The organism is Balneola sp. (assembly GCA_002694685.1).
Classification (GTDB): Bacteria; Bacteroidota; Rhodothermia; order Balneolales; family Balneolaceae; genus Gracilimonas.
The window spans coordinates 1-90,535 of the sequence record NZMW01000014.1 but is presented as its reverse complement, the minus strand read 5'-3'; the positions used below and the strand labels follow the sequence as shown (position 1 = coordinate 90,535).

General features: G+C 40.8%; 84 protein-coding genes and 1 tRNA gene. 35 read left to right on the top strand and 50 right to left on the bottom strand.

Annotated features, from left to right (window positions below):
• Window positions 1-219 (bottom strand): hypothetical protein (locus CL667_15185; GenBank protein ID MAL19040.1); only part of this gene is annotated, 219 nt, incomplete at its 3' end.
• Window positions 220-412: 193 nt separating this feature from the next.
• Here CL667_15185 and CL667_15180 point away from each other — a divergent pair.
• The 4 genes from CL667_15180 (at window position 413) to CL667_15165 (ending at window position 6,640) form a co-directional block, all read left to right on the top strand.
• Window positions 413-1,624: a DUF4856 domain-containing protein gene (locus CL667_15180; protein ID MAL19039.1), complete on the top strand. Its 1,212-nt coding sequence runs from the start codon at window positions 413-415 to the stop codon at window positions 1,622-1,624.
• Window positions 1,625-1,692: 68 nt separating this feature from the next.
• The gene (locus CL667_15175) at window positions 1,693-2,802 is read left to right on the top strand and encodes a peptidase M75 superfamily protein (GenBank protein MAL19038.1); all 1,110 of its coding nucleotides are present in this window, start codon (window positions 1,693-1,695) and stop codon (window positions 2,800-2,802) included.
• A 3-nt stretch (window positions 2,803-2,805) separates the two neighbouring features.
• Window positions 2,806-4,176, top strand: a complete 1,371-nt coding sequence (locus CL667_15170; GenBank protein ID MAL19037.1) for an HTTM domain-containing protein — start codon at window positions 2,806-2,808, stop codon at window positions 4,174-4,176.
• Window positions 4,157-6,640, top strand: a complete 2,484-nt coding sequence (locus CL667_15165) for a TonB-dependent receptor (protein MAL19036.1) — start codon at window positions 4,157-4,159, stop codon at window positions 6,638-6,640. Before CL667_15170 ends, CL667_15165 begins: the two co-directional genes overlap by 20 nt.
• On the opposite strand, the gene CL667_15160 is transcribed toward CL667_15165, so the two are convergent.
• Window positions 6,624-7,187 carry a hypothetical protein gene (locus tag CL667_15160; protein ID MAL19035.1) on the bottom strand — a complete coding sequence of 188 codons (564 nt, stop codon included), beginning with the start codon at window positions 7,185-7,187 and terminating at the stop codon, window positions 6,624-6,626. The two genes, CL667_15165 and CL667_15160, sit on opposite strands and share 17 nt — an antisense overlap.
• Before the next feature lie 128 nt (window positions 7,188-7,315).
• Here CL667_15160 and CL667_15155 point away from each other — a divergent pair, with 128 nt between their 5' ends.
• The 8 genes from CL667_15155 to CL667_15120 all read left to right on the top strand — a co-directional run bounded on the left by CL667_15155 (window position 7,316) and on the right by CL667_15120 (window position 17,228).
• Entirely contained in the window at window positions 7,316-8,401 is a 1,086-nt protein-coding gene (locus CL667_15155) for a hypothetical protein (GenBank protein ID MAL19034.1), read from the top strand.
• A 116-nt stretch (window positions 8,402-8,517) separates the two neighbouring features.
• Window positions 8,518-9,159: a hypothetical protein gene (locus CL667_15150; GenBank protein ID MAL19033.1), complete on the top strand. Its 642-nt coding sequence runs from the start codon at window positions 8,518-8,520 to the stop codon at window positions 9,157-9,159.
• Between the two features lie 81 nt (window positions 9,160-9,240).
• Window positions 9,241-10,131: a multidrug ABC transporter ATP-binding protein gene (locus CL667_15145; GenBank protein MAL19032.1), complete on the top strand. Its 891-nt coding sequence runs from the start codon at window positions 9,241-9,243 to the stop codon at window positions 10,129-10,131.
• 18 nt (window positions 10,132-10,149) lie between these two features.
• Complete coding sequence (locus CL667_15140) at window positions 10,150-13,809, top strand: hypothetical protein (protein MAL19031.1); 3,660 nt, start codon at window positions 10,150-10,152, stop codon at window positions 13,807-13,809.
• Between the two features lie 52 nt (window positions 13,810-13,861).
• Window positions 13,862-14,341 (top strand): hypothetical protein, encoded by a 480-nt coding sequence (locus CL667_15135; protein MAL19030.1) that lies wholly within the window; start codon window positions 13,862-13,864, stop codon window positions 14,339-14,341.
• Window positions 14,338-15,846 (top strand): hypothetical protein, encoded by a 1,509-nt coding sequence (locus CL667_15130; GenBank protein MAL19029.1) that lies wholly within the window; start codon window positions 14,338-14,340, stop codon window positions 15,844-15,846. The genes CL667_15135 and CL667_15130 overlap by 4 nt, the downstream gene beginning before the upstream one ends.
• A gap of 12 nt (window positions 15,847-15,858) precedes the next feature.
• Window positions 15,859-16,389 carry a hypothetical protein gene (locus tag CL667_15125; GenBank protein MAL19028.1) on the top strand — a complete coding sequence of 177 codons (531 nt, stop codon included), beginning with the start codon at window positions 15,859-15,861 and terminating at the stop codon, window positions 16,387-16,389.
• Between the two features lie 11 nt (window positions 16,390-16,400).
• Window positions 16,401-17,228 carry a hypothetical protein gene (locus CL667_15120; GenBank protein MAL19027.1) on the top strand — a complete coding sequence of 276 codons (828 nt, stop codon included), beginning with the start codon at window positions 16,401-16,403 and terminating at the stop codon, window positions 17,226-17,228.
• A gap of 214 nt (window positions 17,229-17,442) precedes the next feature.
• Here the strand turns inward: CL667_15120 and CL667_15115 are convergent, their stop codons facing one another.
• The 10 genes from CL667_15115 to CL667_15070 form a co-directional block, all read right to left on the bottom strand.
• Window positions 17,443-18,606, bottom strand: coding sequence for a hypothetical protein (locus CL667_15115; protein ID MAL19026.1), 1,164 nt, complete (start codon window positions 18,604-18,606; stop codon window positions 17,443-17,445).
• Window positions 18,607-18,685: 79 nt separating this feature from the next.
• A complete protein-coding gene (locus CL667_15110) occupies window positions 18,686-19,369 on the bottom strand; it encodes a macrolide ABC transporter ATP-binding protein (GenBank protein MAL19025.1) in 684 nt (227 codons plus the stop codon).
• 6 nt (window positions 19,370-19,375) lie between these two features.
• Complete coding sequence (locus CL667_15105) at window positions 19,376-20,599, bottom strand: ABC transporter permease (GenBank protein ID MAL19024.1); 1,224 nt, start codon at window positions 20,597-20,599, stop codon at window positions 19,376-19,378.
• A gap of 1 nt (window position 20,600) precedes the next feature.
• Window positions 20,601-21,827, bottom strand: coding sequence for a transporter (locus CL667_15100; GenBank protein MAL19023.1), 1,227 nt, complete (start codon window positions 21,825-21,827; stop codon window positions 20,601-20,603).
• 48 nt (window positions 21,828-21,875) lie between these two features.
• A complete protein-coding gene (locus tag CL667_15095; protein ID MAL19022.1) occupies window positions 21,876-22,634 on the bottom strand; it encodes an outer membrane lipoprotein-sorting protein in 759 nt (252 codons plus the stop codon).
• A gap of 208 nt (window positions 22,635-22,842) precedes the next feature.
• A complete protein-coding gene (gene hisH, locus CL667_15090; protein MAL19021.1) occupies window positions 22,843-23,454 on the bottom strand; it encodes an imidazole glycerol phosphate synthase subunit HisH in 612 nt (203 codons plus the stop codon).
• A 7-nt stretch (window positions 23,455-23,461) separates the two neighbouring features.
• Window positions 23,462-24,346 (bottom strand): imidazoleglycerol-phosphate dehydratase, encoded by an 885-nt coding sequence (locus tag CL667_15085; protein MAL19020.1) that lies wholly within the window; start codon window positions 24,344-24,346, stop codon window positions 23,462-23,464.
• Window positions 24,347-24,355: 9 nt separating this feature from the next.
• Window positions 24,356-25,417: a histidinol-phosphate transaminase gene (gene hisC / locus CL667_15080; protein ID MAL19019.1), complete on the bottom strand. Its 1,062-nt coding sequence runs from the start codon at window positions 25,415-25,417 to the stop codon at window positions 24,356-24,358.
• Window positions 25,414-26,700 (bottom strand): histidinol dehydrogenase, encoded by a 1,287-nt coding sequence (gene hisD / locus CL667_15075; protein MAL19018.1) that lies wholly within the window; start codon window positions 26,698-26,700, stop codon window positions 25,414-25,416. The genes hisC and hisD overlap by 4 nt, the downstream gene beginning before the upstream one ends.
• Before the next feature lie 63 nt (window positions 26,701-26,763).
• Entirely contained in the window at window positions 26,764-27,645 is an 882-nt protein-coding gene (locus CL667_15070; protein MAL19017.1) for an ATP phosphoribosyltransferase, read from the bottom strand.
• 302 nt (window positions 27,646-27,947) lie between these two features.
• On the opposite strand from CL667_15070, the gene CL667_15065 reads away from it, so the two are divergent.
• Window positions 27,948-28,409: a hypothetical protein gene (locus CL667_15065; GenBank protein ID MAL19016.1), complete on the top strand. Its 462-nt coding sequence runs from the start codon at window positions 27,948-27,950 to the stop codon at window positions 28,407-28,409.
• Between the two features lie 64 nt (window positions 28,410-28,473).
• Window positions 28,474-28,890 carry an osmotically inducible protein OsmC gene (locus tag CL667_15060; GenBank protein ID MAL19015.1) on the top strand — a complete coding sequence of 139 codons (417 nt, stop codon included), beginning with the start codon at window positions 28,474-28,476 and terminating at the stop codon, window positions 28,888-28,890.
• A gap of 390 nt (window positions 28,891-29,280) precedes the next feature.
• Here the strand turns inward: CL667_15060 and CL667_15055 are convergent, their stop codons facing one another.
• The 3 genes from CL667_15055 to gap all read right to left on the bottom strand — a co-directional run bounded on the left by CL667_15055 (window position 29,281) and on the right by gap (window position 32,341).
• Window positions 29,281-30,174, bottom strand: coding sequence for a peptidase M20 (locus CL667_15055; GenBank protein MAL19014.1), 894 nt, complete (start codon window positions 30,172-30,174; stop codon window positions 29,281-29,283).
• A 30-nt stretch (window positions 30,175-30,204) separates the two neighbouring features.
• Complete coding sequence (locus tag CL667_15050) at window positions 30,205-31,197, bottom strand: acetamidase (GenBank protein MAL19013.1); 993 nt, start codon at window positions 31,195-31,197, stop codon at window positions 30,205-30,207.
• A 145-nt stretch (window positions 31,198-31,342) separates the two neighbouring features.
• Window positions 31,343-32,341, bottom strand: a complete 999-nt coding sequence (gene gap / locus CL667_15045) for a type I glyceraldehyde-3-phosphate dehydrogenase (protein MAL19012.1) — start codon at window positions 32,339-32,341, stop codon at window positions 31,343-31,345.
• Window positions 32,342-32,570: 229 nt separating this feature from the next.
• Here gap and CL667_15040 point away from each other — a divergent pair, with 229 nt between their 5' ends.
• A complete protein-coding gene (locus CL667_15040) occupies window positions 32,571-34,190 on the top strand; it encodes a 1-pyrroline-5-carboxylate dehydrogenase (GenBank protein ID MAL19011.1) in 1,620 nt (539 codons plus the stop codon).
• 106 nt (window positions 34,191-34,296) lie between these two features.
• Window positions 34,297-35,073 (top strand): hypothetical protein, encoded by a 777-nt coding sequence (locus CL667_15035; GenBank protein ID MAL19010.1) that lies wholly within the window; start codon window positions 34,297-34,299, stop codon window positions 35,071-35,073.
• A gap of 5 nt (window positions 35,074-35,078) precedes the next feature.
• Here CL667_15035 and CL667_15030 read toward each other — a convergent pair whose 3' ends face one another.
• From CL667_15030 to CL667_15000, 7 genes are all read right to left on the bottom strand, one after another.
• Window positions 35,079-35,777: a hypothetical protein gene (locus tag CL667_15030; protein MAL19009.1), complete on the bottom strand. Its 699-nt coding sequence runs from the start codon at window positions 35,775-35,777 to the stop codon at window positions 35,079-35,081.
• A gap of 85 nt (window positions 35,778-35,862) precedes the next feature.
• Window positions 35,863-36,777 (bottom strand): methionyl-tRNA formyltransferase, encoded by a 915-nt coding sequence (locus CL667_15025; GenBank protein MAL19008.1) that lies wholly within the window; start codon window positions 36,775-36,777, stop codon window positions 35,863-35,865.
• 2 nt (window positions 36,778-36,779) lie between these two features.
• Window positions 36,780-37,349, bottom strand: a complete 570-nt coding sequence (gene def, locus CL667_15020; protein MAL19007.1) for a peptide deformylase — start codon at window positions 37,347-37,349, stop codon at window positions 36,780-36,782.
• Window positions 37,350-37,357: 8 nt separating this feature from the next.
• A complete protein-coding gene (locus tag CL667_15015; protein MAL19006.1) occupies window positions 37,358-37,780 on the bottom strand; it encodes a Holliday junction resolvase RuvX in 423 nt (140 codons plus the stop codon).
• A gap of 18 nt (window positions 37,781-37,798) precedes the next feature.
• A complete protein-coding gene (locus CL667_15010) occupies window positions 37,799-38,119 on the bottom strand; it encodes a DNA-binding protein (GenBank protein ID MAL19005.1) in 321 nt (106 codons plus the stop codon).
• Between the two features lie 170 nt (window positions 38,120-38,289).
• Window positions 38,290-40,536 (bottom strand): RelA/SpoT family protein, encoded by a 2,247-nt coding sequence (locus CL667_15005; GenBank protein ID MAL19004.1) that lies wholly within the window; start codon window positions 40,534-40,536, stop codon window positions 38,290-38,292.
• Window positions 40,537-40,665: 129 nt separating this feature from the next.
• A complete protein-coding gene (locus tag CL667_15000; GenBank protein MAL19003.1) occupies window positions 40,666-41,244 on the bottom strand; it encodes a hypothetical protein in 579 nt (192 codons plus the stop codon).
• Window positions 41,245-41,365: 121 nt separating this feature from the next.
• Here CL667_15000 and CL667_14995 point away from each other — a divergent pair.
• The 6 genes from CL667_14995 (at window position 41,366) to CL667_14970 (ending at window position 43,886) form a co-directional block, all read left to right on the top strand.
• Window positions 41,366-41,453, top strand: a tRNA-Leu gene (locus tag CL667_14995).
• A 174-nt stretch (window positions 41,454-41,627) separates the two neighbouring features.
• Window positions 41,628-41,903: a hypothetical protein gene (locus CL667_14990; protein ID MAL19002.1), complete on the top strand. Its 276-nt coding sequence runs from the start codon at window positions 41,628-41,630 to the stop codon at window positions 41,901-41,903.
• A gap of 386 nt (window positions 41,904-42,289) precedes the next feature.
• A complete protein-coding gene (locus CL667_14985; protein ID MAL19001.1) occupies window positions 42,290-42,601 on the top strand; it encodes a hypothetical protein in 312 nt (103 codons plus the stop codon).
• A 47-nt stretch (window positions 42,602-42,648) separates the two neighbouring features.
• Complete coding sequence (locus CL667_14980) at window positions 42,649-42,975, top strand: hypothetical protein (GenBank protein MAL19000.1); 327 nt, start codon at window positions 42,649-42,651, stop codon at window positions 42,973-42,975.
• Complete coding sequence (locus CL667_14975; protein MAL18999.1) at window positions 42,947-43,420, top strand: hypothetical protein; 474 nt, start codon at window positions 42,947-42,949, stop codon at window positions 43,418-43,420. Before CL667_14980 ends, CL667_14975 begins: the two co-directional genes overlap by 29 nt.
• A complete protein-coding gene (locus CL667_14970) occupies window positions 43,407-43,886 on the top strand; it encodes a hypothetical protein (protein MAL18998.1) in 480 nt (159 codons plus the stop codon). Before CL667_14975 ends, CL667_14970 begins: the two co-directional genes overlap by 14 nt.
• 255 nt (window positions 43,887-44,141) lie before the next feature.
• Here the strand turns inward: CL667_14970 and CL667_14965 are convergent, their stop codons facing one another.
• The 10 genes from CL667_14965 to CL667_14920 form a co-directional block, all read right to left on the bottom strand.
• The gene (locus CL667_14965; protein MAL18997.1) at window positions 44,142-44,639 is read right to left on the bottom strand and encodes a hypothetical protein; all 498 of its coding nucleotides are present in this window, start codon (window positions 44,637-44,639) and stop codon (window positions 44,142-44,144) included.
• A 32-nt stretch (window positions 44,640-44,671) separates the two neighbouring features.
• Entirely contained in the window at window positions 44,672-48,247 is a 3,576-nt protein-coding gene (locus CL667_14960) for a phage tail tape measure protein (protein ID MAL18996.1), read from the bottom strand.
• Window positions 48,247-48,513, bottom strand: a complete 267-nt coding sequence (locus CL667_14955; protein ID MAL18995.1) for a hypothetical protein — start codon at window positions 48,511-48,513, stop codon at window positions 48,247-48,249. The genes CL667_14960 and CL667_14955 overlap by 1 nt, the downstream gene beginning before the upstream one ends.
• Before the next feature lie 68 nt (window positions 48,514-48,581).
• The gene (locus tag CL667_14950) at window positions 48,582-48,890 is read right to left on the bottom strand and encodes a hypothetical protein (GenBank protein MAL18994.1); all 309 of its coding nucleotides are present in this window, start codon (window positions 48,888-48,890) and stop codon (window positions 48,582-48,584) included.
• Between the two features lie 4 nt (window positions 48,891-48,894).
• Entirely contained in the window at window positions 48,895-49,449 is a 555-nt protein-coding gene (locus CL667_14945) for a hypothetical protein (protein ID MAL18993.1), read from the bottom strand.
• A gap of 2 nt (window positions 49,450-49,451) precedes the next feature.
• Window positions 49,452-50,435 carry a hypothetical protein gene (locus tag CL667_14940; GenBank protein ID MAL18992.1) on the bottom strand — a complete coding sequence of 328 codons (984 nt, stop codon included), beginning with the start codon at window positions 50,433-50,435 and terminating at the stop codon, window positions 49,452-49,454.
• Window positions 50,432-50,821, bottom strand: a complete 390-nt coding sequence (locus CL667_14935) for a hypothetical protein (protein MAL18991.1) — start codon at window positions 50,819-50,821, stop codon at window positions 50,432-50,434. The genes CL667_14940 and CL667_14935 overlap by 4 nt, the downstream gene beginning before the upstream one ends.
• Before the next feature lie 84 nt (window positions 50,822-50,905).
• The gene (locus tag CL667_14930) at window positions 50,906-51,112 is read right to left on the bottom strand and encodes a hypothetical protein (GenBank protein ID MAL18990.1); all 207 of its coding nucleotides are present in this window, start codon (window positions 51,110-51,112) and stop codon (window positions 50,906-50,908) included.
• Between the two features lie 102 nt (window positions 51,113-51,214).
• Complete coding sequence (locus CL667_14925; GenBank protein ID MAL18989.1) at window positions 51,215-51,889, bottom strand: hypothetical protein; 675 nt, start codon at window positions 51,887-51,889, stop codon at window positions 51,215-51,217.
• Between the two features lies 1 nt (window position 51,890).
• Window positions 51,891-53,093, bottom strand: a complete 1,203-nt coding sequence (locus CL667_14920; GenBank protein ID MAL18988.1) for a hypothetical protein — start codon at window positions 53,091-53,093, stop codon at window positions 51,891-51,893.
• A gap of 534 nt (window positions 53,094-53,627) precedes the next feature.
• Here CL667_14920 and CL667_14915 point away from each other — a divergent pair.
• The 4 genes from CL667_14915 to CL667_14900 all read left to right on the top strand — a co-directional run bounded on the left by CL667_14915 (window position 53,628) and on the right by CL667_14900 (window position 58,608).
• Window positions 53,628-53,987 (top strand): response regulator, encoded by a 360-nt coding sequence (locus tag CL667_14915; GenBank protein MAL18987.1) that lies wholly within the window; start codon window positions 53,628-53,630, stop codon window positions 53,985-53,987.
• A gap of 57 nt (window positions 53,988-54,044) precedes the next feature.
• Window positions 54,045-56,045, top strand: coding sequence for a peptidase (locus CL667_14910; GenBank protein MAL18986.1), 2,001 nt, complete (start codon window positions 54,045-54,047; stop codon window positions 56,043-56,045).
• Between the two features lie 141 nt (window positions 56,046-56,186).
• Window positions 56,187-57,914 (top strand): two-component sensor histidine kinase, encoded by a 1,728-nt coding sequence (locus CL667_14905; protein MAL18985.1) that lies wholly within the window; start codon window positions 56,187-56,189, stop codon window positions 57,912-57,914.
• A complete protein-coding gene (locus tag CL667_14900) occupies window positions 57,904-58,608 on the top strand; it encodes a DNA-binding response regulator (protein MAL18984.1) in 705 nt (234 codons plus the stop codon). The genes CL667_14905 and CL667_14900 overlap by 11 nt, the downstream gene beginning before the upstream one ends.
• Before the next feature lie 7 nt (window positions 58,609-58,615).
• On the opposite strand, the gene CL667_14895 is transcribed toward CL667_14900, so the two are convergent.
• From CL667_14895 to CL667_14870, 6 genes are all read right to left on the bottom strand, one after another.
• The gene (locus CL667_14895; protein ID MAL18983.1) at window positions 58,616-59,179 is read right to left on the bottom strand and encodes an NADPH-dependent oxidoreductase; all 564 of its coding nucleotides are present in this window, start codon (window positions 59,177-59,179) and stop codon (window positions 58,616-58,618) included.
• Between the two features lie 371 nt (window positions 59,180-59,550).
• Window positions 59,551-60,909, bottom strand: coding sequence for an AAA family ATPase (locus tag CL667_14890; GenBank protein ID MAL18982.1), 1,359 nt, complete (start codon window positions 60,907-60,909; stop codon window positions 59,551-59,553).
• Window positions 60,910-61,107: 198 nt separating this feature from the next.
• Window positions 61,108-62,586 carry a hypothetical protein gene (locus CL667_14885; GenBank protein ID MAL18981.1) on the bottom strand — a complete coding sequence of 493 codons (1,479 nt, stop codon included), beginning with the start codon at window positions 62,584-62,586 and terminating at the stop codon, window positions 61,108-61,110.
• 29 nt (window positions 62,587-62,615) lie between these two features.
• The gene (locus CL667_14880) at window positions 62,616-63,314 is read right to left on the bottom strand and encodes a hypothetical protein (GenBank protein MAL18980.1); all 699 of its coding nucleotides are present in this window, start codon (window positions 63,312-63,314) and stop codon (window positions 62,616-62,618) included.
• Window positions 63,298-63,951 carry a hypothetical protein gene (locus CL667_14875; GenBank protein ID MAL18979.1) on the bottom strand — a complete coding sequence of 218 codons (654 nt, stop codon included), beginning with the start codon at window positions 63,949-63,951 and terminating at the stop codon, window positions 63,298-63,300. The genes CL667_14880 and CL667_14875 overlap by 17 nt, the downstream gene beginning before the upstream one ends.
• 60 nt (window positions 63,952-64,011) lie before the next feature.
• Window positions 64,012-65,577 (bottom strand): cryptochrome/photolyase family protein, encoded by a 1,566-nt coding sequence (locus tag CL667_14870; GenBank protein ID MAL18978.1) that lies wholly within the window; start codon window positions 65,575-65,577, stop codon window positions 64,012-64,014.
• Window positions 65,578-65,717: 140 nt separating this feature from the next.
• On the opposite strand from CL667_14870, the gene CL667_14865 reads away from it, so the two are divergent.
• The 5 genes from CL667_14865 (at window position 65,718) to CL667_14845 (ending at window position 69,668) form a co-directional block, all read left to right on the top strand.
• The gene (locus tag CL667_14865; GenBank protein MAL18977.1) at window positions 65,718-66,098 is read left to right on the top strand and encodes a BlaI family transcriptional regulator; all 381 of its coding nucleotides are present in this window, start codon (window positions 65,718-65,720) and stop codon (window positions 66,096-66,098) included.
• A complete protein-coding gene (locus CL667_14860) occupies window positions 66,098-67,909 on the top strand; it encodes a hypothetical protein (protein ID MAL18976.1) in 1,812 nt (603 codons plus the stop codon). Before CL667_14865 ends, CL667_14860 begins: the two co-directional genes overlap by 1 nt.
• Before the next feature lie 128 nt (window positions 67,910-68,037).
• Entirely contained in the window at window positions 68,038-68,220 is a 183-nt protein-coding gene (locus CL667_14855; GenBank protein ID MAL18975.1) for a PspC domain-containing protein, read from the top strand.
• Window positions 68,221-68,317: 97 nt separating this feature from the next.
• Complete coding sequence (locus CL667_14850) at window positions 68,318-69,172, top strand: hypothetical protein (protein ID MAL18974.1); 855 nt, start codon at window positions 68,318-68,320, stop codon at window positions 69,170-69,172.
• 97 nt (window positions 69,173-69,269) lie between these two features.
• Window positions 69,270-69,668: a hypothetical protein gene (locus CL667_14845; protein ID MAL18973.1), complete on the top strand. Its 399-nt coding sequence runs from the start codon at window positions 69,270-69,272 to the stop codon at window positions 69,666-69,668.
• A 221-nt stretch (window positions 69,669-69,889) separates the two neighbouring features.
• Here the strand turns inward: CL667_14845 and CL667_14840 are convergent, their stop codons facing one another.
• The 5 genes from CL667_14840 to CL667_14820 are packed head-to-tail and all read right to left on the bottom strand — an operon-like array spanning window position 69,890 to window position 76,490.
• Complete coding sequence (locus CL667_14840; GenBank protein ID MAL18972.1) at window positions 69,890-70,741, bottom strand: 2,4-dienoyl-CoA reductase; 852 nt, start codon at window positions 70,739-70,741, stop codon at window positions 69,890-69,892.
• 8 nt (window positions 70,742-70,749) lie between these two features.
• Window positions 70,750-71,937: an acetyl-CoA C-acyltransferase gene (locus CL667_14835; GenBank protein ID MAL18971.1), complete on the bottom strand. Its 1,188-nt coding sequence runs from the start codon at window positions 71,935-71,937 to the stop codon at window positions 70,750-70,752.
• 19 nt (window positions 71,938-71,956) lie between these two features.
• Window positions 71,957-72,307 (bottom strand): four helix bundle protein, encoded by a 351-nt coding sequence (locus CL667_14830; protein MAL18970.1) that lies wholly within the window; start codon window positions 72,305-72,307, stop codon window positions 71,957-71,959.
• 37 nt (window positions 72,308-72,344) lie between these two features.
• Window positions 72,345-74,690, bottom strand: a complete 2,346-nt coding sequence (locus CL667_14825) for a hypothetical protein (GenBank protein MAL18969.1) — start codon at window positions 74,688-74,690, stop codon at window positions 72,345-72,347.
• A gap of 12 nt (window positions 74,691-74,702) precedes the next feature.
• Entirely contained in the window at window positions 74,703-76,490 is a 1,788-nt protein-coding gene (locus CL667_14820) for a long-chain fatty acid--CoA ligase (protein MAL18968.1), read from the bottom strand.
• A 114-nt stretch (window positions 76,491-76,604) separates the two neighbouring features.
• Here CL667_14820 and CL667_14815 point away from each other — a divergent pair, with 114 nt between their 5' ends.
• Window positions 76,605-77,039, top strand: coding sequence for an esterase (locus CL667_14815; protein MAL18967.1), 435 nt, complete (start codon window positions 76,605-76,607; stop codon window positions 77,037-77,039).
• A gap of 53 nt (window positions 77,040-77,092) precedes the next feature.
• Here CL667_14815 and CL667_14810 read toward each other — a convergent pair whose 3' ends face one another.
• From CL667_14810 to CL667_14785, 6 genes are all read right to left on the bottom strand, one after another.
• Window positions 77,093-80,152 (bottom strand): hypothetical protein, encoded by a 3,060-nt coding sequence (locus CL667_14810; protein ID MAL18966.1) that lies wholly within the window; start codon window positions 80,150-80,152, stop codon window positions 77,093-77,095.
• Between the two features lie 222 nt (window positions 80,153-80,374).
• Window positions 80,375-82,021, bottom strand: a complete 1,647-nt coding sequence (locus CL667_14805) for an AMP-dependent synthetase (protein ID MAL18965.1) — start codon at window positions 82,019-82,021, stop codon at window positions 80,375-80,377.
• 390 nt (window positions 82,022-82,411) lie between these two features.
• Complete coding sequence (locus CL667_14800; protein ID MAL18964.1) at window positions 82,412-82,870, bottom strand: GNAT family N-acetyltransferase; 459 nt, start codon at window positions 82,868-82,870, stop codon at window positions 82,412-82,414.
• 5 nt (window positions 82,871-82,875) lie between these two features.
• Entirely contained in the window at window positions 82,876-84,222 is a 1,347-nt protein-coding gene (locus tag CL667_14795; GenBank protein ID MAL18963.1) for a Xaa-Pro aminopeptidase, read from the bottom strand.
• Between the two features lie 356 nt (window positions 84,223-84,578).
• Window positions 84,579-87,296, bottom strand: coding sequence for a hypothetical protein (locus tag CL667_14790; GenBank protein ID MAL18962.1), 2,718 nt, complete (start codon window positions 87,294-87,296; stop codon window positions 84,579-84,581).
• A 377-nt stretch (window positions 87,297-87,673) separates the two neighbouring features.
• Window positions 87,674-88,432: a hypothetical protein gene (locus CL667_14785; GenBank protein MAL18961.1), complete on the bottom strand. Its 759-nt coding sequence runs from the start codon at window positions 88,430-88,432 to the stop codon at window positions 87,674-87,676.
• Window positions 88,433-88,700: 268 nt separating this feature from the next.
• Here CL667_14785 and CL667_14780 point away from each other — a divergent pair, with 268 nt between their 5' ends.
• From CL667_14780 to CL667_14770, 3 genes are read left to right on the top strand one after another with little or no spacing between them, the layout of a single operon-like run.
• A complete protein-coding gene (locus CL667_14780; GenBank protein MAL18960.1) occupies window positions 88,701-88,922 on the top strand; it encodes a transcriptional regulator in 222 nt (73 codons plus the stop codon).
• Complete coding sequence (locus tag CL667_14775; protein MAL18959.1) at window positions 88,906-89,232, top strand: phosphatidylinositol kinase; 327 nt, start codon at window positions 88,906-88,908, stop codon at window positions 89,230-89,232. The genes CL667_14780 and CL667_14775 overlap by 17 nt, the downstream gene beginning before the upstream one ends.
• On the top strand, window positions 89,229-90,179 hold the full coding sequence (locus CL667_14770; GenBank protein MAL18958.1) for a toxin HipA: 951 nt from the start codon (window positions 89,229-89,231) through the stop codon (window positions 90,177-90,179). The genes CL667_14775 and CL667_14770 overlap by 4 nt, the downstream gene beginning before the upstream one ends.
• A 103-nt stretch (window positions 90,180-90,282) precedes the next feature.
• On the opposite strand, the gene CL667_14765 is transcribed toward CL667_14770, so the two are convergent.
• On the bottom strand, window positions 90,283-90,535 hold a 253-nt coding region (locus tag CL667_14765), incomplete at its 5' end, for a hypothetical protein (GenBank protein MAL18957.1).

Here is a 90,535-nt window from a genome sequence, read left to right as displayed (position 1 = left end):
TGAAGAGCTGTCTTTAAGGTCGGCTTCTATATCGCTGATCTCGTCTTCTACTTCATTTAGCTGATCTTTGGCATCAGCAATAAATTCTTTTTTTGTCTGCTCAATGTTATTGGCGGTAGTCTCCATAGTGCTCTCAGCTTCTTGCTGTGAACTACCTGAACATCCGGCAAACATTAAAAATGTAGCTGTCAGTACTAGTACAATCGCGTTCTTAATCATGTCTTGTTAATAATTTATTAGTGGTTGTATCCCTTCATAGTTTAAATACTGCCACATGTTCCGCGACTGACTCTCCTGTATAAAATTTATTTAGATTTATTCTACATAAGCTTTGACATGGCCTAAAACTCTTCTTAACTTAGAATTGATCTAAATAAACATAACAATCAAAAACACACCCTATATCCACGAAATGAAGATTAGCAAACTATTTGCCCTCGCATTCACTGTCCTATTCATGATCTCTTGTGATTCGAGTGACAAAACTGAAATCGATGTTCCTTCCACCTATGAATTCACCAGAAATAGCGAAAGCACTGTCTCATTTACGGGGCAAACAACCCGAATTCTAATGGCTTCTGAATTAGTAAGTGCCATGATGGATTTTGACAATTCTACCGAAGAGCTGCTTCTCCAAATGTACCGCAATCAGGATGCGAACGGAGGGGATGTAGATCCTTATTCCAATGCTGAATTAAATTCAGCAACTAAAAACGTTAAAAGCAAAGTTGCTGCTTCTACTGACTACTTTTCATCAAATACCGCTGTTAGTGCGGAGCTCAAAAATCAGTTTGAAGTCTGGATAAGCAATCAGATTGAGGAAGTTTTCCCAAATGAAAACACCGTTGCAGCTCCTGGTCAGCCGGGACAAATCGCTGACGGTTCCTCTACTCGCTATGTAAATGGAAAAGGTTTTGAGTACAACCAGCTCGCCGGAAAAAGCCTAATCGGTGCTTTAATGACGGATCAAATATTGAACAATTACCTGAGTACATCTGTCCTTGATGCAGGTACAAACCGAGAAGACAATACAAATGGCACCCTGGCTGACGGCTCAAATTATACTAATATGGAGCACAAATGGGATGAAGCCTATGGATATTTATTTGGACTTTCCAGCGACCCTTCTGATCCGCTTGCAACTTTGGGAGAAGATGATTTCTTAAACAAGTATTTGGGCCGTGTTGAAGGAGATGAAGACTTTGCTGGTATTGCTGAAGAAATTTTTGACGCTTTCAAACTTGGCCGGGCTGCAATCGTTGCGGGAGAATATGATGTCCGTGATGAACAAGCCCAGATAATCCGTGAAAAGCTCTCCATAGTAATAGCAGTTAGAGCCGTTTATTATTTACAATCTGCTAAAAATGTACTTGGTCAAGCTACACCTGATTACGGCGCAGCATTTCATGACCTATCCGAAGCTTATGGTTTCATCTTTAGCCTGCAGTTTACACGAGTTCCAAATTCAAGCAGTCCTTACCTCACCAAAACTGATGTTGACGGATTTCTTTCTCAGCTTGAGGCCGGAAATGGACTTTGGGATGTAACTCCTGAAACTTTGGATAATATTACGAATGATATTGCCTCTAAATTTGATTTCACTATTGAAGAAGCTGCTAACTAAAAACACATTTTAATTTACAGCTGGCAACATAATTCCGTTGCCAGCTTTTTTATTTAACCGATCTCACTATGTACAGAATAGCAATCATATTTTTAACTGCTTTAGTCATCTCTGGGTGTACAAATAATGGTCCTTCTGGCCCTGATGTGGATGATTTTGACCGCGAAGCGATACTAGTAAATTGGGCTGACAATATTATCATCCCCTCCTTTTCAAATTTAGCTGAGTCAACGGCATCCTTAAAAACAGATGCAGAATTATTTACTGAAAATCCTTCCCCACAGACGCTCGCTGATCTTAGAAGTTCATGGGAAAATGCATACCTAGGTTTTCAGCACGTTTCCATGTTTCAAATTAACAAAGCAATGGAAATTAGGTATCGGGATAACCTAAATATTTACCCGACTGACACCACGGAGATCAAAGAAAACATACAAACAGGAAGCTATAATTTGGCTTTACCTTCATTGAATAACAGCCAGGGTTTCCCGGCATTAGACTATTTATTGAACGGACTTGGTGACAATAACACCGAAATCCTCAGCTACTATACGACCAACCCCAATGCTGAAAACTACCAGACGTATTTAGTTGATCTCACTTCTCGAATTGATGTACTTACTAACGAAGTTTTGGCAAACTGGAATTCAGGTTATCGTGACGATTTTGTCAGCAATTCAGGAAATGGTGCTAACTCCTCCCTCGATATGATGGTGAACGACTACATTTACTATTACGAAAAACACCTTCGAGCAGGGAAAATCGGAATTCCGGCCGGAGTATTTTCTGGAAATAGTTTAAATGGCCATGTAGAAGCTTACTACAGCGACTCATTCTCTAAAGAACTTTTCACTACCGCTTTGAATGCTTCTCAGGACTTTTTTAATGGCAATTATTTTGAAGGGAATTCATCCGGAGAAAGCCTTAATTCATACCTCACTTACTTAAATGTTACAAGAGATGGGGAAAGTTTAGCTACGGTTATCAATAATCAATTTGATGCTGCGAGGGATGAGGCTGAAGGACTTAATGAAAACCTGGCTATGCAGGTTGAAGCCGACAACAGCAAGATGCTTGCCACCTATGACATGCTGCAAATGAATGTAGTTTACATGAAAGTGGATATGCTTCAGGCCTTGAATATTAATGTAGATTACGTTGACGCAGACGGCGATTAAAGCGTGAAATCCAGCACCATTGCCTCATATCTAAACACCCAAACTAACGCAGCTCCATTAGCTGTTTTCAGGATTCTTTTTGGTCTCTTGATGCTGATTAGTATCATCCGTTTTGCAGCAAATGGCTGGGTTGAAAAGCTATACATAGAACCTGATTTTTTCTTTTCCTATTACGGATTTGAATGGGTTCAGCCTTTGGGAGAGTGGACGTATCTGATATTTATCGTTTGTGGATTATCGGCTGCTTTTGTTTCCATCGGTTTTAAATACCGGATATCCATCATCACCTTTTTCCTGAGCTTTACCTATATCGAGCTCATGGATAAAACCACCTACCTCAACCACTATTACTTCATCAGCATACTTAGCTTTCTGATGATTTTTCTCCCCACTCACTCCTACTTTTCTGTTGATGCATGGAAAAACGAAACACTCAGAGCTCAGCAAATTCCAAAATGGTCTATTGACTCTATTAAGTTTCTACTCTTCATCGTTTACTTTTATGCGGGTTTAGCAAAGCTAAATTCTGACTGGCTAATTGAAGCAATGCCTTTACAGATTTGGCTTACCGCTAAATATTCTATTCCGCTACTTGGAGACTTGCTTCAACAAACCTGGGCTCATTACGCTTTCTCGTGGGCCGGAGCTTTATATGATTTAACGATTCCTTTTTTATTATTGATTCGGAAAACACGTGCTTTTGCTTTCTTTCTGGTGGTCGTCTTTCACATTTTAACCCGTGTACTATTTCCTATCGGGATGTTTCCTTACATCATGATTGTGAGTACTCTGATATTCTTTGATTCGGGCTTTCATAACAAAATACTTTCCACGGTTTCTAAATGGTTCAACATCAGCAAATCGATCTTTGATAATGGTCTGGATTATTCGTTTCCAAAAGCCTGGATTCGCAAAGCATCTTTGATCACAGTCTCTGCCTTTTTTGTGATTCAGTTATTGTTTCCTTTTCGATATATGCTTTATCCTGGAGAACTTTTTTGGACGGAAGAGGGCTATCGTTTTTCATGGCGGGTCATGCTTATGGAAAAAGCCGGATACACGAATTTCAAAGTTAAAGATCCTGATTCCGGGAATAGTTTCTACATAGATAACATGCAGTTCCTGACTCGCTTTCAGGAAAAACAGATGTCGACCCAGCCGGACTTCATACTCGAATACGCTCATTTTCTGGAAGACCACTATCAAAGAAAAGGAATAGAAGATCCCGAAATTTATGTTGATAGCTACGTCGCCCTCAACGGCAGATCAAGCCGGCGATATGTCAACCCAGACGTTGACTTGAGCGAAATTGAACCTTCACTAAAACACCGAACCTGGTTACTACCTTTTAACGATGAGATTAAAGGACTTTAGTCTGTTCCTATTTTTTGTTTTGATTGCAACCCCTTGCTGGGCCCAAATAACATTTTCCGGCTACATCACAGAGAAGGGAACCGGGGAACCTATCGAAGGAGTAGATATTTATAATAACGCCGCTGGCAAATCTTATGTGACCGATGAGAATGGATACTTTGAAATCAATGATCTGCCCTATGGCAACCTTGACCTCTTTTTCTTTAAGCTCGGGTACGAAATTATAAACCGCCGATTTGTTCCCGGATCCAATAACGCGAAAGTTCGGGTTGAACTTGAAAAGCTTTCCAGGGAAATGTCAGAAGTTGCTGTTATTGACCAAAGAGACAAAATATTTGCTATCAAGAGGCTTCGCGAAGTGGAAGGCACCTCCATTTTTGCCGGTAAGAAAAATGAAGTTATCTCGCTTGACCAAATGGTCGTTAACACCTCTTCAAATAATCCACGGCAAATATATTCTCAGGTTTCAGGGTTGAATATCTTTGAATCCAATGATGCGGGACTTCAGCTAAATATTGGCGGACGTGGTTTAGACCCAAACCGTTCATCAAACTTCAATATCCGTCAAAATGGCTACGACATCAGCGCTGACGTTTTGGGTTATCCGGAAAGCTACTACACTCCACCCGCAGAAGGGTTAAATGAAATTCAGGTGATTCGGGGGGCAGCCTCTCTGCAGTACGGAACTCAGTTTGGCGGTCTCGTCAATTTCAAAATGAAGAAACCAGTCAAAGACCGAAATATTGAAGTTTTAAGCAGACAATCGGTTGGCTCAAATGCGCTTTTCACCTCATTTAACAGCCTAAGCGGCACAACAGGAAAAGTTGGCTACTACGGATTTTATAACTACAAATCGGGGGACGGATTTCGACCCAATTCCGGCTTTGAATCAGACAACGTCTATTTATACACCGACTATCAAATTAGTGATAAAACTACGTTAGCTCTCGATTTCACCTATCTGAATTACACAGCTCAGCAGCCCGGCGGTTTAACCGATACTCAGTTTTACACGGATCCAACCTTCAGCAATCGTTCAAGGAACTGGTTCGAGGTTGACTGGAAACTGGCTTCCCTCAATTTCGAGCATGAATTTTCATTTAAAACGAAACTCAGTGTTTTGGTTTATGGACTGAATGCATCACGTAAATCTGTAGGCTTCCGAACCAATCGGGTTTCTCAGCAGGATGATGTAAGTGCACCTCGTGATTTGATACTTGGTGATTTCAATAATTGGGGGACTGAAGTCAGGCTTTTAAATCGTTATAAAATTGGCACCAAAAATGCTGTATTCCTGATTGGCTCTAAATGGTATCAGTCTAAGAATACTTCCATTCAAGGCCCCGGGTCAGCAAGTTCAGGAGCAGATTTCACCTTAGCCGATGAACAATTCCCGAACTACCCTAATCAATCCGACTTCACCTTTCCAAACAAAAATCTGGCTCTCTTTGGTGAAAACATCTTCTACCTGCAAGATAACTTTTCCATCACTCCCGGCTTCCGTTTTGAATACATAAACACACAAAGTGAGGGGAGTTTCAAGCGAGTCAATTTTGACCTTGCAGGCAATCCTATCCAAAACCAAACCTTTGAAGATGACCGTGATTTTGAACGTAACTTCATCTTGTTAGGAACGGGATTGAGTTACCTCCCCTCATCTACCACTGAGTTTTATGGCAACTTCTCGCAGAACTACCGGTCTGTCACTTTCAATGATATCCGCATTGTAAACCCAACTTTTCAGGTCGACCCAAACATTACAGATGAAAGCGGATTCACCAGCGATTTTGGAATTAGAGGCCGAATTGGTGAAGCTGTCTCTTATGATTTAGGAGGTTTTGGATTGCTGTATAACAACCGAATTGGAGAAGTGTTAAGAGCCGAAACCATAGTAAATGCGGACGGCAACGAGGAAGAAACCGGACGAGTAGTTCGCTACAGAGGAAACATTGGGCAAGCATTTATGTACGGTATCGAAAGTCTTTTTGAGCTAAACCTTTTCCCTCTTTTTGGAGAAGATAAACAAGATCTAAAACTAACCGTGTTCGCCAATACTGCTTTAACAAACTCTAAATATATGGACTCCAAAATTCCTGGTGTTGAAGGAAATGAAGTAGAATTTGTCCCCTTACTCAACTTCAAAACTGGGTTCAATTTTGGCTATAAAGATCTGCTGGGCTCCATACAGTATACCTATGTCTCAGATCAGTACACAGATGCCTCAAATGCAGAACAAAATGCTCGGGACAACCAAAGTGGCATTCGGGGAACCATTCCTGCTTACGATGTTCTCGACCTCTCTCTGTCTTGGTCTTATAAAAATTTATCTCTTGAAACCGGTATCAATAACGTGCTTGATTCCTGGTATTTTACCCGACGGGCAACCGGTTACCCCGGACCAGGAATCATCCCATCTCCCCCCCGAACATTTTATGCAACCCTTCAATTTAGAATCGGGAACTGATATCCTGTTGCCGGCCTGATTTCCAATTCACCGGATTCATTTCAATGTATTGCCGGATATTTTGTAATGATTTTTCATTACGGATGATGTGATCATAAAAACGAGATTGCCATGCAAATTCATAATTTTTTTGATTGCACCAGCGTGTAACCGCACCCTTGTATTGATTGCATATAACCGATAATGATTTCGATATTGGTTTACCAAATTCCCGACGATGATGTAGAATCACGCCATGGCGCGATTCTACATCATCGTTTTTGGATATATAAATACCATTTTCATCGGGGATAATTTGGATGATTCCGTGGACATGATTTGGCATTACCACGAATGCATCCAATTTCACATTGTCAAAATGAACGGGAATCTGATTCCAAAAATACCATGCTGCACATCCCTGTTCAGATAACCCTGTTACCCCATCCCGAATCTCCCCAAAATAATGATTCCGGTTTTTGGTACAGATCGTGATAAAATAAAACGCCGGGAACCGGTAATCCCAGCCATTCAACCGAATCGATTTTCTCCAATATTCCATGCCCATTAATTCTACTCAATTCAACAGCAAGAGCAATTTCAAACCTATTCCTTACAAATTATTTCGTGGGAGCCTTATCATATTTCCTTATCTTAAATCAAAAATTTTATAACTATACCTTCTCCGCAAATTTTATGAAATACCTCGTCACTGCTCTCGTACTTTTTATTTTTACTTCATGCACCTCTACTCCCGAAAAAACCCCCTATAACCCTGAAGCCGATACCTTGAAATACGCTCAGGAAGTTCACCTTCAGAATGTTCAACAGCTAACTTTTGGTAGTGATAATGCAGAGGCTTATTGGAGTTACGATAGTGAAAAATTGATTTTTCAATCCAATAATCCTGAGTGGGGTGTTGGTTGTGATCAGATTTTCTATATGGATATTTCTGAAAAAGAACCCGGCTTTGAGCCACCTATGATAAGTACCGGAAATGGCCGAACCACTTGTGCTTACTTCCTGCCTGGAGATTCTACTTTTGTTTACTCCTCCACACATGCCAATAATGTTGAATGCCCCGAAGCTCCAACTCCGGGAGCTTCTGGTGCCTACGTTTGGCCTATATATGAAGGCTACGATATCTATAAAGCTGATATGAATGGAAATATTATTGCTAAACTAACCGATACTCCCGGCTATGATGCCGAACCTACCGTATCTCCAAAAGGTGATAAAATTGTATTCACATCTACCCGAACAGGAGATCTTGAATTATTTATCATGGATACTGATGGCTCAAATGTCATTCAGATAACAGACGGACTTGGTTATGATGGCGGAGCGTTCTTTTCTCCGGATGGAACTCAACTCATATTCCGTGCTTCAAGACCGGAAACTCAGGAGGAAATCACCAAGTACAAATCTCTCTTAGAAGATGGTTTAGTAGAGCCTACTAACATGGAGTTGTTTATTGTGAATGTAGATGGAACCGGACTTCGACAAATTACAGATTTAGGAAACGCGAACTGGGCTCCCTACTTCCATCCTTCCGGAGAAAAAATTGTATTCTCATCAAACCACCAATCACAGCGGGGGTTTCCATTTAATATATTCATGATTAATGTAGATGGAACCGGACTTAAACAGGTCACCTTTGATGAAACATTTGACTCCTTCCCAATGTTTTCGCCGGATGGTGAAAAAATCGTGTTTTCATCTAACCGCAATAACGGTGGCGACCGCTCAACCAACGTGTTTGTTGCCGACTGGGTAGATTAGCCACTAACTACATACTTTTTTCTAAAGCCTGATTCTGATTTGAGTCGGGCTTTTTTCTTTGATAATAGCCCGTGATTAGTTACTATTTAGTAACCCCTGAATGATAGCGGGTACTTATGGTTCAAAAACTCAAAATAGCCTCTCTTCTTTTACTTGGGCTTCTGCCTCTTCTGAGTTGCTCAACCTCCAAAGAACTGCCCAGCCGAACTGAGTTTAAATTCACCTATCAGGATATCCCATTTGAAATTATTAGTATATCTGCCCCTACCGGTGAGGGCTACAACTATTTGGTGCAGTTAGTGCAGAACGAGTCTGTTTTTCGTTCAATGGATACCAATCAGGATGGATACATAGATTTGGTTCAATACGGAGAGTTTTCTTTAGAGGAAGCAAATGAAATCTATATTTATGGCATCCAAGAGGCCATGAACCAGCAAAAATTTAAAGCCCGAAATTCACAAAGGATATTCACTTTCGAAGACGATACCGCAAAATACACTCTTCAGACTTTTGGCAATTATAAAGATCTGCTCTACAACGAGTTTACAATTCTCCACTTTGAAACCGGACTCGAAGAAGTTTTTCAAGACCGTGATGCTGACGGTGATTTAGACACCGTCATTAACAGTGAACGCATCATCAGCGAAGTTCAAGAGACCTATCATCGAATAGTAGAGATCGGAAAAGAAGAAAAGAGGATCGAAATAATGTACGAGAAGACCGTAGTGCTCATCAAAAAACAAGAAAGGCCCTCCTAATTACTAGCGTCTTTTAATTCGGCTAATACCGTTGGTTTTACTTATACTCCCACCTGTTACTTTTATTCAACAAAGCCACTTATGAAGCTATCACTTTCCAATATTTCAAAAACGTACAAAAACGGGGTTAAAGCACTCGACGATGTTTCCATCGAAATCGAGTCAGGCATGTTTGGGCTACTCGGTCCAAACGGCGCCGGTAAATCCACCTTAATGAGAACCATCGCTACTTTGCAGGCTCCGGATACAGGCTCTGCTTTCTTAGATGATATTGACATCCTGAATGACAAAAATAGTCTCCGGAAAGTATTGGGATATTTGCCACAATCATTCGGAGTTTATCCGAACATGTCGGCCGAAGATCTGCTTCATTATTTTGCCCGTTTGAAGGGAATTGCAGACAAGAGTGAGAGAAATCAGATGGTGGATACAGCTCTTGAGGTTACTAACCTTATGGAAGTGAGACGAAAAAGTGTGGCCGGTTATTCCGGGGGAATGAAACAGCGCTTTGGGATTGCCCAACTCCTACTCAACGACCCTAAATTGATTATTGTAGATGAGCCTACCGCAGGACTTGATCCTTCAGAGCGCCATCGCTTTTTGAATGTACTTCGTGAAATTGGAACCAACCACATCGTGATTTTCTCCACCCATATTGTAGATGACGTGAAAGAGCTTTGCACCGACATGTCCATTATGAACGGGGGGAGAATCCTGAGTCACCACACGCCAAAAGAGGCAGTCAAAACTCTGGAAGGGAAGATCTGGACGAAAACAATCGAGCGGGATGATCTTGAAGCTAATGAAGCCACTTATAACATCATTTCTTCTAACTTCAATCAAGACAATACACTGAACATTCGGGTTTTAAACGACCAAAAACCGGATGACACTTTTGAGGCTAAAAGCCCCGAACTCGAAGACGTCTATTTCGTGACGCTTCGTGAAGATGAATCCGTTGTTTCAGAATAAGCCCTAAGCCCGATTACTATGTTCTTTACTATCTTTTCATTTGAGATTCGTTATTGGCTTCGCAAGCCATCTTTCTATGTCTATTCCGGCATCATGTTCTTGCTGTCATTATTTATCATGATAAGTGCAGCCGGACTTTTTGAAAGTCTTACGGTAAGCATGAATTCCCTCACTAAAGTGAATTCAGCCCTAGCTATTAATGGCATTTTAGGTGAAATGTCGGTGATCGTCTATTTCTTCCTGCCCGCTATTGTAGGCGGTACCATTTATCGGGATTACGATAGCGAGATGCATTCCGTTCTATATTCCTATCCGTTTAAAAAATGGGAATATCTACTCGCTAAATTTGCTTCCGGCCTCACTATTATCACGCTTGTTGTAGTAGCTTCAGCTTTGGGTATTCTTATCGGTTCAGTTTTTCCGGGCACCAATCCTGACTTGCTTGGACCTTTTGATATTGTGAATTACATACAGCCTTTTCTGTACTACATTATCCCGAACATGATCTTTTTCGGGGCTATTGTGTTTGCGGTGGTTACCTTCACACGTAACATCAATGTGGGTTTTATTACCATCCTGGCTCTTTTCCTTATCCAAATATTCGCCCAGAATTTAACTCAGGATTTAGACAACAAAATGCTGGCAGCCTTGCTTGATCCCTACGGAATGCAGGCCAACATGTATTATGCCGAATACTGGACCGTTTTTGAACAGAATGTCAATCCACTCCCTTGGGGTGAAATCATACTCTATAACCGCCTAATCTGGACCGGACTTGGGATTGCCATCTTTTCGCTGGTCTATTTCAAATTCAGTTTTAATCAAGAAGCATTTTCCTTCAACTTTTTCAAAAAGAATACTCCTGAAAGAGTTACCAAGAAAAACTTTGGCAGCATCCTTACGGTAACATTGCCTAAGGTGAATTTTGATTTTTCATGGATTCAGAACCTGAAATTAGCCTGGACGCTTTCAAACGTCGACCTCAAATATATTGTAAAAGGATGGGCGTTCATCATCATCTCCCTTGTGGGATTACTGATCTCGTTAAGTGTGATTTTACTGGGAGCTGAAATTTTTGGAACCGACACTCTCCCCGTCACCTGGCAAATGCTGCAGCTGCCGGGAACCTTTTTTAGCCTGTTCATCAACATCCTGACATTCCTTTACGCCGGAATGCTGATTCACAGGAGCCGGACAACCAACATGGACCAACTTGTTCATGTAACGGCAACGCCAAACTGGACCATTTTGCTTTCAAAGTTATTCGCTTTGATCAAGATGCAGATGATTCTGCTTTCTATCATCATGGTTGCAGGTGTTGGAGTACAGTTATTTAACGGATACTACAATATTGAAATTGGACTTTACCTGTTCGATCTCTACGCCATCACGCTGATACATGTCGTTATTTGGGGATTGCTCGCAGTGCTCTTTCACTCATTCTTTAAAAATTACTACATCGGATTTATTCTGCTTCTGCTTATCTCGATTGGGATTTCTTTCCTTGGCTCTATTGGCGTTGAGCAGGATGTCTTCCAATTCAATCAGGCTCCCGGAACTCCTTATTCTGACATGAATGGCTACGGGCATTTCCTGACTGAATATTACGTTTATAAAACGTACTGGCTGATGTTGGGAATTGCATTCTATGTACTCTCAATTATCTTGTTCCGACGAGGATTGCCGGGAAGTATCAAAGAGCGATTGCAAAATGCGAAGCGTGAATTCACCCCTGCTTTGAAAATAGTATTCTCTCTTTCACTTATAGCCTTTTTGGCAATCGGAAGCTGGATTTACTACGTGGATAATATCAAATACGAACGGCTTTCTTCCAAAGAACGAGAACAGCGAGCAGCTCAATGGGAGAAAAATTACGGGAAGTACAAAGACATCCCACAGCCCCGTATTACCTCATCCACCATCAATCTTGACATTTTTCCCGAAACAAGGGATTTCCAGGTTGCCGGTACATACATCCTGAAAAATAAAACGAATGTGCCTATCGACTCTATTCATATAGATCATAATAACTCTATAAGCTCATTCGGCTTTAGCAGACCGTTTGAATTGGTAATGGAAGACGATTCCATGAACTATCACATCTACGAGCTGGCTGAGCCACTTGTGCCCGGCGATACTTTGCTATTTACCTTCGCGATTTCAAATAAACCCAATGAAATCCTAAGAAATAATTCACCGATCCGTGAAAATGGGACTTTCATTAACAACACCATTTTTCCACGAATAGGATATCAAGAATCCGGTGAGCTATCCGGAAAAGATGCCCGTGAACGATATGACCTTCCACCTAAAGACCGCATGGCTCCTCCTACCGACAGCGTCGCACGGATGAATAACTACATCTCCAACGATGCAGACTGGATCGAGTTTGAAACCACCATTAGCACGAGTCCCGAACAAATTGCCATTGCTCCCGGATATCTACAAGAAGAGTGGGAAGAAGATGGCCGGCGTTATTTCCATTATAAAATGGATAGCACCATGATCAACTTTTACTCTTTCATTTCTGCTGAATTTGAAGTTGTGAAAGATACCTGGAATGATGTAGCTCTTGAGATCTACTACCACAAGGGGCACGAGTACAATCTGGACTATATGATGGAGGGGATTAAGAAGTCCCTGGATTATTATACAGAGGAATACAGCCCATACCAGCATCAGCAGGTACGCATTATTGAGTTTCCAAGAACAGGCGGAAGCTTCGCCCAATCTTTTGCGAATACCATTCCATATTCAGAAGCCATTGGCTTTATTGCTGAAGTTGATACTACCAATGATGAAGGCGTAAACTACCCCTTCAGTATCACCGCTCATGAAGTGGCTCACCAGTGGTGGGCACATCAGGTTATTGGGGCAAATGTACAGGGAGCCACCATGCTTTCTGAAAGTTTATCTGAATACAGCTCCCTTAAAGTTCTGGAGAAAGAACATGGGGTAAATCAGATGAGAACCTTCCTCAAAGATGCTCTCGACAGCTACCTGACAGGCCGGACTTTAGAGTCTCAAAAAGAACTTCCTCTCATTTATAATGAGAATCAGCAGTACATTCATTATAACAAAGGGTCTCTCGTTTTTTATGCACTGAGTGATTATATCGGGGAAGACAACCTGAATGCAGCCCTTAGCAGTTTCATCGATGAAGTGGCTTATCAGGAACCTCCTTACACCACATCGCTTGAACTACTTGGTTACCTGAAAGACGCTACACCTGATTCACTTCAGTATCTGATCAAAGATATGTTTGAGACTATTACTCTTTATGATAATCGTGTTGGAGACGCTACATATTCAGAGATAGATAGCAGCACGTATGAAGTGAACCTTACCCTTCAGGTTTCCAAATATCGAACCGGTGAGACCGGAAAGAGAACCTATAAAAATGAGGCGGGAGATAGTCTGGCAATAGAAATCGAAGACCGTCGACTTCCTGTTCAGTCTTTGCCGCTGCAGGACTGGGTTGATGTAGGCGTGTTCGGCACGGATTCAACCGGTCAAGAAACGGTGCTCTATTTCAAGAAGCATAAATTTACTGAAATCCTGAATGAGCTTACCATTACGGTTGATCAAGAACCAACTTCTGCAGGAATTGATCCTTATAACAAGCTCATTGATACCATTTCGAATGACAACAGGCGCCCCCCGACAAGAGAGGATTAAAATTCGTAAGGTTTTTCCTGCCAATGTTGTCTAACTGATTAAACTGGCAGCCATGAAAATATTCTTATCGCTTTTACTTTTCCTTTCCGCCTCGGTTATTACGGGACCTAAGGTTCATAACTTCAGCCTGAAGAACCTTGAAAATAGAACCACTTTTTACGAAGATCTTAAAGGGGAAAAGTTAACTGTTATTGATTTTTGGGCAACCTGGTGTAAACCCTGTATAAAATCCATTCCCAAGTTTGTAGAGATGAATGAGAAGCTGGCACCTAAAGGAGTCAGTTTTATTGGGATAAGTGTTGATGGCCCCCGAAACTTATCTAAGGTAAAGCCCTTCGCTAAATCACTTGGAATAGATTACCCGGTACTTTTGGATACTGATAACAGCCTCATGGCAAGGCTCAGAGTGCAAGCCGTTCCAACCCTGCTCATCGTAAATAGCGACGATGAAGTCGTTTATTTTCATGAGGGGTATTCACCCGGAGAAGAAAAGATGATTGAAGCTGAAATCACTAAACTTCTTGAAGAGTGATTGCTCGCTTACTGCTCATATCAACCGTACTGTCCGTTTTTGCTTCAGGCCAAGCCTTGGCCCAGCTTTATGGAACCAACACCTTTGAATTTCAATACGGCAACCTTCCGTATGAAGAAAACACAGACTTAACAACTTCATACGATCAGCTCAATCTATACTATGATCAGGGAAGCATTAGTTTATATGGACGCTTTGAGCATTTTCTAACTCCCTTTAATGATCGAAACTACTTTTACCTCACACAGAAGCGACTTCAATATGAAGATGATGTTTTCAAGGTAAGAGTCGGTAATTTTTATGAAACCATTGGGCGCGGACTCCTGCTTCGGAGTTACGAAATACCGGGCTCTGTTTACGAAGACAATTTTTACCGAACCCGCTATGCTTTTAATCGTGATTTAGAAGGCGTGGCCGTTGACTTTAAAAATGATTGGGTTGAAGCTACAGTGCTTCGCTCCCGTCCGCTCTTTAATCCTCTTCCACCAAACTTTAAACCGGACAGTACTCGTAGGCCTGATTTAGTTGAAGCCGTTGAATCCAATTTCTATCTCACGGACGACCTAAGTATAGGCGGTGCTTTTATGCGAAGCCAAGCAGATGGAACCAACGAATACCGCGAACTGGCTTCTCTGATGTACACCTACAACCTACCTCTTGATATTCAGATATATGGCGAATATGCATTCGATACAGATGCTTCTTTATTCGCCTTTAACAGCAGTGATTCTTACGCACTTTACTCCGGCCTTAATTACTTCTATGATTCTTTTGGGTTGAGTGTGGAATACAAAAACTATAATCGGTTTAGGTTGGGTTCTGGATATAACGATCCGCCTTCACTCATTAAAGAACATACTTATCCTGTTTTGAATCGAAGTACGCATGTTCTGTCAACAGCCAACGAATCAGGGTTTCAGTTTGAGGGGTTCTATTATTTTGAAGACGGGCATTCAATTACAGCTAATTTCACCACAGCAAAAAATGATATCGCCGTTACTAGCTACTATCGTGAGTATTTTATTGAAGGATACTATCAAGCCAGCGACTTTCTCTCTTTTAAAAGCTTCTTTGACTATGCCACCGATGAGCGAAAAGGCGAGGAAAATAGAATCTCAGTAGGAATTATCACTGACAAAAGCTTTGATTATGAATGGAGTCTGGCTCTTGATCTTCAGTTTCAAACCTATCAAAAGACCGTTTTTTCTCAAGATGTAGAGAATTACTACGCTTCTATATCTTACTCAAGTGTTCCCTCACTCACGGTAAGCCTCACCTTTGAAGCCACGGATGATTTAATTCTTACAGACAATCCAAACACTTTCGCCATAGAAGATGACATCAGAACCTGGCTGGGTGGGAATGTAAGATATAAGATCAACCAGTCTCATACGTTAGATGTTTTTGCCGGCAAGCGGCGAGGCGGACCTGCCTGTACCTCCGGAATCTGTTATGAGGTTTTGGATTTTGAAGGCGTAGAATTCAGATTTACCACTCGGTTTTAAACTCATAAGAATATGAATACAAACATTTCATGGCTGTCCATTTTACTGGTCTCGATTTTCCTAATCAGCTGTTCTACATCCGATAGCGGCTCAGAGAATATAACTGAAATCAGACCCGCGCCGGATTTCACCTATACCTCCCTCGATGACGAAGAATTCACACTTTCTGAACTATCCGGCAACGTCGTTTATTTATTCTTCTTTGGCGCAAATTGCACACACTGCCGGGATAATGCACCTGTAACGCAGAACCAAATTTACGAGCAGTTTAAAAACGACGAAAACTTTATCGCTTTGGGTTTAGAAACCTGGAATACGAATGCCAGTTCACTAAGCTTTTTTAAAGATCTCACCGAACTTGAGTATCCATTATTGCTGGAAGCAAGGCAAAGCCTTGTAGACTATTATGGCAATACTTCATCTTATGACCGATCGGTTGTTATTGATAAGTCTGGAAACATCGTTTATCAGGGAAGAGAGTTTGTAAATAAAGATGTGGATCAGGTAGTTGAGGTCATTAAGAAAGAACTGAAAAAGAATTAACAACCGACGCCATGAGAACCCTGATTCTACTAATCGTATCTTCCTTCATAGCACTTCTGGTTTCTTTACCGGGCTACAGTCAGGTTTCAGTAGGTGACGACGCTCCCGGCTTTACCTATATCTCTGTTGAAGATGGTGAAGAAGTTTCCCTATCTGATTTTGATGGCAAAGTCGTGTATCTATTCTTTTACGGTGCCGGATGTCCTCACTGTATTGATAATGGTCCGTTTACTGAAGAAGACATCCATCAGCCTTTTATGGACGACACCAGTTTTGTGGCACTTGGTTTGGATACTTGGAACCTTTCAAGATCCTCCAACTTAAGTTTTCGGTCTTCTACAGGAATAACCTACACGCTTTTGCTTAACGCTCAGGAAAGTCTGGTCGATTATTACGGAAACACTTCCGCTTATGACCGATCGGTAGTAATTTCTGCTGATGGTAAAGTAGCTTACAAAGGCACCGGTTTTGTAGATACCGACATTGACGATGTAGCAAGCACCATCGAAACTGAACTTTCAAAAATATCCACTTCCTCTGAACCAAAAGGTGCAATACCGAACAAAGTATCTCTTCAACAGAATTACCCAAACCCTTTCAACCCAAGCACGGTTATTTCTTACTCCCTGAATGAGGCGAGTCATGTCTCTTTGAAAATTTTCAATATGCTGGGTGCAGAAGTGGCAACTTTAGTTGATGAAAGACAATCTTCGGGTCAAAAATCAGTAACCTGGAATGCTCAGTCAACAACCGGCTACACGCTGCCTTCGGGGCTATATATTTATCAGCTTAAAGCGGGAAGCGAAGTAGTAACTAAGAAAATGACCTTGATCAAGTAATTAATTAACCTGAGTTCATTTCAAAAATTAAGAGTTCCTCTACGTTGTGTAACGGTAAGTAAGTTGTCACCCTGAACATGGTTCTGGGTCTGAGAAGAGTGGTTTTCTGAACTTGTCAAGCTTCCTCACTAACATCTCGTCCAGCCATGTCTGCCTGCCTTAGAATAACCTACTCCTATTGATAGCTTTCATTAAATCAGTAAACGAAACCGGATTAATACGACCACTTCAATCTCACAAAAAACACATTTGGAGTATTGGTAGCATTGGAAAACACATACCCTTTTAAAAGTTGGGATACCAGCAGCAGATCCAGGTTTTCAGCTACCGAATAACTGACTTGAGGGAAAAGAATTACCATTTTTCGGGTGAAGCTTCCCATGAATCCAAGATTAACATTCAGCAGTGGGTTCAGTGTATAAGAACCATTCAACAAATAGCCTGTTTTGGAGATGAATAGGTTGTCTGCGGTGGGAGGCTGAGTTAGAGTGGCCAAAGGCGCATTCTTTTTTTGATATCCACCGTTGTACAGAAATTCGGCCTGAGCATATAATGAATTGGGAAAAATATAATCGAAACCGATGGTTGATGACAAACTTCCGGTTTGATTTAAAAAGTCCTTTTCAGGTTGAAAGTAGGTCGCCTCTCCTTTAAAACCGGCATCCTTTAAATAACCTGCCCACCCTGCCCCAACCACGACTTTATCTTCATAATGACCGGCTATAAACTGAAGGTCATACGTTTTAACATTGGTACGATACATTGCAGCAATCACCATTTTATTGAAAGAACGAGCCAGTTTAAAACCAGCTTCCAAACTGGATGCAAAATCCAGATTATAAACGGCCGAAACGGCATCCACTCCCGGACGTTCTTCATAATCAAAATCGAGGAAGGCATAGTTATTGAATAGATCATTGGGATTCCACGCCATTGTCTTGCCCCAATTGATCCGATGTCGGCCTCCATAAAACTCAAAGTCTCCTGCAAAATAACTTACATGAAGGCGGTCTATTTGAGAAAGCAATATGGCATTATCGGTATCGGCCAAAACCCAGGATAAGTCCATCAAATTGGGATCATTTTCATAAAACCGACTGATTTCCGGCGTGTTTTGAACAGTATACCCATGCAATAATCGGGTTCTAAGATCGGCATTCAATTCCAGGTTTTCTGTGAAAGACCACTCTGTTTCAAACCGGTTTTGAATTGAATTATCATAGTGAAGAGTAGAAAAATCATTGCTCAACGAAATTTGTCCCAGTTCTTTGAAGTATCCACTGATATCAACTATTTCTGAAAGTTGTGCCTGCGCCGGAAGGGACAAAAATAGAACTACTAATAACGTTGCCGTTGATCTTCGCAAATAGGCAGGCATCTCTTTTAAAGTTGAGTTCACATTCAATATTGGTATTTCTTTGCCGGGTATCATATCCCTTAATAGCTGAGGCGTTTACTCATCGTTCTTCATCGGAATCTATTTGGCCGTCTACTAAGGTTATTACTCTTCTGGCTCGGTCAATCACCCGTTGATCGTGAGTGGAGAATACAAAGGTCATATTCTCCCGCTCATTAAGCTCCAGCATCATATCTAATAACTCGGCAGTAGAAACTGAATCAAGATTGGCTGTGGGTTCGTCTGCAAGCACGAAGTCCGGTTTAGAGGCCAAAGCCCGGGCTACCGCCACTCGTTGTTGCTGCCCCCCGGAGAGTTCGGAAGGGCGTTTGTCGACCTTGTCTTTCAGGCCAACCTCTTCCAATAATGCCAAACTTTTCTCTCTGCATTCTTCAGCAGGCCGACCCTGCATTTGCATCACAAAAGAAACATTCTCGATAGCTGTTAAAACCGGAATTAAATTATAGGCCTGAAATACAAAGCCAATATGATTCAATCTGAATTTTATAAGTTCTTTACCGGATAAAGTGCTTAAATCTGTTTGCTGAATAAATGCTTTTCCTCCGGTCGGGTGATCCAGTCCCCCAATTATATTCAATAACGTTGTTTTGCCAGAACCCGACGGTCCCACAATTGCGGTAAACTCTCCTTTCTCAATATTCAGATCTACATTTCTTAAGGCTTGAACCGGAACCTTATCTGGGTTATAGATTTTGGATAGATTTTTTGTGGCTATTACTGACATTGTTCTTTAATTAAATTTTCGAATAGCTTGGACCGGGTTCAACTTGAGGGTTCGGTAAGCAGGGTATATTGCAGAAACAAGAGCTGCAACGGCTACCATAAGAGTGATATTGAGGTAGTACTCAAGGGTTAATTCGGGATATACAATCGTGCTTAACCCATACTCACTCATTCCCTCAGCAAATGCGCTCAGATCAATACCGGTTGTAGCGAAATATTGAATCGTGATCCAACTTATTAACAAACCTGCCGGTGTAGCTGCCATGGTTAAAAAGAATGTTTCCAGCATAATCAAGCTGAAGGTTCGAGCCTTGTTCATCCCAATGGCTCTTAACATTCCGAGCTCTCGGGTTCGCTCCAGTACTGCCATTAACATGGTGTTGATGATGCTGAATATCAGTCCAATAATGATAATGATCATCACCATGTACAGCGATATATCCATCATATCAAATATGTACCGGAGATCAGGCGAAACTTCCCGCCACGTCTTAATTTCTACGTCTGAAAATTCTTGCCTTAGTTCTGAGGCGTACACATCAGCCTTAGATAAATCATCAGTATAAATTCTGATATTTTGGATAGCCTCGGGATTTCCGATCAGTCGATTTAGATCTTCCTGAAGAACAAACACATTTGTTTCATCATATTGATTGCTGAAAGAATCAAAAACACCGGTTACACGAAATGCTCCACCTGTAATTTCTCCCTCCACATCCTGAAAACTGAGTACCATTCGAGACCGTAATTTGATATCTAACCGTTCAGCCAGCTTCCTCCCAATAACTACCGGATTTCTGTTAATCCCTTCCAGGAAATCACCCTCAACCAAATACTGTTCCACTACCAACGCAGTATCCAATTGTGTATCAATCCCATACACACTCACTCCATAGCTATTGCGGGTACTTTGGGCAAGTCCGGTTACCATACTTTTTGCAGATACTTGTTCTATATAAGGCTTTTGTTTCAGGCTCTGAATAAGTTCATCCGGATTTTCTATCGCATATTTTGGGTTGTAGAGGTCATCAAATTTAGGGTGGGTAATCTGGATATGACCTATCGATAGCTGAATCTGATTGTTTAATGAATCCTGCATCATCCCATTCATAAAACCGGCTGAGAATATCCCTGCCCAGGTTCCCAGCAATACCGCTACAATCACTACTCCACTACGCGTTGGGTTTCGCCATATATTTTTCCATCCAAGCTTTATGATGTTCAAAATCATATCAAGACCTCATTGCTTTTACAGGATTCAGGCGGCTGGCTTTGAGCAGTGGAGCCACACAAAATATGAGTGTAATTATGAATACGATGATGGCCTGCGAGTAGAATATGGAAGGATCTGTAGCAAACTGAATCACCGGTTCCATTCCATAAATTTCCATCACTTCAACCATATTGTCTCCGGTTATTTGGATAGGATATATGTTGAAATACCACGCAATCGGAATGGATAACAAAAGGCCAGCTCCGGCACCTAAAAGTGCCAGTACAAATATTTCTACTGCAAGAATCAGAAAGATAGTGCTCCTGGGAGTACCAACTGAGATCATGACTCCAAACTCATAGGTTCGCTCACTGATCATCATCAAAACAGTACCCAATATTCCAAAACCCACCACAATGTATAAAATAATAATCAGGATAAAACCACTTCCGCGGTCGGCTTCAATGCTTTGCATGAGCTCCGGCATCATATCTTGCCAACTCATCACATCATAATCTTCCGTTGACAATTTCTCTCTCAGGTTTTGAGCGGTTTCCTCCGTTTTTTCTGCATCATATAGGATGATAGAAACCGCCGATAGCCGATCGTATGTTGCAAAAAGCTCTTGAGCCGTTTGCAGGGGAAGCATCAGTGCATTTTTGTTCATCTCTACGTTCGGGAAACGTAAGCTTCCCTTTATCACATACAATCCGGTAGCGCTCTGTCCCCGAAATCCCTGACCAATTACCACCAAACTATCGCCTAGTTGAACGCCGAGGCGGTCCATCATCTCTTTACCTACCAGCACCGACTGCTCGCTGTTAGAGTCAAAGTAATTTCCCGATACTAAGCGCTCTTCAGGATTACTCAAATATTGTTCCTTGTCAACATCAATACCCATAACCATGGCGGGCCGACTCTGTTCTTCACCCGCTGCAAGCGCAAATGATTGCAGTTTCGGAATGATATATCTAACCGTTTCTTCCTCCTCAATAAGGGAGATAAGCGAATCTGAAACTACCAGTGTATTATCGAGGGTCTGATCATCCCAATAACCAGAATGCTGAATCTGAATGTACCCACTAAAAGTCCCGACCGTGTTCTCAATCATATCATCATATTGCCCCTCCTGCATAGCCCGCATTACCGACGACAAAATCACAGCCACTACAATTGACAAAATCGTAATGATCGTCCGGCGACGATTACGCCAAATATTTCTCCAGGCAAGATTTAGATATAACATTTATCTGTTTTAATGAACACAGGTTTTAGGATGCCTAGAATCTGTGCCCTATTCCACTCTTTTCATGTTTTGAATACTGAAAAATTTCTCCGTTAAACCCACATCAAATTCCAGGCTTTGGTAGGTAATAATAGTTTTGTTGCCTATTTCTTCCACCGGTATCATTTCCATTTTTGTGGGGATCAACCGCCCACCCATCTCTTTGACTTCTGATCCGTTCATAATCCGTACAAGGAAATCATCTTCATCATAAAACTCAGACCGCAACTGTAAATACTCATCTTTAGACACATAGGTGTATACCTTTGCCCATACGATAGCTGCTTCCGGTTTTGGGGTCATCTCAATTTTATAGCAATCGTACCCGCTAATGGTCGAATCCCCTGCCAAGATATGCGTGTAGTCTGTTACAACTGAAGACTCCCGTACCAAGTCATTGTTAGAGAAATCAGATCCCATCCAGGACTGACTCATCATAGACGGCGGCATTTTAATGGTACGATTTACATCCGGCAACCAGTTCCAGATTTCATTCTCCCTCATCAGAAAAGCAGTGCCCTCATCGCGGGCGGGAGCTGTAGTTAATATCATGCTGTAATCTTGCCCCAGGCTCCAGCTTTTAAACGACACGCTTCGCTCCCAAGTCGGGCGGACGATTGTCATTGTAATTTCTGCTGTCGAGCTATTCCCCTGCATCCTGTCATAAGCCCGCTGCATGATTTCGGTGGCGTCTTGAGCTACAATCGATGTAGAACAAACTGTGACTAAAACCAGTGTAAAAACAAATCCTTTTAACAGTCGGCACATAGTTCTCCCTGTTACTGTTCTTCATTGCAGAAGTGAATCATTTTTTTTTGAGTCAAAAAAATACTCAGTCCTGTCTTTGATTTCTAACTTCCATCAGCTTATAGGACAGGACTAATAGTTGACTACAGAATCTTGTCTAAATATACGAAAGATTCAATCTTGATAAGTAACTGGCAAAAAGGAGATTAGAGAAAAGAATCGGATAAGATTAGCTCGAAACTTTTTCAGGAGAATAGACCAGATCGAGGAAGTTCTGCAGAATCAAAGATCCTACACTTCCTGATTTTTCGGGATGAAATTGTACACCAATAAAATTGTCTTTGGCTACAATCGCTGAAAAATCATTAATGTAATTACAGGTAGCAAGGGTATGTTCTGAAACAGGAGCATAATAGCTATGAACAAAGTAGAGATAATGCTTAGCTATTAGGTTTCTAAGGATGGGATGTTTCTTAGTGTCTTGCAGTTTATTCCATCCCATATGGGGTACTTTGGCTTCTTTCTCATCAAACTTTTTAAGCGCTCCGGGAATGATACCGAGTCCAACCGTATCTCCTTCTGAAGAAGATTCAAATAGAAGCTGCATCCCAACGCAAATTCCCAAAACCGGCTTTTTCGTTTGTTTCAGCCACTCATCAACGCCTTTTTCTTCGAGAGATTTCATTGCGGAGCTTGCATGACCTACACCCGGGAAGATCACTGCCTTGGCAGTTTCAAGTTCTTTCGGTGTTTCAGCAAAGTAAAATTTAGCCCCTAACCGATCTAATGCATTTGCAACAGAAGCAGTGTTTCCGGCTTTGTACTTGATGATAGCAATCATAAATGATCTACAACGTCCCTTTTGAACTTGGGACTAAATTTTTTATGCGCCCGTTTCGTTCTATAGCCATCTTTAAAACCCGGGCGAGTCCTTTAAAGCAAGCTTCAATTTTGTGGTGGTCATTTTCACCGTCAAAGCTAACATGAATCGTTGCCTTCAAGTTCATTGCAAGACTATAAAAAAAATGTTTTACCATTTCGGTTGGTAAATCCCCTACATACTCTCTCTTAAACTCTCCTTCAAATACTAAATATGGCCTGCCGGAAAGATCTAAGGCTACGGTAGCCTGTGTTTCATCCATTGGTAAAACAAAGCTGTAGCGTTCAATTCCTTTCTTATTACCCAATGCTGTTGATATTACTTCTCCCAGCGCTATCGCTACATCTTCCACCGTGTGATGTTCATCAACTTCCAAGTCGCCCACGCATTTCAGAGTTAAATCAATCAAGCCGTGCCGTGCAATTTGGTCCAGCATATGATCGAAGAAATTCAATCCGGTTTCAATTTCTGATTTACCGGTGCCATCCAAGTTGATGTCTATGCTGATTTCTGTTTCATTCGTCTTTCGTTCGAGGTAGGCTTTACGTGCTTCCAGCGTAAAAAATTTAACGATGGCTTCCCAACTATCTGATGCTAAAATTGATTTAGAATCCTGAACTATTTCCAGCTTTTCATCTTTTGCTGACAACTCGTAATCAAACTTCCCATTGCTTTCGAAGGGAACATCTTCCTGCTCCAACATTTCCTTTTGCTGGGGTGAAATTGCCTCATCTTCGATCATGAGGTTGTGTCCATGATCTGCAATCTTCCTCAGCGACGATAATGTTTCTGGACGGAATAGAAACTTATCTTTCGGGTCATTAAGAGCGTCTTTTTTAATAGAAATCAACATAATGGAAGATTAAGAGTTGGTTATTTGTTCTAAAGCCTCGAAGAACCTGTCATTTTCAGCAGCGGTTCCAATGGTAAGACGGAGACAATCTTCGCAATGCGGTTCGTTTCCTCTGTAACGAATTATAACACCCTGATTTGCCATTTTTTTATAGACTTCCAGTGCATTCTGGATTTTGAAAAGAACAAAATTGGCATCCGTTGGATGTACGTATTCAACCTCTTCGAAAGTAATTAGTCTTTGTATTACCCTTTCTCTTTCATCCAAAATAGATTCAATATTCTTGCTCACGTGGTCAAGGCTTGAAAAAGCATCAAGAGCTTTCCGGGATGTAAGCTTATTTACATTGTAAGGAGCTTTAACTTTCATCATATAGCTTATCACTTCAGGGCTTCCAATCGCTATCCCTAACCGGATTCCGGCCAATCCAAACGATTTTGACATCGTTTGGAGTACCACCAGGTTTGAATACTCATCTACTAAAGCTGTAAGGCTGTGCTCCTGACTAAAGTCAATATATGCTTCATCGACAATCACCATGCCGTCAAATCCTTCCAAAACAGAAAGAATGTCATCCAAAGCCATGCTGTTTGCTGTTGGATTATTGGGTGAACAAACAAATATCATTTTAGTATTCGGCTTTACGGCTTCCAGTATTTTTTGGGGCTGAAGTTGAAAACCTTCTGTCAAAAGCACTTCATCATAATCCACATCATTGATGTCTGCCGAGACTTTATACATTCCGTAGGTAGGTGGATTAATAATCACACTGTCCTTGCCGGGCTGGCAAAAAATACGATAAAGCAGGTCGATAGCTTCATCACTTCCAACTCCAACAAATACATTTTCTTGCTTCACTCCACGAAATGCTGCAATCTTCGCCCGCAGGTCTTCCTGATAAGGCATGGGATAGCGATTCAATTCTAAATCATCCGCAAAAGGTGCTCCAAAACTATTTTCGTTTGCATCGAGCAAAATCCCCGAATCGAAATCATCCCGAGCACTACGGTAAGGCTTTAGGTTTTTAATGTTTTCCCGAACAAGATTGTTGATATCTATTTCTTTCTTCATTTTAAATCTTTTAGCCGAATACTTACTGCATTTTTATGTGCCTGAAGCTCTTCGAGAGCTGCAAGCTTTTCAACGGTTGGGCCAATATTCTTTAGCCCTTCTTCACTTAACGACTGCATGGTAACAGATTTCTGAAATGCAGCCAAATTCACCCCACTATACATCCGGGCATACCCGTATGTAGGCAGAGTGTGATTGGTTCCTGATGCATAGTCGCCTACACTTTCAGGAGTAAACTGTCCAAGAAATACTGAGCCCGCATTGATGACTTTCTCTGCATGGTCTTCAGCATTCTCAATATTCACAATTAAATGCTCAGGAGCATATTGATTTGAAAAGTTAAAAGCCTGCCCCAAATCTTCAACAACTACCGTAAAGCTGTTATCTAAAGCCTTTTTCGCCATTTCTTGACGGGGTAGCTGTTCAAGCTGGCTATCTAATTCTTCATTTAGCATATCTAAATCAAATGCCGTTGTTGCTACCAAAACAACCTGACTGTCTTTCCCGTGTTCAGCTTGTGAAAGTAAATCTGCTGCTACATAAGCCGGATTTGCCTGTCCATCAGCAATCACCAACACTTCCGAAGGACCAGCCGGCATATCAATACTAATTTGCGCCTCACTGTTCTGCAGAATCATTTTTGCAGCCGTTACATATTGATTACCGGGACCAAAGATTTTATCCACTTTGGGTACCGTTTCTGTACCGAATGCCATCGCCGCAACAGCTTGAGCGCCCCCGGCTTTTAGAATAGTATCAACACCCGCTTTTTGGGCAATGTATATAATCTCCGGAGCTATACTCCCATCTTTGCGTGGAGGCGTTGCAAGTACTTTCGTTGTACATCCTGCAAGCATTGCCGGTATAGTTAACATCATTGCTGTTGAAGGCAGAATGGCTGTACCTCCGGGAACATAGAACCCAACTCGCTCGATTGGTCGGGCTACTTTCATACACCGAACTCCCGGCATGGTTTCTACCTCTAAAGGATGTGAAAGCTGTGCTTTATGGAACCGGAAAATATTATCAAAAGCAGTATCAATAGCGTCTTTGACTTCAGCAGAAAACGAAACTTCGACTCCTTTTGGGTTGATGGCAACCTCACCTAAGTCTACCGAATCGAATTGTTTTGTGAATTTTTTAACGGCTTCATCTCCTGCTGATTCAACTTCATCTAAAATGGGTTGAACCGTTCCAAAAATAGAAGCGAAATCGATCTTGGGTCTTTTGATCAGCGACTTAACTTTTTCTTCCGATAATTCTGTAAAACTATATCTCTTCATAAATTCCATTGACCAAATTCCAACGACCAGTAACTGGTGCCAGGAACTTGTGATTTGTTGCTTTTATAAAATCATACTTTCAATTGGAAGCATAACGATATCAGAAGCACCGGCTTCTTTCAATTCTTCCATCACTATCCAAAATTTATCTAACGGTATAACGGTATGAATGGCAACCATATCCGTTTCTGCCAATGGCATCACCGTTGGGCTCTTCAAAGATGGGATGATTTTCTTGATGGTATCAACGTCTTTTGTTGCTGCATTCAGCATAATATAGCGGCTTTTAGCTGCCTGCTGATACCCATCCATTCGCACCAGAAACTTTTCAATTAAATGCTGCTTTCCTGGTGATAGCTCTTTGTTTGTTCGAATCAGCTGGGTTTGAGATTCCAGGATTGTATCCAGCTCAACTAACCCATTTGCTCGCAATGTTCCCCCTGAGGAAACCAAATCAACAATAGCGTCTGCTACTTCCAGCTGTGGAGCAATCTCAACGGCCCCTGAAATTTCGACCACTTTAATATCTATACCCTTTTCGCTAAAGAATTTTTTAGTCAGATTTGGGTAACTGGTGGCTACTTTCTTGCCTTCAAAATCTTTGGGTTCCCGGATATCACCATCTTTTGGAGCAGCCAGCGAGAGTCTGCATTTACCGTATTGCAGGTCTCTGATAGGAGTTACATCAGCACCGTTTTCCTGAGTTTCGTTGGCTCCCACAAACCCTAGATCACATACTCCATCCTGTACATATTCAGGAATGTCGTCATCCCGAAGGAGCAGGAGTTCCACATCAAAGTTGCGGGTTTTAACAATGAGGTTTCTTTTATAGTTATCAAATTCAATGCCTATTCCTTCGAGCAAGTCGATGGTTTTATCTGTCAGTCGGCCACTTTTTTGAATAGCAATGCGCAAAGAAGTTGAAGAATCTTTCGTTCTGTTCATGGAATCAGTAAATAAATTGGGTTAAAAAATAAGTAGAAAAAGTTAGAAAAGGTGCGATTACTGCACATGGATATGATGATGTCCGTGATGGGCATGATGGACATCAAGATGTAAATGAGAAATATATAGGAGTGTCTGCTTCATTGCTTTAAATATAGGGAAACCTTCTTACTTCGGTCAACTCTTTTTATGAGTGTTTACGTTTTGATAATGAAACAAAGGATGTTTTTTAATTCGTTCACAATTTAGTCTTAAACTTTTCTAAAAACTTGCTTGTTGATCTACATAAAAACAGGAAAATCATGTTTCGATACGTTTCATCATTATTAATTTTGACCTTGATTGCTGGAATGACAAATTCTCACGCACAATCACTCGACAATTTTGACTTGGGTGACTATAAATGGAACAGCCGTGTGTTGGTCGTCTTCTCACCCAACACATTTAATGCTGATTATAGAGATCAAACCAAAGCTCTGAAAGACTCAAAAAGCGGAATTGAAGATCGCGACCTTGAAGTTTTTTATGTTTTGGATCAAAGTAGTGCGTTAGCAAAAGGTAAAATTATTCCGGATGACGAAGCCGCCAATCTTAGAAATCAATTTGATGTGCCTTCCCAAAACTTCACCACTATTCTGATTGGAAAAGATGGAACAGAAAAACTTCGAACGAGTGACGCAGTCAGTACAAAAAAACTTTTCGAAACCATCGACGCCATGCCCATGCGAAAACTTGAGATGAAAAAGGGTGATGGAAGTAATTGATTCATCAGAATAACAGCACATATTTCTGTAACTTTGACTCAAATTCAGAATAAATATAAAGACTATGCAAATTGACGTAACCTGGCTGGGCAAAGACTTCCACATGGAAGCTGAAAATGAAACTGACGGTAAAATCCGGATTGACGGGAAAAATAATATTGGTGGCTTGGAAGGCGGGTTAAGCCCCATGCAGCTTTTGTTAGCCGGCATAGGTGGCTGCAGCGCAATTGATGTGATTTCCATCCTTGAAAAACAGAAGCAAAAACTTACTGACCTGAAAGTAGAAGTTGATGGAGATCGTCAAAAATTAGATGCCGGATATTCTGAATACAAAACAATTCATTTGCACTTTATTCTTTCCGGAGAACTCGATAAGAAGAAAGTGGAACGTGCTTTGGACTTATCAATCACAAAGTATTGCTCGGTATCAAAAGCCCTCGAGAAAGGTTCAGAAATAAGCTATGACTACGAAATTGTTTAGACCAAACTCTCGTAATGCAGCATAGCAATGCAGCCTTAGACGGTTATAAAACTGCCTAAAATTGATTCTGAGGCGTGTTTTAGGTATCTTCTTTCTAAGCAAATCACAATAAATCAGATACTTATCTATGGCTAAATGCGAGTTATACCAAGACGTTAAAGGCGAATGGAGATGGAGAAGAGTTTCCAAAAGCGGAGACATTGAGGCCTTTTCCAGTCAAGGTTTTGAAAAAGAAGAAGACGCCCGTAAAGACGGTAAAGACTGCAGCGAATGCACCAGTTACCTGCGGAAGTTTTAAACAGATTTTCTGCCTAATGAATTATCAGCCTCATCATTTGATGAGGCTTTTTTTTGCTCAATATTTTTAAATCCTTTGTTGGCTTCAAAAAGTCACTTTTTATCTAAAGCCAAAATAGCATTCAGTATTACCTGTACTGATTTTTTGTAGAAGTCTTGGGGAATAGTTTCAAATTCGTCGGATGCTTTGTGATAGTGTTCATGATCTTCAACACCAAAGTAAATGAACGTTTTTCCTTTTGCATGAAATGGACCATGATCGGAAGCATTAGTCCAATCATCGTAGCCCTGCTCAGGCCGGTCGTGACCAAAAAGCAGGCTTATCTCCCCGGTTTCAATATTCTCCAGAACAGGCTTCAACTCAGGATGGTGGTATGTTCCACTTGCATAAAGTTCATTCTCATCGTTCTGGCTAATCATATCCATGTTAATGTTCATAACTACCTTATCCAGAAAAACAGAATCCTTGACTAAAGCTCTTGCTCCCTGCAGTCCCATTTCTTCAGCATCAAAAGCGGCAAACACCAGTGTGTGATTTGGTTTAACCTGATTGAAATAATCAATATATGCTAGCAAAGCAGCAGTTCCGGAAGCATCATCATCGGCGCCGTTGTAAATCAGACTGTCCTCCATCCCCAAGTGATCATAATGAGCTGTGATTACTAATACTGAGTCTGATTCACCTTCAATCTGTCCAATAACATTTATCCCAGATCTCTCCTCCCCACCTCTAGAAGTAAAATCGAAACTATGAGTGAATGAACCTTGAAAAGGTTTAGCTCCTTCTTCCTCAAAACGCTTCACCAGATATTTCCGTGCTTTTTTATTTCCTTCGGTTCCGGTTCTGCGTCCCTCCATTTCATCAGAAGAAATCACCCTTAAATCTTCAATCAGCTGCTCTGTATCTAAGGAAGGTTTTGTTTGTTGAGCGGTACAACCCGCATTTATGATGAATAAAAAAACTAAAAATAAAGGTGAATACTTCATGTACTACTTCTCGAATGAAAAAAGTTAGGGTTATTTGAAAATGTCTTTAGGCATATGCATGGAAACCAACATGTGAGGACCGTCAACGACTTCAGCAATTTTTAGGTCTCCGGCTAATGAACACAATGCGTACGCGTCTTGTCGATTCATGCCTTTTTCTTCAACCAAATAATCAATCATAAAGCCGGTAGCCTTTTTAGCGGCCTCATCAATGGTTGTAGCAAAAGCAGTAACCGCGTAATAATCTTCTGTTTCATATTGAGGTTCACTTATGGTCTTTCCTTCTTTGATAAGTTCAACCTCGTAAATAATGCTCATAGGTGCTTCGATGGCTGTACCACAAACTTCTCCATGACCCTGCGCCGCATGCGTATCTCCAATGGAAAATAAAGCGCCTTCAACTAACACCGGAAAGTATACAACCGTCCCTTCAGTCATGTTTGGGTCATCCATATTCCCTCCATTCTTCCGCGGAGGAATAGTCGAAAGCATTTCTTCGGTATCAGGGGCTACTCCCATCACACCCGGGAATGGCTTTAATGGAATCTCAATATTCTCAGAAAATTTAGCCGTCTTTCTATCCTTACCCAGTTCAAAGGTTTTTAGATATGGCTCTGTAAATTCATCTGATAGAAAACCAAAACCGGGGACAATAGCGGTCCATCCCCAATCGCCCATTTCAATTTTATGCAGGGTTACTTTTAACACATCTCCGGGCTGTGCATTTTCAACATACACTGGTCCGGTTAAGGGATGAATGGGATCAAAGCTTAAATTGGCTAAGTCTTCGAGCGTAGAATTCACGTTCAACTGTTTATCGGAAGCTTCTTCGGTTCCGACTTTAATAACTGAACCCGAAGGCACGGTAAGTACCGGCTCTATGGTGCTGCTCCACCGGTTGTGGGTTTGGTCTGATGAGAGCTCATAGTCCACAACAACACCTGTTGTATCACGATTTGATTCAACACAAGCTGATAACAAAAAGCTTGTAATTCCTACTAAAATAATAAGTACCCTTCTCATAAATCCTCCTTTTTTGATGTGCGGAAATGTGAGGAGTTCAGTGGATTATAGCAAGTAAAATAGCTCTAAATAAAAAACTCCTGCCTTCTTTTCGAAGACAGGAGTTCAATTTCTATCCCAAAAAAGGGATTACTACAACTTGATATTAAACAATCTTAGTAATCAGGTCGGCAGTTCTGGCGGAGTAACCGGCTTCATTATCGTACCAGCCGATAATTTTCACCAATTTCCCATCAACTTTGGTAAGCTGACTGTCATAGATATTTGAGTGTGGGTTTCCAATAATGTCTGAAGAAACAAGCTCAACATCAGCGTACTCGAGGATACCTTTCATAGGGCCTTCAGCAGCTGCTTTAAAAGCTGCATTCACTTCTTCTGCAGTTGTTTCTTTTTCCACTTCACATACAAAATCAGTAAGTGAACCAGTTACGGTTGGCACACGAACAGCTCCCCCGTCTAATTTTCCATCAAGATGAGGAAGAACCAGTCCAACAGCTTTAGCTGCACCTGTAGTAGTAGGCACGATGTTTACCGCTGCAGCACGCGCACGACGAAGATCTTTATGCGGCCCGTCAACTAACTGCTGATCGCCGGTGTATGAGTGAATAGTGGTCATGAAACCTTTCACCAACCCGAAGTTGTCGTCAAGTACCTTAGCCATAGGCGCAAGGCAGTTTGTTGTACAACTTGCGTTAGAATAGATTTCGATGTCGTCTGAAATCTCTTCATCGTTGACACCCAATACGATGGTCTGAATGTCACCTGATGCCGGAGCTGAAATAACAACTTTCTTAGCACCTGCTTTTAGATGTTTTCCTGCACTTTCAACATCACGGAAAAAACCTGTTGATTCAACAACAACTTCAGCACCAAGATCACCCCATTTCAAGTTCGCAGGATCTCTTTCAGCACTTACAGCAAAGCTCATTCCGTCGATAGTCATCTTATCTCCATCCACAGAAACATCGCCTGGATACGTCCCCTGAGCTGAGTCGTACTTAAAGAGATGAGCTAGAGATTTTGTATCTGTAAGGTCATTTACCCCTACAATTTCAATTGTATCTTTGTGGTTAGTCAGGATTGAACGAGTAACCATTCTACCAATGCGGCCAAACCCGTTAATACCTACTTTAATTTTTCCCATTTCGAATCCTTTTTATGATTGAATTTTTATTCCTATAACTTCATTACTAATGAATGATAAATACATTCGTAAAGTTCTTTAAATCGTTGAAAGCTACCATTATCGCGCACTATTTTCAATCTTTCACACTAGTGTTAACCTTATGTTACACATGCTTTGAATTGGGAGCGCTTTTCTGTGTATCTTTAGTACATCAAAACTCAAAATTCAATAAAATTAATTTAGCAATATGCCCGATCGAACCTTAGAAAAGTTCAAAAATGAAACTTATCTGGACTTTTCCGACCCAACAAATGACAAAGCTCAAAAAGAAGCGCTCGAAAACGTTCGCTCTAATTTTGATCAGGAATATGATCTTTACATCAATGGAGAATTCGTAAAAGGGGACGCCGGAACTTTTGAAAGCAAAAATCCTTCGAATCTTGATGAAACTATTGGAACCTTCCAAATGGCAAGTAAAGCCCAGGCTTTCGATGCGTTGGAAAAAGCTTGGGATGCTTTTGAGAGCTGGCAATATGTTTCTGCTAAAAAACGAGCTGACTATCTTTTTAAGGCTGCAGATGTTATCCGTCGCCGAAGGCTGGAAATCAATGCCTGGATGATCAGCGAGGCCGGGAAAAATTACCTGGAAGCTGATGCCGATACCTGCGAAGCAATAGATTTCCTAGACTATTACGCACATGAAGCACTCCGCATTGATGAAGGAATGGATGTGCTTGATGAGACCTGGGGTGATTACAACCGAACCATTTATATGCCTATTGGCGCCGGTGTTTCTATCTCTCCGTGGAATTTCCCATTCGCTATTTTTGTAGGAATGGCTGCCGCACCAATCGCTGTGGGTAATACTGTTGTAGCTAAACCTGCACCTGACACTCCAAAAATGGGACAGCTTCTGGTAGAAATTTTTGAGGAAGTCGGACTTCCAAAAGGAGTATTCAACTATGTAACAGGTGGCGATATTGAAGTAGGTGAGAATCTCGCTAAACATCCTAAAACACGCTTTATTTCCTTTACCGGATCTAAAGGAGTAGGTCTTCACCTCGCTGATATTGCCGCTCAGGTTCCTGAAGGTCAGAAGTTTTTAAAGCGTCTTGTTTGTGAATTAGGTGGAAAAAATGCCACTGTAGTTGACGAAGATGCTGATATTGAAAAAGCAGCAACTGAAATTGTTAAAGGCGCTTTTGGTTTCCAGGGACAGAAATGTTCTGCGGGTTCCAGAGTAATTGCTCATGAGAAAATTTATGATGAGCTACTCGAGAAAGTTACTGCCAAGACTAAAGCACTTAAGGTTGGCAACTCTAAAGAGAATCATATTTCCGGAGCTGTTATCAATCAAAAAGCTGTTGATAAAATCATGAGCTACATCGAGATTGGTAAAGAAGAAGGACGATTGATGGCCGGTGGTAAACGAGCTGAAACTCCTGATAAAGGATATTACATCGAACCGACGGTGTTTGCTGATATCAGTGAAGATGACCGCATTGCACAAGAAGAAATCTTTGGTCCTGTTACTGCCTTCATCAAAGGAAAAGACACGGACGATCTTCTACGTATCGCCAACGGTGTTGATTATGGATTGACGGGAGCTTACTTCTCACAAGATCCTAAGAAAATTGATCGCGCGCTTCGTGAATACCGCGTTGGTAATTTATACATCAACCGTAAGTGCACCGGGGCACTTGTTGGAGCCCAACCATTTGGTGGCTTTAAGCTAAGTGGTACCGATGCAAAAGCCGGTGGACGTGACTACCTCAAATACTTCTTAGAGCCTAAATCAACGACTCTGCGTCCTGCTGATGGGGTTGATTATGATCTTCAAAAGTTTGAGTTTGCAAATCAGAAGTAACCAATATTTGGTTCTATAAAAAATAAAGTCCTGTTCATAGTTTATGAGCAGGGCTTTTTTTATGTTTTAGAAATAACATCATGTTATCAGCACACGAATCATAATTATGCCAGCAGACAATTTTTCTAAAGAAGAAGTGCGCCAGGTCATTCGACTAGCGATGGAACAGGAAAAAGAGAAAACGAGAATCGATAATATTGAATCTGATTTCTCGATTGATGAACTCATTGAGATTGGGAAAGAAGTTGGACTTAATGAAACTCAAATTAAGATAGCAGCTCAGGAATTTAAAGTTCGTGATGTTGAAGCTAGAAATGGATCTACTAAAACGCATGTCTTTGAAGAAAGAGAATTTAACAGTAAGCTCTCTGAGAATACGGTCTGGGAAATAATCCGCAAGCAGATTTTAAAAGATTCAGGCAAACTCGCTTCGAACAACTTAAAAGAAATCAATTATACTGATACTGAATCAGGTGAAGAAACGGTCGTTTCGCTAATTAAAAATTCAACACGTTATACGCTTCGGGTTTCTCAGACAGCAGGTACAAGTAATAGTATTGTTCAAAGTCTTTTACTGGGAGGAATGGCTGCTACCGTCGCTTTCATAATAGCTTTTTTCAACACAAATTATCTATTAAGCATCATTACTTCGATTACTGTTTTAGGAATTTCTATACCCCTTCTTCGCAATTGGGATAGCAAAGGAAAAAGCGCGAAATCAAACCGCATAAGTAGTATTGCAGATAGGCTTGTAGAAACGATACCAAGCAATCTTGATAATAAAAGCGACTCCATCGAAATCGAAGTAGCTAATGTATATGGGACTTCAGTACAGACCGATGACTCAGATTCAATAAAGGTTAATAAAAGACAACGCTCTTAACCATTTTAGTCGTCTAAATCTACATCGTCCGGAGCGTCATCATCGTCAGCAACTAGCTCATCAACATCGGGAGTAGAATCGTCAACCTCGCCATCATCATCTTCATCAACGATAGGAGCTACTTCTTTCTTTGGCTTAGTCTCTGCTTTGGCACCGGCTCTTTTTAGAATTAGAGCAATATCTTCCTGATCATTATCCATCGCAATCATCATAGCCGTATCGCCATTTTTATCGCGCAGCTTTACATTAGCCCCTTCATCAATAAGGTATTTAACCACATCGGTATTTCCACTTTTAGCTGCGAGCATCAAGGCTGTATGTCCCCACCGCTGTTGGGCATCAACAGGTGCACCTGATTCTACTAACAACTTAACAACCTCAAGATTTCCTGCACGTGAGGCTGCTATAAGGGCAAGATCTCCGATCACCGCACCTTTATCAATAAAGTACTTTACCAGTTCTAGGTTTCCATTTTCAGCAGCCCTGTTAAGCGCCGTGCCACCCATTTTTGTTTCTGTATTGAGGTCAGCTCCCTCTTCAACCAAAAACTTTACGACTTCAGCATGATCTTTTTCAGTGGCTAAAATCAAAACAGAAGCACCACTCTTATTCGTGTCATTGATGTTAGCTTTGCCCTTAAGCATCTTTTGCAGTGCTTCAAGATTACCGGCTTTTGCTGACTCAAAAATCTCTGCTTGGTCCATAATGTAATTGATTGGATTTACCGTTGTTGTTGGCGGGATGATAAAAAACGGAACGTATATCTCAAATTAATTCTTTGAGAAAAATTTACGATAACGTTCCCTCAACGTCATAGCCTCTAATTAATTCTTCAGCTGATAATCTTTTTGTTCCTGGTAACTGAACTTCCATTAATTCAACGGTTCCATCAGCACAACCTACTAATAAATGGTCATCATTTACTAACAATTCACCGGGGTCAATATTTGCTACTCTTCCTAACCTGGATTTATACAAATTGAATTTCTCTCCATTCCAGTTTGCCCAAGCAGTCGGAAAAGGACTTAGACCTCTGATTTTATTGTGTACATCTTGAGCAGAATTAGTGAAATCTATGTGACAATCATCTCTGAATAATTTGGGAGCAGGAGTAGCTTTGCTGTCATTTTGCTCAGAAAGGGTGTAAGAACCGGAGTCAATTTCATGAATCGACTTAAGTAATAATTCGCTACCCATATCTCTCAACCGATTATAAAGCTCTCCGGTCGTCTCGTTTTCAGTAATAGCCGTTTTTCTCTGAGCTATGATATTCCCGGTATCCACTTTTTCATCTAAAAAGAATACAGTACAGCCCGTTTCATCCTCTCCATTTATAATAGCCCAGTGAATTGGAGCAGCACCGCGATATTTAGGCAATAGCGATGCATGAAGATTAATAGATCCGATTTTAGGTATTTGAAGGACGGACTTTGGCAGGATTCTAAACGCAACTACGACAAACAAATCCGCATTTAAAGCTTCAAGCTGCTCACTGAATTCGGCGGATGATAAATTTTCAACCTCTATAACAGGAAGGCCTAATTCTAAAGCCTTAGCTTTAACCAAAGTGGGGGACGTTTTAGAACCCCGCCCCCTTCGCTTGTCAACGTTACTGACAACAGCTTTTATGGTATGTTCGGACTGATGAATTTGCTCTAAGCTTGGAATGGCAAATTCCGGCGATCCCATAAAAACGATATCCATAATTACTCAGCTTCTTTTTTAGGCACTACCGGATATTTGATTTTTTTGTCGCCCGTTTCAATCTCTTTGAGTTCCTTTTTATGCATTCGCTTTTTAAATGCACTCAGGTAATCCAGAAATAGTACCCCTTCAAGGTGATCATATTCGTGTTGGATTACACGGGATGTCCAGCCACTTGCCTCAAGTCGGTGTTTGTTAAAATCACGGTCAAAGAACTCAATGATAACAGTTTCAGGACGAAACACCTTGTCATTCACTTCCGGAATACTAAGGCACCCTTCTTCCAATGGAATTTTATTTCCTCTTTTTTCAAGAATCAGAGGATTGATAAAAACCATAGGGCCATAAGGAACTTCTCCGTCCTCAATCATCTCATCAGTATCCATCACAAAAAGCTTGATAGACCTGCCAATTTGAGGTGCTGCTAAACCAACGCCATCTGCGTTATACATGGTCTCCAGCATGTTATCAATTAATGTTTGCAGTTCTTCACTGTCTTCTTCAATATCAATCTCTTCTGCTTTTTTGAGTAATACTGGATCGTTGTAAGTTACAATAGGTAAAATGGGCATATGCTTTATTAAGTATTCGTATCTAAGTAGTTTTGTAAAATGATTGCGGCCGCGATTTGGTCTACGCGTCCCTTTTGTTGTCTTTTCTTTTTAGGGATACCCGTCTTTATCATTATGTCGCGAGCCTGGTTTGAAGTATATCGCTCATCAACTTTTGCAATTTCGATATTTGGAAAGGCTTGTCTTAGTTTGTTTATGAATTCCTGAACCATTTGAGTAGCCGACCCTTCTTCTCCCTTAAGAGACAAAGGCCAGCCTACTACAAATTTCTCAACTGTTTCCTTATCGGTAATTTTTTTTATCTCTGTAATTGCTTCTTCAGGAGAAAAGGTTCCAACCGTTGACGCAATTGTTTTCAACAGATCAGTTTGGGCAATACCCACTCGCTTTTTCCCAACATCAATACCTATAAGGCGTACGTAATTGTGCAATAAATGCGTATTAGTAAGTTATTTTTTCTTTACGTCTTCCAACGGTTGTCGTAAAAACTTCTTCATTAACTTACTTGGCTTGAAGTGTGTTTTACGATGTGCAGGAACATAAATTACTTCATTCGTTTTTGGATTGCGAGCTTTTGGTTTGGCTTTTGTTTCCTTTACTTCAAATACTCCAAAATCCCTGATTTCAATTCTGCATTCTGTATCTGCAGACATCATAATCTCCCTTAGGGCTACTATAACAGAATCTACCCAGGGTTCTGCTTGAATCATGGGCTCATCCATAGCTTCCGCTACACGACGAACTACATCTCGTTTAGTATAAGTCATCATAATATTATTGGTTTTGTTATGTGCCAATCATTTCACTGACGGGCATCGTTTTTGTCCTTCCTTATTACTCGCATCTTCTTTTTCCTTAAGCTATTTAACCTAAAGCAAGTAATGTTTCATCATTGTAAAGATAAGTTTAATAAAAATCTACCTAATCTATATTAGAATGCCTATTCGTATCGTAAAACGTTTTTAACCCCTTCCACTTTTTCAAGGCGTTTCATAATCTTAGTTAGGTGAGAAATACCATCCACGTATAGTGTAATAATCCCTTCAAACATTCCGCTGTCGCTGCTAACATTGATGCTTTTCATATTGGTTTCAAGGGACTTAGATAGCACGTCCGTTATGTCGTTGATCATTCCAACCCGGTCACCACCAATAACCTTAATTGCACCCAGGAATTTGGTATCAATATTCTTCGCCCAGTTTACATCTACAATTCGTTCAGCTTCAGTCTTTAAAAGATGCTGAGCATTGTTGCACATTGAGCGGTGAATCTTAATATCCCCTGTCCTACTTATGAAGCCTATAACATCATCGCCCGGGATTGGATTACAACAGTTTGCATAGGAGTATTTGATGTTACTCAGTTCCCCGTTTATAAAAAGGGCCTTACCATCTTCAAGTGATCTTGCAGCTGTTATGTATTTATCCTGAATCTCTTTTTCCGAAATAGGATTTACATCCACGCTTTCATTTTCCTCAATTCGGCCGGTGCTTTTGAACTTCTTGACTTCTTTAAAAAGTTCATTGGCATCAAAAGCTCCTGAACCAATATCAAAAAATAGCTCCTGAGTAGATTCATACTTAAATTTCTTAGCAAAACGATTCAACTCTTGTTCAGAGATCTCGATACTCCCTCGGCTCGCTCTCTTATCCCAGATTTCCCTCCCATCTTCGGCAACCTTTCTTTGCTTATGCTTAATGAACTGCCGAATTCTGGACTTTGCCTTATGAGTAACTACATCGTCAATCCAGTCGGGGTTTAGATTAATTTTATTGCCGGTGATAATCTCAACCTGATCCCCATTTTGAAGTTGTTGTCTCAACGGCACCATTTTCCCATTCACCTTGGCTGCCATTGCTCTTTCACCGATTTCACTGTGAATTTCAAATGCAAAATCTATGGGAGTAGCATCTCTTGGCAATGTTTTAAGCTCTCCATCAGGGGTGAACACATAGAGCTCATCCTTATACAAATTCAGCTGAAAATCTTTCACAAAATCGGTGGCAGCATCAGGGCGAGGATTATCTAACACATCCCGTACCCAGCTCACAAACTTGTCAAGGGTATCCGAACCTTGTTGAGCTCCTTCTTTATATTTCCAGTGAGCTGCCAACCCTTTTTCAGCAATGTCATCCATTCTTCGGGTTCGGATCTGGACTTCCACTTTCCGGCCCTTATTGGTAATCACCGTTGTGTGTAGTGATTGATATCCATTTGCTTTAGGAACGGAAATAAAATCCCGAAATCGTTCAGGAATTGGGGTGTACCAGTCTGTTATTATAGAATACACCCTCCAACAATCTTCTTTGTTATGATCGCCTTCCAGAATTATGCGAATAGCAAAAAGGTCATAGATTTCTTCAAAGGGTTTTTGCTGACGCTGCATCTTCCTGTATATAGAGAAAATGTGCTTGGGCCTGCCTTTAATTTCAAACCTGAAATTCATTTTACCGAGTTCATTACTAATCGGGTCCATGAATTCGTTAATAAATTCTTCCCTGTCCTCTTTTTTCTCTCGCAGTTTCCGTGCTACAAACTTGTAGGATGTTGGGTCAATAGTTTTAAAACACAGGTCCTCAAGTTCATTCTTAATCCTGAACAATCCGAAGCGATGGGCTAATGGCGCGTATAAATCCATCGTTTCTGAAGCAATCTTGATCTGCTTTTCTCGCTTCAAGTGCTGAATCGTTCTCATATTGTGGAGGCGATCAGCAAACTTAATCAACACTACCCTGATGTCTTCAGCCATTGAAAGCAATAACTTCATAAAAGCTTCTGCTTGCTTGCTGTCCCGGCTTTTGAATACACCGGTTATCTTGGTAACACCATCAATAATCACCGCTACTTCATCGCCAAACCAGTGGCGAATGTCATCCAGGTTTACATCGGTGTCTTCGACGGTATCATGCAGCAAAGAAGCTATCACCGAGATATCATCAATATTAATCTCGCTGGCGACAATTTTTGCAACTTCCACAGGGTGGTAATAATATGGCTCACCTGATGCTCGCTTCATATCCTCGTGAGAAAGATAACAGAGCTTAAAAGCGGAAGTGATAGCTTTAGCATCTACCGATTCGATGTGCTCTTCACATACTTCCAGCAGCTGCTTCAGATCTTCTCTCTGAGCTTTTTTTAGCTTATAACCTTCAAGGTCATATTTATCTATGGAAGTGGAATTACTCATATACTAATCTAATCTTGCCTTACTTGCATTAAATGTAGTTATAACCATTGTTTTAAGCACTTAAATATATCTTTTCCTACAAAAAAAGCGGATATGAAGTTCATACCCGCTTTTTGATAACTAATAATTCTAGAAGCTAAGAGAAACACCGAACATTATACGACCGGTTTTGCTATTCACATTCTGAAACTCAGGTTTTTCCAGTTCTGATGCTGAATAACGGTACTCAACAAAAGGCTTTAGTATTGGAATGATTGTGACTTTTGCGCCTGCTAAAACATTCCAGTATAAACTGCTTTCATTCCCTTCTTCAGGAATAGCATTTCCCTGATTGTTCTGAACGTCAGAAATAGCACGCTCATAATTCTCAGTTCCAAGTCCTACCCCAACGTATGGTTCTAGCAAACCAACCGAAACGCCTCCGATTGCAGCAACGCCCACATCATAATTTGTCAGGTCTTCTGAATAAGAGAAAGACTGATTATCTGGATCCACGTTATTCTCTTCGCTGAAGTAACTTCCATGAAGTCTAAGTGATAAATTCACTAGGGGAAGTTTTTCTAAAATACCTTTTTCAATACGAACACCGAATCCGTTCTGAGGTTCAGCATCACGCAGCTCATAGGAAGCGCCAATTTCCAATTGAGCAAAACTACTGGTTGAAAAAATTATTCCAAATATTACTACAAGGGGTATTAAACGTCTCATAAAGTCTCTTTTTGTTTATTATTTGATGAAAGTTACTAAACAGAAAGGGTGAATCAATAATTTGTTTAAATCTTTATTGAAGTAGTGAAAACTAAAGCCGTATATTTGGAGCCTTCCAAACGCCTGAGTGGTGGAATTGGTAGACACGTTGGACTTAAAATCCAATGGATATTAAAATGTCCGTGCCGGTTCGAGTCCGGCCTCAGGTACTTAAAAGCCTTGCAGCTCAATCAGTTATAGAGTTGTAGGGCTTTTTTGTTTTATAGAATACAGGTTCGGTTTTATTCTCTGGGGTAACAGTGGGGTAACAAAATATTAAGTACCCCCCTGAATTTTGTGCGCTCAGATATATATACTATGAGTGCTCGAGACGCATCTATATCATGAAAAATCTTCATTCTCTAGACTTGCCTGAAAAGGAACAATCAAAATTAGATAAAGCCTGTGGGCTTTATGCTGCTAATTCAAATATCCACTTCAAAGTTCTTAAGCAGTCAGAGCATGAGTTGATTATTCGTGTACATCAGAATGAAACAGTGAGTGGAAAATACCTGGATGCAAAAGAACTAATAAGCCGAACAAAGGGTCTGTTTTCAGAATTTTTCCCTAATCATGATACTCATGTTCGGCCTCTTCCTTTTAGACCACCTAATAAATAGAGCGCTGCTTTTTTACTCTTCCACTCTCAAAAAGGCTATTCCTTAGCCAAATTATTTTTTTACTCATCCGGGCCAATCATCCTATTTGGAAAGGATCTTATCAAGTTATTAACATTCCTTTCCTAATAGTAAAGAAACTGTTTTTATTTGGTTTAGTTGCTTAAAAGGGGTTCTATGTTGAAATTATAGACGAACACAAACAACGGAAAATTTCACATGGAAGACATAAAATCAATCAAGTATGAAGCCCAGAAAATACGAATCGATGAAGAGAATAAGCTCGGAGAGAATGCATTAAGAGCTGTATTGCAGAAAACCCGCGAAAAGCTTCAAAACGATCGGACCGGAAGCAATGGCCTCACTCCTTCTGATAACCTAATTCCTGCATGATGAAAGAAAAGAGCTATAAGATACCTGAGATTAGTTCACGAAGATTTCGATTCATCAGGTTTCCAGAAATCAATGCAGAAACCGGAGAAGAAACTTATACAGAATTGCCGGTGGTAGACGGGGTGTTGAAGTGTCCAGTCTCTCAGGCAAAACGCTTTTGTAGCTGCTCTCCACGGCACATTAAGAACATGATGGATGAGGGCAAGCTAACCCGATACAATGCAGACTTGAGCATTCGCAAAAAGGGTACAGCCGGAACCGCCCCTTTATTCTTTGACCTATACGAATTTTACAATCCAAAAAGATAGTGCCTGGTTGAAATCAATCGACTAGGCACCTTACAAACACACACGCTATGCCCGAGAACTCTACTCCCGTATTAGAAAAACGAAATCTAAACCTTGAGGATGCACTTGAGGCTATGGATGCCCTCACGATAAGCAAAATATGTGACCTGGTTTATTACATCGATCAAGTTCTTGCCAACTTTGATGGTCCGCATCTTGAACGGAATAAGAAACAAAGTCTCGAAAACCTGAGATTCGAAGCCAATGAATTTTCAGAATATCTTTTCAATGACCTCCAGACCCGCTCTTTGGAATACGAACACGAGCTCAAAAAACTAACCCCTCAAAAACCAATTCCTGATAATTATGGAAAACGAAACCCTTATCGACATTGAACCGGCCGCCAAGGCTCTTGACAACCTTGGAGCGGAATTAAAAAAAGCGATCCAGAAATATGACTATGATGATGTGGCTGGGGCCTTTAGAAAGCAATACCCTTTTAAGCTTCACCAACTGGAGCACTTCGAGATAATTGACACCATCTTCACGATCACTAAGCCAGGCATTAAAGCACACGGCTTAAGTATCTGGGGTGCGATGTATCACATGAAGTCTAGCGAGTTGATTAACCTGATGTCTATCAGTGAAGGTGCAACAAAATTAAGGTCAACGCTACAAGAGCAATCAATGCTAGATGAAGACCTCAACACCTTTATTGCAGCTTGCGAAGCTATCGGTGATGACGCTCAGAGTCATTTAATCGAGCGTGTGAGCGAATACGAGTCAGATATTAAAGAATTAACCCAAACACTAAACCACAGCAATCATGGAAAAAATTGAACTAAATCCGGAAATCAAAAAACAAGCTGACATCCTCTTTAAACTCATTGAGGATGAAGTAAAGGAAAAGCATGAAGATAGCGTTGCTGAGGCAATGGCAGCCGAATGGGGTAACTACCTCAAGAAATCCAAGGGTTTTGACATGCTCAAGTACGGGGAAGAATTGACGCTCACAGAAAGCGAACGTGCTATTTATGGGCTTGAAGAAAGCTTCCGCTTCATGAATGATGAGGCAACACATTCAATATCTACAGTGACTAGAAATGTTTTGCGTATTATTGATCTATGGAATTTCAAGTCCCTTGAGCAGAAGCAAGAAAACTTAAACAGAATTAGCGCGATGTTAATGATGGCAAAAGAGGATGCAGTGAAAATAGACGTTGAGTGGGCTGGGCTTCCCTATTACCGGACCCAATCCTATCGTGAGGAAATCGAAGAGCTTAAAAAGCCATTAAATGACTCCTAAAAAACTTAGGCTCACTAAAAACCGCCTTTATTGTCATTCTGAGAGGTTTATAAAACTGACGTTATTTAGCCTGAACAATTGAAGATCATCATTTATTAATGCGTCCACCCTAGAACCCATAAAATACTTCTGTTTTAGGCTCGACTTTACATAATAGGGAATTATGAGATCTGGAAATATACCTTCATTGTGCTTTAAATGCATATAGTCAGCATCAAGAATTATAAAATTGATATTACTCTATAAATACCGCAATCACCCCTCCGCATCACCCGCAAGGACTGCAAGAGGGTGCTCACCATCGGTTATCCGACGGAGCTGATGGTCGGTTAAACTGTTCATGTCGATGGACTGCAAGAGCCCGGAAAATTGATGGTGGTTTTTATTCGTAAAAGCCCCGCCCATTTCTTTTGCAGCTTGTTCCAGACACTCGTTAACGCCCTTATAATTTCGAACCTTTGCAAAATTGTCGAGGTTTTCCTGCAGCCTCTTGAGCCGGTAAACCTTCTGTGAAACTGGTATGTCTGTGACGTCCTCGATATAGCGGCTCCGGGTTTCATTGAAAAGATCCACCCATTTTTCTGCTAACTGGCTTGATGCCTGGATAGCCCTTGGATTATAATAGGAGAGCTGAGGCAGACTAACTTCGGTGCCGAAATTTTCTTTAACCGCCTCCCGCACTTTACTGGGTGTTTCATAACACGCCAAATGCATCACAATAAAGGATTTATGCTTCTCACTTAGTGTTGCCATAATTCTGTGTTTTATTAAAGATATTTCAAGATTTAAAAGTTTCTACCGCGCTGAATCTTCTTCAGCTCTCGTGTGACTTCTCTAATTACCTGGTTAATGTCTTCATCTGATAAACTACCACCAGAAACATTTATGCCTCCGTTGAAAGCAAACATATTGCTTCCTGCTGGGCTTGTCGTTGGTCCGGGTGGAAGTATTGGATTCATTGTATTTGGAGTACTCAGAGCCCCATTAACCAGATTTTTTAACTCTGCGAGCTGTTGTTTCTCTATATTGAGCTGCTCTCTATCAACTAAAAGCATAGCTTCATTGAGCATAATCATCTCGTTCGCACTGAACTCAGTAATCGCACTGCTTACAGCCACGTTTCGAGTTACACCGGCGCCGGAAGCCGAACCGTTTTCTAAATTTTTCAGGAAATCCAGAAAACCAGAAAAGTCGTCGAATGAAACGTTATCTGGCATTATCGATTCTCTGTTATCCCAAATTGTTTGGATAATGCTTTCACGCTCTTCTTCACTTAGATCCTGACTCGCTAACTGGTCAATCAAATTTTCAAGCGTGGTTCCGCCTACAGACTGGCTTAGATCAAATCCACCTTCTTCAATTTGTGCTTTAAATAATTCAATAGCTTCCTGAGTAGATAGTGCGCCATAAGTAATGGCATCATTGTAACGCTTAATTGCCCCTTCTATAGAATCCCCGTAGTCCCTGAATGAATCCTTGATTAAAGACCAAGACTCTCCAAGTCCTTTTCGCATTAATTGAGCTACAGCTTCACTGTGTGATAACCCTTGATCCCGCAAGTTTTGATAAATCTGCTCAAACTCTCCAAAAATATCCGGGAATAACTCAGCCAACTCCGAAAGCCCAGCTAAAAAATCTTCCGGATTAGCATAACCAAATGGCGCGCCACCTCTATCGCGATCACCGGTAAACAGGCTGTTGAACAATGATTCACCCCGGTTATAGTCCTCTTGGGAAATATTACCTCCAACAACAGGGCCACCAAGGTAAGCTTCGGTATTCTTAACAACAGCTCGTTGAAGCTCTTTGAGTGACAAACGAAGATCCTTCATTTCTTCAATTTGACGAAGCGCTTCTGCATTGTCTCTTTGATTACCCTGGAATAAGCCACTTAGAATGGTCGCCAAACCTCCGGCGACTCCAAGTATGGGTAGCGCCGCGTTTATGCCTGAAAACTCCCCAGCATTTTTAAGGCGTTGAATGTTCTCTAGATTCCTAAGTACATCAATAGCACCGCGAAGTACATTCTTTAGGTTTTCGTCTATCTTCCCAATAGCATCAGCCACGCTTAAGATGCCGGAAACCATATCAGCAATGTCACCAAAGTTTGCCTTAACCTTGCTCCCTCGGTCTTCCACCTCTCCCATGAGGCCAAGCATATCTTCCCACATTTCCTGTTGCTCAGGGCTCAGATCATCCTTTACAAGCTTGTAAATACCTTTGAGCTGCTTACTAAATTTCTGGGTGGCTTCTGAGGTCTTCTCTTGGTACTCACTTTGTGTAATTAAACCGGCCTCATATTCATTGTTAAGCTTGGTTATTTGCTGTGAATAACTTTTGACAGCATTTGAAGCCTGATTATTGAATAAATCAGTTGTTGTGATGAATTTAGAGTTGAAAGACCCTAAGCCTTCAGACGCACTTACAAATCCACTGATAATTTGCCTGGTAAACTCCTGCGTTTTGCCAGTAGCTTCAGTTTGTGTTATGATGTTTTCATTTGCTACAACCTTATTTTCTTTACCAAGGGCATTGAGAGCCTTGTAATTGCCTCGAATGGTAGTTTGCAGGGTTTCCTGTTGCTTACGTGCAGCAATAACATCTTCAAGCGCATCTTTTGATGATACAAGAACGTCCATCTCTTCCTCTTGTGCTTTCCCTAATTCGCGAAAGTTAGATGATCCTTTCCCAATTTCTTCCAGCCGGTTATTAATATTCGCGAGAGCTTGATCAAGTTCTTTCACATTAGCCGTACTAACATCTATTTCTTCCGTGCTTACGATGCTTATGCGGTTTTGACCAGCAACCATTGCACCTTGTGAACGCGCTGCTTCTGCAGCTGTAACCATTCTGCTTTGCACATCAAAGGCAATAGGTACTGTTATGTCTTTAAGTTCTTTCTCAAGCTGGTAGTAGCGCTCAGTAGCGTTTTTAATATCAAGTTCGGCCTGCAGTTGAACAATCAGCTCTTTGTCTGCACCGATTTTTTCAAGGTTGTTAATTAATCGCTGGCTTGGGTCTTCAAATTCTTCCAGCGTTTCGTTGAAAGCAGATAATGCTTTTCCAGCCATTGGCAGAACCGTTTTACCCATCTGGATGAGTGCAGCGTTGACCTTGTTCTTTGTAAGCTCCCAGATATTAGAAAGATTCGTTTCGACCTTTGATAGCGCTTCATCAGTTTCACCGGCAGCGCCTCGCATGTCATCCAGATTCTTAATAAAAGCTCCAGATGCTGATCCGGTGAGGGAAAGAACTCCGTTGAATGCTTCAACGTCCTCAAAGAGCTTGCCAATGGTTTCAGAGTTTCCGTTGGCAGCTTCTGAAACATATTCCAAAAACTCCTGAAGCCCTTTAGCCTCAAGCATGCTTTGATTGAACTCAATGCCGAGGCTTGCGGCTTCTTTCTTAGCCTGTTCCGTTGGCTTAATGATCTTCTGCAGTATACCTCGCAGTGCGGTCATCGCTTCCGTGGTATCTAAGCCTGAAGAGGTTAGAGCCGCCGTTGCAGAAAGTATTTCGCTTAATTCTGTGTTTGTTGCTGCTGCCAGTGGCGCTACTCGTCCGATGGATCCAGAAAGTTCCCCAAAGGTGGTTTTACCGTTTCGAACTGCCACGAAAAATTCATCAGAAACATTTTTGGCCTCGCTAGCTTCAAGGTTCCACGCATTCAAAGCAGTAGTGATACCGTCAGCCGATGTTTTTAAATCCGTGTTTCCTGCAATCGCAGCATCGGAGGCAACAGACAGGACCTCCATCGCTTCGTTGACGTCTGTAATGCCTGCGGATATCGTTTGATAAAGCGCCGGGGTCAACACGGATAGCGGTACCGCTTTAATCCTAGACAGGTTTAGCAACCGGCGCTCAAGGGCTTCAAAATCAACATCGGCCTCGTTAAGTAATGTTTTTACTTGAGCGAAATCATCTTGAAACTGCGATGCCACTTTGCCGGACGCCCGTTGTAAAGCTGCAAATGCTGCCACTGCTATCGTGGCTATCCATTGCTTTGCGGCTTTTCCAATTTTTTGCAAAGATCCAGACATATTCCGGCTGGACTTCTCGGTTTGCTGCTCAGATTTTCTAATAGCCCGGGTGTACTCTTCGGTCTCTCTCTCTAGTACATTGTACTCTCGCTGGAGGGATTCAATAGCCGCTTCATATCTTTTAACGGCCGCTGTAGAGTTAGAAGCGTCCCGAACTCTTTCAAGTGCTTTGATCTCGGCTGCCAGCTTCTGCATCGACTCAGAGGCTTTTTTATAATTCTGCTCCTGCTTGGTGGCATATTTAACCGCAGCACGATCAGCTGCATTTAAATTCTTTAGGTATTTGCTGGTATCTAAAACAATTTCATCTGCTATGGCCATTAGTTTTCCCGTCCTTGTATGTTATTTTTAAGCTTCTCAGCATAAATTTTTTTGTACTTCTTTGACTCGACAAGCACATCGATTGCTTCCGCTATTTTTCCAATGTCATTACTCAAAAACAATGGAGCAAATTCAAGAGGTTTTCCCGATTTGAAATTTTCCATATTTCTCTGAATAGCCTTGTCAAATCGCGTGATTTGTAACTCTCCAGAAGAGGAGGCTTCAAGGAAAAAAAATGTACTTGAAATGTCTTTTGTGTCGTCCATATCTGAATTTCTTAGTTGTTAAAAAAGGGAGGGCGCTCTATATACGCCCTCCCACGATGCCACACACATTACCTGGTACTTCCTACCAGCTCAATGAAAGCCGGTCGACCATTTGCTTCAATAAAACCATCACGCTCTTCTGCGCTCCATTTTAGCGGGTCACCTTCCGGAGTTTGAAAGTCTGGACCCTCAGTTGCCTCCACTTCTTCAATTTCCGTTGATTCGTGATCGAATGGATATTCTTCTTTCCATACATTTGTGCAAGTGTCACATCTGTAAGTGGCTGAGAAATCCCCATTCTTTGGAGTCACTGATAATGGCTCTTGCACGTTATCGCAAAGCTTGCAGAGCATCGAATAATTCTTCTTCGTTTTCATAGTCTTAGTTTTTTTGGTTATAAGTGTGATCCCATTTACCGCGGGATTGCTTAAGATGAGTTCGGGCTTGAGATATGTAGTCTTTCGCCGGGTGGATGTATGGTACACTTGGCATGTTCACTTGGTTTGCGACTACTTCATTAGCAGCAATGTCTTCACATATTTTGAAAGCCCGACCGAGACAGTCTTCCAGTTCTTCCAGTTGATTGTTGATAACTGAGACAGCCTCTTTTGTAAACGAGGTTCCTGACTTGTTTTTGGGCTCAGGCATTGAATAGCCATTACGTGAAAGCTCATCCAGCTCTTTCTTCAATGGCCCCATCTGTGACTTTAAATCATCCACGTCCTGTTCCAGTTGCTCAGTTTCGATTAGCTTTGAATTTGGGTTCGCAAGAGCCTTTGCCAAAGCTTGCTTCTTTTGCTTCCAATCATTGTGAATGGACTCCAACTGATTATTAATCATTTTGAGGTGCTCTTCGTGATTCTGTCTCGCCTTCTTTGAAGCGATTAAATCGCTGTAAGAGTCCAGTTCGGAAATGTTTGTTATTTCGGTATTCATAGTTAGTTATTTTGTGGTTTATAATTATCTAAAGCAGACTCGTCATAACGGGATTGGTAATTTTTGGGCGGGTCGTTTTTGAAGAGTTCATCGACATCTTCTGCGATTCCTTGTGCGTCAGGGGTGTTTCCATGTCCATTATACCTGGAAGAGTGCGCTTGGTCTTCCATTAAGTAATGCATAAAATCACTATGTTTTTGACCCCTCGTTTTGGGCTTGTTCTTCTTCTCGGTATAAGCAGAACGTATCTGGAGGTAGAATTTCCTCGCATGCTTCTCAAAAGACTTTGGGTCATCTACATGTTTCCGGTAGAATAAACACGGCTCAAGCTCCAGTGTAAAAAGGGCCTCAATAAGCTGTTTAATTTCATTTACGTTGTAACCCTCATCAATTAAGTTCTGAAAGTGAGTGGACTGATCATCATTAGGTTTAGTTGGTATCTGAGGATTGGCTTCAGAAAAGCACTCCCAAAAAAATGAAACAAGAGAGAGAGCATCTTCACTGATTTCTAAAACTGGTTTTTCGGAAGAGCTCTCTACTGGGGAGTTATTTGAAGAGTTAACTGAAGAGATAGTGTTAACCTGGTTAACCACCTTACCCCTGTCAGCTTTACCACCTTTGTTCTCAGCTTTACCACCTTCATTATGAGGTTTACCACCTTTACTGCCTACGTGGTTAATCTCGTTAACCACCTTTTCAGGTATAGATGCGGTGTATTCGTGGCGCTTCCAGCCTTGTCCAGAGAAGCCATGAACTGATTTTTCAATCCAACCATCACTTTCAGCCTGATTCAAATATTTGATAACCGATGGCTTTGAAAGTGAGGTACATTCAGATAGTTTTTTAATAGAGGGAAAGCAGCTACCCCCAGCCGAATCCATAAAACAAGAAAGCGTTAGTAGTACATGCCGGTAGGTTGGGTTTTCTGGGGCATAGTGAATAATGTATGACCGCCAGTCCCATACTTTGGGGTTTGGGTTATTCATGCAGCACAACTCCTACTCTCGAAGAGGTTCGGTTGGTTATTCATCCGGCGCCGGCCGTATTTCGGATTCCACTTGTAAAGATGGATCCTTATTCCTGACTTTGGGTTCTTCCGCTTCTCATCAAGTTTCAGAATCGGCGGCTCTCCATTGTCGTCTATCCATGGACCGGACGGTCTGGGGTTGGAGAGATTTGATAAGCTTCTTTTTACTGAGTCCTTATCGAAATTGAAAATCGACTTTACATCCTGGAAGTGATACTTCTCATCTGGATGCTCTCTGAAGAACTGCTTAATCGCTTCTTCCTGTGAGCTGGCTGACTTGATAAGTCGCCGCTTTTCTTCCGGTTTAAATCTGCTTGGTGGGTTAACTGTTCGATTGGTTATCATCCTCTCCTCCTTCTTTGAAGTGCGCCGGGAAAAGGCTAAATTATTAGCCCTCTCCCCTGGTCGTGGCTCTAACCACGGCCTTTTTTATGCAGCTACTTCTTCAGTTTCGGCTTCAGTTTTAGACTCGAGCCAACTTTCTACTTGCTGCTCGCGAAAACCAACACATTGTCCTGTTAGTCTTACCTTTGGAGGGAAATTGGGGTCTGTTTTAGATAGGCGCCAGATTGTTTGCCTGCTTACTGAAAGCCGGTCAGCTAAATCCTGAATGCGAATAATATTTAAGTTGCTCATGTCAATTACACTTTGGTTGTTGTTGTAACTGACAGAAACTAAAAAAGATGGACTGGTAGTCCTCCTAAACGGTTTAGGAAAAGTTTAGGAAATAAAATATCTCTACAATGGTAATGAGTTTTTAAAAGCTGACATCCTTCCCTCCAAGGCTTTACTTCCAACTTTTAGGTCTTTGTATTTAGATTCTACTGCTTCAATCAAACTTTGGTTTGTAACAGTTTTAGGAGACGGGTGATTAACCACAACCTCAAATGCTTTTTTGTAATCCTCTTTATTTGGTGAGTTAGGAATATTCTCATCTATCCAAAGATAAATTTTATCTTCAGTGCTTAATTCTCTTGGTCCGTTTTTAGTAACATCATTTTTTTTGGCCTCATCTATAATAATGCCCTCTAACCTTTCCAAGTGCTCTTTGTGTCGATCAATATATTTTTTTAGTTGAAGTAGAGATTTGAATAAAAGGCGATCATGAAGAAGGTTCTCAGTTGAAACCTCTGTAAATTTCAAGCCCTCAGCTTTTGGTGGTATTGGCTTTAAGACCTGAATGGGTAGTAAATTATCACCATTAATTAACTTAATTTGCTCATCTTGATCACTTGGCCAACCATATGAAATTGGAACTGATTCTTTAAGAGTTTTACTATAATTAGGTGATGGTATACACCTGTTCAAGTAATAATTCCTTGCCAATTTTTGCTCAAATTCAATTTCTTCTTCACTAAGTTCAGTAAAAAATAACCTTTCCCTAGCTTCATCTATTCTTTTGTCATTTTCCATATTACCCAATCTTAAATACTTTGGCTTTCTTGCCTGAAATTATTCGCTCCAGTTCATTGCTCCATTTCTGCAATGCCTCTCGCTTCTCATCCAGATAATCGTAATCAATGTACCTGGAGGTTACAATGTACTCTTTAGCCATGCCCTTATGATTTAGCACTTTCCCAATGTGCATGAAATCGATCTTAAGCCGCTGCATGTTGGTTGCTACAATATGCCGGAGATCATGTAACCGGAAATCATCCAGTTCAGCAACTTCTTCCACCCGATCCATAACCTGTCGGAAATACGAAAGTGGCTGGCCATCCTTCTTAGGGGAATTGAATACATATTCTTTTTCTCCTGTGAGCTCATGCAGATGTTCGAGAACTTCAATGGCTTTATCAGATAGCGGAACCACGTGTACACGATCCCCTTTGGTTTCTTTCTTGGGAATTATCCACAAAGCATTTTCAGTATCAATATCAGCCCATTTCATCCGGGAGGTTTCGCCCAACCGTTGACCGGTAATTAAAAGTAGCTTCAAAAGGCTTTGAGTTGGTTCCCTCTCTTCCTCCATAGCTTGCCAAATATTCCGTATATCTTCGGGATAGTAGTTGGTATCGCGAGTCTCCTCTTCACCAAATTTTGAAAGGCGTTTAAGTGGGTGGTTATCCGTGAACTCTTCCTCAAAGGCAAAGGAATACATCTTGGAGAAAATAGCCTGGATTCGATTAGCGTTATAGGGCTGCTTTTCAGCAATCTTTTTCAGAAAACGTTTCACATCACCACGAGTAACTTCATCAACTGAATACCTGCTAAATTTTTTTCTGATTTTGTTTAATCGTGACTTGTAAGATGATTGAGTGCTCTCTTTGAGTTCACGTTCTATATATTCTTTCTCAAATAAATCTGCCAGTTCTCCGATCGTTTTAGGTGCCTCACGATTTTTGAGGCGCTGCTTATCTCCTTGTGGGTCTTCACCGGCATGGACCTGAACTCTTAATTCATCAGCCCGGCGCCGAGCTTCTGCCAATGAAATAGAGGGGTAGCTGCCGATAGTAAATCGTTTAATCTTACCACCAAATCTATACCTGTAAAAAAACGATTTATAACCGGAAGGGTTTACCCTCAAGGCCAGCCCTGATTTCGAGGTATCAAAGATCTCAATTCGCTTCGGTGACTCTACCGTTTTCACATATGCATCTGTAAGGCTCTTTTCCATAAAAGTTCATCCTATTTGTTACCCCATACGTCGCGTGGGGTAACCCTGGGGTAACAAAATAACGTTATAGTGAGTTACAAGTCGATACTAATAATAACTCTTTAATGATTGATAGGCAAAGATTTACGTTACTAATGCGGATAAACTGAAACGGATAGTTATTTGGACTTTTTGGACTTAAAATCCAATGGATATTAAAATGTCCGTGCCGGTTCGAGTCCGGCCTCAGGTACACTACCGTACAGCCTGTTTCTTTTCAAAAGAAACAGGCTTTTTTTATGCCCGGCAATTTTGGTTTAAACGCTATAGCATCTTCTCTGGAATCCTTCTTTGATTTTGTTCTAGATCTCATTAATGATTCTTATCAAGAATTTAGAATGCACAACCCTATTTCAAGCTACAAATCCTTTATTTGCAATTTTTTATTGTTATAAAATTTCCTTTAATATCAATTCATGTTATTATTAGGTACATATGCTTATAGGCAATGACAAATAACGGAATGTAATGGATAAGAAACAGAACAAGACAGTGATGATCGTAGAAGACGATCTGATCCTGAATCTTCTGTATGAAAGCTACCTTGAGAAATTGGGTTATGACGCTGAAGGTGAGCTTGTATATGGTAAAACCGCTATAGAAGTAGCTCAGAAAATTAAGCCGGATCTTATTCTTATGGATATCTCTCTTGAAGGAGAAATTGATGGAATCACGGCCATGAAAGAAATTCGAAAATTCTCTGATGTGCCCGTTATTTATATAACAGGAAATTCGGATCCGCACCACGTTCAGAGAGCAAAAGAAACAGATTATCTTGATTACCTTGTGAAACCGATTGAATTCAATGACCTCAAGGAGTCCATTGAAAAGAATCAAAGTAAGATTCACAAGTAGTACAACTTCCTGAGCTCGCTCACCACCTTTATACCTGATAACTTACATTGTAGAACCATGAAGACGATTTCTCGTGCTTTCCTGATCAGCACATTAGCCCTGTTAACTGCCTGCTCACCTTCAAAACAGACGACTGAACCCACCTTAGAGACATCGGCGTTTACTTCCCAACGCCCAATCCCATATGAGGTAGAAGAACCCTCTGATTTCCAACAAGCTGTTGAAGACGGTTATCGCTCTTTTGACGGTAACCCGGGACCCAACTATTTTACAAACACCTATTCTTATACCATCAATGCCGAGCTTGTGCCTGCTGATACAATGCTGTTTGGAGAGGCAAGCATTTCATACACCAACAATTCTCCCGACACGCTAAGCTTTATGCTTTTTGAGTTAGCCCAAAACCTCCATAAAGAAGGAGTGCCCCGTAAAGACATTGCCGAAATAACGGGAGGCGTAAACATTACCCGTGTTACCATCGGCGGTGAAAGCGTAGTAGGCAATCAGAGAAGCCGCCCGACTTATATCGTTCAGGGAACTAACTTGATTGTATATCCAAATGAGCGAATTTTTCCGGATCAGGTTATCGACCTTGAGATTGACTGGAATTTCAAAATTCCCCAAGCCGGAGCAAGTGGCCGAATGGGGTACAGCCGAAAGAACCTCTATTTTTTAGCTTATTGGTTCCCGCATGTAGCCACTTATGACGATGTGTATGGATGGTTTGGAGATGACTTTACCGGAAACGCAGAATTTTATCATGATTTTGGAGATTACGACATAAATATCACTGCTCCTGAACAATGGATAGTAATGAGTACCGGAGCTTTTTTAAACCCTGAAGAAGTACTAGCTCCTTCGATTCTCGAACAGTACAATCATTCAACACAATCAGATTCCGTTGTAAATATTGTCTCTATTAATGACTTTAAGAATACTACCAATACCAGTGAATCAGGAAAGCTGACATGGAAATTCCAGGCTGAACAGGTTCGTGATATTGCTTTCAGTGCCACCCTTGAATCTCAGTGGGATGCCCTAAGAACACCCGTTGGTGATATAGACGGAGACGGTAATACCGACTATACTCAGATCAATGCGTTTTGGCGCGAGTCTGCTCCGCTTTGGGAAAAGTCAGCTGAGTACACTGCCCACTCTATTTCTTTTCTATCAGATTACACAGGCATCGAATACCCCTGGCCGCATATGACCTCAGTTGAGGGCGCCGGTATTATTGGTGGCGGCATGGAGTTTCCAATGATGACCGTAATCGGCAGTTATAATATTCCAAATCCCAATATTCCTTTAGAGCAAAAGCAAGAAGCATTGTATAATGTGACCGCTCACGAAATCGCTCATATGTGGATCCCTATGATCGTAAGTAGTAACGAGCGCCGTTACGCATGGATGGATGAAGGAGCAACTACCTATCACGAAGCTCAAGCCCGTTGGGATATATTTCCTGATACTTTTAGTCGCTTGAAAGAATTTAATAGCTACCTCCCCATAGCCGGCAGTTACTTAGAAGGTGAAATCATGCGTTGGTCTGATTACCATTATCCCGGACCGGCTTACGGAGTAGCATCCTATCCTAAACCGGCATCTGTGCTTATTGCTTTGAAGGGTGTGCTAGGCGAAGATGTTTTTACTGAGGCTTGGACAACCTTTATGGATCGATGGGCATATAAACACCCTACCCCTTACGATATGTTTAACACTTTTGAAGACGTCTCCGGAAAAGATCTGGATTGGTTCTGGAGATCTTGGTACTTCGAAACCTGGACACTCGACCAGTCAGTTGCAGGTTTTGAACAATCCGGTAGTGAAGCCACCATTACGATTGAAGATTTTGGCAATGTGGTGATGCCAGTTGATTTAACGATCACTTTTGAAGACGGCAACTCTATGAGTACCAGAGTTGGTGTCGAAGACTGGATGAGAGGTAAAAGGATGACATCTACAACCATCGAAGCTCCCTCAACTATTACAAAAATAGAAATTGATGCCGATCACTATTACCCTGACACAAATCGTCAGAATAATATCTGGATGAAATAAGCATCACCTTTCATATGACTTGAGAGAAAGCCCCAGTATACTTTAGGGGCTTTTTTAATATCCGTTTATTTTTACCAACTTTGAGTTTAAAGATTCAAGTAGAATGCTATATTTCTTTTTGAAATTTAAAACCATTGTACTATGAAAATTCTTCGAAACAGGGCTTTTCGCTGGATTCTTTTGATGTTAGGTCTTTCAGCTATTATTGCGCTTACAGGCATGAATGTGCTTTCTCTTTATGATTTGCGGGATCGCATGGTTGAAAGTGAAGAAGAGCGCCGCATTGACCAGCTAGATGAGATCAACGATACCATCAGAAATCAAATTCTGGAACCACTAAGGGGACTTTACCGGATTCAACTTGAACCTATTGAGAACGCTATTGCTGAGGATGGTCAGTTTCCTGAAAAAATTCAGGAAGTACTAACCAGGTCTTCAAAAAGTCCTTTTTTTGATAGCATTTATTTTACGCCCGAAAATGTTGATCCTTGTGATACCGGAGAAGCAATCTACAAATATGATTCTGCACAAAATGCCATCACCCCAACTAATGATTACCCCGATTTAGTATGTGATGGAGTTGGTCTTACAAGAACAAAAACTAAGATTCAGCTCAACGACTTCAATTACCGGTGGAACAACAACTTTGAGTTTGATACCCACAGGAGCCTGAATGTAGGATTGATCAATCTCTCAGAAAGCAGAATGATTGGTTACCTTACCCTCACTCTGAATGAAGATTATATTGTAAATGAGGTATTTCCCCCATTGCTAACCAGTTACTTTGGCAAAAGCAGTGAATCAGGGATTGTTGTTTGGGTAAGAGATTGGGCCAATAATCGGGTTATTGCTACCAATGATTCCACCGTTACCTACGATCGTGATCTGCGGGATCATAGAATGGGCTTTTCCGGTTCCGGCTTTTTTGATAACTGGTCTTTGAATATTGCATTCCTACAAACTCCCGTTTCAAATGCTTACAATGCTACTCTTGTAAAAAACCTCATTGTATTGGGAGTGGCTGTACTATTTTTAATGGGCGCATTGATTTTCATGTTTGTTACTGCACAGCGGGAACGCCACCTAGCGCAGCGCCAAGCTAGCTTTTTGGCAAATGTAACTCATGAATTGAAAACACCACTGGCTGTTATGCAGGCTGCCGGCGAAAACATCTCGGACGGCAGAGTCACCGAACCCAAAAGACTCAAGCAATATGGGGAACACATTTATAATGAATCCATACGGCTCAGAGGTATGATTGAAAAGCTTCTGGATGTAGCTCGGGTAGATTCTGGTCAGAACATGATTAAAGCTGCGCCTTATCGCATTCACGAACTCATGAACTCCTACTTGAATGAGAACAGGGAGTACATTGAAAACAAAGGCTTTGATGTGAAATTTAAGTCTTCAGCTGAGAAAGCAACGTGTATGATTGATAGCGATAGCTTTGAGACCATCGTTAATAATCTCACAGAAAATGCTGTCAAATATAGCAATGGCGAGAAGTATATCGAGTATCAGATTTCAGAGAATAAAGATGAAGTCTTTTTTAGTATCACCGACCATGGAATCGGCATTCCTAAAAAAGCACAAAAAAATATCTTTAAAAAATTCTACCGTGTAGATGAATCCGACTCATTGAGTAGCAAGATTAAAGGCCATGGATTAGGCCTTAGTATTGTTAAAAATATGGTTGAATTGAATGGTGGTAAAATTGATGTAAAAAGTAGTTTGGGTAAAGGAACAACATTTATTGTAAGATTTCCTAAATTAGCGGAAGACGAAGCTTCCGAAAATAGTTTACAAGGCTCACAGACGGGCACTTCACCAACACAAAAGAATAATAAGCACACAGAATATGTCGGATAAACGCATGAAAGTTCTCGTTGTAGAAGACGAGCCAAGTCTGGTTTTCACTTTACGGGATACACTTGAAAGCGAAGGTTATGATGTCGCCGTTAGCGAAGAGGGTACTCAAGCCATGGAAATGGTCAAAGAGCACAAACCTGACCTTATGATTTTGGATGTTATGCTGCCCGGTAAAAGCGGCTACGACATCCTGGAGGAAATCAGAAATGAAAAATACACCTTCCCTGTAATCATGCTTACGGCTAAAGACCAGGAACCGGATAAGGTGAAAGGCCTTAATCTTGGAGCCGATGATTATCTAACAAAACCGTTTGGTGTAAAAGAGCTCCTTGCCCGAATTGAAGCAAGGCTTCGTCGTGCAGGCACCTATTCTACATCTGGTGAAGTTGATATTTTGCAATTAGGTCCTATCAAAATCGACTTAATGGAGTCAGCGGTAATTAGGCCGGATGGAGAAGAAATAGAACTCACTTCCAGAGAGGTTGAACTCATCCGGTATTTACTTAAAAGCGCAAATGAACCTGTCTCCAGAGATGAACTTTTAGAAAAAGTGTGGAGATATGAATTCAGTACCAATACCCGTACAGTTGATGTTCATATTTCTAAACTACGGGCAAAAATTGAAGTCCACCCTGACGACCCCCGCTACCTGATTACCTTACATGGAGTAGGGTATATGCTTAGAAATGGTTAAGGATAGATCAGATTAACTGATCCATTTCTTTTTGCCGAACTGCTTCAACGAATTTGATGAAGTTATCTATTTGTGATAATAGTAGTTTTTGCTTGAATTCATCTTTCAAACCTGACTCTTCATCAAATTCATCTGTAACTCGGGGAATGAATACGCGTTCAGGAAATTGAAGTGCATTTCGGTAATTGGCTACCATCTGAAATTGTTCTACCGATCTAAGGGCTCCAAATGCTCCGGCAGATTCCCCTATAAACGCCATTGGCATTTTCTCAAACGCTTGCGGAAATGGGAGGTAGTCTACAAATAGCTTTAAAATTCCCGGATAACTTCCATTGTATTCTGGAATCACAAAAATTAATCCATCTGCTTCTACTATTGGTCTTCTAAATTTTTCTACTGCTGGCAGGTCTTTGCCATATGGCCCACCGATCACTTCTTTAAGAGGAAAGTCTGCAAGACTAATAACCCCTGCCTCTACCCCTCTTTCTTTATATAAAGACTGAACATATTTAGAAACTTTAAGTGCATTTGAATTAGGACGGTCGGTACTACTGATTATTTTTAGATCCATTAATCTTTTGTTATCGCAGATTTTGCATTCTTATAAACATACCATTTACTGATGAAAAACATTCCAACCATGCCTTTTCTTAAATACACCTAACTATGTAAGCGCTTTTTCAACAAAACCTATATATAAATAACTTTTTTATATTAATTGCCTAATTTATTTTTGAATTATACTTATAAAGGCATATATTTTCAGGTGTAATGAAGTGATCGCTGAATTACTTCATTACTACTTTTTATTCCGCCTAATATTTTTCAGAGAGTTCGGTTGGTTAGGCTGCGATTTGCTCTCTGATAGTATTAGTGACTCCAACAACAATAGGCGAAGTGCTGACGTGCTTCGCCTATTTTCTTTTAACAAACCTTGCTCTTTTAGTCTTCTTTTTGATTCTTAATCTCTTGCCACTTTTTCCAAAGCAAAGCTTCCCTTCCCTGACTTCCCCCTTTATACCATTTCTTATTTTTCAAAGCATCCGGTAAGTATTGTTGATCCACCCAGTTGTTAGGGTGATTGTGGGGATATTTATAGTCGTCTGAAGCATTTTCGACTCCAAGATGTTTGGCTCCCAATTTATTTGCAGTTTTATCTTTAAGATAGGGCGGGATATCCTTCACTCCTTTTTCACTGATTTCGCGATTTACTTCAAAGATTGCCTTGGTGCTATTACTCTTTGGGCACTGACTGAGATACAAACAGGCATGGGAAAGAAAATACATCCCCTCGGGCATACCACATTTCATAAAAGCTTCCTGGCATGAGTTTACAATGGAAAGAGCGTTTGGTTCTGCAAGTCCAACATCTTCACTGGCAAAGATAAGCAGTCGCCTGAAAATGAAATTAGGATCGTCACCTCCTTCCAGCATTGCATTCATCCAGTACAAAGCCGCATCAGGATCAGAACCTCTCATAGATTTAATAAAGGCAGAGGCATAATGATAGTGCTCGTCTCCAGTACGATCGTATCGCACATTCCTTCTTTGGATACTTTCCTTTGCTACTTCTAGGTTTATCTCAATAACTCCATTTTCATTGGGAGTACTGGATAGTACCGCCACCTCTAAAGCGTTGAGTGCATTTCGGATATCTCCACCGGCCATTTCAGCGAGATGATCAAAGGCAGCGTCTTCTACTTCAATTTCCTTTCCACCCAGCCCGCGTTCTTCATCCTTAAGTGCACGATTAAGCATCAACTTTACTTCATCCATGGTTAAGGGGTGAAGTTCAAAAAGCTGGCATCTCGATAACAGAGGATTCACTAAAGAGTAGAAAGGATTTTCAGTTGTTGCACCCACTAAAGTGATTATTCCTGACTCTAAATGAGGAAGCAAAGCATCCTGCTGGGCTTTATTCCAGCGATGAATCTCATCTACAAACAAAATAGTTTTACGGCCATTGAGTTTACGGAGCTTCTCAGCTTTGTCAACTACATTTCGCAATTCTTTGATTCCATCAAGCACGGCGTTAATAACTTCAAACTGAGCTTTTATCTCTCTGGAAATAACATGGGCAAGCGTGGTCTTTCCTGAACTCGGCGGGCCATAAAAGATGAGTGATCCGATAATCCCACTTTCGATCATCCGCTGGAGCATCTTTCCTTCACCAACCAAATGCTCTTGTCCCGCAAACTCATCCAGCGACTGTGGACGCATCCGTGTAGCTAAGGGCTCGCTATACTGTGGGTTTTCTTTGTTGGATTGAGATCCAGACTTTTTTTCTTGGAAAAGATCCATGTTTTAGGCTTGATGTTTAAGCATGTATAATGTATGTGTTTCTTTATCCTTATGAAAGATGAATATGTACTGTTGCAGGATACATAGAAAATGTAGTTCAAGCTATCCGCTTAGACCTAAATAACGCACAAGCGAGACGCTTGCGCTATTTGTGCCACCAACCGTAGGGGTAATTCATGAATTACCCCTACGGTGTTTTTACAGTAATGATTTCTGATTCCCGAATCTATCCAGGTACTGCTGAAGCTTTACTTTCTTACGCGTTGAATCGCTTGTCATATATCGAAGCTTACCAAAGATAGGCCGTTCTTGCCAGGCACGATCAAATCTACCCAAACACCAGAAAATCCCTGAATAGCTGTTGGGATCACGTCCATCCAGTGCATATTTGTTGTTGAGTTCTATCATGTAGTCTAAAGCGGTTCGGTAATCTGGTGTCCACTCAATGATTTTCTTTCCCCACAACATGCGCAGGTAGTTATGCATTACCCCGGTTTCCCGAAGTTCGGTTTGAGCGGCATTCCAGATTTCATCGTGCGTTTTGGATTGCTCAAATTCTTCCAGAGAATAAATCCACTCCCGCTCATCACTTTCGTGTTTACTGGTCGTTTTCTTTACCCAATCCGGCAGACTTTCAAACTGATCATAATCTGGTCGGTGATGCGCATAATGAAAACCAACTTCACGCCAGGTAATCACTTCATCCAGAAACGACTCGATATTCGGATCCCCATTAAAAAAACCTGAATTCTTTCCTTTATTTGGGGTGATGGAATCTAAGTCCCAATCGTCGGGCTGGTGATCAAAAACTGTTTTCACAATTTCATACTCACTGATTTTCCCAAAATGAAGCCACGGGCTTAATCCACTTGAAGCTTTCGCATCCGGATCATTACGCCGATCATCATAATTAAAAAGGTTGTGTCCTACAAAGTGTCCCAATTTACCCAAGGCTGCTTGACGAGTTCCATCCAGCTCTGCCACTCCCACTTCGTGATCAATAGGGAGTTCAGAAACCGTTTTCTCAATGTCAGCCAGTGCTTCATTCGCCGGCGGATATTTCTTTAGAAATGAATCAGGTAACTCGATCTGCTTTTGATTCTCTAAATCACCTAAAGGATCTTTTTGTGGAGGATGGGTGAAGGCTTCCAGAAAATGCTTTTGCATAATCTTCCGGAATAGATAAGCCGAATATGGATCTTTATCTGTGACTCCGAGAGGAATAATTCCATTTGAGTCAATAGTGGTGTATGGTACCTCGATATTTTTACCTACACTTTCGTTATGAGAACGGATGATGAATACCGGGAATTCATCAGAAACTACAGAAACTGCATTACTAGCTAACTCATAAAAAAGACCTTTTCCAGCTCCTTGCTCGGGCTCCAAATAGCTGAAGTAATTTAGGTTTTTCTCCTTCGCGTATTCCAGATTCTCCTTCATCCCCTGCATCATAAAAGTATGAATTCGATCTGATGCCCAAGGGTAATCGACGTTTAAACCCTCATAGACTAATAATGGTTTTGCATATTTATGCGAAAGTGCAATTGCATATTCAAACGCATAGTTATAATGGAAGCGTCGGTTCACCTGCATCCAGTAAAGAATGTACTCTCCATCGGGGTTTACGTCGTTATCATTGCGCTTAAATTTTCGGAGGCTATTAATGTTCTTCATAGGTGTTTGAAAACCAAATCGAACATAAACTAATTCCTGTATGACATCACTTCGGGACTAAATGGCATCACTTTAATTCTCTTCCCACTGTTTTCTTCTATTTTTTTAGAAACAATGATAATCGAACTATCGGAAGGAGTTCCTTCCACCGAGTATTCAAATTGTAACACACCCAATTCCAGGTCCTCTATACCAAAAGACTCATCAAAGCCATCTTCTAAAATTCCATACTCAGCAACTGCAAAGCCTACCATCTGTAATTCCTGCCTCATTAAATCCTGAACCCTATTTTTATCAGCACTGGCTTTTGTATTCTGAAATACCTGAAAGCTTATGATCAAGACTGGAATACTGGCAAGGGAGATCACACTCAAACTAGCTCCGACAAACCAATACCAAGGCTTAAACTTTGAGGGATCTCCTTTTTCATACTCCTTATAACCTTTATAAAGTAGCCAAGGTCCTACTATCAAAAGTAGTAGCATGCTAAAAAGTACGGATAGAGTTTCGAAACTGACTTCTATTTCATTGGGAACTTCTCCCGCGAATATATCGATCGCTGCAATGGTTTCTAAGCCGAGCAAGATCACTCCAGGATTGGGATTAAAAAGATTTATTGGATTGTAGACCATCCCATTTCCCCAAAAGAAAGAACCGCCAACGCTTCCTAATATTACAATTACCACAACAATCAGCCATTCATTTAGATGCTTAATTCCGGACTTCATACTCAACCCCCTCTTTATTTAGAGTGAATTCCATCTCAAAACGACCGGCTTGTCCGTCATAATTTTCAAACCCGGGCTGTTCCCCTAGTGAGATGTCTGTAACTACAATGATACTCAGTTCATCTGCTTCTTCATCTATTTCATAAAAGAAATTTGTATTGTCATCACGTACTGTATCTTCCTCCAGGTCAAAATTCGATATATAAATACCATTCTCTCCCAACTTTTCCGGGATCAATTCGCGAGCAGTCTTTACTATCGAATCCCGATCCTCCGAGTGATATCGTGCAAATATATGGGTCAAATCTTTTTGCACATCATTCTTAGTAACGCCTTCATCAATTATTTTCCTGATTTCAAGCAGTAGACTTTTTTGGTAATCCTTCCTGCTGTAGTCATGGGTAAATAAGAGCATATTGATAACAATCAGAGTGCATGTAACTCCAATAAATATTCTCTTATAGTTTCTTGAATCTAGTTCGTCACTGGCAAACATGATGAGACTACCCAGAAAAGCGACGACTACACAAAGCAGTAAAAAATAAGCCAGCCAAATATTTCCCATTGAAAGTGGGATCACATAAGCCAACGGAGCTGCTATGACTGCACCCAGTAATACTTTTGTTTCTTTTTCCATAAAACAAGCTTTTTTAGTGTTTTACGGATTATGAGCAAATTCGATTATTAATGCAAATGATTATTCCCGATTCAGAGATTCTATAAACTTCTCCGAGCTTTCCCAGATAGCTTTCTTATCCTCTTCATCCCGCTTATCAAACATATTCACCATAAAATTAGAACGGCCGTTTTTGGAAAAAGTCTCACGCTGTTTATCTATAAAATTCCAGTAGAGATAGTTAAAGGGACAAGCATCTTCCCCGGTTTTCTTGCTGATTTTATATTCGCAGTGCTTGCAGTAATCACTCATCTTGTTGATGTAATTCCCACTGCTTATATAGGGCTTGGAAGCCAGCACGCCACCATCAGCAAAGGTTGACATCCCCAATACATTTGGAAGAACCACCCATTCATAGGCATCTACATATGCAAGATGAAACCATCGGTTTAATTCTCGGGGATCTGTTTCAGTGAGGTTACTGAAATTGCTCAAAACCATAAGCCTGGGTATATGATGAGAATATCCCTCCTTAATTACCGGCTTCAAGCATTCACTCATACAGTTCATTTTCGTTTCTCCCGACCAGTACATCTCCGGAAGTTTATTGGTGAAATTAAAGTGATTTGCCTCGCGGACTTCAGGCATCATAGCCTCGTAATAAACCCTTACATATTCTCTCCAGCCAATTACCTGGCGAATAAATCCTTCCACCGAATTTAATCGAGCCTCTCCATTTCGATAAGCCTCCTCGGCTTTATCACAAACTTCTTTGGGAAGAATGAGTCCGTTATTCATGTATAAAGATAAGTGTGAGTGAAACAGGTCATATTTACCCTGCGCCATGGCATCTTCATAAGGACCAAATTCATCTAGGCGCTCATCTATAAATTCATTCAGTCTGTATAGAGCTTGCCTCCTTGTAACAGCATAGGTGAAGCCCTCACTTTCCCCAAAATGATCCGGAAACCAATCCTCCACCATATCAATCACTTCCTGCGTTATTTCATCAACCTCCGTTTCAGCTATTTCAGGAACCGGGTGATCTTTAGGAAGTTTCTCTCGGTTATCCTCATCATAATTCCATTCGCCCCCTTCCGGCTGATCACCATTCATTAAGTAACCGGTCTTTCGGCGCATGTCCCGATAAAAATATTCCATCAGCCAGCCATCGGCTACTTTCTCTTTATACTCATCGGCATCCGCCAGAAAGAAATTGTTTGGGATTTCCTTAACTCGGTTTTCATATTGCCTTTTCACCTTACCAACCCGTTCCCGTGAATCCCACTCAGAAGGTGTCATGTACGTAAGAGCCAATTCTTCATGTTTGGACAGAATTTCACTCAACCTATCGTCATAATGTTTTCGGGTTGAATGATAAAGTACCGGAAACCCGGCTTCCATACACTCAAGAGCAAAGTGGCGCATACTGCTGAGCAGATAAATCAGTTTCTTTTTATGATATGGAAGTGCCTTCCCTTTCTCTGCTGCTTCGATGAAAATCAGCAACGGCTTCTCTTCCCGAATCCAGCTGGGCCAGGCATCCAGGTTTAACTGATCATGCAAAACAAACACTGCCTTGTCATGATCCTTTAAGTTCACTGGTTTTATTTCTGAATCGATATGTGATAAGTATTGTCTGCTCATGCATATGAAATTGCAGGAATCTCAAAGAACGTTCCTTAATTCGAATTTTAAATCACTTTAACTATACTGTCATCAAAATAAATTCTTGAACTTTAACTTAATACTATTATATTAGTATTAACTAATTCAGACTTACGCATATGAGAAAATCATTGACACCCCTTGGAGAATCGGAAATGGAAATCCTACACCACGTGTGGGGAATGGGGGAAGCAACAGTAGCACAGGTTCAGGAGGAAATCCTGAAAACCCGGAAAGTAGCCTATACTACTGTCATGACAATCATGAAGAATTTAAATGACAAAGGATATTTAAAATATCGCAAAGACGGTGTGACTTATGTTTACAGCGCACGCAAAAAACCCCAGGATGTACAATCCAGCCTTGTCTCCGGAATGATTGACAAAGTATTTAAGGGATCAACATCAGCATTGGTACAAACGCTGGTTAAGGGAGAGAATTTAAGCGAAGGCGAACTCAAAGAACTTCGCGATATGATTGACGACATGGAGGAAAAGTAATGTACGAACTCGTTGAACTCATCAAGAACATTGGAAATATAAGCCTGGATACCTTTTGGTTCCCCATATTAATATGGACGGTATGCTGTACTCTTACATTTGTGTTCCTTAAAACAAGAGAGAAGCTAAATCCTCTTTTTCATTACCATCTTAGAACAGCTGCTTTGTTGTCTTTGCCTTTTGGAATTGGGATTGCCGCCTTGATGAGTAAAATTCCAGAATGGTTTGCTTCTTCGAACCTTGAAACTGCTTTTTTTGTGGTTCAGAATCCTATTGAGATAGTACCTTCTTCAGACCCAGCTTCTGCTGCACTTCTAATTAATTGGCAAGAACCCTCTTTTTTTATTGGCATGATAACTTTAATCGTGTCACTTGTTTCAGTAGTGATGCTTGGTCGACTCCTCAGCAATTATGTAGCGTTGAAGTCTCTTTACAGGAACTTAAACCTTTCAGAATTGCAATCTGTTGATGGTAGAGAAGAAGAATTTCCTAAAAAGTCTTCTATTAAACTCGCTTTTCATGATCATCCGTTGGTTCCATTCACTTTTGGATGGAAGCAACCGGTGATTGTCCTTCCAAAATTACTCCAACATGAACCGGAAAAACTGGACATGGCCCTGCAGCACGAACTCACCCATATTAAGCGTGGTGACTACCTGTTGCAGTTGGCACTGTCCATGATCGAATCTCTGTTTTGGTTTCACCCGTTAATCCGATACGGCAACCAAGAGATCGATACCTATCGCGAAATAAGTTGCGATCAGGAAGTCCTTTCCAAATCCGATTTCTCCATAAAGTCTTATGCCAATCTCTTGTATGAATTAGTGCCACTCAATACCGGTGTTGGGAAACTCTCGGTGAGTATGGCAGTTAAAAATTCAACACTTAAAAAACGTATCAAGACCATGAAATATCACAAATTACATAAAGCCTCATTCAGGCAAAGCATCTTCTTTTTATTCCTGATGATTTTAGGAATTACCCTTCCAATTGCCTGCTCTGATTTACGAGGTCCACAGGGATTAAGTGAAGAGGAACTTATTAATACAAAACTTGATATTGGAGAATCAACGCTATCTGTTAACAGACAAGAAATTTTTACTTATTCTAAGCATAGTAAAGCCTCACCTCTTAGTAGTGGCTTTGCCTTGTCTGCAAAGGACTATGGAACCATTGTATTCTCTGGCATTCAATTTGATGGAGCCACCAAAACTGGTTCTCTATCCGATAACACTATTAGTTTTAAGACCAATGAACTTCAATTTAGGATTATTAAGTCTTCGGGTAGCTTCATTGATGGAAATGCTCAATTGTGGGTTAGACACCTTCCCAAAAAAGTACCATCAACTTGGAATTCTTCTATCATTCCGTACTCAAAACTTAAGAACATTGATTTCTCAGAATGGCCTTTTAGGGATACTGGACCCTTAAGTTCTAGTTCTGATGAAGATTACTTCGTAGTTGTTGAGGAAATGCCTAAACTGAAAGGCGGAATGGCTGGACTTCAAGCCAAAGTCGAATATCCTCAAATGGCTAGAAGAGCTGGCATTGAAGGTCGCGTTACCGTTCAGTTTATAGTAAATGAGCAAGGTAATGTTGAAAATGCAAAGGTCGTTAGAGGTATTGGCGGCGGAGCTGATGAAGAAGCATTACGAGTAGTAAGACAGGCTCAGTTTACACCCGGTATGCAACGTGGCCGTACTGTTAGAGTTCAATATGCCTTATCTATAAACTTCAGACTGGAAAACTCAGATTTCACAACATCTACTCCTGAAACTGAGGTTGAAAAAAGCCAAGGTTCTGGATTATAAATTCACTTTACATTTACCTCAGATAGCGGAGTTTACAGCTCCGCTTTTTTTATTTGAACTTTTTTGAAACTTCTTTTTTTATGTGGCGTAGTACTGTGTTAGATTATAATCAAACTAACTATATCAACATGCCAGCTAAACTAAGAAAATCAAGAACAGACAAAATGCTTGCCGGCGTCTGTGGCGGCTTTGCTGAGTACCTTGGATGGGACGCTACTCTAGTTCGTATTATTTTTGCCCTGATTCTCGTATCCAGTTTTGGAACAGCTGTACTCGCCTACTTCATCTTGGCCATTGTAATGCCGGATTAAAACCTATCTTATACGAATCTATTCCTCCCTTTAAACTCGATTGTTGTAAAATTCCTGTTGCATTAGCATCTTGAGCTCCAACAAACATGGAATGCTTATGAAAGTTGGAATTGTTGGAGATGCCAAGCGTGCTGTTGCATGGGAGAAACACCTTCGCCCACATCGTATTGTAAAGGAAGTGGAACTTTGTGCACATATAAACGAAGTTGGAAAGGTTGACGCATGTCTTCTTATTGACGACACAGATCAAAATCTAGATCTGCTTTTGGAGGGCATTCATCAAGGTTTCAACTGTTTTTTAATATCCCGCCCACCAACCAACACTCAGAAACTCGAAAAAATATATCGGGCAACTAAGGAGGCCGGAGTTCATATTCAGTTTTCGCACTGGCCCACTCTTGCACCTGCTACACAATGGATGATGGATCGCATGTCTCGCCCCTCTTTTCTAAGTATCACCCGTGAAGTTAATTATACTCAGTTCTTAAATAAGCAGGAAGAGTTTCAGCAATTTTGGGTGGATGAATTAGGTCTTTGCATGAAGTGGGTGGATAGTGGCATTCATCATGTTGAAGCAAAAGAAGTTTCTATTGAAGGTAAACACGTTGTTGGAAGTCACATATTTATACGCTTTGATAATGGGACAACCTCAGATATTAGAATTTATACCGGTGCTGCCGATAATACCCACCAGCGAATTGCCTCATCAAAACAAGAAGTACTAGAATGTAATGTTCCTTCACAGTCAATTAGGGTAGGGCGCCTAAATTCAGGAGGAAATCTTTACTTTGAAAAACAAACCTTTGATCCTGCAAAGTCAGCTGAAAAGGCAGCTTTAATTTTCCTGAAGGCCATACAGATGAATCAAGAGCCCCCCTACAACAGTTACGATGCCTATCAACTTTCTCTTCAGATAGAAAAGATACAAAAACGCCTCTCACAGTTTAATTAAGGGCTATGTTAACTTAATGTTAACTTTCCGTTAACATACCATTTACTTTAAGTTAACAATTCCTTAACATTGGAGTAGACAAAACAGAGAGGTTTCTATGAAATTTAAGACCATAAGCATACTACTTTTAGCCTTGTTATTCACAACAGGCCTTAACGCACAACAGACTATCACTAACGAAGAGCACAAGAAAGTTGTAACTAACATTGATGGAAATCTTTTTAGTGTGAAGTTTCTGGAAACAGATGGAACTGTAGCACAGGAAGGCCAATACTGGGAAGAAGACAACCTTCTTAAACCACATGGCACTTGGACACTTTATTCAGCCGGAGAAGTAGTAACAACTTCTACTTTTAATAAAGGAGAAAGACTTTCAGTAGAAACCATCGTTAATGGAAAAGTTATTAAAGCTGATAAACAAGCTTTAACGATTAAAAAATTAGAACAAGAGATTAATCAACTCGAAAAGAGGTTAGCTGATTTAAAAAAGAACTAAACAGCTGATAATACAATACCGCACCAATAAAAAGGAGGTGCCACTATGAAAGCTAAGTTATACGAAAAATACTACAAATTGGGATTTGACTACTACATTCTTAAAAATGTATTTGGACTCCATAAGCCCGATAAAAACATCAAGCGTTTTTACTACGCAGTTATTGCGACAGCACTTTTAGTAGGTTTAGCAATAAACTAAGAATACAGATTGTCACTTAATCAAGGCTTCATAGCTTTGAACAATTTTTTTAGCTTACTTCTAGACATAAGGCCGTCTACAAAGTTAAACTGACCAGCTTGAAGCCTTTCCCCACCGTCTATAACCACACATTCTCCGGTTATATAAGGTGCTAAGTCTGACATTAAAAATATCGCAAGATTGGCGAGCTCTTCATGCTCGCCATATCTTTTGGCAGGAATTTTATTCTTAAAGTTTTTCTCCAATACTTTTTTAGGAACCAACCTTGACCATGCCCCTTCTGTTGGAAATGGCCCAGGGGCTATAGCATTGACTCGTATTCCATAGGTTGCCCATTCAAATGCCAATGATCTCGTCATAGCTAATACTCCCGCTTTACTACAAGCTGATGGTAGTACAAATGCACATCCGGTGCCTTCAGCATAGGTTGTCACCATATTGAGGATATTCCCCTCTTTTTCATTGTCAATCAGGTAGTTTCCAAAAACATGAGTGCAATTAAAGCTTCCGTGGAGTACAATATCTACTATCGCTTTAAAGCCCCCGGGCGATAAGTCTTCTGAGGCAGACAAGAAATTACCTGCAGCATTGTTGACTAAACCGGTAATTGATCCAAAATCTGCAATGATTTGTTCAAACATTGATGTCACACCATCATATTCTCTAACATCACATTGATAGTATCTAGCAACAGCACCTTCGCGTTCACCTTGAATCTCTTTTACTGCTTTTTGAAGCTTTTCTTCCGTTCTTCCACAGATAGCAATATCAGCGCCACTTTTAGCAAATCCTTTTGCCATAGCTAGCCCTAAACCACTGCCACCGCCAGTAATTAAAATGGTTTGTCCTGATAGCGTGTCTTCTTTGAACATGATTTCCCCTAATTTAGATTTTCAAAAATTCCAGCTGCACCCATACCGCCGCCAATGCACATAGTAACTAATCCATACTTAGATTTACGGGCTTTCATTTCGTACAAAATTTGAGTGGATAGCTTAGCTCCCGTACATCCTAATGGATGCCCCATTGCAATAGCGCCGCCATTCACATTAGTTATTTCTTTGTCTAAACCAAGCTTTCGGATTACAGCAAGTGACTGTGAAGCAAAAGCTTCATTCAATTCAATCAAGTCAATATCTGATAATTGTAAGCCTGATTTCTTAAGTACTTTTGGAACAGCTTCAACCGGACCTATACCCATAATTTCCGGGGCAACACCTGCGACCTGAAATCCCACATATCTTGCCATGGGCTCTAATCCTAATTTTTCAACCATCTCGCCACTCACTACCACTACGCCTGCAGCAGCATCATTCATTTGAGACGAATTCCCGGCCGTCACACTCCCATCTGACTTAAAGGCTGGACGCAATCCTGATAAAGCTTCTACAGACGTATCTTTTCTCGGCCCCTCATCCTGTTTGAAGGTGAAAGAATCTTCAACAACTTCACCGTCGGCTGTTACTTTTTTCTCATGTACTTTAATTGGGGTGATTTGGCCCTCAAACTTACCTTGCTCCCACGCCTTAATTGCTCGCTTGTGACTTTGGTAAGCAAATTCATCCTGATCTTCGCGGCTTACATCATATTTCTTTGCAACATTTTCGGCAGTGATACCCATGCTTACATATACTCCGGGTTTTTCATCCACTAGATCTGGATTAGGTTGAAACGACATTCCACCCATGGGGACCAAACTCATAGATTCAACACCACCCGCTATAATCACGTCAGCACCACCGGCCATAATCCGTTCAGCAGCCATAGCTATTGTTTGCAGTCCGGATGAACAGAACCGATTTACAGTAACGCCAGGAACTGAGTCTGGCAATCCACCCAACAAAGCGATCTGTCGTGCCATATTTAACCCCTGAGAAGCTTCAGGGAATGCACAACCCATTATAACATCTTCAACCTGCTCAGCCTCTAAGCCTTTGGTTCTGTTCAGAAGATCTTTGACTACCTCTCCCCCCATAGAATCCGGCCGTGTAAACCGAAGTGATCCTTTATTAGCTTTACCACAAGCTGTTCGTGTTGCGGCTACGATGTATGCTGTATTCTTAGACATAAGACTTTAGATAAAAGATTTAAGAAAATTTCTTTATAAGTGTGAATATCATTTTCTGTATTTCAGTTAAATCTGATAAAATGCTTTCAAGCTCTTCTTTTAATATGTATCCAATATTTTCACTAATAATTAGTTGCGTTTCGAGTTCGGAGCAAGACCCAAAGGAAATATTTAGAAATTGCCGAAACTCTTTGTCAGAATTTCTTCCCGCACCTTCTGCGATATTAGAGCTTATAGAAACAGAGCATCGTCTCATCTGAGAGACGATCCCAAACTTTTCTTCTTTAGGGAATTTCTTAGTAATTATATAAATGGCAGAAGCAAGCTCTATTCCCCTCTTCCATACTTCCAGTTGCTTATAATTATGCATCTATGAGTCTCAAGTCTTTCATCTAGAATCTGAAAATCTAATTTCTTAACGGTTTCCCTTTCTTCAGCATGTGCTCCATTCGGGCTAGTGTACGGTCGTCTTGGAGGCACTCAAGGATGGCTTCTCTTTCCAGTTTCAATAGGTAAGATTCAGGAACTTCCTGTTCTTCACTGAGATCTCCTCCCGCTAATACATAAGCAACTCTGGTAGCAACTACCTGGTCATAGTCAGTTACGTATTTTCCTTCATGCATAACGTGAAGCATTAATTTCATGGCAGCCAGTGCTGTTTTTCCAAGTACTTTTATAGAAGTTTCTGCCGGTGACTGATATCCAGCCTGAACAAGGTTTAAAGCTTCTTCCTTTGCTGTTTTGATGAGCAGATCACGGTTCATAACAATTGTGTCAGAGTCGCGCATATACCCAAGTTCACGAGCCAAATGTGCACTTTCCGATACTTTTGCCATCCCGATAGTCTTAAATACTTCCCGAATAAACGGTAATGGATCTGCTTCCCCTTCCAACTTATCCATGGCACGGCGGAGTAGCTCGGTTGTGCCTCCACCGGCTGGTATCAGCCCAACCCCTACTTCAACCAAACCCATATAAAGTTCATGATGAGCGACTACTTTATCGGAATAGAGGCAAAACTCTACGCCACCACCCAATGTTTTCCCGAATGGTGCAGAAACTACAGGAAACGGTGCATAACGTAATGCAACAGCCGTTTTCTGAAAATTGGTCACGGCTTCTACAACGCTATCCCAATCATCATTTTGTTTGGCGACTAAAGCTTCTTTCAGATTAGCGCCGAATGCAAAATTATCTGCATCGTGACTAATAACGAGTGCGTCAAAATCTTTTTTAACGGTGTCCAGAGATTTATACAAAGACTGAACTAACTCGGCTCCCAAAGTTGAGTGCGGAGTATGAAATTCAAACAGTGCAACTCCATCACCGAGATCATGCAAAGCCACACTGTCATTTTCCATAACCGGATTACGCTCTTTGCGTAGCTGGTGAACTTTAATTTCGCCTTTAGCTTCAGGTGGAGTATCAATCATAGATTTAGAAGCAGGATCGTAAACCTGTCCATCTGAATAAAAAGAATGGATTCCGGCATCCAACATTTCAGTAATTATTTCAGGAATGTCTTCGCCCTCTTTCTCAAGGTGTTCAACCATATTCTGAATTCCGAGAGCATCCCATCGCTCAAAAGGCCCCATTTCCCAATTGAATCCCCACTGCATTGCTCGATCGATAGAAAGTGGAGAATCCGTAATTTCAGGAATTCGGTTTGCCGCATACAGCAACAGGTCTTTATGCACGTTCCATAAAAAAACTCCAATCTCACCCCCAGAAAATACCAGGAACTTCAAGCGCTCAGCAGTGTCTTTAATCTTGTTGGCCTCTTCAAGAATGGGATCTTCAAGCTCTTTTTGGGAGTCATATTCAAAATTATCAGGGTTGATGACTTTGTATTCTCCATCCTGCTTGGAGTAAAACCCTTTTCCGGCTTTGTTCCCAATCATTCCTTCGTCTACCATTTTCTGAAATTCATCCGGCAGATTAAAGGTCTCCTGCATTTCATCATCAGGAATAGATGGATATAGATTTTTAGCTACGTGATTGGTCACATCCAGCCCGGCCATATCAGCTGTTCTGAAAGTAGCCGCTTTGGAATAGCCTGTTATTGTTCCTGTCAACAGGTCGATCTCTTCAGCCCTAAAATCTCCGTTAAAGAAATACGGCATAATGTTAGCAATCGAGAAAATACCTATTCGGTTGGCAATAAAGTTAGGGGTGTCTTTACAGATCACTACCCCTTTACCCAAGGTCTTTTCACAGAATCGATGCATAAATTCTGTGACATTGTCAGACGTTGTTTTAGTTGGAATGACCTCCAGCAACTTCATATACCGTGGAGGATTAAAGAAGTGTGTTCCCAGGAAATGAGCTTTAAAATCATCACTGCAGTCTTCACTAATTTCACCAATTGGAAGTCCTGAAGTGTTTGAACTCACAATCGTTTCCGGTTTCCTGATCTCCTCGATGCGAGACATCATATCTTTTTTGATGTCCATCTTTTCAATAATGACCTCGCAGATCCAATCTGCATCCTTCATCTTATCAAAGTCATCTTCAAAATTACCAACCTCAACACGTTGGGCAAAATCAGGTCTCCCAAACGGTGCCGGCTTCATCTTTGATGCTTTTTGAAGGCTCTCCTCTGCTGTTTTATTTGGTCTTTTCGGGTCATCACTTTTCAGATCCAGTAAAATAACTTCCAGTCCGGCATTAATACAGTGAGCCGCTATTTGGCTCCCCATCACTCCTGATCCCAATACCGCTACTTTCTTGATCGAATATTTAGTTGTACTCATTATGTATGATTTCTAAGATTCTTCTTCTGCGTAAATACTGTCGATATCTTCTTTGTACTTTTTATTGATCACGCTTCGCTTAACTTTAAGCGTAGGAGTGATCTCTCCATTTTCAATAGTAAACTGATCTTCCAAGAGCTTGAATTTCTTTACCTTTTCCCATTTTGAAAGGTCTTTGTTTACTTTATCTATCTCCTTTTGAATGCGACTCAGGACATATTTATTCGTGGTTAAGTTGTCCTCAGGAAATTCATGATTTGTAGTCTTAAAACGTTTTTTCATGTTTTCCCAGTTAGGGACTATTAGCGCTCCGCAAAACTTATGTTCACTTCCCACAACCACGGCTTGTTCAATAAAGCCACTATTAACTAACGCATTTTCTATGGGCTGAGGAGCAACATACTTACCTGTTGAAAGCTTGAATAGTGATTTCTTTCGATCGGTCACAAATAGCCAGCCATCCTCATCAAGGTGACCGATATCTCCGGTGTAAAACCAGCCATCTTCATCAATAGCCTCTTCCGTTTTTTCCGGCATCTGATAGTACCCGACCATAATATTAGGCCCTCTTGCCAGAATTTCACCATCTTCAGCAATCTTAATTTCAACATCCACCAGCGGTTTTCCTGAAGATCCTATTCTAAGCTCTCCTTTTGGAGGTCCGGTAAGTACAGGTGAAGTTTCAGTAAGCCCATATCCAAGACCACAATAAATGCCTATTCCGTTTATAAAGCGGGCGATATTTGGAGACAGTGCTGCTCCACCGACATTAAACCCTATCATATTACCACCAAACAGCTCTCGAATTTTACTGTAAACCAGCTTGTCTGCAATCTTATACTTCCAAGTCGCCGGTGGGTTTTCAGGGTCGTACTCCTCAGCTAAATTCACCGACCAATAGTAAAGTTGTTTCTTAAGGCCACTCATTTCCTGACCTTTCACTTTGATCCCCGTTACAATTTTTTCAAGCAAGCGAGGTACCGTAACCATATAAATAGGCTTAACGGCAGCAAAATCATCCTTTATTTCTTCCACTTCATCAATATAATAGGGTGGCACACCCATGTAGGCGTAGATGTATGAAGCAGTTCGTTCAAACATATGAGCCAGCGGCAGATAGGAAATTACTTTAGGATCATCGTGTGCTTGGGTATCGAATGGGAATATTTCGTGTGAAGCCAATGCATTCCCTGCAATATTATTGTGAGTTAACATAACTCCTTTAGGGACACCTGTTGTCCCCGAGGTATAAATCAGCGTAGCTAAGTCATCCGGCTCAACTTCATTTCTAAGCTTTTCAAAAAGGTTGGGTTCTTCTTCTGATCTCTTATGCCCCATTTCCAACACGGACTCAAATGTCTTCAGCTTTTTATGACCTGAACCAAGAATAGAAATAATTGCTTCTACACTTTTTATTTCTTTGATCAGAGGTTTTGTTTCAGCAAACACCTCATCATTAGACACAAAATGAACCTTAGTTCCAGAGTTCTCAAGGATATACTTAATCTGTTCTCCCGGCTGGGTAGAATAAATGGGTACCACCACTGCACCCAAAGATAGCACGGCCTGATCAATCACCAGCCACTCGGTGCTATTCTCTGCGTGAAGCGAGACTTTATCTCCTTTTCGCACGCCAAGCTCATACAAACCCATGGCGAGATCATTCACCATTTGGTTAAAATCTTCAATACTTGTTTCTATCCATTCCCCATTTCTTTTTACGGCAGAGTAAATTCCCGTTTGGTTTTTTGCAGCACCTTCAGCTACAATGGACAAAATGGTTGTTGGTTCGTATTTCATAATATTTCCCTATCATGTTTGCGTGTATTTCTAATATACACTTTCACTATACATTTGAAAGCGGTTCCACGCTTTATTTTAATAACTTAACACTGTTAATCAAATCCAAATTTTATGTTTATTGAAGAAGATTTAAAAAAGAAAGCTGAAATCTACTTCAACTTTGCTCACAAGCACATGGGTCATGCCTTAGGGATTGAAATCCAACATGTGAGTAAAGAAAAAATGATTGCCACTATGCCGGTTAATGAGAATTCTGTGCAGCCTTTCGGGGTGTTGCATGGCGGAGCTTCTGTTGCTTTGGCCGAAACCTTGTGCTCAGTAGGCGGGTGGTTTCACTTAAAGGGATTAGATCAAACCGTTGTTGGGGTTGAGATTAATGCCAATCATATACGTGCAGTAAAAATGGGCGGGAAAGTTACCGGAACAGCAAAGCCGGTTAATGTTGGGAGAAAAATTCAGGTCTGGAAATGTGAGCTTCGCGACGAGCATGATAAGCTGGTTTGTACTTCGCGTTGTACGCTGGCTGTTATTAATAGGCCCAAATAAAAAACCCGAATTCACTTTCTGAATCCGGGTTTAGAAGGTTTAGTAATTGAATCTTATTTAATCAGCATCATCTTTCGGTTTAGCTGTACTGAACCTGCATCCAAACGATAAATATACATACCACTTGAAAGGTTTTGAGCATCAACTATAGCTGTATGAGTGCCTGCTTGCCTAAACTCATTTACCACCGTCATCACCTGCTGCCCAAGTATGTTATAGACTGTCAGTTTAACGTCCGATGCTTGAGGAATCGTAAACTGAATATTGGTGGTTGGGTTGAATGGATTCGGGTAGTTTTGTTCAAGGCTGAAGGTTTTTGGAATACTTGAAGCTACTCTTTCCTCATTTGAAACTGCCATTTGAGAAAGCTCATACATATAAGCAGGAGTGTCTCTAAAGTTCCAGTCTGCCTGTTGCCAAACTAATACGGAAGTTACTCCCTCAGCAGTCATCTCCCCGATAGACATCCGATACTGACGGTTAATAAAATTGCCATTCGTATTAAAGCCCAAGCTTTGGTTTGGAGCTTTCAATACCGCATCAGGTGTGCTTGATAAAGTATCACCTCCAAAAAACAGAGAGCCGTTTCTTGTTCCAGAATTCCCCATATATAGTAACTCATCTGCACCATCTCCATTAATATCAGGAACTGCTGCCATTTCTGCTCTTCCTGAAAAGGCCGTTGTATCATTTCCAACTCCAACGTTTACCGGTTGGTGAATTTCCTTTAATAATGGAAGAAATTGATCTGCCTGCCCGTCAAACTCTTCTCCCCCATGGAAAATATGGATACCTGCCCTACCTTGATTGATATCAGACTGATCCTGGTGCCTGAAAGGTTTAATGGCCAAGTCTGTATAACCATCACCATTAAAGTCACCATCTGCTATTTCATTAAAGGCAAAAACCCAATACCAAATATTTTCTGCATATGCTGTTGTATCGGCAATCAACCGAATATCACTTCCCCCGCTGAAATCCGGAGTTCCATCCTGCCCGTAGAATACATGTACAGCCCCTCCATGAGTATAAGTTGCACCTTCGGGCACATCATTTTCCATATTTATTTCCTGAGAGTTTCCGATGATAAAATCATCAATACCATCTCCATTTAAATCAAACTCTCCCTGTAGAACCCCTCCTATTCCCCATCCATACTGAGTACCATCGTCTTCTGGAAATGAGATTTCGTCATCCGGGTTTAATGAAATTGATGAACCACCAAAATAAACTCCAATTGGAGTTACGCCCTGGCTTGCTCCACTTACAAGTATATCGTCCAACCCGTCATTGTTTATATCACCTGCATTGGCAATAGTACCAATAAAGTTATTGTAGTTATCCAATCCCGGTTGGTAATCTTCACTTTTTATAACGTGATATGGATCCTCAGCTCCCAGTTCATAAAAATGTAGCTCATTGGATGTCATCGGTTCTTCATCTGTACCTGCATCTATTTGTATAAGCATCAATATATCTTCCCGGCCATCAGTATTGAAATCCCCGGAAGTAACAAATTGAACAAATCCATCTAACTCAATAGTACCTGTTGGTGTTGTGCCATCACTTCCGCCTTCATAAATGTCCATTCTACCAGTTAAACCATCCGAGACAATGAGCCCATAGTCGTCAAGTCCATTTCCGGAGATATCACCAAAAGTATAGGTCCCTTCAATTCCAGTAATTCTATAATCTGCTCTATCAAAGAGGTGTTCGGTTGGATTAGCATAATCCACGGTACCACCAGAAGCAACACCTTCAATTCGAAGCTGACCAAATGATGTACTATTAGTGCCATAATATTGAAGATCATCAAACCCATCATCATTAAGGTCACCTTGATTTGTAAAACGTATATCAAAGGAAAGCCCTACATCTTCCCCTCCAGGCCCTCCTAGGACTCCCTCAATGGTAAGCGTCGTATCAGCCGGGTTTAAGGTGGCAAAACTGTACTCATCATTAGAATTAACTACAAAATCAGACCATCCATTACCATTTAAATCACCAATAGGAAATCCATCCATAGCGCCTAAATCAACTGGTGTTTCAACATATAAGGAGGTATCACCCGACATTGTATATAACTTCATAAAATCCCCACCCGTGGTATCGGTATCAAACTCTGTACCGGTTACTAAAATATTTGGGAAACCGTTACTGTCTTCAGCCAAAAACATATTTGAGCTAAAGCTGTAGGCAAAATCACTGCTTTGAACAAGTGTGACCGTCTCGTTGGTAATATCTAGCTCAAATACCAACAGGGCTTGTTGATAGTTAGTGCCGCCTGTTCCTTGTATCAAATTAGTTCCCTTTGTTAATAAATAAGGAACTCCATCCCAATTCACATAATTAAGCTCTCGAACACTAAAGAATTGTAACTCAATTTCTGGTGCAAGATCAAAACTGAGAACTGTTGAGTTCTCGATTTCTGTATCAATCAAACCGATATGGACGGTAGTACCGACATTTACAATTATATCTTCCGTTGAATTACCATCAATATCATCACGTATGATCGTAAAGTTAGAAAGTGGGATATCCAGGCTTTCCAATTCTGGTATTTCTATTGACGTTGTGTTAAAGCTGCCGCTCGAAAATTGGTATAAATTAATACCATCATCATTTTGACTTGCTAATTGAGATTGACCTGCTCCTGCTATGTCTCCTATTGGAAATAGCGCGTCGTATATAATATGGTCTGGATTTGTAAGATCTCCTGAACCCATAAAAACAAGTGTTTTCATCACTCGGTCAGAGAGATCTTCAGTTCTTTCGTCCCATGCCTGATAAGTATTTATAAAATCAGTAGTTCCATCACCATCTAAATCGCCAACTGCTTCAAAAACACCCGAAGGAACGAAGTTTATCTGTGGGTTGGACCATGGTTGTGTATGTCCCCACTTCATAGTTGGGTCTACCGTCCAGTAGTCATCTACATCCATTGATTTACTTCTGAACAGTATGTTATGCTGAGATGAATTACGGACGTCGTCAAAAACAATTTCGACCGCCCCGTTTGCTTTTTCTTTTGTTTCTATCTGCTGAGCATGTATTCCTGGAAAAAGAAAACTGCTCATAATAATTAGAGATAAGCTATAGCTTAAGCATTTCATAATACCCCGTTTCGTTTATTAATATTGTACCTACACCATTCTAAATAAATAAAAATGGGGAACTACACAACCCGCCTGGAATCTCAACCCCTTATGCACTCATTACTTAGACCCTCCTTCGTAACAACTTTCTGAAAGTTCTTACTTACTTCTTATGATGCTGGAGCTTCATGAAATGCATTCCGCAGCAGGAGCAGCGAAACTAGAGACTGGACGATTTGCCTATTCCCTAAACTGCACATTACTCCACTCTTCAAACAAATGAGCCACTTTTAAGCGCTGGTATTTTCCTGTTGAAGTGACCGGTAGCTCTTCGCCGAATACCACTACCTTGGGTGACTTTAAAAACGGCAGGTGTTCCCGGCAGTAATCTAAAATAACTGCTTCGTTTTGCTCCGCTCCTTCTTTGAGCTCTACATAAGCCCCGACTTCCTCTCCATACCAATCATTTTCAAAACCCACCGCAATGCCCGCTTTTACACCAGGAGCTTTGTTTATGACTTCATCAATTTCCAGCGGTGCCAGATTAATGCCGCCTCGAATGATCAACTCTTTCAACCGGCCCGTGATGAAATAGTAGGGATTGCCCTTTTCGTCTTTTTTGATAAATCCTTCATCTCCACTGCGAAACCAGCCATTCTTAAAAGCTGATTCATTGGCCTCCCGGTTATTAAAGTATCCCTTCATCACATTTACCCCACGAATCACAATTTCTCCGCGTTCGCCTTCCGGAACGGAGTTGCCCTGCTCATCCTGAATATCCATTTCGTTGGCAGGGACTGGAATTCCTATACTCGGGTAACCAAAATCCCGCATCCATTTTTTATGTTCTTCTTTGGGCTGATCGGCCGGGATGAAGCATGAGTAACAGGTCGTTTCTGAAAGTCCGTACCCGTGAATAATGGGAATGTCGAATTTCTCCTCAAAGTTTTGAGCTACCTTTACCGTAAGTGGACCAGCTCCGCAAATGATATGACGGAACTGATTATTTTCCGGCACCTCTTTTCCTTCATAATAACTAGTAAGATATTGAAGCAGTGTTGGCACCACGCTTACCACATGAACTTGCTCTTCTTCAATAATCTGAAAGAAATGTCCCGGGCTGAATTTCTGATTTAAAACGGTAGATCCTCCTACAAAAAAAGGAGTAATCATCGTCACCACCGTACCGTTTACGTGGTGAATGGGTAAAATACACATCATTTTTGTTTGACCATCAATGTTGTGCCATTGACTAATGGTTCGAGCATCTTCAAGAAGATTACGCTGAGTCAAAACAACACCTTTTGGATTCCCTGTAGTACCGGATGTAAATACTATCAATGCTTCAGACTCAGTACCAACTTGTACTTCTTTCAATTCTCCATTCTTTTTGGAAAATGACTCTACAGAATCATCACAAACGATGACCTCCAATTCAGAAAGCAGGTTTTCTTTCTTTATGATCTTTTGAATGCGATCAGAATATTCATCCCGAACTAGAGCCAGCTTTACTTCCGCATTCTTCAGGATGTAAGCTATGCGATTATCATCTTCCCCAAGATTGACCGGAACTACTACCAACCCACAGAACCAGGCTGCAAAATATTGAACCACTGTATGCCAGTGATTGTGAGAAATGGTGGCAACCTTATCACCGGCTTCTAAACCCCGTGATTGATAAAAACGAGCAGTATTTATGACGCACTCATAAAATTGCCGATATGAAACTTCCGTTCTATTTTGCTCTGAATCCCGATAGGTAAGATAGGTCTTGTCACTTCCAATACCCTTTTTAAGCAGACTGAAAAAATCCTCTCTCAAGGGTTCCGGCGGATTTTCCAGACTTCGGGCATGAGCTATTTTATCTTCTAAAGTATTGAATTTCATATTACTCCAACATTTTTGTGATGGTAGCAGATGAGTGGGAGAAAGACAAGAAGCGCTTAATCAAGTTAGATAGATATACATCGCAGTGATCCCAATAACCATCCCAACCACAAATAATCTTAGAATTGTTTTATTTGATATGACTTGTTTCATAGCAATAACATTTATTTTGAAAGTATAAAATCAAACAGGCTTAAACTGCAAGATTTTAGTTGTATTAAAGGATACAGGACTCAGAATTCAGGAGTCAGGATCGTTCTGTTCAGAATTCTGAGTCCTTTATCCTGAGTTCTTCTATTACTGCTTGGCAGGGTAATAAGGAACTCCATTGTACTACACTTTTTAGATGGTACCGGATGCAAAATAAAAAGGCAAACACCTTACTTATTCCTATAAGTCTTTAACCATTCGGATATTTGTTATCTCAACTCCATTCCTAATTACAGTCTGTTCTTTGAGAACATTGAAGCCGTGTTTACTAAAAAATGAACAAGCTGTAATACTGGATTCAGTAATTATTTGGCTCTCTCCACTTTGCTGAGCATATGATTCCAATTCTTCTAAAAGACTTTTTGCAATACCCTTTCCCTGATACTTATGATGAACAAACATTGTATCAAGATATCCTTTATTAATTGAAGCAAACCCCGTGACCTTTCCATCAATTTCCGCAAGAAGAAAGTATTGATCTTCTACTTTTTTGAGCCACCGCTCCCTATCATCGATGCTTGAACTCCACGCAGCCAATTGTAAGTCAGAATAATCAGCTTTGTTACTATTCAGAATTGTTTCACTGAACAATTTCAAAACGTCATCAAGATCATTCTTATTAGCTCGTCGAATTTTCATTCTTACTATTGCTTCGCAGGAATTCTGGGAATTGTCATAATTTCACGCTGACGACCATCGATATACCACACGCCACTTTCATCAAAAAAGGCATCCTCCTCGAGCATAATGCGGATTTCTTTGCCCCATTGTTCGATATACGTTGCTGCATTTAATTCTATAGAATATGCGGTATTTAAATGAAGCGAATAGTCGCCGTCGCCGGGAACTCCTCCCTGAGAATCCCACATCCCAAGGGTTGTTCCTGCAGCATGACCATGATATCCAATCGGGTGGGTGTAAATACTTGGGGTAAGTCCTTCATCTTTGGCCTGCTTTAAAGACATCGCTAAAACTTCGTTTCCAGTTCTGCCTTCTTTAAAATTATTGGTGAAAATATCCTGGAGGCGATTTCCATTTTCGAAAGCTTTGACCAGATACCCCGGCACCTCAGTTTCTTCAGGACGAAGTATATAAGCGTGTTGCTGAGTGTCTGTATTCAGGCGCAAGTATGTGATGCCAAAATCAACATGAAGTAAATCTCCGGGCATGATTGTATTTTCTCCCGGACGGCTATCAAAAGTGCGAAGGTGATCAAATGACTCTGGGTCAGCCCTTTGAATAGATACGCTGGGGTGAAACCAAGTATTCAGTTTAAGTTCTCTGATTTTTTCTCTGTACCACCAAACCACATCTTCTGTTGTAGTTATCCCGGGTTGAATTACTGCATCAGAAAATCCTTCAGCAATGATTTCATGAGCTATACGGACGATTTGCGGATATATCTGCATCTCTTTTGCCGTCCGGGTCTCAAGCCATTTCACTGCTAATTTCTCAGCAGAAACCAAACGATCAGTGTACTTTTTACCAAGTGCTGCCTTCATTTCATTATGATCAGTTACCACCATGCCATCGGCATGTCCCCATATTTCTGAGACATTTATTCCAATACGTTCAGGATCTCGTTCTTCAACAATCTCTTTGAGCCTTTCCCATTGATCAGGCTGACGTTCTTTATCCCATGCTCTTTTGAAAGTCTCCCCAACATCATACCGGGCAACAGCCAGTGTTTCTACTCCTTCACCTTCTCCCCTGTCATACATTACCAAAATAGTACGGCGCCGGGCAGCTAACCATGTAGCCGGAAGCATCGTCTCGATAACAGGATCTTCATTGTATTCCCTTGAAACTACAACCCACATATCGATATTAGTCTCCCTCATCATCTCGGGTAATAAAGTCTGGATTTTATCCTCCAGAAGATTATCAATCACGGCAGCTCGCTCTTTCATTGGCAGAATATGCGGGTAGGATTGAGCCTGTAAAGACACGGAGATAATAAGCAGGGCTAGGAAAGTCAGAAGCTGTTTCATGGAATTCATTTGTTGTGATTTGCGAGAATATGGAGAGGAATAGACAGAGGTGCAAGGTGTATAGTGGCAAACCGCTAGAAAGGAAGAAGAAAAGTGGGCCCGGCAGGACTTGAACCTGCGACCAATCGATTATGAGTGAAGTTATTTATTAACTATAAATACGCTTAAAGCGCATTTTTAATGCCCTTGTACCAACCATTGTACCCACTAATACTTCCACTGGTGAACGGCTTTCATATATACAATTATTTAGAAAATTTGAGCCGTAGTTAGTCTTCTAAAATTGTCAAAACTGTTAGCCCTATTAATTCTGATTTAATAAAATGTAGACGTCAATTACAAAAATGTTATACGGTTTATTTGATCAACATCAATTTCTTGGTGCTCATAAACCCTCCAGCCTGTAATCGATAGATGTATAATCCACTTGATAATCCAGAAGCATCAAAAAAAGCAGTGTGCCAACCCGAATTTTGTCTTCCATCAACCAAGGTAGCTACACTTTGCCCAAGCATGTTGTATACAGAAAGTTTCACCTCTGTTGCATTAGGGAGACTATATCGGATTTGAGTACTTGGATTAAAGGGGTTTGGATAGTTTTGTAGCAACTGAAAAGATTCTGGAGCAAGATCCACGTTTTCTTTTGAAGTAGTAACTTCATCATTAGCATTTCCACTCCTTTGAAAATTACCTTGATATGTTCTCCATTGTGGTATTTTTAAATTGAATTTTCTCTTCCCCTGAGTCCCATCAAACCTCCATCCGTCATAAATTTTATATAATTCTCCATCTTCGTTAGTAAAAGTAATTCTCCCATTTATATAAGCCGTAGCATTACCTATCGCTGACGAAGTATTAAACTCCCAAAGCAAATCTCCTGAGTCACTAATTGCATAAATAGTGCCCGTCTCGTCGCCTACATAAACTACACCATAATCATTAATTGTCGGTGTAGAAGTAATAGCACCTTGAGTTTTAAACTCCCATTTAGTAGCACCAGTAGTACCTACCATAGCATATAGGGTAGAATCAGTACCTCCAAGAAGAACAGCACCATCATGAGCTATAACGGGTGAAACATTAAAGCTACTACTTACATTAATACTCCAAGCAACATCAAGTTCTAAACTATCGGTAATACGAAACTTGGTAAGATTACCTTTTTTTGTAGCTAGATAAATGTTATTACTATTATCAACTGCAGCGGAAGTTCCTATGCTATCACCCGTTGTATATGTAGATATGGGATTAAGTTGTTGACCAGTTACTTGCGCGTCTAAATCGTAATAATAAGCTTTCCCTTCCTCATCAGTGACATATAGGTAATCACTTTCAATTATAATACCTGGCTGATTGATCGGTGCATCCAATCTGTCATTCCAAACTACTGAACCAGTAGTACGATCTACTGCGAATAAATTGCTATTGCTAACTCCAACATAGAGTAGATTTCTTTTATTATCTATCGTGGGTGTTGCTTGAAGCTCACCGCCCAATGGTGAGTCCCAAACTGGTATTCCAAACTTGTCAAAACTATAGACAACACGGCTTGTTGAGGATATATAGACCGTTGAGTCCTGAGACACGGAGCTTACACTTCTAACTTCACCGTCAACTAATAAGTCGAACTGGTCCTCAAAGTTATTGTCCAAGATCTGCATTTTACCATCAGCTAGTGGTAAGTAAGTCAAATCTGAGCCAAGAGTTGTTACTCCACTATTTGTAAATAAGGTATCCGCAAATTGTCGGTTTTTTTCAAATACACTCACATGATATTCTGTAGTTCTCTCAGATGAGTCATCAATCGTATATATCATTTCAAGATCGTTAGTGCCTTGCTCAAACTCTAATTCAGCAACCGAAGATGTGGATTTAAGCTCTCCATTTACAGACCACCCAACAAAATCGAAATTTAATCTTCCATCTTTAAGACTATCTGCATCAATGGAAATAATGATTTTCGTTTCACTGGTTTCTTCTTCAAAAACTTTTGGGGAAGAGAGCCAATGTTCAAAAGGTCCAATATCACCAGTAGAGTTTGAAGGATATGGTCTTTGCCCTCCATAAATATCTATTTCTTGTTGATCATAAATGTTCGCCGCGCCAATGGCAGGACTTGATGTATGCAAGTAAAATCTACCGTTTGAATAAATAATTTTAGGATCTAGATCAATCGATTCTTCAATAAATGGAACTTCATTGCTTTTTATTCCCAGATTCTGAACAATAGAATTAATCAAACTTCCTCCACCCTCAAAGACATATATTTGCTCTCCAACACCTGAGGGGTGCTCGTTTCCCCATATAATTGAATTTACAAACATTGGGTAGGAGCGCCCATAAATATTGATGCCACCACCACCAACGCCAGTTTTTCCTTTGTTCTTATAAATCAGTGAATGCGTTATATAATGTTGTACACCTCCACCAATATTTAGCCCACCACCCCACTGTTCAGATACGTTGTTATAAATGATACTATTGTGCATATTAAATTCAATTCCATCTGATCGAACACCACCCCCACCTTCCTCAGAATAGTTATTGATGATTATTGTATTCTGGATCGTTGCAGTATCAAAACGGTCTGGCCCTTTTATCCTAACGCCACCACCTTTAACCCCATAGTTATCTTTGACTATGCAGTGTGAAACCAAATTCGGTGTTTCATGGTCAGAATTCGCATCAACTCTTATACCGCCTACAAAATCCTCCCCTTTTACATAACCATTTTGAATGGTAAACCCCTCAATCTCTCCATCCGTTAATCTTATGACGGTCCCATTCTTGTTTCCATCTAAAATTGTTTGTCTTATATAGGAAGTGTCACCATTAGCTGAGAACCTAGATTGTAGTTTTCTACCACCATCAATTACAAGCGTTGTTGCATCGCCAGCTGCTGGATTTGTATAATAAATTCCAGGGTTTACTCTTATAATAGCTCCTGGATCAGAAAGTGTAAGTGCTGAATCAATGGTCGAATAGTCATCTGGAACAGTAATAGTTTGCTGAGCCAAAGCACTATAGCTATAACCTAGAATTGAAATTAATACCCCAAAAAACCAAGCTTTCATATCACCACTATTATTAATTCACAATTGCTTCAAATTAATAACTTAACTCTTAAAATCAAGAACATACGTGTCACTGGACTCAGTACACAGTCAAGGTTTTTCAATTAAGTATGGTGAATAGTATTAATTGATTCCTATCGACACTAAATCGTGGTTATTTAACCAAGTAATTTTCTAGCTTTTTATACGCTTCTGTATGTTTCTTTTTATCCATTTATTAAATGTTCTGTAGCTTCCACTTTACACCCGGAAGTTCTTTCAAATGTGAAATATCAATCAGGCCCCAATCCGGATTACTACTCTTAAACGAGAGAAGAAATTCTTTTTCATTTTTCGTTAAACCTTTACCAATAATTTTTGGGAGTTCGTGCTGCACCTCATCGATCCTCTCTTTCCAATTCTTGAACTGTTATCTGATATTTCTTATCCAGTTTCCCACCTTTCATGATTTGCCGTTTACCACTTCCAAGTTCTATTTTTGATACATCTATCCTTTTAAACCAAGTGTGATTATGCCTTTCAGCCAGGTACAAAAATAGCCGTTTTACCTTTATTGAGTTACAGCTTTCCAGCAATGACTGAACAACCGCAGGCCTTAAAGAGACCAGCCCTTCTGACAGGTAATTCATCTCATCCCAGCTCTCATGCTTTGGCACATCATAAAGGTATTCCATAAAAGCTTGTTCTGGAGAAGACACATTCACTTCTATTCCATTGATTATTTTCTCCGAATGAGCTCCTGATTGGGCAAAAAGGTTAGCTGATCTAACTTCTATATGATCATCCCACACTTGATTCATAAACCATTTTGGTAGCCTTTCTGATGGTCTCTTCCATAATACAATAATCTTACTACTACTTTTCCGGATGTAATGACTAAGCCCATGCTCCTCTAATGCTGTCTTACCACCAACGTGTATGGTATATTTATCCAGTTTTTGAAGAGTGTAAAGTGCCCCAACCCATTTCACATCCTCTTTTGGTCTCTTATAAGCCCCTACCCCAAAGCTTTCCAGCCATCCACTTTTTTTATATGAGTCTGCCAACTGACGAGAAACCCCCCTTTCCTCCAGCCACTCCGTGGTTATAACCGTACATGAAGGCCAATTTTGCAATATGTAGTTTATTTTATTCATTATTAGTAAAGTAATACTTTACTTAATTGCTACAAAACAAACTTATTGGTTTAGATAATGTGAGGATTGTCAACTATTACTTGACTTAAAGTATATAAATTAAACTCGCATTAATTTAGTATACCAAAATAACTCTAAACCAAGTAATTCCTTTCTGAGTAACTCTGCTATACCCGTACGGATATAAAACAATCAATTATTGCATATTTATACCCGAACAGGTATAATATAGGCGAATCAATAAAATTTATACCCGTACAGGTATACAATGAATCCAAACAAAATACTTATAGCCTTTGTTAAAACTCGCCGTACGCAGCTGGGCCTCACACAAGAGCAACTTGCTGAACGAGCCGGGGTTGGACTCCGCTTTGTCCGGGATCTGGAGCAAGGTAAAGAAAGCCTACAGCTAGACAAAGTGAATCAAGTCCTGTTACTATTTGGTCACACTATGGGACCGATACCAATTGAGGATCGTAATGAGCTATAGAAAAGCAGATATATATATTTACGAAACAAAAGCCGGACTGCTGGAAGAAACTGATACAGGATACCGCTTTACTTATGAGGCAGACTATTTGGCTGGTTCTAATATAGAACCAGTGAGCCTTACTCTCCCCCTCCAAGAGGAGCCCTATGAATCAAACATCCTTTTTCCATTCTTTGATGGAATAATTCCGGAGGGATGGTTACTAGAAGTGGTAGAAGAAACTTGGAAGGTAAACCCTAAAGATCGGATGGGGCTTCTTCTGGTTAGTTGTAAGGATACTATTGGCAATATCAGTGTGAGGGAATCATGAACAGATGTATGATTTGTGCCCAGGAAGTTGCTCAAGATGAAATGTATCATGACAAATGCCTGGAAACGTTATTTGATTCAAAGAAAGCACCAATACTTGAGGCAAGCCTGAATGAGCTAAACGAGTTAGCAAAAAAGTCCGTAACAAACCGGGTTACGGTTCCTGGAGTACAATCAAAGCTTTCGTTGGAAATAAATCATAAAACTAAAGAGGCGGACAAACTTACCATTGTTGGGCTTTGGGGAAGATATATCCTTAAACCACCATCTAGTACATGGGATGAGCTCCCAGAAAATGAACACTGTACGATGCTCATGGCGCAAGCAGCGGGCATAGAAACCGTGCCATTTGGACTTATTCATTTATCCTCTGGAGAAAAAGCTTACATCACTAAAAGAATTGACCGAGACGCAAAGGGAAACAAATTTGCAATGGAGGACATGTGCCAGCTAACTCTTCGTTTAACCGAGGACAAATATAAAGGCTCTCATGAGCAGATTGCCAAAGTAATTAAAAAACATAGCTCAAATCCTCTTTTCGATATAACTCGTTTTTATGAATTAGTTTTATTCTGCTTTCTTTGTGGAAATGGGGATATGCATTTGAAGAATTTTTCTTTGTTCAAAGATCCAAAATTGAGCTGGAAACTAGCCCCCGCCTATGATCTCTTATCAACCCGACTGGTTATCCCGGAGTCAAAGGACCCAGAAGAACTATCACTCACTATTGCAGGAAAGAAGAGCAATTTTAATTTGCCAACCTTTATCAAATTTGGTGAGAGCATAGGACTGAACTCAAAACAAATAGAGAATATCATTGGGAAGCAGTTAGAGCAAAAAGAGCTATATGACCAGATAATCGACCACTCTTTTCTTTCCCAAGATATGAAAGACGAATATCATCAAATAGTATCGCAAAGGATGAACGTTATTGCCTCCAGCGATTGATTAATCACTCGACTGACGATCGATTGGAAATTTAGCTTCTAAGGAGCTTAGTCAAAGAAGCATAGATTTTCTGTCCAGGAATTGTACCCTCGGATTCCTTGCTCTAACTTACTTTGATTTTGTTTAGCCCTTTTACTTTTTCAACCAGTAAATCAATGACATTGGCATTGTTTTCAAATACACCGTCTAAGCCATCTTCATCAATAAAGTCGAACGGTGGTTCGTATAGGTTAGCAACATCCAGGTGTCCTTTTTCCGTGTAAAACTCAATCATCTGCTCAATGAACTGAATCTGGTTTGAACTGAGTTGGTTATTCTGCAAAAACTGACCGAACTCTTTAACAACCGTTTCACGA

Bases quoted from the DNA above. Each gene is read 5' to 3' on its own strand.
- CL667_15180 (MAL19039.1), top strand. From the start codon at position 413: ATGAAGATTAGCAAACTATTTGCCCTCGCATTCACTGTCCTATTCATG.
- CL667_15175 (MAL19038.1), top strand. From the start codon at position 1,693: ATGTACAGAATAGCAATCATATTTTTAACTGCTTTAGTCATCTCTGGG.
- CL667_15165 (MAL19036.1), top strand. From the start codon at position 4,157: ATGAGATTAAAGGACTTTAGTCTGTTCCTATTTTTTGTTTTGATTGCA.
- CL667_15160 (MAL19035.1), bottom strand. From the start codon at position 7,187: ATGGGCATGGAATATTGGAGAAAATCGATTCGGTTGAATGGCTGGGAT.
- CL667_15155 (MAL19034.1), top strand. From the start codon at position 7,316: ATGAAATACCTCGTCACTGCTCTCGTACTTTTTATTTTTACTTCATGC.
- CL667_15150 (MAL19033.1), top strand. From the start codon at position 8,518: ATGGTTCAAAAACTCAAAATAGCCTCTCTTCTTTTACTTGGGCTTCTG.
- CL667_15145 (MAL19032.1), top strand. From the start codon at position 9,241: ATGAAGCTATCACTTTCCAATATTTCAAAAACGTACAAAAACGGGGTT.
- CL667_15140 (MAL19031.1), top strand. From the start codon at position 10,150: ATGTTCTTTACTATCTTTTCATTTGAGATTCGTTATTGGCTTCGCAAG.
- CL667_15135 (MAL19030.1), top strand. From the start codon at position 13,862: ATGAAAATATTCTTATCGCTTTTACTTTTCCTTTCCGCCTCGGTTATT.
- CL667_15125 (MAL19028.1), top strand. From the start codon at position 15,859: ATGAATACAAACATTTCATGGCTGTCCATTTTACTGGTCTCGATTTTC.
- CL667_15120 (MAL19027.1), top strand. From the start codon at position 16,401: ATGAGAACCCTGATTCTACTAATCGTATCTTCCTTCATAGCACTTCTG.
- CL667_15115 (MAL19026.1), bottom strand. From the start codon at position 18,606: ATGCCTGCCTATTTGCGAAGATCAACGGCAACGTTATTAGTAGTTCTA.
- CL667_15110 (MAL19025.1), bottom strand. From the start codon at position 19,369: ATGTCAGTAATAGCCACAAAAAATCTATCCAAAATCTATAACCCAGAT.
- CL667_15105 (MAL19024.1), bottom strand. From the start codon at position 20,599: ATGATTTTGAACATCATAAAGCTTGGATGGAAAAATATATGGCGAAAC.
- CL667_15100 (MAL19023.1), bottom strand. From the start codon at position 21,827: ATGTTATATCTAAATCTTGCCTGGAGAAATATTTGGCGTAATCGTCGC.
- CL667_15095 (MAL19022.1), bottom strand. From the start codon at position 22,634: ATGTGCCGACTGTTAAAAGGATTTGTTTTTACACTGGTTTTAGTCACA.
- hisH (MAL19021.1), bottom strand. From the start codon at position 23,454: ATGATTGCTATCATCAAGTACAAAGCCGGAAACACTGCTTCTGTTGCA.
- CL667_15085 (MAL19020.1), bottom strand. From the start codon at position 24,346: ATGTTGATTTCTATTAAAAAAGACGCTCTTAATGACCCGAAAGATAAG.
- hisC (MAL19019.1), bottom strand. From the start codon at position 25,417: ATGAAGAAAGAAATAGATATCAACAATCTTGTTCGGGAAAACATTAAA.
- hisD (MAL19018.1), bottom strand. From the start codon at position 26,700: ATGAAGAGATATAGTTTTACAGAATTATCGGAAGAAAAAGTTAAGTCG.
- CL667_15070 (MAL19017.1), bottom strand. From the start codon at position 27,645: ATGAACAGAACGAAAGATTCTTCAACTTCTTTGCGCATTGCTATTCAA.
- CL667_15065 (MAL19016.1), top strand. From the start codon at position 27,948: ATGTTTCGATACGTTTCATCATTATTAATTTTGACCTTGATTGCTGGA.
- CL667_15060 (MAL19015.1), top strand. From the start codon at position 28,474: ATGCAAATTGACGTAACCTGGCTGGGCAAAGACTTCCACATGGAAGCT.
- CL667_15055 (MAL19014.1), bottom strand. From the start codon at position 30,174: ATGAAGTATTCACCTTTATTTTTAGTTTTTTTATTCATCATAAATGCG.
- CL667_15050 (MAL19013.1), bottom strand. From the start codon at position 31,197: ATGAGAAGGGTACTTATTATTTTAGTAGGAATTACAAGCTTTTTGTTA.
- gap (MAL19012.1), bottom strand. From the start codon at position 32,341: ATGGGAAAAATTAAAGTAGGTATTAACGGGTTTGGCCGCATTGGTAGA.
- CL667_15040 (MAL19011.1), top strand. From the start codon at position 32,571: ATGCCCGATCGAACCTTAGAAAAGTTCAAAAATGAAACTTATCTGGAC.
- CL667_15035 (MAL19010.1), top strand. From the start codon at position 34,297: ATGCCAGCAGACAATTTTTCTAAAGAAGAAGTGCGCCAGGTCATTCGA.
- CL667_15030 (MAL19009.1), bottom strand. From the start codon at position 35,777: ATGGACCAAGCAGAGATTTTTGAGTCAGCAAAAGCCGGTAATCTTGAA.
- CL667_15025 (MAL19008.1), bottom strand. From the start codon at position 36,777: ATGGATATCGTTTTTATGGGATCGCCGGAATTTGCCATTCCAAGCTTA.
- def (MAL19007.1), bottom strand. From the start codon at position 37,349: ATGCCCATTTTACCTATTGTAACTTACAACGATCCAGTATTACTCAAA.
- CL667_15010 (MAL19005.1), bottom strand. From the start codon at position 38,119: ATGATGACTTATACTAAACGAGATGTAGTTCGTCGTGTAGCGGAAGCT.
- CL667_15005 (MAL19004.1), bottom strand. From the start codon at position 40,536: ATGAGTAATTCCACTTCCATAGATAAATATGACCTTGAAGGTTATAAG.
- CL667_15000 (MAL19003.1), bottom strand. From the start codon at position 41,244: ATGAGACGTTTAATACCCCTTGTAGTAATATTTGGAATAATTTTTTCA.
- CL667_14990 (MAL19002.1), top strand. From the start codon at position 41,628: ATGAAAAATCTTCATTCTCTAGACTTGCCTGAAAAGGAACAATCAAAA.
- CL667_14985 (MAL19001.1), top strand. From the start codon at position 42,290: ATGATGAAAGAAAAGAGCTATAAGATACCTGAGATTAGTTCACGAAGA.
- CL667_14980 (MAL19000.1), top strand. From the start codon at position 42,649: ATGCCCGAGAACTCTACTCCCGTATTAGAAAAACGAAATCTAAACCTT.
- CL667_14975 (MAL18999.1), top strand. From the start codon at position 42,947: ATGGAAAACGAAACCCTTATCGACATTGAACCGGCCGCCAAGGCTCTT.
- CL667_14970 (MAL18998.1), top strand. From the start codon at position 43,407: ATGGAAAAAATTGAACTAAATCCGGAAATCAAAAAACAAGCTGACATC.
- CL667_14965 (MAL18997.1), bottom strand. From the start codon at position 44,639: ATGGCAACACTAAGTGAGAAGCATAAATCCTTTATTGTGATGCATTTG.
- CL667_14960 (MAL18996.1), bottom strand. From the start codon at position 48,247: ATGGCCATAGCAGATGAAATTGTTTTAGATACCAGCAAATACCTAAAG.
- CL667_14955 (MAL18995.1), bottom strand. From the start codon at position 48,513: ATGGACGACACAAAAGACATTTCAAGTACATTTTTTTTCCTTGAAGCC.
- CL667_14950 (MAL18994.1), bottom strand. From the start codon at position 48,890: ATGAAAACGAAGAAGAATTATTCGATGCTCTGCAAGCTTTGCGATAAC.
- CL667_14945 (MAL18993.1), bottom strand. From the start codon at position 49,449: ATGAATACCGAAATAACAAACATTTCCGAACTGGACTCTTACAGCGAT.
- CL667_14940 (MAL18992.1), bottom strand. From the start codon at position 50,435: ATGAATAACCCAAACCCCAAAGTATGGGACTGGCGGTCATACATTATT.
- CL667_14935 (MAL18991.1), bottom strand. From the start codon at position 50,821: ATGATAACCAATCGAACAGTTAACCCACCAAGCAGATTTAAACCGGAA.
- CL667_14930 (MAL18990.1), bottom strand. From the start codon at position 51,112: ATGAGCAACTTAAATATTATTCGCATTCAGGATTTAGCTGACCGGCTT.
- CL667_14925 (MAL18989.1), bottom strand. From the start codon at position 51,889: ATGGAAAATGACAAAAGAATAGATGAAGCTAGGGAAAGGTTATTTTTT.
- CL667_14920 (MAL18988.1), bottom strand. From the start codon at position 53,093: ATGGAAAAGAGCCTTACAGATGCATATGTGAAAACGGTAGAGTCACCG.
- CL667_14915 (MAL18987.1), top strand. From the start codon at position 53,628: ATGATCGTAGAAGACGATCTGATCCTGAATCTTCTGTATGAAAGCTAC.
- CL667_14910 (MAL18986.1), top strand. From the start codon at position 54,045: ATGAAGACGATTTCTCGTGCTTTCCTGATCAGCACATTAGCCCTGTTA.
- CL667_14905 (MAL18985.1), top strand. From the start codon at position 56,187: ATGAAAATTCTTCGAAACAGGGCTTTTCGCTGGATTCTTTTGATGTTA.
- CL667_14900 (MAL18984.1), top strand. From the start codon at position 57,904: ATGTCGGATAAACGCATGAAAGTTCTCGTTGTAGAAGACGAGCCAAGT.
- CL667_14895 (MAL18983.1), bottom strand. From the start codon at position 59,179: ATGGATCTAAAAATAATCAGTAGTACCGACCGTCCTAATTCAAATGCA.
- CL667_14890 (MAL18982.1), bottom strand. From the start codon at position 60,909: ATGGATCTTTTCCAAGAAAAAAAGTCTGGATCTCAATCCAACAAAGAA.
- CL667_14885 (MAL18981.1), bottom strand. From the start codon at position 62,586: ATGAAGAACATTAATAGCCTCCGAAAATTTAAGCGCAATGATAACGAC.
- CL667_14880 (MAL18980.1), bottom strand. From the start codon at position 63,314: ATGAAGTCCGGAATTAAGCATCTAAATGAATGGCTGATTGTTGTGGTA.
- CL667_14875 (MAL18979.1), bottom strand. From the start codon at position 63,951: ATGGAAAAAGAAACAAAAGTATTACTGGGTGCAGTCATAGCAGCTCCG.
- CL667_14870 (MAL18978.1), bottom strand. From the start codon at position 65,577: ATGAGCAGACAATACTTATCACATATCGATTCAGAAATAAAACCAGTG.
- CL667_14865 (MAL18977.1), top strand. From the start codon at position 65,718: ATGAGAAAATCATTGACACCCCTTGGAGAATCGGAAATGGAAATCCTA.
- CL667_14860 (MAL18976.1), top strand. From the start codon at position 66,098: ATGTACGAACTCGTTGAACTCATCAAGAACATTGGAAATATAAGCCTG.
- CL667_14855 (MAL18975.1), top strand. From the start codon at position 68,038: ATGCCAGCTAAACTAAGAAAATCAAGAACAGACAAAATGCTTGCCGGC.
- CL667_14850 (MAL18974.1), top strand. From the start codon at position 68,318: ATGAAAGTTGGAATTGTTGGAGATGCCAAGCGTGCTGTTGCATGGGAG.
- CL667_14845 (MAL18973.1), top strand. From the start codon at position 69,270: ATGAAATTTAAGACCATAAGCATACTACTTTTAGCCTTGTTATTCACA.
- CL667_14840 (MAL18972.1), bottom strand. From the start codon at position 70,741: ATGTTCAAAGAAGACACGCTATCAGGACAAACCATTTTAATTACTGGC.
- CL667_14835 (MAL18971.1), bottom strand. From the start codon at position 71,937: ATGTCTAAGAATACAGCATACATCGTAGCCGCAACACGAACAGCTTGT.
- CL667_14830 (MAL18970.1), bottom strand. From the start codon at position 72,307: ATGCATAATTATAAGCAACTGGAAGTATGGAAGAGGGGAATAGAGCTT.
- CL667_14825 (MAL18969.1), bottom strand. From the start codon at position 74,690: ATGAGTACAACTAAATATTCGATCAAGAAAGTAGCGGTATTGGGATCA.
- CL667_14820 (MAL18968.1), bottom strand. From the start codon at position 76,490: ATGAAATACGAACCAACAACCATTTTGTCCATTGTAGCTGAAGGTGCT.
- CL667_14815 (MAL18967.1), top strand. From the start codon at position 76,605: ATGTTTATTGAAGAAGATTTAAAAAAGAAAGCTGAAATCTACTTCAAC.
- CL667_14810 (MAL18966.1), bottom strand. From the start codon at position 80,152: ATGAAATGCTTAAGCTATAGCTTATCTCTAATTATTATGAGCAGTTTT.
- CL667_14805 (MAL18965.1), bottom strand. From the start codon at position 82,021: ATGAAATTCAATACTTTAGAAGATAAAATAGCTCATGCCCGAAGTCTG.
- CL667_14800 (MAL18964.1), bottom strand. From the start codon at position 82,870: ATGAAAATTCGACGAGCTAATAAGAATGATCTTGATGACGTTTTGAAA.
- CL667_14795 (MAL18963.1), bottom strand. From the start codon at position 84,222: ATGAAACAGCTTCTGACTTTCCTAGCCCTGCTTATTATCTCCGTGTCT.
- CL667_14790 (MAL18962.1), bottom strand. From the start codon at position 87,296: ATGAAAGCTTGGTTTTTTGGGGTATTAATTTCAATTCTAGGTTATAGC.
- CL667_14785 (MAL18961.1), bottom strand. From the start codon at position 88,432: ATGAATAAAATAAACTACATATTGCAAAATTGGCCTTCATGTACGGTT.
- CL667_14780 (MAL18960.1), top strand. From the start codon at position 88,701: ATGAATCCAAACAAAATACTTATAGCCTTTGTTAAAACTCGCCGTACG.
- CL667_14770 (MAL18958.1), top strand. From the start codon at position 89,229: ATGAACAGATGTATGATTTGTGCCCAGGAAGTTGCTCAAGATGAAATG.